This is a genomic window from Streptomyces sp. PsTaAH-124, assembly GCF_000373685.1.
Classification (GTDB): domain Bacteria; phylum Actinomycetota; class Actinomycetes; order Streptomycetales; family Streptomycetaceae; genus Streptomyces; species Streptomyces andamanensis.
The window spans coordinates 1-113,278 of the sequence record NZ_KB892164.1; the positions used below are offsets into that span (position 1 = coordinate 1).

Annotated in this window: 103 protein-coding genes, 1 tRNA gene and 1 pseudogene (1 of these 105 cut by a window edge); 47 read left to right on the plus strand and 58 right to left on the minus strand. The window is 73.6% G+C overall.

Annotation, left to right across the window (positions count from 1 at the left end; all coding sequences use genetic code 11):
* The 3 genes from treS to B086_RS0110855 all read right to left on the minus strand — a co-directional run.
* Nucleotides 1-1,490 (minus strand): maltose alpha-D-glucosyltransferase (gene treS, locus B086_RS0110845; protein WP_018566426.1); only part of this gene is annotated, 1,490 nt, incomplete at its 3' end.
* Complete coding sequence (locus tag B086_RS0110850; protein WP_026252299.1) at nucleotides 1,487-3,493, minus strand: alpha-1,4-glucan--maltose-1-phosphate maltosyltransferase; 2,007 nt, start codon at nucleotides 3,491-3,493, stop codon at nucleotides 1,487-1,489. The genes treS and B086_RS0110850, both read right to left, overlap by 4 nt.
* A 126-nt stretch (nucleotides 3,494-3,619) precedes the next feature.
* Nucleotides 3,620-3,997 (minus strand): DUF5133 domain-containing protein, encoded by a 378-nt coding sequence (locus B086_RS0110855; RefSeq protein ID WP_018566428.1) that lies wholly within the window; start codon nucleotides 3,995-3,997, stop codon nucleotides 3,620-3,622.
* Between the two features lie 341 nt (nucleotides 3,998-4,338).
* Between B086_RS0110855 and B086_RS0110860 the strand changes: the two genes are divergently transcribed.
* On the plus strand, nucleotides 4,339-4,851 hold the full coding sequence (locus B086_RS0110860; RefSeq protein ID WP_018566429.1) for a hypothetical protein: 513 nt from the start codon (nucleotides 4,339-4,341) through the stop codon (nucleotides 4,849-4,851).
* A complete protein-coding gene (glgX, locus tag B086_RS0110865) occupies nucleotides 4,848-7,001 on the plus strand; it encodes a glycogen debranching protein GlgX (RefSeq protein WP_018566430.1) in 2,154 nt (717 codons plus the stop codon). The genes B086_RS0110860 and glgX overlap by 4 nt, the downstream gene beginning before the upstream one ends.
* A gap of 63 nt (nucleotides 7,002-7,064) precedes the next feature.
* Here the strand turns inward: glgX and B086_RS0110870 are convergent, their stop codons facing one another.
* Together B086_RS0110870 and B086_RS0110875 are read right to left on the minus strand one after the other, a co-directional pair.
* Complete coding sequence (locus B086_RS0110870) at nucleotides 7,065-7,868, minus strand: VOC family protein (RefSeq protein WP_018566431.1); 804 nt, start codon at nucleotides 7,866-7,868, stop codon at nucleotides 7,065-7,067.
* Between the two features lie 129 nt (nucleotides 7,869-7,997).
* On the minus strand, nucleotides 7,998-8,789 hold the full coding sequence (locus tag B086_RS0110875) for an RNA polymerase sigma factor SigF (RefSeq protein ID WP_018566432.1): 792 nt from the start codon (nucleotides 8,787-8,789) through the stop codon (nucleotides 7,998-8,000).
* Between the two features lie 413 nt (nucleotides 8,790-9,202).
* Here B086_RS0110875 and B086_RS0110880 point away from each other — a divergent pair, with 413 nt between their 5' ends.
* The 4 genes from B086_RS0110880 to B086_RS0110895 all read left to right on the plus strand — a co-directional run bounded on the left by B086_RS0110880 (nucleotide 9,203) and on the right by B086_RS0110895 (nucleotide 12,121).
* Entirely contained in the window at nucleotides 9,203-9,664 is a 462-nt protein-coding gene (locus B086_RS0110880; RefSeq protein WP_018566433.1) for a MarR family winged helix-turn-helix transcriptional regulator, read from the plus strand.
* Nucleotides 9,661-10,515: an ATP-binding cassette domain-containing protein gene (locus tag B086_RS0110885; RefSeq protein WP_018566434.1), complete on the plus strand. Its 855-nt coding sequence runs from the start codon at nucleotides 9,661-9,663 to the stop codon at nucleotides 10,513-10,515. The genes B086_RS0110880 and B086_RS0110885 overlap by 4 nt, the downstream gene beginning before the upstream one ends.
* Complete coding sequence (locus B086_RS0110890; RefSeq protein ID WP_018566435.1) at nucleotides 10,475-11,335, plus strand: ABC transporter permease; 861 nt, start codon at nucleotides 10,475-10,477, stop codon at nucleotides 11,333-11,335. The genes B086_RS0110885 and B086_RS0110890 overlap by 41 nt, the downstream gene beginning before the upstream one ends.
* Before the next feature lie 255 nt (nucleotides 11,336-11,590).
* Nucleotides 11,591-12,121 carry a hypothetical protein gene (locus B086_RS0110895; protein ID WP_018566436.1) on the plus strand — a complete coding sequence of 177 codons (531 nt, stop codon included), beginning with the start codon at nucleotides 11,591-11,593 and terminating at the stop codon, nucleotides 12,119-12,121.
* A gap of 34 nt (nucleotides 12,122-12,155) precedes the next feature.
* Here the strand turns inward: B086_RS0110895 and hemC are convergent, their stop codons facing one another.
* Together hemC and B086_RS0110905 are read right to left on the minus strand one after the other, a co-directional pair.
* The gene (gene hemC, locus B086_RS0110900) at nucleotides 12,156-13,091 is read right to left on the minus strand and encodes a hydroxymethylbilane synthase (RefSeq protein WP_018566437.1); all 936 of its coding nucleotides are present in this window, start codon (nucleotides 13,089-13,091) and stop codon (nucleotides 12,156-12,158) included.
* A 55-nt stretch (nucleotides 13,092-13,146) separates the two neighbouring features.
* Nucleotides 13,147-14,130 carry a hypothetical protein gene (locus B086_RS0110905; protein WP_026252300.1) on the minus strand — a complete coding sequence of 328 codons (984 nt, stop codon included), beginning with the start codon at nucleotides 14,128-14,130 and terminating at the stop codon, nucleotides 13,147-13,149.
* A 150-nt stretch (nucleotides 14,131-14,280) separates the two neighbouring features.
* Here B086_RS0110905 and B086_RS0110910 point away from each other — a divergent pair, with 150 nt between their 5' ends.
* Together B086_RS0110910 and B086_RS0110915 are read left to right on the plus strand one after the other, a co-directional pair.
* The gene (locus B086_RS0110910) at nucleotides 14,281-14,661 is read left to right on the plus strand and encodes a DoxX family protein (protein ID WP_018566439.1); all 381 of its coding nucleotides are present in this window, start codon (nucleotides 14,281-14,283) and stop codon (nucleotides 14,659-14,661) included.
* A complete protein-coding gene (locus B086_RS0110915; RefSeq protein ID WP_018566440.1) occupies nucleotides 14,658-15,131 on the plus strand; it encodes a peroxiredoxin in 474 nt (157 codons plus the stop codon). The genes B086_RS0110910 and B086_RS0110915 overlap by 4 nt, the downstream gene beginning before the upstream one ends.
* Nucleotides 15,132-15,176: 45 nt before the next feature.
* On the opposite strand, the gene B086_RS0110920 is transcribed toward B086_RS0110915, so the two are convergent.
* Together B086_RS0110920 and B086_RS0110925 are read right to left on the minus strand one after the other, a co-directional pair.
* Nucleotides 15,177-15,791 carry a DNA polymerase ligase N-terminal domain-containing protein gene (locus tag B086_RS0110920; protein ID WP_018566441.1) on the minus strand — a complete coding sequence of 205 codons (615 nt, stop codon included), beginning with the start codon at nucleotides 15,789-15,791 and terminating at the stop codon, nucleotides 15,177-15,179.
* 122 nt (nucleotides 15,792-15,913) lie between these two features.
* Nucleotides 15,914-16,744: an aldo/keto reductase gene (locus tag B086_RS0110925; RefSeq protein WP_018566442.1), complete on the minus strand. Its 831-nt coding sequence runs from the start codon at nucleotides 16,742-16,744 to the stop codon at nucleotides 15,914-15,916.
* A 156-nt stretch (nucleotides 16,745-16,900) separates the two neighbouring features.
* Here B086_RS0110925 and B086_RS0110930 point away from each other — a divergent pair, with 156 nt between their 5' ends.
* Nucleotides 16,901-17,872: a TauD/TfdA dioxygenase family protein gene (locus B086_RS0110930; protein ID WP_018566443.1), complete on the plus strand. Its 972-nt coding sequence runs from the start codon at nucleotides 16,901-16,903 to the stop codon at nucleotides 17,870-17,872.
* 12 nt (nucleotides 17,873-17,884) lie between these two features.
* Here B086_RS0110930 and B086_RS0110935 read toward each other — a convergent pair whose 3' ends face one another.
* The 3 genes from B086_RS0110935 to B086_RS0110945 all read right to left on the minus strand — a co-directional run bounded on the left by B086_RS0110935 (nucleotide 17,885) and on the right by B086_RS0110945 (nucleotide 21,000).
* Nucleotides 17,885-19,396: a metallophosphoesterase family protein gene (locus B086_RS0110935; protein ID WP_018566444.1), complete on the minus strand. Its 1,512-nt coding sequence runs from the start codon at nucleotides 19,394-19,396 to the stop codon at nucleotides 17,885-17,887.
* A 104-nt stretch (nucleotides 19,397-19,500) separates the two neighbouring features.
* A complete protein-coding gene (locus tag B086_RS0110940) occupies nucleotides 19,501-20,256 on the minus strand; it encodes a dienelactone hydrolase family protein (RefSeq protein WP_026252301.1) in 756 nt (251 codons plus the stop codon).
* A gap of 123 nt (nucleotides 20,257-20,379) precedes the next feature.
* A complete protein-coding gene (locus B086_RS0110945; RefSeq protein ID WP_018566446.1) occupies nucleotides 20,380-21,000 on the minus strand; it encodes an L-threonylcarbamoyladenylate synthase in 621 nt (206 codons plus the stop codon).
* Nucleotides 21,001-21,394: 394 nt separating this feature from the next.
* Here B086_RS0110945 and B086_RS39730 point away from each other — a divergent pair, with 394 nt between their 5' ends.
* A complete protein-coding gene (locus B086_RS39730; protein WP_018566447.1) occupies nucleotides 21,395-22,945 on the plus strand; it encodes a helix-turn-helix domain-containing protein in 1,551 nt (516 codons plus the stop codon).
* A gap of 623 nt (nucleotides 22,946-23,568) precedes the next feature.
* Here B086_RS39730 and B086_RS0110955 read toward each other — a convergent pair.
* The 4 genes from B086_RS0110955 to B086_RS44550 all read right to left on the minus strand — a co-directional run bounded on the left by B086_RS0110955 (nucleotide 23,569) and on the right by B086_RS44550 (nucleotide 27,599).
* Nucleotides 23,569-24,693 (minus strand): PP2C family protein-serine/threonine phosphatase, encoded by a 1,125-nt coding sequence (locus B086_RS0110955; RefSeq protein WP_018566448.1) that lies wholly within the window; start codon nucleotides 24,691-24,693, stop codon nucleotides 23,569-23,571.
* Nucleotides 24,694-24,818: 125 nt separating this feature from the next.
* Nucleotides 24,819-26,009 carry a beta-1,3-glucanase family protein gene (locus B086_RS0110960; RefSeq protein WP_018566449.1) on the minus strand — a complete coding sequence of 397 codons (1,191 nt, stop codon included), beginning with the start codon at nucleotides 26,007-26,009 and terminating at the stop codon, nucleotides 24,819-24,821.
* Nucleotides 26,010-26,274: 265 nt separating this feature from the next.
* A complete protein-coding gene (locus B086_RS0110965) occupies nucleotides 26,275-27,168 on the minus strand; it encodes a Gfo/Idh/MocA family protein (RefSeq protein WP_018566450.1) in 894 nt (297 codons plus the stop codon).
* A gap of 155 nt (nucleotides 27,169-27,323) precedes the next feature.
* The gene (locus B086_RS44550) at nucleotides 27,324-27,599 is read right to left on the minus strand and encodes a hypothetical protein (protein ID WP_018566451.1); all 276 of its coding nucleotides are present in this window, start codon (nucleotides 27,597-27,599) and stop codon (nucleotides 27,324-27,326) included.
* 227 nt (nucleotides 27,600-27,826) lie between these two features.
* On the opposite strand from B086_RS44550, the gene B086_RS0110975 reads away from it, so the two are divergent.
* Entirely contained in the window at nucleotides 27,827-28,645 is an 819-nt protein-coding gene (locus tag B086_RS0110975; protein WP_026252302.1) for an SAM-dependent methyltransferase, read from the plus strand.
* Between the two features lie 98 nt (nucleotides 28,646-28,743).
* Here B086_RS0110975 and B086_RS0110980 read toward each other — a convergent pair whose 3' ends face one another.
* On the minus strand, nucleotides 28,744-29,664 hold the full coding sequence (locus B086_RS0110980) for a helix-turn-helix domain-containing protein (protein WP_018566453.1): 921 nt from the start codon (nucleotides 29,662-29,664) through the stop codon (nucleotides 28,744-28,746).
* A gap of 129 nt (nucleotides 29,665-29,793) precedes the next feature.
* Entirely contained in the window at nucleotides 29,794-30,027 is a 234-nt protein-coding gene (locus B086_RS0110985; protein ID WP_037873275.1) for a DUF397 domain-containing protein, read from the minus strand.
* A 426-nt stretch (nucleotides 30,028-30,453) separates the two neighbouring features.
* On the opposite strand from B086_RS0110985, the gene B086_RS0110990 reads away from it, so the two are divergent.
* The gene (locus B086_RS0110990; protein WP_018566455.1) at nucleotides 30,454-30,987 is read left to right on the plus strand and encodes a hypothetical protein; all 534 of its coding nucleotides are present in this window, start codon (nucleotides 30,454-30,456) and stop codon (nucleotides 30,985-30,987) included.
* 680 nt (nucleotides 30,988-31,667) lie between these two features.
* A complete protein-coding gene (locus B086_RS0110995) occupies nucleotides 31,668-31,925 on the plus strand; it encodes a DUF5133 domain-containing protein (protein WP_018566457.1) in 258 nt (85 codons plus the stop codon).
* Between the two features lie 80 nt (nucleotides 31,926-32,005).
* On the opposite strand, the gene tgmB is transcribed toward B086_RS0110995, so the two are convergent.
* The 3 genes from tgmB to B086_RS0111010 all read right to left on the minus strand — a co-directional run bounded on the left by tgmB (nucleotide 32,006) and on the right by B086_RS0111010 (nucleotide 33,608).
* Nucleotides 32,006-32,962 (minus strand): ATP-grasp ribosomal peptide maturase, encoded by a 957-nt coding sequence (gene tgmB / locus B086_RS0111000; RefSeq protein WP_018566458.1) that lies wholly within the window; start codon nucleotides 32,960-32,962, stop codon nucleotides 32,006-32,008.
* A gap of 15 nt (nucleotides 32,963-32,977) precedes the next feature.
* Entirely contained in the window at nucleotides 32,978-33,169 is a 192-nt protein-coding gene (gene tgmA / locus B086_RS0111005) for a putative ATP-grasp-modified RiPP (RefSeq protein ID WP_018566459.1), read from the minus strand.
* Between the two features lie 121 nt (nucleotides 33,170-33,290).
* Nucleotides 33,291-33,608 (minus strand): DUF1232 domain-containing protein, encoded by a 318-nt coding sequence (locus B086_RS0111010; RefSeq protein ID WP_086024203.1) that lies wholly within the window; start codon nucleotides 33,606-33,608, stop codon nucleotides 33,291-33,293.
* 195 nt (nucleotides 33,609-33,803) lie between these two features.
* On the opposite strand from B086_RS0111010, the gene B086_RS39740 reads away from it, so the two are divergent.
* The gene (locus tag B086_RS39740; RefSeq protein WP_018566461.1) at nucleotides 33,804-34,916 is read left to right on the plus strand and encodes a hypothetical protein; all 1,113 of its coding nucleotides are present in this window, start codon (nucleotides 33,804-33,806) and stop codon (nucleotides 34,914-34,916) included.
* Between the two features lie 95 nt (nucleotides 34,917-35,011).
* Here B086_RS39740 and B086_RS0111020 read toward each other — a convergent pair whose 3' ends face one another.
* From B086_RS0111020 to B086_RS0111035, 4 genes are all read right to left on the minus strand, one after another.
* Complete coding sequence (locus B086_RS0111020; RefSeq protein ID WP_018566462.1) at nucleotides 35,012-37,111, minus strand: xanthine dehydrogenase family protein molybdopterin-binding subunit; 2,100 nt, start codon at nucleotides 37,109-37,111, stop codon at nucleotides 35,012-35,014.
* Nucleotides 37,112-37,171: 60 nt separating this feature from the next.
* Nucleotides 37,172-38,164, minus strand: coding sequence for an FAD binding domain-containing protein (locus tag B086_RS0111025; protein WP_018566463.1), 993 nt, complete (start codon nucleotides 38,162-38,164; stop codon nucleotides 37,172-37,174).
* Nucleotides 38,161-38,703 (minus strand): (2Fe-2S)-binding protein, encoded by a 543-nt coding sequence (locus tag B086_RS0111030; protein ID WP_018566464.1) that lies wholly within the window; start codon nucleotides 38,701-38,703, stop codon nucleotides 38,161-38,163. Before B086_RS0111030 ends, B086_RS0111025 begins: the two co-directional genes overlap by 4 nt.
* A 186-nt stretch (nucleotides 38,704-38,889) precedes the next feature.
* Nucleotides 38,890-40,131, minus strand: coding sequence for a hypothetical protein (locus B086_RS0111035; protein ID WP_106436062.1), 1,242 nt, complete (start codon nucleotides 40,129-40,131; stop codon nucleotides 38,890-38,892).
* A gap of 437 nt (nucleotides 40,132-40,568) precedes the next feature.
* Here B086_RS0111035 and B086_RS0111040 point away from each other — a divergent pair, with 437 nt between their 5' ends.
* On the plus strand, nucleotides 40,569-40,802 hold the full coding sequence (locus tag B086_RS0111040; RefSeq protein WP_026252304.1) for a chaplin: 234 nt from the start codon (nucleotides 40,569-40,571) through the stop codon (nucleotides 40,800-40,802).
* A gap of 122 nt (nucleotides 40,803-40,924) precedes the next feature.
* On the opposite strand, the gene B086_RS0111045 is transcribed toward B086_RS0111040, so the two are convergent.
* Entirely contained in the window at nucleotides 40,925-42,289 is a 1,365-nt protein-coding gene (locus tag B086_RS0111045; RefSeq protein ID WP_018566467.1) for an FAD-dependent oxidoreductase, read from the minus strand.
* A 252-nt stretch (nucleotides 42,290-42,541) separates the two neighbouring features.
* Here B086_RS0111045 and B086_RS0111050 point away from each other — a divergent pair, with 252 nt between their 5' ends.
* Together B086_RS0111050 and B086_RS0111055 are read left to right on the plus strand one after the other, a co-directional pair.
* On the plus strand, nucleotides 42,542-43,465 hold the full coding sequence (locus tag B086_RS0111050) for a DMT family transporter (RefSeq protein ID WP_018566468.1): 924 nt from the start codon (nucleotides 42,542-42,544) through the stop codon (nucleotides 43,463-43,465).
* Nucleotides 43,466-43,681: 216 nt separating this feature from the next.
* On the plus strand, nucleotides 43,682-45,334 hold the full coding sequence (locus tag B086_RS0111055) for a catalase (protein WP_018566469.1): 1,653 nt from the start codon (nucleotides 43,682-43,684) through the stop codon (nucleotides 45,332-45,334).
* Between the two features lie 111 nt (nucleotides 45,335-45,445).
* Here B086_RS0111055 and B086_RS0111060 read toward each other — a convergent pair whose 3' ends face one another.
* The gene (locus tag B086_RS0111060) at nucleotides 45,446-46,291 is read right to left on the minus strand and encodes a SigB/SigF/SigG family RNA polymerase sigma factor (protein WP_018566470.1); all 846 of its coding nucleotides are present in this window, start codon (nucleotides 46,289-46,291) and stop codon (nucleotides 45,446-45,448) included.
* A gap of 329 nt (nucleotides 46,292-46,620) precedes the next feature.
* Here B086_RS0111060 and B086_RS39745 point away from each other — a divergent pair, with 329 nt between their 5' ends.
* Together B086_RS39745 and B086_RS42745 are read left to right on the plus strand one after the other, a co-directional pair.
* Entirely contained in the window at nucleotides 46,621-48,267 is a 1,647-nt protein-coding gene (locus B086_RS39745; protein ID WP_234029295.1) for an MFS transporter, read from the plus strand.
* Between the two features lie 6 nt (nucleotides 48,268-48,273).
* A complete protein-coding gene (locus B086_RS42745; protein ID WP_078531054.1) occupies nucleotides 48,274-48,447 on the plus strand; it encodes a CsbD family protein in 174 nt (57 codons plus the stop codon).
* Between the two features lie 90 nt (nucleotides 48,448-48,537).
* Here B086_RS42745 and B086_RS0111075 read toward each other — a convergent pair whose 3' ends face one another.
* Nucleotides 48,538-49,071, minus strand: a complete 534-nt coding sequence (locus B086_RS0111075) for a DoxX family membrane protein (protein ID WP_018566473.1) — start codon at nucleotides 49,069-49,071, stop codon at nucleotides 48,538-48,540.
* A 238-nt stretch (nucleotides 49,072-49,309) separates the two neighbouring features.
* Between B086_RS0111075 and B086_RS0111080 the strand changes: the two genes are divergently transcribed.
* The 3 genes from B086_RS0111080 to B086_RS0111090 all read left to right on the plus strand — a co-directional run bounded on the left by B086_RS0111080 (nucleotide 49,310) and on the right by B086_RS0111090 (nucleotide 52,324).
* The gene (locus B086_RS0111080; RefSeq protein WP_018566474.1) at nucleotides 49,310-49,867 is read left to right on the plus strand and encodes a hypothetical protein; all 558 of its coding nucleotides are present in this window, start codon (nucleotides 49,310-49,312) and stop codon (nucleotides 49,865-49,867) included.
* 482 nt (nucleotides 49,868-50,349) lie between these two features.
* Nucleotides 50,350-50,913, plus strand: a complete 564-nt coding sequence (locus tag B086_RS0111085; protein WP_018566475.1) for a hemerythrin domain-containing protein — start codon at nucleotides 50,350-50,352, stop codon at nucleotides 50,911-50,913.
* Between the two features lie 163 nt (nucleotides 50,914-51,076).
* Nucleotides 51,077-52,324, plus strand: coding sequence for a PP2C family protein-serine/threonine phosphatase (locus B086_RS0111090; RefSeq protein WP_037873293.1), 1,248 nt, complete (start codon nucleotides 51,077-51,079; stop codon nucleotides 52,322-52,324).
* Between the two features lie 109 nt (nucleotides 52,325-52,433).
* Here B086_RS0111090 and B086_RS0111095 read toward each other — a convergent pair whose 3' ends face one another.
* Nucleotides 52,434-53,363, minus strand: coding sequence for an SCO6745 family protein (locus B086_RS0111095; protein ID WP_018566477.1), 930 nt, complete (start codon nucleotides 53,361-53,363; stop codon nucleotides 52,434-52,436).
* 119 nt (nucleotides 53,364-53,482) lie between these two features.
* Complete coding sequence (locus B086_RS0111100) at nucleotides 53,483-55,042, minus strand: PP2C family protein-serine/threonine phosphatase (RefSeq protein ID WP_018566478.1); 1,560 nt, start codon at nucleotides 55,040-55,042, stop codon at nucleotides 53,483-53,485.
* A 46-nt stretch (nucleotides 55,043-55,088) separates the two neighbouring features.
* Here B086_RS0111100 and B086_RS0111105 point away from each other — a divergent pair, with 46 nt between their 5' ends.
* Complete coding sequence (locus B086_RS0111105) at nucleotides 55,089-55,916, plus strand: SAM-dependent methyltransferase (protein ID WP_018566479.1); 828 nt, start codon at nucleotides 55,089-55,091, stop codon at nucleotides 55,914-55,916.
* A gap of 219 nt (nucleotides 55,917-56,135) precedes the next feature.
* Here the strand turns inward: B086_RS0111105 and B086_RS0111110 are convergent, their stop codons facing one another.
* Nucleotides 56,136-56,555 (minus strand): MarR family winged helix-turn-helix transcriptional regulator, encoded by a 420-nt coding sequence (locus B086_RS0111110; RefSeq protein ID WP_018566480.1) that lies wholly within the window; start codon nucleotides 56,553-56,555, stop codon nucleotides 56,136-56,138.
* A gap of 62 nt (nucleotides 56,556-56,617) precedes the next feature.
* Between B086_RS0111110 and B086_RS0111115 the strand changes: the two genes are divergently transcribed.
* From B086_RS0111115 to B086_RS0111135, 5 genes are all read left to right on the plus strand, one after another.
* Nucleotides 56,618-57,412, plus strand: coding sequence for an alpha/beta fold hydrolase (locus tag B086_RS0111115; protein ID WP_018566481.1), 795 nt, complete (start codon nucleotides 56,618-56,620; stop codon nucleotides 57,410-57,412).
* Nucleotides 57,413-57,502: 90 nt separating this feature from the next.
* Nucleotides 57,503-58,684 (plus strand): AI-2E family transporter, encoded by a 1,182-nt coding sequence (locus B086_RS0111120; protein ID WP_018566482.1) that lies wholly within the window; start codon nucleotides 57,503-57,505, stop codon nucleotides 58,682-58,684.
* Between the two features lie 48 nt (nucleotides 58,685-58,732).
* Nucleotides 58,733-58,879 (plus strand): hypothetical protein, encoded by a 147-nt coding sequence (locus tag B086_RS44555; protein WP_018566483.1) that lies wholly within the window; start codon nucleotides 58,733-58,735, stop codon nucleotides 58,877-58,879.
* A gap of 280 nt (nucleotides 58,880-59,159) precedes the next feature.
* The gene (locus B086_RS0111130; RefSeq protein WP_018566484.1) at nucleotides 59,160-60,296 is read left to right on the plus strand and encodes a hypothetical protein; all 1,137 of its coding nucleotides are present in this window, start codon (nucleotides 59,160-59,162) and stop codon (nucleotides 60,294-60,296) included.
* Nucleotides 60,297-60,395: 99 nt separating this feature from the next.
* Nucleotides 60,396-60,851 carry a hypothetical protein gene (locus B086_RS0111135; protein ID WP_018566485.1) on the plus strand — a complete coding sequence of 152 codons (456 nt, stop codon included), beginning with the start codon at nucleotides 60,396-60,398 and terminating at the stop codon, nucleotides 60,849-60,851.
* Between the two features lie 84 nt (nucleotides 60,852-60,935).
* On the opposite strand, the gene B086_RS44955 is transcribed toward B086_RS0111135, so the two are convergent.
* Nucleotides 60,936-61,349, minus strand: coding sequence for a hypothetical protein (locus B086_RS44955; RefSeq protein WP_018566486.1), 414 nt, complete (start codon nucleotides 61,347-61,349; stop codon nucleotides 60,936-60,938).
* Nucleotides 61,350-61,793: 444 nt separating this feature from the next.
* On the opposite strand from B086_RS44955, the gene B086_RS0111145 reads away from it, so the two are divergent.
* From B086_RS0111145 to B086_RS39750, 4 genes and pseudogenes are all read left to right on the plus strand, one after another.
* A complete protein-coding gene (locus B086_RS0111145; RefSeq protein WP_018566487.1) occupies nucleotides 61,794-62,351 on the plus strand; it encodes a hypothetical protein in 558 nt (185 codons plus the stop codon).
* Nucleotides 62,352-62,411: 60 nt separating this feature from the next.
* Complete coding sequence (locus B086_RS0111150) at nucleotides 62,412-63,035, plus strand: hypothetical protein (RefSeq protein WP_018566488.1); 624 nt, start codon at nucleotides 62,412-62,414, stop codon at nucleotides 63,033-63,035.
* A 351-nt stretch (nucleotides 63,036-63,386) separates the two neighbouring features.
* Complete coding sequence (gene selA, locus B086_RS0111155; RefSeq protein WP_051115815.1) at nucleotides 63,387-64,679, plus strand: L-seryl-tRNA(Sec) selenium transferase; 1,293 nt, start codon at nucleotides 63,387-63,389, stop codon at nucleotides 64,677-64,679.
* 10 nt (nucleotides 64,680-64,689) lie between these two features.
* Nucleotides 64,690-66,465, plus strand: a pseudogene (locus B086_RS39750) (SelB C-terminal domain-containing protein); the annotation flags it as partial.
* Nucleotides 66,466-66,542: 77 nt separating this feature from the next.
* On the opposite strand, the gene B086_RS44560 reads toward B086_RS39750, so the two are convergent.
* A tRNA-Sec gene (locus B086_RS44560) sits at nucleotides 66,543-66,635 on the minus strand.
* Nucleotides 66,636-66,667: 32 nt separating this feature from the next.
* On the opposite strand from B086_RS44560, the gene selD reads away from it, so the two are divergent.
* Nucleotides 66,668-67,699: a selenide, water dikinase SelD gene (gene selD, locus B086_RS0111165; protein ID WP_018566491.1), complete on the plus strand. Its 1,032-nt coding sequence runs from the start codon at nucleotides 66,668-66,670 to the stop codon at nucleotides 67,697-67,699.
* 67 nt (nucleotides 67,700-67,766) lie between these two features.
* Here the strand turns inward: selD and fdh are convergent, their stop codons facing one another.
* From fdh to B086_RS0111245, 15 genes are all read right to left on the minus strand, one after another.
* The gene (gene fdh / locus B086_RS0111170; RefSeq protein WP_199790739.1) at nucleotides 67,767-71,027 is read right to left on the minus strand and encodes a formate dehydrogenase; all 3,261 of its coding nucleotides are present in this window, start codon (nucleotides 71,025-71,027) and stop codon (nucleotides 67,767-67,769) included.
* Between the two features lie 112 nt (nucleotides 71,028-71,139).
* Nucleotides 71,140-72,090: an NrfD/PsrC family molybdoenzyme membrane anchor subunit gene (nrfD, locus tag B086_RS0111180; RefSeq protein WP_018566494.1), complete on the minus strand. Its 951-nt coding sequence runs from the start codon at nucleotides 72,088-72,090 to the stop codon at nucleotides 71,140-71,142.
* Nucleotides 72,091-72,245: 155 nt separating this feature from the next.
* A complete protein-coding gene (locus tag B086_RS0111185; protein WP_018566495.1) occupies nucleotides 72,246-73,241 on the minus strand; it encodes a 4Fe-4S dicluster domain-containing protein in 996 nt (331 codons plus the stop codon).
* Between the two features lie 108 nt (nucleotides 73,242-73,349).
* On the minus strand, nucleotides 73,350-73,790 hold the full coding sequence (locus tag B086_RS0111190) for a hypothetical protein (protein ID WP_018566496.1): 441 nt from the start codon (nucleotides 73,788-73,790) through the stop codon (nucleotides 73,350-73,352).
* A gap of 23 nt (nucleotides 73,791-73,813) precedes the next feature.
* Nucleotides 73,814-75,016 carry a carboxylate-amine ligase gene (locus B086_RS0111195; protein ID WP_018566497.1) on the minus strand — a complete coding sequence of 401 codons (1,203 nt, stop codon included), beginning with the start codon at nucleotides 75,014-75,016 and terminating at the stop codon, nucleotides 73,814-73,816.
* A 37-nt stretch (nucleotides 75,017-75,053) separates the two neighbouring features.
* Nucleotides 75,054-75,506 carry a hypothetical protein gene (locus B086_RS0111200; protein WP_018566498.1) on the minus strand — a complete coding sequence of 151 codons (453 nt, stop codon included), beginning with the start codon at nucleotides 75,504-75,506 and terminating at the stop codon, nucleotides 75,054-75,056.
* Between the two features lie 209 nt (nucleotides 75,507-75,715).
* Nucleotides 75,716-76,039: a hypothetical protein gene (locus tag B086_RS0111205; protein WP_018566499.1), complete on the minus strand. Its 324-nt coding sequence runs from the start codon at nucleotides 76,037-76,039 to the stop codon at nucleotides 75,716-75,718.
* 279 nt (nucleotides 76,040-76,318) lie between these two features.
* Nucleotides 76,319-76,516 (minus strand): hypothetical protein, encoded by a 198-nt coding sequence (locus tag B086_RS0111210; protein ID WP_018566500.1) that lies wholly within the window; start codon nucleotides 76,514-76,516, stop codon nucleotides 76,319-76,321.
* Between the two features lie 166 nt (nucleotides 76,517-76,682).
* Nucleotides 76,683-77,921 (minus strand): cytochrome P450, encoded by a 1,239-nt coding sequence (locus B086_RS0111215; protein WP_018566501.1) that lies wholly within the window; start codon nucleotides 77,919-77,921, stop codon nucleotides 76,683-76,685.
* A 50-nt stretch (nucleotides 77,922-77,971) separates the two neighbouring features.
* Nucleotides 77,972-79,366, minus strand: coding sequence for an NAD(P)/FAD-dependent oxidoreductase (locus B086_RS0111220; protein ID WP_018566502.1), 1,395 nt, complete (start codon nucleotides 79,364-79,366; stop codon nucleotides 77,972-77,974).
* A complete protein-coding gene (locus tag B086_RS0111225; protein ID WP_026252309.1) occupies nucleotides 79,356-79,601 on the minus strand; it encodes a ferredoxin in 246 nt (81 codons plus the stop codon). Before B086_RS0111225 ends, B086_RS0111220 begins: the two co-directional genes overlap by 11 nt.
* Before the next feature lie 151 nt (nucleotides 79,602-79,752).
* Entirely contained in the window at nucleotides 79,753-80,439 is a 687-nt protein-coding gene (locus B086_RS0111230; RefSeq protein ID WP_018566504.1) for a hypothetical protein, read from the minus strand.
* Nucleotides 80,436-82,100, minus strand: a complete 1,665-nt coding sequence (locus tag B086_RS0111235; RefSeq protein WP_026252310.1) for a multicopper oxidase family protein — start codon at nucleotides 82,098-82,100, stop codon at nucleotides 80,436-80,438. Before B086_RS0111235 ends, B086_RS0111230 begins: the two co-directional genes overlap by 4 nt.
* 673 nt (nucleotides 82,101-82,773) lie before the next feature.
* A complete protein-coding gene (locus B086_RS0111240) occupies nucleotides 82,774-83,607 on the minus strand; it encodes an ABC transporter ATP-binding protein (RefSeq protein WP_018566506.1) in 834 nt (277 codons plus the stop codon).
* Between the two features lie 104 nt (nucleotides 83,608-83,711).
* A complete protein-coding gene (locus B086_RS0111245; RefSeq protein ID WP_199790741.1) occupies nucleotides 83,712-84,452 on the minus strand; it encodes a L,D-transpeptidase family protein in 741 nt (246 codons plus the stop codon).
* Nucleotides 84,453-84,607: 155 nt separating this feature from the next.
* Here B086_RS0111245 and B086_RS39755 point away from each other — a divergent pair, with 155 nt between their 5' ends.
* The 3 genes from B086_RS39755 to B086_RS0111260 all read left to right on the plus strand — a co-directional run bounded on the left by B086_RS39755 (nucleotide 84,608) and on the right by B086_RS0111260 (nucleotide 88,347).
* On the plus strand, nucleotides 84,608-84,820 hold the full coding sequence (locus B086_RS39755) for a hypothetical protein (protein WP_234029296.1): 213 nt from the start codon (nucleotides 84,608-84,610) through the stop codon (nucleotides 84,818-84,820).
* Nucleotides 84,821-85,001: 181 nt separating this feature from the next.
* Nucleotides 85,002-85,571, plus strand: coding sequence for a TetR/AcrR family transcriptional regulator (locus B086_RS0111255; RefSeq protein WP_018566509.1), 570 nt, complete (start codon nucleotides 85,002-85,004; stop codon nucleotides 85,569-85,571).
* A gap of 85 nt (nucleotides 85,572-85,656) precedes the next feature.
* Nucleotides 85,657-88,347, plus strand: coding sequence for a SpoIIE family protein phosphatase (locus tag B086_RS0111260; RefSeq protein WP_078510069.1), 2,691 nt, complete (start codon nucleotides 85,657-85,659; stop codon nucleotides 88,345-88,347).
* Here B086_RS0111260 and B086_RS0111265 read toward each other — a convergent pair.
* The 5 genes from B086_RS0111265 to mdlC form a co-directional block, all read right to left on the minus strand.
* A complete protein-coding gene (locus B086_RS0111265) occupies nucleotides 88,335-89,729 on the minus strand; it encodes a condensation domain-containing protein (RefSeq protein WP_026252313.1) in 1,395 nt (464 codons plus the stop codon). The genes B086_RS0111260 and B086_RS0111265 overlap by 13 nt on opposite strands.
* Nucleotides 89,730-89,841: 112 nt before the next feature.
* On the minus strand, nucleotides 89,842-90,705 hold the full coding sequence (locus B086_RS0111270; protein ID WP_234029297.1) for a hypothetical protein: 864 nt from the start codon (nucleotides 90,703-90,705) through the stop codon (nucleotides 89,842-89,844).
* 104 nt (nucleotides 90,706-90,809) lie between these two features.
* On the minus strand, nucleotides 90,810-92,048 hold the full coding sequence (locus tag B086_RS0111275; RefSeq protein ID WP_018566513.1) for an MFS transporter: 1,239 nt from the start codon (nucleotides 92,046-92,048) through the stop codon (nucleotides 90,810-90,812).
* Between the two features lie 165 nt (nucleotides 92,049-92,213).
* Nucleotides 92,214-93,668, minus strand: a complete 1,455-nt coding sequence (locus B086_RS0111280) for an aldehyde dehydrogenase family protein (protein ID WP_018566514.1) — start codon at nucleotides 93,666-93,668, stop codon at nucleotides 92,214-92,216.
* Nucleotides 93,669-93,757: 89 nt separating this feature from the next.
* Nucleotides 93,758-95,338 carry a benzoylformate decarboxylase gene (mdlC, locus tag B086_RS0111285; RefSeq protein WP_018566515.1) on the minus strand — a complete coding sequence of 527 codons (1,581 nt, stop codon included), beginning with the start codon at nucleotides 95,336-95,338 and terminating at the stop codon, nucleotides 93,758-93,760.
* 96 nt (nucleotides 95,339-95,434) lie between these two features.
* Between mdlC and B086_RS39760 the strand changes: the two genes are divergently transcribed.
* The 11 genes from B086_RS39760 to katG all read left to right on the plus strand — a co-directional run bounded on the left by B086_RS39760 (nucleotide 95,435) and on the right by katG (nucleotide 109,211).
* On the plus strand, nucleotides 95,435-96,418 hold the full coding sequence (locus B086_RS39760) for a LysR family transcriptional regulator (RefSeq protein ID WP_018566516.1): 984 nt from the start codon (nucleotides 95,435-95,437) through the stop codon (nucleotides 96,416-96,418).
* A 146-nt stretch (nucleotides 96,419-96,564) separates the two neighbouring features.
* Nucleotides 96,565-98,244, plus strand: coding sequence for a cytochrome c oxidase subunit I (ctaD, locus tag B086_RS39765; RefSeq protein ID WP_051115812.1), 1,680 nt, complete (start codon nucleotides 96,565-96,567; stop codon nucleotides 98,242-98,244).
* Entirely contained in the window at nucleotides 98,241-98,609 is a 369-nt protein-coding gene (locus B086_RS0111300) for a hypothetical protein (RefSeq protein WP_018566518.1), read from the plus strand. The genes ctaD and B086_RS0111300 overlap by 4 nt, the downstream gene beginning before the upstream one ends.
* 296 nt (nucleotides 98,610-98,905) lie before the next feature.
* Nucleotides 98,906-98,995 (plus strand): K(+)-transporting ATPase subunit F, encoded by a 90-nt coding sequence (kdpF, locus tag B086_RS42240; protein ID WP_018566520.1) that lies wholly within the window; start codon nucleotides 98,906-98,908, stop codon nucleotides 98,993-98,995.
* Between the two features lie 8 nt (nucleotides 98,996-99,003).
* A complete protein-coding gene (gene kdpA, locus B086_RS0111315; protein ID WP_018566521.1) occupies nucleotides 99,004-100,680 on the plus strand; it encodes a potassium-transporting ATPase subunit KdpA in 1,677 nt (558 codons plus the stop codon).
* 86 nt (nucleotides 100,681-100,766) lie between these two features.
* A complete protein-coding gene (kdpB, locus tag B086_RS0111320; RefSeq protein WP_026252315.1) occupies nucleotides 100,767-102,869 on the plus strand; it encodes a potassium-transporting ATPase subunit KdpB in 2,103 nt (700 codons plus the stop codon).
* A gap of 5 nt (nucleotides 102,870-102,874) precedes the next feature.
* Complete coding sequence (locus tag B086_RS0111325) at nucleotides 102,875-103,543, plus strand: potassium-transporting ATPase subunit C (RefSeq protein ID WP_018566523.1); 669 nt, start codon at nucleotides 102,875-102,877, stop codon at nucleotides 103,541-103,543.
* A gap of 203 nt (nucleotides 103,544-103,746) precedes the next feature.
* Nucleotides 103,747-105,396, plus strand: coding sequence for a phosphoglucomutase (alpha-D-glucose-1,6-bisphosphate-dependent) (gene pgm, locus B086_RS0111330; protein WP_018566524.1), 1,650 nt, complete (start codon nucleotides 103,747-103,749; stop codon nucleotides 105,394-105,396).
* 144 nt (nucleotides 105,397-105,540) lie between these two features.
* Nucleotides 105,541-106,473, plus strand: coding sequence for an ion transporter (locus B086_RS0111335; RefSeq protein ID WP_018566525.1), 933 nt, complete (start codon nucleotides 105,541-105,543; stop codon nucleotides 106,471-106,473).
* A 33-nt stretch (nucleotides 106,474-106,506) separates the two neighbouring features.
* Nucleotides 106,507-106,944, plus strand: a complete 438-nt coding sequence (locus B086_RS0111340; RefSeq protein ID WP_018566526.1) for a Fur family transcriptional regulator — start codon at nucleotides 106,507-106,509, stop codon at nucleotides 106,942-106,944.
* A gap of 32 nt (nucleotides 106,945-106,976) precedes the next feature.
* Complete coding sequence (gene katG / locus B086_RS0111345; RefSeq protein ID WP_018566527.1) at nucleotides 106,977-109,211, plus strand: catalase/peroxidase HPI; 2,235 nt, start codon at nucleotides 106,977-106,979, stop codon at nucleotides 109,209-109,211.
* 48 nt (nucleotides 109,212-109,259) lie between these two features.
* Here the strand turns inward: katG and B086_RS0111350 are convergent, their stop codons facing one another.
* The 5 genes from B086_RS0111350 to B086_RS0111370 form a co-directional block, all read right to left on the minus strand.
* Nucleotides 109,260-109,484 (minus strand): DUF7489 domain-containing protein, encoded by a 225-nt coding sequence (locus tag B086_RS0111350; RefSeq protein WP_018566528.1) that lies wholly within the window; start codon nucleotides 109,482-109,484, stop codon nucleotides 109,260-109,262.
* A 47-nt stretch (nucleotides 109,485-109,531) separates the two neighbouring features.
* Entirely contained in the window at nucleotides 109,532-109,759 is a 228-nt protein-coding gene (locus B086_RS0111355) for a hypothetical protein (protein ID WP_018566529.1), read from the minus strand.
* Nucleotides 109,760-109,789: 30 nt separating this feature from the next.
* Nucleotides 109,790-110,146 carry a PRC-barrel domain-containing protein gene (locus B086_RS0111360; protein WP_018566530.1) on the minus strand — a complete coding sequence of 119 codons (357 nt, stop codon included), beginning with the start codon at nucleotides 110,144-110,146 and terminating at the stop codon, nucleotides 109,790-109,792.
* 160 nt (nucleotides 110,147-110,306) lie between these two features.
* Nucleotides 110,307-112,547 (minus strand): RICIN domain-containing protein, encoded by a 2,241-nt coding sequence (locus B086_RS0111365; RefSeq protein ID WP_018566531.1) that lies wholly within the window; start codon nucleotides 112,545-112,547, stop codon nucleotides 110,307-110,309.
* A 123-nt stretch (nucleotides 112,548-112,670) separates the two neighbouring features.
* On the minus strand, nucleotides 112,671-113,278 hold the end of the coding sequence (locus B086_RS0111370) for a beta-galactosidase (RefSeq protein WP_018566532.1). It continues 1,234 nt past the right edge of the window; 608 of the gene's 1,842 nt are visible here — the last part of the coding sequence; its start codon lies off the right edge, out of view; it ends in the stop codon at nucleotides 112,671-112,673.

Here is a 113,278-nt window from a genome sequence, read left to right on the forward strand (position 1 = left end):
AGGAAGGCGAGGACGGCGGGGTTGGAGGAGGTGAGTTCGGTGTAGGTGCCGAGTCCGAAGGCGGGGTTCTGCTTGCGGATCTCGATCATGCGGCGGGTCCAGTGCAGCAGCGAGGAGGGGGAGGACATGGATGCCTCGACGTTGGTGACCTGGTAGCCGTAGACGGGGTCCATGATCGTGGGGAGGTAGAGGCGGCCGGGGTCGCTGGAGGAGAAGCCGGCGTTGCGGTCGGGGGTCCATTGCATGGGGGTGCGTACGGCGTCGCGGTCGCCGAGCCAGATGTTGTCGCCCATGCCGATCTCGTCGCCGTAGTAGAGGATCGGGCTGCCGGGCAGGGACAGGAGCAGGGCGGTGAAGAGTTCGATCTGGTTGCGGTCGTTGTCCAGGAGGGGGGCGAGGCGGCGGCGGATGCCGATGTTGGCGCGCATGCGGGGGTCCTTGGCGTACTCGGCCCACATGTAGTCGCGTTCCTCGTCGGTGACCATCTCCAGGGTCAGTTCGTCGTGGTTGCGCAGGAAGATGCCCCACTGGCAGTGCGCGGGGATCGCCGGGGTCTTCGCCAGGATCTCCGAGACCGGGTAGCGGCTCTCGCGCCGCACCGCCATGAAGATCCTCGGCATCACGGGGAAGTGGAACGCCATGTGGCACTCGTCGCCGCCCGCGCTGTAGTCACCGAAGTAGTCGACGACGTCCTCCGGCCACTGGTTCGCCTCGGCCAGCAGCACCGTGTCCGGGTACTGGCTGTCGATCTCCTTGCGCACCCGCTTGAGGAAGGCGTGCGTGGCCGGGAGGTTCTCGCAGTTGGTGCCCTCCCGCTGGTACAGGTACGGCACCGCGTCGAGGCGGAACCCGTCGATGCCGAGATCCAGCCAGAACTTCAGCGCCGAGATCATCTCCTCCTGCACGGCCGGGTTCTCGTAGTTCAGATCCGGCTGATGCGAGAAGAAGCGGTGCCAGTAGTACTGCTTGCGTACCGGGTCGTACGTCCAGTTGGACGCCTCGGTGTCCACGAAGATGATGCGGGCGCCCTGGTACTGCTTGTCGTCGTCGGCCCAGACGTAGTAGTCGCCGTACGGTCCGTCGGGATCCCTTCTGGACTCCTGGAACCAGGGGTGCTGGTCGCTGGTGTGGTTCATGACGAAGTCGATGATGACGCGCATGCCGCGCTGGTGGGCGGCGTCGACGAACTCGACGAAGTCGGCGAGGTCGCCGAAGTCGGGGAGGACGGCGGTGTAGTCGGAGACGTCGTAACCGCCGTCTCTGAGCGGTGACTTGAAGAACGGCGGGAGCCAGAGGCAGTCCACGCCGAGCCACTGGAGATAGTCCAGTTTGGCGGTCAGGCCCTTCAGGTCGCCGATGCCGTCACCGTTGCTGTCCTGGAAGGAGCGGACCAGGACCTCGTAGAAGACGGCACGCTTGAACCACTCCGGGTCGCGGTCCTGGGCAGGAGTGTCCTCGAAGGTGTCCGGAACGGGCTCGTTGACGATCATGTTGTGGGTGACCCTCCGATCTGCGGGGTGGACGGTCGCAGGACGGTGAGGACGTGCGCGGGCCGATGCCCCGGCTCCAGTCGCACATAGTTGGCCCTGCCCCAGTGATAGGTCTCGCCGGTCAGCTCGTCGCGCACCGGCACCGACTCGTGCCATTCCAGGCCGAGTTGCGGCATGTCCAACGAGACCGTGGCCTCCTGGGTGTGGTGCGGATCGAGGTTGGCGACGACCAGAACCGTGTTCGATCCGCTCCGCTTGGAGTAGGCGATCACCTCGTCCTTGTCCGCGTGGTGGAAGTGCAGGTCGCGCAGCTGGTGCAGGGCCGGACTGCGGCGCCGGATGTCGTTGAGGCGGGTGATGAGGGGGGTGATGGTGCGGCCCTCGCGTTCGGCGGTGGCCCAGTCGCGTGGTCTGAGCTGGTATTTCTCGGAGTGGAGGTATTCCTCGCCGCCCTCTGTGAGGGGGGTGTTCTCGCAGAGTTCGTAGCCGCTGTAGATGCCCCAGGAGGGGGAGAGGGTGGCGGCGAGGACGGCGCGGACCTCGAAGGCGGGGCGGCCGCCGTGCTGGAGGTAGGCGTGGAGGATGTCGGGGGTGTTGGGGAAGAGGTTGGGCCGCATGTAGGCGGCCGCCTCGCCCGACAGTTCCGTCATGTAGTCGGTGAGTTCCTGTTTCGTGGTGCGCCAGGTGAAGTAGGTGTAGGACTGCTGGAAGCCGGTCTGGGCGAGGGTGTGCATCATCGCGGGGCGGGTGAAGGCCTCGGCGAGGAAGATGACGTCGGGGTCGGTGGTGTTGATGCCGGTGATGACGCGTTCCCAGAAGACGACGGGTTTGGTGTGGGGGTTGTCGACGCGGAAGATGCGGACGCCGTGGTGCATCCAGTGGCGGATGATGCGGAGGGTCTCGGTGACGAGGCCGTCCATGTCGGTGTCGAAGGCCAGGGGGTGGATGTCCTGGTATTTCTTGGGGGGGTTCTCGGCGTGGGCGATGGTGCCGTCGGGGCGGTGGTGGAACCACTGGGGGTGTTTGTGGATCCAGGGGTGGTCGGGGGAGCACTGGAGGGCGAGGTCGAGGGCGATTTCGAGGCCGAGTTCGTGGGCTCGGGCGGTGAAGTGGTCGAAGTCGTCGAGGGTGCCCAGGCGGGGGTGGACGGTGTCGTGGCCGCCTTCGGGTGAGCCGATGGCCCAGGGGACGCCGACGTCGTCGGGTGCGGCGGTGAGGGTGTTGTCGGGGCCTTTGCGGTGGGTGGTGCCGATGGGGTGGATGGGGGGGAGGTAGACGACGTCGAAGCCCATGGCGGCGATGGCGGGCAGGCGGCGTTCGGCGGTGCGCAGGGTGCCGTGGGGCTGGTCGGGGGTGCCTTCGGAGCGGGGGAAGAACTCGTACCAGGCGCTGTAGAGGGCGCGTTCGCGTTCGACCTGGAGCGGGAGGGGTGCGGAGGCGGTGACCAGGTCGCGCAGGGGATGGCGGGCCAGGACCGCGTCCACCTCCGGCGTCAACGCCGCCGACAGCCGGGTCATCACGGGCAGGGAGTCGTCGTCCATCACCCGTACGGCGGCAAGCAGCGTGTCCCGTTCCGGCCCCTCGGGCACCCCTTCGGCCGCCCTGGTGTGCAGTTCCGCGCCCTCCTCCAGCACCAGCCCCGCGTCGATCCCGGCCGGGATCTTGATNCGGGCGTGCCGCCGCCAGGTGGTGACGGGGTCGGCCCATGCCTCGACGTGGTAGGTCCAGCGGCCGGTCGNGGTCGGGGTGACCTCGGCGCCCCAGCGGTCGGTGCCCGGGGCCAGCTCGCGCATCGGCGTCCACGGCCCCGGCCGGCCCGCCGGATCGCACAGCACCACGTTCGCCGCGACCGCGTCGTGCCCCTCGCCGAACACGGTGGCGGTGACCTGGAACGTCTCGCCCACCACCGCCTTGGCCGGGCGCCTGCCGCTCTCCACGGCCGGGCGCACATCCCGTACGGGGATGCGGCCGACGGCCGGTGCATGACTCGGAGTCGTCCTCATGGGTGTCACCTCCACCGTGCTTGAGGCCGGGCTCACGCCCGGCCGGGAACCAGGTACTGCTCGGTACGTCGTGCGGCGGTGCCGCCGTCCGGGACCGCTGCCCGCGGCGGCGGACGGCCGCGTTCCCTACGCCCCTGCCCGGGAGCGCCGGTCCGCCGCGGGCCGGGGCTCCTGAGGCGCCCTGCGCTCCGCCGCCGACCACCGCTCCTCCGCAGGGCCGCGGTCCGGCGCCGCGCCGCGGCCCCGGCGCGCCAGGGCACCCACGTGCGGCCGGACGGCGCCCTGTTCCCGCAGATAGGTGCCCAGGTTGGTGCGCAGGTACCGCTCCGCGGCGTCCGCCGCCTCCCGCGCGCAGCGCTTGCCCATCAGCACGCACAGCGTGTAGCCCGAATCCTCGAAGGTGGCCCGGACCCTGCGGTCGTCGGGCGACGCGAGCATCGCGCGTTCCCACACCCGGTGGCGCCGCAGATGCCGGGCGACTTCGGCTTTGGCGGGTAGCAGCATGGCGCTGATCACCTTTCGGGAGCGCTCGATGGGCACGTTTCCCCGACGGTCGGGGCGGCGACCGCGCACGCGAAGGCACGCGGTCCCGTTCACGGCGCTCGAGACTTTCACTCATGGTGCACGTTCAACGACACAGCGTCCTGTTGGATCTTCAACCAGGTCACCCGCCCGGTCCCACGGTCCCGGCGGCCCGCGCCGTCCGCTCGTGTTGCACGAATGGCGTAGCGCCCGCACTGTGGTTCTGACTCAGAGGCAACAAACGCTCACGCTTCGTGCTCGGGGGTCCGGCCCGCAAGGGCGGGACAGGGAGCGCGGGCCCCGCCGGTGAGGAGCCAAGGACGATGAAGACCGCAGTGCCCTGCTACTACCACCTCGACGTGGAAGTCAGCCCGGAACGGGTCGGACAGGTCAGGCGCATCCTGGCCGCCCACCTCCGGCTCTGGGATCTGGAGGACCTCGTCGAACCCGTGTGCGGCGGCGCCGAGATGCTGCTGAACGCCATCGACGAGCACGCCCGGGACAAGCACACCTCCATCGAGATGTGGTGGACCGGCCAGCACCTCATCACCGCGGTCGGGGAGAACAACCACGACCTGCGCCCCGACCAGGACCTGCGCACCTGTCTGGCGCGTATCGCGGCGACCAGCGACGGCTGGGGCTGCTGCGCCGCCGAGACCGGGAGCAAGGTCATCTGGTTCTCGCAGCGGGCCCGCGCCGGGGTGCGGGTCCCGCTGGTCGCCAAGGCACCGGCCCCGACCCTGCGCGAGGGCCTGAAGCCGCCCCGCGAGCCGGTCGTCGCCGCGCTCGCCTCCGCGCCGGCCGGCCCCGAGGCCGTCCTGGAGGGGGCCCGGTGACCCGGCGCACCGGCCGCGCAAAGGGGGTGCCCGTGCCCGTGTGGAGCGGGTACCCCTACCCGCTGGGTGCCGCGTACGACGGCGAGGGCACCAACTTCGCCCTGTTCAGCGAGGTCGCCGACCAGGTCGACCTGGTCCTCGTGGACGACGCGGGCACCCACCGGCCGGTGCCGCTGACCGAGGCCGACGGCTTCGTCTGGCACGGCTATCTGCCGGGCGTCGGCCCCGGCCAGCGCTACGGCTACCGGGTGCACGGCCCCTGGCACCCGGCGGCCGGCCACCGCTGCAACCCGAAAAAGCTGCTGCTGGACCCGTACGCCAGGGCGGTGGACGGGCGGATGGACGACCACCCCTCGCTCTACGAGCGGGCCCCGCACGGACCCGACCCGGCCGACAGCGCCGGGCACACCCTGCTCGGTGTGGTCACCGACCCGGCCTTCGACTGGGGCGGCGACCGGCCGCCCCGGCGGGCCTACGCCGACACGGTGATCTACGAGGCCCATGTGCGCGGCCTGACCCGCACCCACCCCGACGTCCCGCCCGAGCTGCGCGGCACCTACGCCGGTCTCGCGCACCCCGCCGTCGTCGAGCACCTGACCTCGCTGGGCGTGACGGCCGTGGAGCTGATGCCGGTGCACCAGTTCGTGCACGACGGGGTGCTCCAGGGCCGGGGCCTGTCCAACTACTGGGGCTACAACACGATCGGCTTCTTCGCCCCGCACCACGACTACGCCGCCCACGGCACCCGCGGCGGGCAGGTCGCCGAGTTCAAGTCGATGGTCAAGGCGCTGCACGAGGCCGGCCTCGAAGTGATCCTCGACGTGGTCTACAACCACACCGCCGAGGGCAACGAGAACGGCCCGACACTGTCCTTCCGCGGCATCGACAACGCCTCGTACTACCGCCTGGTCGACGGCGACTTCGCGCACTACTACGACACCACGGGCACCGGCAACAGCCTGCTGATGCGCCACCCCTACGTGCTCCAGCTGATCATGGACTCGCTGCGCTACTGGGTCACCGAGATGCATGTGGACGGCTTCCGCTTCGACCTGGCGGCCACCCTGGCGCGGCAGTTCCACGAGGTGGACCGGCTCTCCGCGTTCTTCGACCTGATCCAGCAGGACCCGGTGATCAGCCGGGTGAAGCTGATCGCCGAACCGTGGGACGTGGGCGAGGGCGGCTACCAGGTGGGCAACTTCCCGCCGCTGTGGTCGGAGTGGAACGGCCTGTACCGGGACGCCGTACGGGACTTCTGGCGCGGCGAGGAACACACGCTGGGCGACTTCGCCTCCCGGCTGACCGGCTCCTCCGACCTGTACGCCCACAACCGGCGCCGCCCCCGCGCCAGCGTCAACTTCGTGACCGCGCACGACGGTTTCACCCTGCGCGACCTGGTGTCGTACAACGACAAGCACAACGACGCCAACGGCGAGGACAACCGCGACGGCGAGAACTCCAACCGGTCCTGGAACTGCGGGGCCGAGGGCGACAGCCGCGACCCGGCGGTGCGCGAGCTGCGCGCCCGCCAGCAGCGCAACTTCATCGCCACCCTGCTGCTCTCCCAGGGCATCCCCATGCTGTGCCACGGCGACGAACTGGGCCGCACCCAGGGCGGCAACAACAACGCCTACTGCCAGGACAACGAGGTCTCCTGGATCGACTGGCGGCTCACCCGCGAGCAGCGGGACCTCGCGGACTTCACCCGGCACGTCATCGGCCTGCGCACCGCCCACCCGGTGCTGCGCCGCCGCCGCTTCTTCCAGGGCGAGACGGCCACCCGCGACGACCAGCCGCTGCCCGATCTGGTGTGGATGCTGCCGGACGGCCGCGAGATGGCCGAGGAGGACTGGCAGCGCTCGGACGCGCACTCCGTCATGGTCTTCCTCAACGGCGACGCCATCGCCGAGCCCGACCCGCAGGGCCGGCCCGTGGTCGACGACTCGTTCCTGCTGCTGCTCAACGGCTACTGGCAACCGGTCGACTTCCGGCTGCCCGGCCCCGCCCACGGCGAGCGCTGGACCACGGTCGTCGACACCGCCGAGCCGCAGGGCCCCCCGGACGAGGCCGAGCACAAGCCCGGCGGCGACCTGCGCGTCGAGTCCCGCAGCCTGGTCCTGCTCACCCGGCCCCCGCGCACGGCCCGCTGACGCCGCACGCCCGCCGCCCCGCCCCGGACGCACGAAGGGGGCGGGGCGGCGGGCCGTGCCCGCTCAGGCCTCCCTGCGGGAGGTCACCGTGAACTGCGCCCCGTCCGGATCGCGCAGCACGGCCTCCTGGGCGCCCTCGCGCAGCACACTGCCGCCGTGGCTCTCCGCCGTCCTGGCGCAGGCGGCCACGTCCGCCACCCGGAAGTGGATCTGCCAGTGCGGCCGGATGGTGGGATCGGGGGCCGCCTCCAGCGCGCCCGACTCGATCCGCGCCACCACCTCGCCGTGGCTGCGCAGGACCACCTCGTCGCCCTCGTAGCGGACCTCGCAGCAGCCGGGCCGCTCCGTCGCCCAGTCCAGGACCTCGCCGTAGAAGATGGCCGCGTCGAACGCGTCACGGGTGTGCAGCCGGATGTAGGCCGGAGCGGCCTTGCGCCAGGTCTCCCAGTCGGTGAACAGCTCGCCCTCCCAGATCCCGAAGGTCGCGCCGTCCCGGTCCGCCAGCAGCGCCGCCCGGCCGGGCGGCAGCGAGATCGGGCCGACCGCCGAGGTGCCGCCGCGCTCCTGCACCCGCGAGACCGCCCGGTCGGCGCTCGGCACCGCGAAGTACGGGGTCCAGGCCACGGCCATCTGCCACATGGACGCCACCGCCGCGATCCCGGCGACCGGGGCGCCGTCGGCGAGCGCGATGCGGAAGCGGTCGCCGAGCCTGGCCGAACGCCACTCCCAGCCCAGCAGGGCCGAGTAGAACTCCTCCGTGGCCTCCAGGTCCCGGCTGGTCAGGCTGACCCAGCAGGGCGCGCCGCACACCGTGTGGGTGGAGACGACGCCGGTCGTGGGTCCGGCGGGTGTCGTGTCGTGGTTCATGGCACGTCCTGGTCTCGTCGGCCGGTGGCCACCGGTCTCACACCAGTGTCCGACCGGAACCCCCGAGGGCGCCTGCCGAGTACCCCCCGCATGCCGCCGAAACGGCACCCGGACGGGCGTCGGCGGGTGTCAGCCGGCCTCGGCGAGCAGTTCCTCGCGCAACTGGGCGAAGCACCCGCTGAGCAGCCGCGAGACATGCATCTGCGAGATGCCGAGCTGCTGGGCGATCCGGCTCTGCGTCATGCCCCGGAAGAACCGCAGATAGAGGATCATGCGCTCACGCTCGGGCAGCGCCTGTAGACAGGGCCGTACGGCCACCCGGTCCACCACCAGGTCGTAGCGCGCGTCGGCCTCGCCCAGGCCGTCACCGAGCGCGTACCCGTCGGTGCCGGGCACCTCCGCCTCCAGCGACAGCGCGGCGAAGCAGTCCAGGGCCTCCATGCCGGTGCGTACGTCCTCGACGCTCAGGTCGGTGTACTCGGCGATCTCCGCGACGGTGGGGGAGCGGCCCGGCGTCGTCTGGGCCAGTTCCTTGGCCGCGCGCCGCACCCGGTTGCGCAGGTCCTGGACCCGGCGCGGCACGTGCAGCGTCCACATGTGGTCGCGGAAGTGCCGCTTGATCTCACCGGTGACGGTCGGCACGGCATACGCCTCGAACGCGTAGCCGCGCGCCGGATCGTAGTGGTCGACGGCCTTGACCAGGCCGAGCGCCGCCACCTGGTACAGATCCTCCAGTGCCTCGCCGCGGCCCCGGAAGCGGACCGCGATCCGCTCGGCCATCGGCAGCCACACCTGGACCAGCTCGTCGCGCAGCGCCTTGCGCTCCGCTCCCGCGGGCAGTCCCGCGAGCCGCTCGAAGGCCGCCGCCGTGTCGGGAGCGTCGTCGTGCGGGTGGGACGTCGTTCTGCCGGTGGTACGCATACGCTGCGCCTCCCTCAGCAGGTGCTGGATGGACGGACACCACGGGAGGCGCGGGGCAGATCCTGCCCGGATCGCATCGGGGCCCGGCGCGCCGGCTCCCACGGGCGTGCCTCCGGTCCGAAGCACTGAATTGCGGATTCCCGAAGCCGGAGATCCCGAAACAATTCAGCGAATGCGGTGACGGTATGCGTCCGGCCGGTCGCGAAATGATTTCATTCGGGGTCCGGCGGATTGTCCCGCCGATTGTACGGGCCTTCCCCGGAATTGCATTCCCGGGAAAAGGGCGTCCATTTCGATGTGCGCCTTTCCTGCGTCGCCGGAGCGCCGGTCCGCAGGGGCCGCGCCGGGTCCTTGGTCGAGTCTTGGTCCGCCCTTGGCGGTACTTACCTCTGCTACAGAGGTAACGTCGAAGCATGGAAGCGGAACCGGAGATCCAGGCCGAGGAGCTGGCCGACGCCCTGGTCGGGGTGCAGCGGCTCGTCCGGCGCCGGCTGCGCGCCGGACTGACCGTGACCCGGCTGCGCGGCGCCGAGGTCGAACTGCTGCGCCTGGTCGAGACCCGCCCCGGCATCGGCGTCTCGGAGGCGGCCAAGGAACTGCATCTGGCGGGCAACTCCGTCTCCACCCTGGTCAACCAGCTCGTCCGGGACGGCCAGCTGGTCCGGGAGACGGACCCCGCCGACCGCCGGGCCGCCCGGCTGCTGCTGACCGAGGCCGCCGGGGCGCGGCTGCGGGACTGGCGCGCCCGCCGCGCCGCCCTGGTCCGCGACCAGCTCGACCGGCTGCCCGAGGCCGACCGGCAGGCGCTCGGCGCCGCGCTCCCCGCCCTGCGCCGGCTGGCCGAGAACCTGCGCGAGGAGGGCGATCGCCCATGACCAGCGACGCCGCCGCACCCGACGCCGTCACCTGCACCCGGCTCACCTACTCCTTCGGCGGCACCACCGCCGTCGACGGCCTGGACCTGGCCGTGCGGACGGGCGAGGTGTTCGGCCTGCTCGGACCCAACGGCGCCGGCAAGACCACCGCCATCCGCTGCGTGACCACCCTGCTGCCGGTCCCCGCCGGGATGGTCCGCGTCTTCGGCCACGACCCGGCCGGCGACCGGATGGCCGTGCGCCGGCTGCTGGGCTACGTCCCCCAGCAGCTGTCCGCCGACGCTGCCCTCACCGGCCGGGAGAACGTCACCCTGTTCGCCCGCGTCTTCGACGTGCCGCGCCGCGAACGCTCCGCCCGCGTCGCCCAGGCACTGACCGCCGTCGACCTCACGGACGCCGCCGACCGGCTGGCCAAGACCTACTCCGGCGGCATGATCCGCCGTCTCGAACTGGCCCAGGCCCTGGTCAGCGCCCCCCGCCTGCTGATCCTCGACGAGCCGACGATCGGTCTCGACCCGATCGCCCGCACCGGGGTGTGGGAGCACATCAACGCCGTACGCGCCGCCACCGGCATGACCGTCCTGGTGACCACGCACTACATGGACGAGGCCGACCAGTACTGCGACCGGGTCGCCCTGATGCACCGCGGCCGGATCCGCGCCCTGGGCACCCCCGGCGAGCTGCGCCGGGGCCTGGGCGAACGGCGCCGCGCCGAGGGCGGACCCGCCGCGGACGCGCCGCCCACGCTGGAGGACGTCTTCCGCGAGGTGGCCGGCAGCGGCCTCGACGACAGTTCAGGAGATTTCCGCGATGTCCGAAGCACCCGTCGCACCGCCCACCGGGTCGGCTGACCCCGCCTTCGCGGACGGCATCGGCCTGCTGGTGCGGCCCCCCGAGCCCCGCGCGGGCTGGCGGCTGCTGCCCGCCCGGGTCGCCGCCATGTGCGCGGTCGAACTCCAGAAGCTGCGCCACGACCGCACCGAGCTGTACACCCGCGCCGTCCAGCCCGCCCTGTGGCTGCTGATCTTCGGCCAGACCTTCACCCGGATCCGCGCGATCCCCACCGGCGGCCTGCCCTACCTGGACTTCATGGCACCGGGCATCATCGCCCAGTCCGCGATGTTCATCGCCATCTTCTACGGCATCCAGATCATCTGGGAGCGCGACGCGGGCGTCCTCAACAAGCTGCTGGTCACCCCCACCCCGCGCTCGGCGCTGGTCACCGGAAAGGCGTTCGCGGCCGGGGTGAAGTCGCTGATCCAGGCCGTCGTGGTCATCGTGCTGGCCGCACTGCTCGGCGTGGCGCTGACCTGGAACCCGCTCCGGCTGCTCGGGGTCGCCACGGCCGTGGTCCTCGGCTCGGCGTTCTTCTCCTGCCTGTCCATGACCATCGCCGGGATCGTGCTCAGCCGCGACCGGCTGATGGGCATCGGACAGGCCATCACCATGCCGCTCTTCTTCGCCTCCAACGCCCTGTACCCGGTGGCCGTGATGCCCGGGTGGCTCCAGGTGGTCAGCCGGGTCAACCCGCTCAGCTACCAGGTCGACGCCCTGCGCGGACTGCTGCTGGGCACCCCCGCGCACCTGGGCCTCGACTTCGCCGTGCTCGTCCTGGCCGCCGCCGCGGGCATCACCGCGGCCTCCGCGCTGCTCGGCCGGCTGGCCCGGTGACCGCGGCGGGGTGACGGCCCGTCGTCGGCGGCGCGGGGGAAACCGTCACCGGCGCGCCGCGCGCCGCCCCCGCCGGACGTGATGTGCGGCACGCCCGCGGCCGGGAAAATGATCACCCGCCGGGGGATTCCGCCAGCGCACGGCTTGATCACGGGCCAATGCCGCGGAATTACCCGGCCGCCGCGCATTCCGCGCATTTGACAGTGCGCTCGGCCCACAGATAGGAAACAGCTCTTGGAAGTCGAGAGGTGCGCTGTGTACGAGCCGAACGTGGTCGGGGACTGGCAGGAGTACGACGAGTACGCCGGCCTGCGCGTCCGCGTCCACCGACTGGAACGGGCCGAGCCGCCCCGCGGCCGGGACGACGCCGCCGAGGGACTGGCGTACTTCCGCGTGCGGGCCACCGTCGAGAACCGCGGCACCCGGCACTTCGGCGTCCACCTGGAGGACGGCCAGATCGACGTGCGGATCGGCCCCGACGGCGAGAGCGCGTTCGTGGACTGGCGCAACTCCCAGTTCATCGAGGGCTACGACGTCCACCCGCTGCGCCGGGCCACCGCCGTGCTGTACGCGGCGGGCCCGGAGGACGCCCTGCACCAGGTCGACGTCCAGGTGCAGCTGCGCGTGGACGAGGAGTGGACCGACCGCCGCCTGTGGAGCGGCGGCGTCGGCGTGCACGAGGCGCCCGTCGGCACCGGCGCGCCCTGCCCCGGCGGCCCCGGCGGCCTCGCCCACCAGATCAGCGTCTTCCTGCGCGACCAGGCGGAGCCCGGCGCCACCGGCTGACCCGTCCCGCGACGGCGCGGGCCGGGCTCGTACGTCAGTGCGGGATGCCGTCGATGATCTCGCGGGCGCCCTGCCGCAGCAGCGCCACCGCGACCGATGTGCCCAGGGTGGCCGCGTCCAGCCGGCCCGCCCACTCGTGAGCGTTCAGTCGGGTCTTGCCGTCCGGGGTGAACACACAGGCCCGCAGGGAGAGTTCGCCGCCGCCGTCGACGTGCGCGTACCCGGCGATCGGGCTGTTGCAGTGCCCCTGGAGCACATGCAGGAGCATGCGTTCCGCGCTCGCCGCCCGATGGGTGTCGCCGTCGCCGAGCCCGCTGACGGCCTCGATCAGCTCGTCGTCGCCCTCGCGGCACTGGAGGGCGAGGACGCCCGCGCCGACCGGCGGCATCATCGCGTCCACGGACAGCACCTCGCTGATCACGTCCTGCCGCCCGATGCGCTCCAGACCGGACGCGGCCAGCAGCAGCGCGTCCGCCTCGCCGGCGGCCAGCTTCTCCAGCCGCCGGTTGGCGTTGCCGCGGAACGGCACGCAGACCAGCCGCGGATGGGACGCGGCCAGCTGGGCGATCCGGCGCACCGCCGAGGTGCCGACCCGGGTGCCGGGCGGCAGCTCGTCCAGGGTGAGCCCGCCGGGGTGGACCAGGGCGTCGCGGACGTCGTCCCGCTTCAGGAACGCGGCGAACGTGGTGCCCGCGGGCAGCGGCCGGTCCGCGGGCACGTCCTTCAGGCAGTGCACCGCGAGATCCGCCTCGCCGGCCAGCAGCGCCGCGTCCACCTCCTTGGTGAACGCTCCCTTGCCCTCGACCTTCGACAGCTCCCCGAGCCACTTGTCGCCGGTGGTCTTCACCGGCACCACCTCGGTGCGCACACCGGGGTGCAGGGCGGCCAACTCGGCGCGGACACGCTCCACCTGAGCGAGCGCCATGGGCGAGTCGCGGGAGACGATACGGATCAGTTCGGGCGCGGACATGCGGGACACGATAGACCTTCGGCCGGGCCCGCACGGCGCGGGCCCGGCCCGGCACTCACGGCCGCGTGTCGTCCGGCAGGTCGGCCGCCGCGTCCTCGGGAGCCAGGTCGGGGCGCAGTCGCAGCCAGGACGGCTGGCGCAGCATGCCCGCCCGGGTGCGGACGCTGTAGCGGACCTCGCCGACCAGCCGGGGCAGTACCCAGTGCGCCCCGCGGACCGCGGGCACGGGATCGAAGGGGCACACATCGGTGGCCAGGCCCGCGAGCAGCCCGGCCAGCTCCGCCCGCCCGGCCTCGCTCCAGCCGGTGCCCACCCGGCCGACCCAGCGCAGCCGCCCCCCGCCGCGCTGCCCCACCAGCACCGCGCCCGGCAGCCCCGTCAGCCGCCCCTTGCCGGGCAGCCAGCCGCCCACCAGCACGTCCTCGCCGCGCATGTTGCGGATCTTGATCCAGGCCCGGGAGCGCACCCCGGGCTCGTACACCGAGTCCAGCCGCTTGCAGACCAGCCCCTCCAGACCGTGCTCCCGGGTGGCGGCCAGGGCACGGGCCCCGTGGCCGGCCACGGCGGCGGGCGTGGACCAGTACGGGCCGTGCAGCCCGAGCGCCTCCAGCCGCTCCCGGCGCCGTGTGTAGGGCAGCGCGAGCAGCGGCCGCCCGTCCAGGTGCAGGACGTCGAAGAGCACCAGGTGGACGGGGACGCGTGCGGCACGGCGCGCGGCCAGCGCGGGCGCGTGGGCCAGCCCCATCCGCCCCTGGAGCAGCTGGAAGCTGGCCCGGCCCCGCTCGTCCAGGGCCAGCACCTCGCCGTCCAGCACCGCCGGGACGGAGCCCAGCGCGCGGCCCAGCGGTGCCAGCTCGGGGTAGGCGGCCGTGATGTCCTCGCCCGAGCGGGCCCGCAGCAGCAGACTGCCGTCGCCCGGCAGATAGGCCACCGTGCGCTGCCCGTCCTGCTTGGTCTCGTACGCCCAGCGCGCGTCCTGGGCGGCGGACGGCAGGGTGCCGGGGGTGGCGAGCATGGGCGCGATCAGCGGCAGGGTCACGGCTGAGATGTCGACGGACGGGCCGTGCGCCACGCCGGACGCCCGGCGCTTTCCCCTGATCGGGCGCCTCTCCCCAGTCGTACTTACTCTCCAGTAGGATCGCGCCGCGGATCCGCCTCGGGTCCGCCGCCGGTCGTCGGAGGAGGAACCGTGCCCCGGTCCGAACGCTCACCCCTGCTGCTCGCCGCTCTGCTGGCCACCGCGGGGACCGCCCACTTCGCCTCGCCCCGTCAGTTCGACGCCATCGTCCCGCGCGCCCTGCCCGGCGCCCCGCGCACCTGGACCTACGCCAGCGGAGCCGCCGAGTTCGCGCTGGCCGCCGGCCTGGCCGTGCCCCGCACCCGCAAGGCCGCCGCGCTGGCCGCCGCCGCGTTCTTCGTCGGGGTCTTCCCGGCCAATGTGCGGATGGCGGCGGACTGGCGCGACCGGCCTGCCCGGCAGAAGGCGGCGGCCTACGGGCGGCTGCCCCTCCAGGTCCCGCTGGTGCTGTGGGCGCGCAGCGTCGCCAAGGGCGCGGGGCGCGCCGCGTGAGCGGGCAGGGCACGCCGCGCCCCGGCGACACCGTCGAGGACTTCGCGCTGCCGGACGAGAGCGGGACCACGCGGACCCTGTCCGGACTGCTCGCCGAGGGCCCGGTGGTGCTGTTCTTCTACCCGGCCGCCCTCACTCCCGGCTGCACGGCGGAGGCCTGCCACTTCCGGGACCTGGCGGCCGAGTTCGCCGCCGTCGGGGCGCGCCCCGTCGGCATCAGCGGTGATCCGGTGGAGCGCCAGCGGGAGTTCACCGGGCGGCACGCCCTCGGCATGCCCCTGCTGTCCGACGCGGACGGCACGGTGCGCGAACGGTTCGGGGTGCGGCGCGCTCTGGCCCTGGCACCGACCAGACGGGCCACCTTCGTCATCGACCGGGACCGCTCCGTCCTGGAGGTGGTCCGCAGCGAACTGCGCATGCGCACCCACGCCGACCGGGCCCTGGCCGCCCTGCGCGCCCGCCGCGCCTGACGCCCGCACCGGGGGCGGCACCGGGCGCGGGGCCGCGGGCCGTCCTCACTCCGCGCCGCCGTCCGCGGCGACCTGGGCCAGGGTGCGGCCGGTGCGCACCGAGCGGGCCCGGCGCGGGTCGGGGGTGCCGTGCGCCGCCGCCCGGCCCTCGTCCTTCTTCACCAGCAGCCAGGCGTCCTCGTCGTCGCCCCGGGCGGCGCCCCGGAACCGGGTCAGGGCGTACGCGCCGTGCAGCTTCGCGCCGTACAGCCGGAACGTGGCGTGCCCGTGCTCCAGCGACTCGGCGAAGCCGACCGGACGCCCCCGGCGGTCGTGGCTCAGCGGCTCGTAGGTGCCCCGGTCCCAGACGATCACCGTGCCGCCGCCGTACTGGCCCCGGGGGATGACGCCCTCGAAGTCCTCGTACTCCAGCGGATGGTCCTCCGTGGGCACCGCGAGCCGCTTGTCGTGCGGGTCGTCCGAGGGGCCCTTCGGCACCGACCAGGACCTGAGCACGTCGCCCACCTGGAGCCGGAAGTCGAAGTGCATCCGGCGGGCGTCGTGGATCTGCACCACGAAGCGGGGAGCGGGCCCGGCGCCCGCCCGGCCACCCGAGGGCTCCCGGGTCCGCTCGAAGTCACGCCTGCCGCGGTACTCCCCGAGCCGTCCGTCCCTGCTCACGGGGCCTCCTCGCACCGGTCCGCCGGGTCCGCGCACCCGTCCGCCGGATCCGCCAGGCCCGGGTACCCCCGGCGCGTCGGCCGACCCGCGCGCCGGGGGCTCCTCGCACGCCGCGGAACTCCTCAGAACTCCTCGTGCGTCTCCGGGGCCCCGCCCAGGCGCCGCGGCCTGTCGTGGGTGAGCGCGTCCAGCTGGTCCTGGTCCAGGGCGAACCCGAAGACGTCCAGGTTCTCCCGCTGCCGCCCCGGGTCCGACGACTTCGGCAGGGGCACCGCGCCGAGCTGGATGTGCCAGCGCAGCACGGCCTGGGCGGGCGTCACCCCGAGCTCCCGCGCCACCACGACCACCGCCGGGTCCTCCAGCACCGCGGGACCGCGGCCCAGCGGGCTCCAGCTCTCGGTGCGGATGCCCTTGGCGGCGTGGAACTCCCGCAGCTCCGGCTGCGGGAAGAGCGGATGCAGCTCGATCTGGTTGACGGACGGCAGCACGCCCGTCTCCCGCTCCAGCCGCTCGATGTGCTCCCGGGTGAAGTTGGAGACGCCCACCGAGCCCACCAGGCCCTCGTCACGGAGCTTGAGCATGGCCCTCCACGACTCCACGTACCGGTCGACGCGGGGGAGCGGCCAGTGGATCAGATACAGGTCGACGCGGTCCACGCCGAGGCGCCGCCGGGACTCCTCGAAGGAGGCGAGCGTCTCCTCGTAGCCGTGGTGGCGGCCGGGGAGCTTGGTCGTCAGCACGACCTCCTCGCGCGGCACATCGCTGCGCGCGAGCGCCCGGCCCACGCCGGTCTCGTTCTCGTAGTTGACCGCCGTGTCGACGAGCCGGTAGCCGAGGCGCAGGCCCTCGGCCACCGCCCGCTCCGCCTCGGCGTCGTCCATCGGCCAGGTGCCGAGGCCGACGGCGGGCAGCCGGGTGCCGTCGTCGAGCGGACAGGTGGGGATGCCGGTCATGTGGGGGAACCTTCCCGTCGACGGTCGGAGGGCGGCCGGGGCCGCGGGGCCGGTGCCGACACCCGCCGGACGTGCGTGGCACCCGGCACTGTCGCCACCGTCCGCAAAGCCTGCCACGATCTCCCTGGTACGTGACGGACGACCAGCGGAGCGCGCATGACGACGCACACGGACACGGCGGACGGCACCGCGGCGGGCGGCCTGGAGGTGAGGCCCGTCGCCGGACACATCGGGGCGGAGATCACCGGGGTGGACCTGGCCGCCGGCCTCGACGAGACGGCGGTCGCGGCGATCCGCGCGGCGGTCCTGCGCTGGAAGGTGGTGTTCTTCCGCGGGCAGCGCCTCGACCACGCCGGGCACGTCGCCTTCGCGCGCCGCTTCGGCGAGCCGGTGGTGCTGCGGCGGCGCGGCGGCGCCTCGCCGCCGGACGTCCCGGAGGTGGAGACCACCGCCGACCGGCTGGAGCTGGGCGGCCGGTTCGGCATGGACCACGACGAGTGGCTGCGGCGGCGCCGGCACTCGCTGCTGCGCGGCTGGCACTGCGACCACGGCGCCCGGATCGACCCTCCGGCCGCGACGATCCTGCGCGCCGAGAGCGTCCCCCCGTACGGCGGCGACACCACCTGGTCCAATCTGGCCGCCGCCTACGCCGGACTCTCGGCGCCGGTCCGGGCCTTCGCCGACACGCTGCGCGCCGAGCACCGGCTCGGCGTCGGCTACCAGCCGCGCCCCGGCGACGACGCGTACGTCCGCCATCTGCTGGAGCGCCAGATCGCCACGGTGCACCCGCTGGTGCGCGTCCACCCGGAGACGGGCGAGCGGGTGCTCTTCGTCAACGGCTACTACGTCGAGCAGATCGAGGACGTCTCCCGCGCGGAGAGCCAGGCCCTCCTGGAGATGCTGCTGGAGCAGGCCGTACGCCCCGAGTACACGGTCCGCTTCCGCTGGGAGCCGGGCAGCGTGGCCTTCTGGGACAACCGGGCCACCGTCCACCTGGCGCCCGCCGACAACGCGCACCTCGGCGTCCCGCGGATCATGCACCGGGTGATGCTGCACGGCGAGGTGCCGGTCGGCGTGGACGGGCGGCCCTCCGAGCCGGTCACCGGCAGCGAGCCGGGCCGCTGGTGAGCGCGGGCCCGCTCACGCGGGCGGGCGCAGCGGGATCGTCACCTCGTCCTCGACCGGCGGGTCCGTCTCCTGGGCGAGGTTCCCGGTCGCCGCGAAACAGCGCAGCCGCACCGCCTCGGGCGTGACGTCCAGCCGCAGGAACGACTTGAAGAACGGCGGGCTGTAGGTGACCGAGCCCGGCGAGAACACCTGCGTGTACAGGGTGCGCACCGGCAGCCGGAAGCGGCCCCGGCGGCCGGGGCGGCGGCCCGCGCCCAGCAGGCTCGCCACCAGCCGCACGCGCCGGGTGACCCGGACCGGGCCGCCCGGCGCGCGCACCGGCGGCGTGCCCAGCCGCTCGGCGACCACCGCCATGGCCTCCGCCTCGGTCAGCGTGAAGAAACGGCGCAGCCGCGTCCGGCGGGCGTAGACACCGCTGTAGAACGCCAGCGAGTCGCCGCGCAGCGGATAGCAGCGGAAGTCGGACTCGGTGACGTTCGCGACCGAGACCCGGCCGATGGTGTGCGTGGCGTGCATGAACGCCCCACCGCCACCGGAGACCACGTACTGCACCGTGCGGCCGTCCACGTCCACCGGGTAGCGCTGGTAGTTGTGGATGTCGCCGCCGATCGCCGCCACATAGTGGTGGGCGGGGTCGCGGACGATGTCGTCGACGGTGCCGCCGCCCTCGATCGGGCAGGGGTGGTGCTCACCGTCCACGTACAGCGGCGAGCCGGTCAGGAGGATCTTCGGGCGGGGGCCGCGCGACACCTCGCGCAGCCAGGCGCCCTGTTCCGCGTCGATGGTGCCGAGCAGGCCCGTGTCGATGCCGACGATCCGCACCGGCCCGGCGTCGATCGCCCAGTACGGGCCCGGCTGGACGGCCTGCTGGCCCGGGGCGGAACGCAACGTCCGTGCCTCGGCGAGGCGTTGCTCGTCGGCCGGGCGCGGGCGGTGCCACAGCAGCTCCCGCCACCAGGCGCGGCTCAGCGCGCGCGGCCGGGGCTTGGGCGGCAGCGGCGGTGCGTCGTCGCAGAAGACGCGCATGAAACCGCCGAGGTCCTCGTACCAGTCGTGGTTGCCGGGTATCGCGTAGACCGGCGCCGGATAGTCGCGGTACGGACGGAAGAACTTCGTGCCGTAGTCGTCCGTGCTGCCCACGGGGTAGATCACATCGCTGGTGATCACGGCGAACGACGTGTCCCGCGACACCTTCAGGAAGCCCGGGACGACGGCGTACTGGGAGTCGCCGCCCTCGCCGGGGTCCCCGAGGACCATGAAGGAGAAGCGGTCCGCCTCGGTGCGCCGGATCACCTTGTCGGCGGGTGCCCCGGCCGCCGCCCGCTGCGCCACCCACCGGGACCGGGTCCGCCCGGTGGGGTCCCCGAACCAGCCCGCGGCCACGCCGTTGCGCGCGGACCACAGCGTACGGGGGCTGAGCCAGGACAGTTTCTCGACCCGGTCCGGCATCAGCCGGGCGTAGGTGCCGCGTTCGGCGTCGTTCCAGCCGGCGCCTTCGACGGTATCGCGTGAGGAGTCAGACACGCGGTGCACCGTAACAACGCGCGGACGGCGCACGGCAGGCGGGTCGGGGGTGCGGTCGCCGCCAACTCACCTCCCGTGCGCGGGAGCTGAGGCGTCGTCCGCACTCAGAAGGTGCGCTCCAGCAGACCGAGCAGCGCCGCCCAGTGCCGTTCGTCCGCTGTCGCGTCGTAGGCGTCGGTGTCGGCCTGGGTGTAGCCGTGCCCGGCGCCCGGATAGACCTCGCAGCGGTGCCGGACGCCCGCCGCGGTCAGCGCCTCCTCCAGCCGCTCGATCTGCTCGGGCGGCAGCGAGGGGTCCTCGTCAGCGTGGCCGAAGTACAGCTCCGCCGTGACGTCGGGGGCGGCCAGGTGCGGGCTGTCCGGGGCGTCGGTGGCCAGTCCGCCGCCGTGGAAACCGGCCGCCGCCGCGACCCGGTCCGGGTACGCGCCCGCGGTCAGCAGGGCCAGCCGGGCGCCCATGCAGTAGCCGGTCACCGCCACCGGGCCGTCCGCGACCAGCGGGTCCTCGGCCATCCGGCGCAGATAGGCGCCCGCGTCGCGGCGCGACATCCCGGGCGTCAGGGACCGCATGACCGGAACGATCCGGGCGAAGATCTCCGGCCGCTCGGCCAGATCGATGAAGTCGGGCAACTCCACCACCGGAGCGGGCCCGTGCCGGTAGAACACATGGGGCACCAGCACCGTATAGCCGGACCCGGCGATCCGGTCGGCCATGGCCCGCACCTGCGAGCGCAGACCGAACGCGTCCGTGTAGAACAGGACGCCCGGCCGGGGCCGCCCGTCCCCGGGATGGGCGAGATACGCGTCCGCGGTGCCGTCCTCGGTGGGGATGTCGACGGCCTGTCCCTGTACGGCGCTCATGGGGCGCTGCCTTCCTGCGCGGTCGTCGCCGGAGAGGTCCCCGCCGACGGTGGTGGGGCGCCCCGGGCCGCAGCCGGCGGACGGGGACGGGTGGATCACGGTCATCGTGCCACGCGCCGCACCTCACTCGAAGCGCGACGTGTCGCCCGCCCCCCGGCGCACGATCTCGGCCTCCCCGCCGGAGAAGTCGACCACGGTGGTCGGCTCGGTGCCGCAGTCGCCCGAGTCGAGGACCGCGTCCAGCACATGGTCGAGCCGGTCCTTGATCTCCCAGCCCTGCGTCATCGGCTCCTCCTCGTCCGGCAGCAGCAGGGTGCTCGACAGCAGCGGCTCACCCAGTTCCGTCAGCAGGGCCTGGGCGACCACATGGTCCGGGATGCGCACCCCGACGGTCTTCTTCTTCGGATGCTGGAGCATCCGCGGCACCTCCCGCGTCGCCGGGAGGATGAAGGTGTAACGGCCGGGCGTGGCCGCCTTGATCGCGCGGAACACGTCGTTGTCGATCCGCACGAACTGCCCCAGCTGCGCGAAGTCCTGGCACACCAGAGTGAAGTGGTGCCGGTCGTCCAGGCGGCGGATCGTCCGGATCCGGTCGACGCCGTCGCGGCTGCCCAGCCGGCAGCCCAGGGCGTAGCAGGAGTCGGTCGGATACGCGATCAACGCGCCTTCGCGCAGGCCGTCGGCGACCTGCCGGATGGCGCGCGGCTGGGGGTTGTCCGGGTGCACGTCGAAGTACTTCGCCATCCGCCGAGCTTATGCCGTGCGCGGGGCCCGTGCCCCGCGGGCACCCGCCGCGCCCGGTCCGCCGCGCCGGATCCGCCGGGCACGCGGCGCCGGGCCCGGATCCGCCACGCCGCGGACCCGCCGAACCCGCCGCACATGGAGGGGCGTACCCCGCCGAATCCGGGGAAGCAGAGGCGTACGGCGCCCGGGAGCCCTCCCCCCGGCCTCGGGCCCGCGGCTCCGCCGACCGCTCACCACCCCCCCTGTGAGCCGTCGGCGGAGCCGCCCCTCCCACCGCACCCGTCCGTGTGGCCCGCGGGCCGTCACCAGGACGGCAGAGGCCGCCGCTGGTAACGTCCCGGACCGAGAACGCCGAGGTCAGTGCGGTGTACCGGAGCGGGAGGAGAGGGCCGACATGGCCGGCCGACAGGACGGAGACGCACCGGGTCACGGTGCGGACGACGGGCACGCGGCCTGGGCCGAGGAACTCCTCGACCAACTGCGCCCCGCGGGACGCGACCCGCGCCGGGTGGTGGCCTGGCTGGCCGGCGCCGCCCATGGGACGGCCTGCCTCCTGGACGGCACGGGCACCCTCCTCGCCGGAGCGGCGCTGCCCCTGGCCGACGACGTGACAGCGGACCTCCTCGCCGGCCGGTTCGCCTCGGCGGCGCTCCAGGACGAGACCCGGCACGTCCGCGCGGTGCGCGTGGGGCATCCGCAGGCGCCCGCCGCCGGGGTGCTCGCCGTCTCCCGCGCCACCCCCTTCGACCGGCGCACCGCCGACATGCTCACCCGCGCCGCCGCCGTGGTCGAACTGCTGCTGCGGGCCGAGGACACCACCGAGACCGGCCGCCGCCTCGAACAGGCGGCGTCCGCGCTGCGACTGGCAGTCCTGCAACTGCTGATGGTCGAGGACATCGTCTCCGCCCGCCGGGTCGCCGCGGGCCTGTGGCCCGGCCTGCTCGACACCGACACCGCGCACGTCTACGTCCTGGAGGCGCACCCCGACGAAAGGGAGCGGCTGACCGCCGAATGCCTGGACGCCGCCGACGGCCAGGCCCTGGTCGTGCGCTGCCCGGCCGTGGACGGCCACGTCATCGTCATCGCCCCCGCCGAGACCACCGGGCGGGCGCTGCGCTCCCTGGTCGGCGCCCGCCCGCGGACCTTCCTCGGCGGCAGCATCCGGCACAGCCTCGCCCGGACCGCCACGGCCTACGGGCAGGCCGTCAGCGCCCTCGCGCTGGCCCGGTTCCGCCCGGACGGCACGGCCGTGTACGCCGAGCGCACCCACCCCGAGCGCCTGATGGACGCCGAGGCGCTGCGGGCCTGGGCGGGACGGCTGCTGCGCCCGCTGGACACGCTGCCCCACCACACCCGCGCCGAACTCGTCGCCACCACCCGGCTCGGCCTGGAGTTCACCGCGGTCAGCGCCGCCCGCATCCTCGGGGTGAGCCGCAACACCGTCCGGGCCCGCGTGGAACGCGTCGAGGCACTGCTCGGCGCGGACTTCTCGCTGCTGACCGTCCGCGCCGCCACGCACCTCGCGCTGAACACTCAGGCGGGCGTCGCGCCCGAACCGGCCCGCGCCCCCGCGGCGCGCTCCCGGCAGGTCGGCCTGGACGAACTGCTGGCCGGCCCGGCGCTGCGCACCTGGGCGCACGAACTCCTCGGGCGGCTGGCCGCCGACACCCGGGACCTGCGCGGCACCCTGCGCGCCTGGACCGCGGCGGGCGGCAACGCCGAGCGCGCCGCCCAACTGCTCGGCGTGCACGCGCAGACCGTGCGCGAACACGTACGCGGTGTCGAACCGGTCCTCGAACGCCAGCTCCTCGCCGTCGGCAGCGATCTCTACGAGGTCGTCCTGGCCCAGCTGGCGGCGGGCGACCTGGAACCGCCCGTACTGGAACCCCTCGTACCGGAAACCACCCGTCCGGCGGGGCCGAGGGAGCCTGACCGCGCACCGTGACGGGCCCCAACAGGGGCATTACGGACTCACCTGTGCACGGGTGAGTCCTCCGGCTGCCCGAAAGGGCACCGACGCGGTTTTGACGCGAGTAAGCGAGACGTAAGTTCGAGACGCCGCGGGGATTTCCGCGGGGCCGCGTGCGCAGGCGGGACCGGAACGGGGGACCGGTCCGGCCGCCACGCGGCGCGGGCCCCGCACACCGCGGCCCCACCCTGAACCACCCCGCGCGGACGCCGGGTCGACGCACACCACGGGCCCGGGAACCGCCGCGCACACCGACGCTCTCCCGCCCCCGCTCTCCCGCCCCCGCTCTCCCGCAAAGCGTCCCACCGCGGCCTCATTCCCTCGGCCCGCTCCACCGCGTCCGCGCCCCCGCCCGGCCCGTCGTCCCGCCCGCGCGCCGCGCCACCCCGTCATGCGCTGGTGGTCGGCAGCCGGCCTGGTGTCCGACGCGTACACCCGGATCCCGCTGACCGCGCACCCCCTCGTCCCGCACCTCACCGACACCTCCGCCACGCCCGCCCACCCACGCCCGCCCGCCGCCCTGTCACGGGCCACGGGGCGCTGTGCGTGGCCGGATGCGCTCAGGGGGCCCGAGTGGTTCGGGTCCGGTCCGGATCGGCTCAGCGGTCCGGGTCCGGCGGGCCCGGTGTCAGGACGAGCATCGTCACGTCGTCGCGGATCGTCCCGCAGTGCGCGAGGACGTCGGCCAGCACGCGGTCGGCCAGGGCCGCCGGATCGTGGTCGGCCAGCAGCGGCAGCCGGTCCAGCAGCGGGTAGAACGTGCCGTCGGTGTTCCTCGCCTCGGTGACCCCGTCCGAGGCGAGGAACAGCACATCACCGGGGAGCAGCCGCTCGATGTGCCCGTCGTGCGGCGGGAGCGCGTCGGACAGGCCGAGACCGAGCGGGGTCCAGGGGATGACGGCGATCTCCGTCGCGGCACCCTCGCGCAGCAGGATCGGCGGCGGATGGCCGCACGTCACGATCCGCACCGAGCGCGCGTCCCCGGAGAACTCCAGCAGCACCGCCGTGGCGAACAGCTCCGCGTGCCGTACCTCGGCCGAGTCCACCACGAGGCGGCGGTCCAGCGCGGCCACCATCTCCGGCAGGCCCGGCCGGTCGAGCACCGCCTCCCGGAAACTGCCCAGCAGCGCGGCGACCGTGGAGACCGCCGCGAGCCCGTGCCCCTGCACATCGCCGATGACCGCCCGTACGCCCCCGGGCCCGCGCCGCACGTCGAAGAAGTCCCCGCCGACCAGTGTGCCGCGCTGCGCGGCCCGGTACAGACCGGCGCAGCGCACCGGCCCCACCCGCTCGGGCAGCGGCGGCACGACGGCCCGCTGCGCGGCCTCGGCGACCGTACGCGCCAGGTCCAGCTGGGCGTCGCGGCGGCTGCGCACGTACGACAGCAGGACACTGAGTGCGGCCACGAAGGTGACCGTCTCCAGGTCGGTGTTGCCGGGATGGTCCAGCTGGAAGGCCGGCACGCTCAGCAGGACCACCACCACGCCGCCGAGCAGCGCGGTGGTCAGCGGCCCGTACGACAGCACGGCCAGCGGCGGGATGGCGCCCAGCAGGAACCCTATGTCGAGCGGGCTCGGGCTCAGCAGCGTCACCACGCACACCATGGCGGCCAGCGCCACCGGCAGCACCCGCACCCAGCGCGGCGGCGGGGCACCCCGCAGCCAGCCCCGCCGGTACGGGTCCCGGCGCGGCGACCGCGACAGCAGGGCAGGAGGCTTCACCACACCACCACGCTGCTACGCCGTCCCCGACCCCGCACCCCGGAACCGCCCCGCGGGTGCCGGGAGCGGCCCGCGGCGACCGGGCGGGGCCGCGGCGCGGCGCCACGTCCCGGACGCGACGACAGGCCCTAGAACGGCGTGAGGGTCACCCGGAGCCCGGTGGGCGCCGTGTCCTGGACGTAGGAGGCGAAGCCCGCCACGTCGTCGAAGGCGAAGCCGTACGCCTTGCCGTCCACGGTCGCCGCGTGCACCGCGCGGGAGTAGTGGTTGGTGATCCCGGCCGCGTAGAAGGAGCCCGCGTCGGTCACCGGCTGCGGGGCGCCGCTCAGCAGCACCGACCGGTTGAACCCGGCGCCGAGCACGGCCGCGACCGGCCCGGTCGTCCCGTCGTTGGGCGCGGCGAGCGCGCCGTCGCAGAACAGGACGTCCCGGGTCGACGGCTTGGCGAAGGAGACGGAGGCCGGCCCGGTGAAGACGAGCCCGCCGTCACGCACCCGGCCGGTGAAGGTGCCCGCGTCGGTGGCGACCGTGAGGTCCTTGCCGCCGTAGACGTCCCACACCTCGTCGATGGAGGGGGCGAAGTAGTCCGCGGGGAACAGCCCGGCGTCCAGGCCGTGCCCCGGGGCGATCACCCGGGTGTCGTCCACGACGAGCCGCGCGAAGTCACCGGCCTGCCGCACGGCGTCGAACACGGCGGCCCGGCCGCCGTCGCGCACGGTGCCCGTGGTCTGGTCCTGCGCGCCGGTCAGCCGCAGGCTCATCGGCACGCTGAACATGTCGACCATGGTCGTGTTGCAGAACATGCCGGAGGCGTTGTAGGTGAACTCGGCGCAGTCGTGCAGCACCGGATGGTTGGGGTCGGAGGACACCCAGCCCGCCGGGTACTGGAGTGCCGGTCGCCCGTCGCCGTCGGTGACCGCGCGCAGCTTGAGCTTCTGCCCGAGGGAGACGTAGATCCGGCCGGACATGTACGGCAGCGACAGCCGGGTCTCGCCGCCGCCCGCGAGCGGGATCGCGTAGTCGGTGAAGCCGTCCGCGCCGTTGTCCGCGACCGAGACGGGCGCGAGGGTGCCGTCGGGGGTGACCCGGACCTGGGCGCCGTCCTGGTTGCCGACGATGTACACGTGGACGGAGGCGTTGTCGAAGGAACCGCTGTCGTTGGCGATCGTCAGCGGGAGCGCGCCCGCCGCCGCGGAGCGGGCCGGGCCCGCCAGGGCGCGTGGGGCGAGGGCGGCGAGGGCGGGCGCCGCGAGGGCTGTGCCGCCGAGAGCGGTGAGGAACGTCCTGCGGCCGAGCGGACGCTGGTGACGAGGAGCCATGTGGGGGAGCCTCCTTGAAGCCGGACAGGGGTGTGGGGGAGGGGCGGCGATGCGTCTGAGAGCGCTCTCACCGCCGCCGGAGGGCCCGATGCTACGCAGCACCGCCCACCGCGCCAACCCCTTGTGCCCCACGCGTCAACCCCTTGTGTCCCACCCCGACTCCCGCTTCCTCCACGGCGGTTGACCACAGGGCGGGCGATTCGGAACCACTTGGTCCGGGGGTACGCGCCTTCGAGGAAGCCCTGTGGGCGGCCGGTCTCTCGGCTCAGCCGCTCTCGCGCTCCAGCAGGTCACCGGCCTCCGCGAGGATCTCCGTGACCCGCAGCCCGAACGCGGCGTCGCACGGGTGCGGGTGACCGGTGCGGGCGGCTTCCGTGAGGGCGTCGGCCGCCCGCGCGAAGGCGACGACGGCCTCCTCGGTGCCCTCCGGCAGGACGGCCGCCCCTGCCGTACCCCGCACCTCCACCGCCGTCCCGGCCGCGGCGGGCGGGGCGGAGAGGCTCAGCGTGAGGGTGCTGGAGGCGCCACCGGCGTGGTCGAGGACCACATGCACGGTGTCCCCCGGGCCGGGTGCGGCGGCCGTCACCCGCCGTACGTCGCCCAGGACCGGCAGCAGCACCGACAGCGCGTGCGGGCCCACGTCCCACAGCGCGCCCTTCTCCCGCCGCCACGGCGAGGCCGCGAACGGACTGTCCTCGGCACCCCCGAACAGGGCGCCGAGCCACTGCGCCCGGCCCGTGAACCAGCCGCCGTGCTCCGCCTGTTCGGCGATCCACGCCTGCGGCGCGCTCTGGAAGCGGGTGGTGAAGAAGACCACCGAGGCCACCTGCGCCCGCTCGGCGGCCCCGACCACCGCGCGGGCCTGCTCCACCGTCGGCGCCAGCGGCTTGTCCAGCAGCAGATGGCACCCGGCGCGGGCCGCGCGCACCGCCAACTCCGCCTGCACGTCCGGCGGCAGCGCGACGGCGACCGCGTCCACGTCCGCGAGCAGCGCGTCGGCGTCGGCGTAGGCGCGGGTGCCGTGCCGCTCGGCCAGCTCCTCCGCGGCGGCCGCACGGCGGCCCCACACCCCGGCGAACTCCAGCCCGTCGTGCCCGCCGAGGGCCGGGGCGTGGACCATCTGGGCCCAGGGGCCGGTGCCGAGCAGTCCGATGCGCATGCGGTTGCCTCTCCACGGTGCCGAACGAGGTGACGGCCCGCGTCCGTGCGGGCCGGTCCCGCCCGAGGGTGCCACAGCGGCCCGCGGCCACGGCGAGCGGGCGTGGGCCCGGAGCGCCGGAGCGTCACCGCGCCGGGCCGCTCACCGGACCCCGGTCAGGCGGCGTGCCGCCGTCCTGGGTCCCGTCCCGGTGCATGCGCCGCCGCGTCCTGCTCCTCCCGCTCCTCCCGCTCCTCCTGCTCCTCCCGCTCGTCCCGCGCGGCCACCGCCCCGGCGGTGCGGCGGCCGCCGGGGACCAGTCGCAGATGCCCGCGGTGCCGGGCGGGCCGGCCGCGGGCCGGGGCCGGTGCGGACACCCGGTCCTCGATCCGGTCCATGATCAGCAGCAGTCCACCCACGAACGGCAGCAACAGCACAGCGACGACCACCACGACGCCTCCTCCTCCGACCGACAGGCGAGTGCTCCGAACCGTGCCTTCGATGGGTCCGGCGGTGTGAAGAATCCGTGACGATCGGGTGGATCGGGACGATCGGCGGCCGTGTCCGGGCAGCCCGCCCGTCCCGTGGCTGGTGACGGCGAACGGGGTCTCCGTAGGATGTAACCTCTGTTCGGACCGGGCCCGTTGACGCGGTGGACCCGGTGAACCTGGGGGAATGGATGCCTGCGGAGAACCAGTTGTCCACGAACATCGACGAGCGTGTGCCGACCGCCGCGCGCATGTACGACCACTACCTCGGCGGCAAGGACAACTACGCGGCGGACCGCGCGGCGTGCGAGGAACTCGACAAGGTCGTCCCGAGCACGCGCCGGCTCGCCCTGAACAACCGCCGCTTCCTCCAGCGGGCCGTCCGCACCCTCGCCCAGGACTACGGGATACGCCAGTTCCTGGACCACGGCTCCGGTCTGCCCACCCAGGACAATGTCCACCAGGTCGCCCAGCGCATCGACCCGGACACCCACGTGGTCTACGTGGACAACGACCCCATGGTGCTGGTGCACGGCCGCGCCCTCCTCCAGCAGGACGAGCGCACCGCGGTCATACACGCCGACATGCGGCAGACCGACGAGATCTTCGGGCACGAGGACACCCGGCGGCTGATCGATCTCTCCCAGCCGGTGGCCGTGCTGTTCAACTCCGTCTTCCACTGCATCCCGGACAGCGACACCGACGGCCCGCTCGCCGTGGTCCGGCGGGTCCGGGAGCGGCTGGTGCCCGGCAGCATCCTGCTGATGTGCCAACTGGTCAGCGAGGAAGCCGAGGTGCGGGAGTTCGTCACCGATTTCATGGACAAGGCCACCCAGGGGCACTGGGGGAGGGTGCGCGAGGAGAAGGACGTCGCCGAGTGGTTCGAGGGACTCGAGGTCTTGGAGCCGGGTCTGGTCGAGGTCTCCACCTGGCGCCCCGACACCGAGGTGGCGCCCCGTCAGCTCACCCACGAATGGGTGGAGTTCGGCGGCATAGGCGTGGTCCGCTGAGCAGCGGAAGAACGGGGAGCCGGGAAGCGAAGGAAGCCGAGGAAGCGGCGGGAGCGGGGCGCGGGCGTTCTGCCGCGTCTCCCGGACGCGGCGCGCGCTCAGGGCGCCGAATAGCGCTGCCGGGCCGTGGTGCGCAGCAGTTCCAGTGACTTCGCCGGCGTCAGGGCCTCGTCGGCCAGCCGGTCCAGGGCGATCCGGTACTCCTCGGTCTCGTCCCGGTCCTCGAGGAAGTTGGCGCTCCTGATGTGTTCCAGGTAGACGACGTCCGGCAGATCGAGCCCGCCGAAGCGCAGATAGGTGATGGGTATCGCGGGTGCGGATGCGTTGGTCACGTCCAGCGGCACCACCTGCACCGTGACATGCGGGAGCTGTGCCGTCTCGATCAGATGGTCCAGTTGCTCGCGCATGATCTCGCGGCTGCCGAGGACGCGCAGCAGCACCGACTCGTCGAGCACCGCCCACAACTGCGGCGGATCCTCGCGGCGCAGCAGATCGGTGCGCCGGGTGCGCAGCTCCACCCGCCGCTGCACCTCGTTCGACGGCGCGGTCGGCAGTCCGCGCTCCACCACCGCCCGGGTGTACGCCGGGATCTGGAGCAGACCGGGCACGTACTGGAGCTCGAAGGTACGGATCGCGGCCGCGGCCTCCTGGAGACCGACGAGGCGGTCGAACCACTCGGGCATCAGCCGCTTGTCGTACCGCTGCCACCAGCCGGGCTCACTGGCCCGCCGCAGCAGCTTCAGCAGGACCGAGGACTCGTACTCGTCGGTTCCGTAGAGCTGAAGGAGGGCGCGCACGTCGCCCTCCGCCGGGGGCCGACGGCCCTTGCCCGACTCGATGCGCGAGAGTTTCGCGGCACTGAAGCCGAGACCCCGGGCCGCCTGCTCCTGGGACAGTCCGGCGTCCTCGCGGAAGCCGGTGAGCTGTACACCGACCAGCAACTTCAGCAAAGTGGGCGCCGGTTCGGAACCGTCCAGATAGGGTTCGAGGCGGGAGCGGCCTTGCGACTCGGCGGACATCCTGACTCCCCAGTGGACCGGCGGACTTGAGATGGACACTATCGCACCGGTCCCGCACGGAGGGCATCCGTCCGAACACCTATCGGTAACTCGGCAACCGCCCTCCGCTTGCCCGCGGAGGGCCGTCGATCACCACAGCAGGTGGTCGAACTCGCCCTCCTTGGCGCCCGCCAGGAACGCCGCCACCTCGGCCGGGGTGTAGACGAGGGCCGGCCCGTCGGGGTCCCGGGAGTTGCGCACCGCTATCCCGCCGCCGTTCAGGGCGGCGACCTCCACACAGTTGCCCTCGGCGTTGCTGTGCCTGCTCTTGATCCAGCGGGCGTCCAAAGAGCTGGCCCGCACTCCGTTCGGCGTCGATGGCACCGCAGTCTCCTCGCTGTTCACGTTCCGTCGTGAGGTGCGCCGGGCCGCTGTCGGGCTCCGGCGGGTTCCTTCCGGATCCTTCCCCGTCCCGCGCACTTTCACGAGAAATTTCGCGTGCAATTGCACGCGGGCGCTGACAGCGTGGATAATAGCGGCGGCGTCAACCCCCTTGTGGGCGCCGACAGATGACGTCTCATCAGGGAGATGCCGTGCTCTCGTCCGCGAGTCTCCCGCCCGGAACACCGGGCGCAGCGGACCCGGTCCTGCCCGGATCGCCACACCTCGTCCGCGCCACCGGTGCGGGACGCGCCCGGATCCGCACCTCCCCGTCCCGGTCCGTCCGGACGGCCGGGGCGACGCGGCCCGCGCGCCCGCCCCGCTGAAGGACCCACCCCCCATACGACCGCCGCGGAAAGGCCCGACGCCATGCGCACCGCACCGACGGAGCAGCCGAGCACCCAGCGCACCGACCGCGCCCCCCATGCCGCCGCCGCGCCCCTCTCGGCCCTGGGGCAGGTGCCCTGGGGCGACATCAGGGACGCCACCGGCTCCGCGGCCGGCATCCCCCCGCTGCTGCGCAGCATGGCCCGGGGCGACGCCGAGACCGCGCGGGCGGCCCTCAAGGAGCTGCGCGGGCGCATCTGCCAGTACGGCTTCGTGGTGGAGCAGGCGACCGCCCCCACCGTGCCCTTCCTCTGGGAGCTGGCCCGGACGCCCCAGGTGACCTGCCGGCCGCAGATCATCCAACTGCTCAGGAACATCGCCGACGCCCGCCAGTGGGAGAGCGTCGCCGCCGTCTACCCCAAGCTCCTCAACCACCGGGAGAACCCGGTGGTGTGGGAGCGGCGGGCCCGGCAGGCGGTCCGCGCCCGCTCCGGCGCCCTGCGGGAGCTGCTCGCCGAGCAGGACGGTGAGATCAACCGGGTCACCGCGGAACTGGCCGACGCCCTCGCCGAGTGACCCGGCCCTCCGGACTTTCCGCCGGTATGCCCGCTTTTCCCGTGCGATCCGGGCGGCCCTGACCCCGGGGGCGGGAGATCACTGGCCCGTTCTCGTCCGTCGGGATCCCGCCAGGCGCCCGAAGATTCCGCCGCCCCCGCCCCTCGTCGGCCGCAATCCCTGTGCTGTGCCGGGCTTCTGACGCGCTGTTCTCCTGCCCGCCCGGTGCGTGGCGCCGACCCAATCTTGGTCGAAGGGCCGAAAAGCACCTATATTGCGGATACCTTCTGCCGGGTCGTACGGCGCCGTGCCGCCGTGACCGGGGGCTGCCCGCGCAGGTGGGCCGAGTGCGCAGCGGAGGCCCCGGTGACCGTCACCCAGCGGATCGAGCGTGGTGCGCGGCCCTGTCGCGCGCGGCGCGTCCGCGGCGCCGCGCCCCGCCCCGACCAGGGCCCGGCGGCGCATCGCGGCGGCGCGTGCGGCGCCCGCCGCTCCGAGGCCCCCGGCCCCTTCCTCCCCTCCGCCGAGGACGCGCCGTCCCCGGGCCGGATATCCGAGAGCCGCGCGGTGTGCCGGTCGTTCCACGGATGATCCACCGGGAATCGACTGAATCTGGTCAATCATGTGTCGCGAGGCGGTCGGCATGCATGGCACGGCGTGCCTGGGGCATACGCAGCAAAAAATCGAGAGAGGGGCGCTCCGTGCTGGTTCCGGACCCGAAGATCGTCAGGACGTTGCTGACTCGGTACGCATCACTGAAGATCGCGCAGGCTGAGAGGGAGCGGGCCGATGCGGCTCGGGAGCTGGAGGACGTGAGTTACACCCTGTGCGTCATGATGGGCACGACGAGCATCCACGACGCCATCGTCCGTGCGGACGCGCTGCTGCTGGCCACCGGCCGGACGGCGGAGGCGGCACAGGGCACCGACGGCGACAGCGGTCTTTCGCTGGCCGTCTGAACGGCCCGCGTGGCGTACGGGCGGGGGCGCCCGCGGCACTTCGTGGCACTGCGTGCCGTCGGGTGCCAGGGGCAAGCAGGTCACGATCCGGCCACGGGCGCCCCCGGCCGGGCCAGCCACGCGGCGATGGTGCGGGCGATCGGCTGGCCCGTCTCCACCTCGATGAACCCGAACTGCCCCGACTGGTTGCACTCCAGGAACCACCAGGTCCCCTCGGAGTCCTCCGCGAAGTCGAAGGCACCGTACGCCAGTTCGGCCGCCCGGAGATAGGCGCGTACCGCGGCCTCCACGCCGGGCGGCACCTCGGCCGCCCGCCACGGGGTCCGCGAGGAGGCGAAGCGGACGTCCACCTCGTCCGGGTCCGCGTCCGCCGGGATCTCCTTGCGGGCCGCCAGCAGGGTGCCGCCCACGGCGGTCAGCCGGATGTCGGCCCGCTTGTCGACCCGCCGTTGCAGCAGCGTGGGACCGTAGGCGACCGCGTCGAAGTCGGCGTCCGGCGCGACCCGGGTGGTGGGCACCGCCCGCGGCGGCTCCTGCGGATGGGCGCCGGAGACCGGCTTGACCACCAGGTCCGGGAAGCGCGCGGCGAACTCCCGGGCGGCCTGCGGGACGGTGGTGATCAGCGTCGCGGGCACCGGCAGCCCGGAGCGCTGGGCGAGCCGCAGCTGCCACGGCTTCACCCGGGCACGGCGGGCCGCGTCGGGATGGTTCATCCAGCGCGCGCCGGAGCCGCCCAGCATGCCGTACAGCGCCTGTGCCGCCTCCTCCGTGAGCCAGGACGAGGGCTGGGCGGCCCGGGACGCCGGAACGCCGGGCCGGCGCACCCAGACGGCGCGCAGCCCGCTCAGGCTCACCAGCCGCCCCCCGCAGGACAGCTGGGCGTCGAACGAGCCGTGCGCGTACTCGCCCGACAGCGTGGCGCCCGCGGTCAGGTCGGCCGGATCGAGCCTGACCACCGGGACCGAGGAGGCGTTCAGGTGGACCACCACCATGTCCGCCGTCACGTCCTCCTCGCCGGTGAGGATCAGTACGGTCATCGTCGCCGACCGTGTTCAGTCGTCGAAGTGCGTCTTGGAGCCCGCGGTCGAGGTGGTGGTGCCCAGTTCCCTCAGCAGTGCCTGGTCGCACGCGGCGATCCTGCCGTCCGGGAGCACGTTCAGCTGGAGCCCCGCGTCATAGACGTAGGGCGTACCGGCGTCCCACTCCACGGCCGGACGTGCGTAGTTGAGCGCGAACGGTTGCATCGTCTCTCCCCTGTCGGTGCAGCCGCGATCAAGCGGTGGTCATCCGTGCGTTCTCGCTTGGCCCGCTGACTTTGTTTCGGGTTCCGGAGACTTATACGAATCGAACGAGTGAATGGTTTCCTCACGGAGCGTAATCATGGGCGTCCGGCAGCCCCCGGCGGCCGGAAAGCACCGGCCAGGGGCCCGCCGCACCCGCGGCGCCGTGCAGCGTGCGCAGGGCGAGGAGCAGGACACCGATGTCATCCAGATACACCGGATCGGGCAGCAGATCGACCGGCAGGACGAAATAGAGGACGGCGCCCCAGAAGACCCAGCGCGGTCCGGTCGGCAGCCCGGCGCGGCGCAGCGCCCGCCGGGCCCGCACCAGCCGGACGAACACCGTGATCGCCCCGCCCAGCACCAGGGCCGCGAGGACCGCGGTGACCAGGATCACCTTCATGGAGAAGTCCACGTCCTGCTCCCCTTCCTCCTCCGCGCGTCCCCGGTGTCCCTCACATCGGCTCCGCGCCACGGTCACCCGCGCGGACCTCCCGGGTGGCGCACCGGCAGAGCACGCTCTTGTAATGGCCAGGGTAAGTCGCGTGCCGCGATTCGGGGGCGCAGGAGCGGCCCGCACCCCTGCCCTGGAGCCCAGATGACCACCCGCTCTTCACCATCCCAGCCGAACCCGTCCCTCCAGTCCGTGATCGCCTTCACCGAGGAGATCCACCGGACCGGACCGCCCGGCACCCCGGCCGACGGCGGTGAGGGCGGGGCCGCGGACGGCGAACCGGCCCATCGACCGGTGCGCTGCGCCGTGGGCGACCGGCCCCTGGAGGAGGTCGTCCGGCTCGTCACCCTCCTGGAGGGTTCCCCGCGGTACGCCGACACCACCGGCCGGGTCCTGCGCGCCGCCGCCCTGGACCGCCCCGTGGAGGAGGTCGTCCGCCTCGTCGCCGAGCTGACCCGGCCGCCGCGCCCGGCCGAGAGCGCCGACGCCGCCATCCGGGCCGCCGTCGAGCACCGCGACCTCGACGAGGTCACCCGCCTGCTGGCGCTGCTGCACCGCGCGCCGCAGCGGCCGCACTGCGCCCGGGTGGCCGTAAGCGCGGCGGTCGGCGCCCGGACCGCCGAGGAACTGGCGGACCTCCTCGGCGGCCTCGCCCGCCACGACGGGAGCGGCAGCCCGCCGCCGTACACCGCCGCCGAGGACCCGTCCGCCGTCCCGGAGGAACCCACCGCCGCCGGGGCGGGCACGGAGCGGTGCGCCGGTCCCGGCGGCACGCCCTGCGACCCGGAAGGGCCCATGGCCGCGGCGGCGGACGACGAGTGGGCCGGGCAGGACGGCGGAGCGCGCGGACCGGGACGGCTCGTCTTCTGGCCCGGCTGGGTCGCGGCGGCGGCCCTCGTGGTGTGCGGCGCCGCCCACTTCCCGCTGCGCCCCGACGGCGCGTCCGGCCTCGTCTACGGCGCCGCCCTCGCGGCGTCGGCGCTGTGCGGCGCGCTGGCGCTCGCACTGGTCCTGCGGGCCGGAGTGACGGTCCTGGTCGCCGGATCGGTGCTGCCCGCCGCGCTGGCCGCGCTCGGCTACGCCGAGGGCCGGTTCGCACCGGCCGGGCTCTCCCGGGCCCTCGCCGTCACCGTGGCGCCGCCGTCGAGCGCCGGGCTCACCGCCGTGTGCGCCGCGCTCGCCTCGCTGGCCGCCCTCTCCCTGCTGCTGATGGTGCAGATGGCCGAACGGCACCCGGCGCCCCGGCCCGAGGGCTGACCACCGGACCGCGCGCCGCACCGCCCGGCGACGGGGGAGGGGGACCGCCGTCGGGCGGTGCGGCACGCGGCCGGGGGCCGGGGCCGGAGGGCCGGTCACCCGGCCAGTCCGCCCAGCACCTTGTCCGGTGTCAGCGGCAGCTCGCGGAAGCGGACCCCGGTGGCGTGGTGGACGGCGTTGCCGACGGCCGCCGCGCTGCCCACGATGCCGATCTCACCGATCCCCTTGCTCCCCATCGGGTTGAGCCGGGTGTCGGTCTCCTCCACCCAGTACGCCTCCACGTCCGGCACGTCCGCGTGCACCGGCACGTGGTACGACGCCAGGTCGCACTCCACGAAGTCCCCGAAGACCGGATCCATGGTGCTGCCCTCGGTCAGCGCCATGCCGAGCCCCATGGTCATGCCGCCGACGAACTGCGAGCGCGCGGTACGGGCGTTCAGGATCCGTCCGGCGGCGAACACACCGAGCATCCGGCGCACCCGCACCTCGCCGGTCACCGTGTCGACGGCGACCTCGGCGAAGTGCGCCCCGAAGGCGTGCCGGGAAAACGCGCTCCCCGCGTCGGCCTGGCCTGCGGTGTCCGCCCGCGCGCTGAGCCCCGCCCCCGGCGGTGGCCCGGCGTGGTCGGCGAGCCGCTCCGCGAGCCGTCGGCACGCCTCGTGCACGGCCCAGCCCCAGGATGCGGTCCCGGAGGAGCCGCCGGCCAGCGAGGCGGGCGGCAGATCGCTGTCACCGACCTCCGTGCGCACCAGCTCCAGCGGCACGCCCAGCGCGTCCGCCGCCACCTGGGCCAGCACCGTCCGGGCCCCGGTCCCGATGTCGGTGGCGTTGATCGCGACCACGAAGGTGCCGTCGGGCAGCGCCCGCGCTCGGGCGGCGGACGGCTGCACGTACACCGGGTACGTGGCCGAGGCCACGCCCGTGCCGATCAGCAGGGGCCCCTCCGCCCTAGACCGGGGCCGCGGGTCGCGGTGGGCCCAGCCGAAGCGGCGGGCGCCCTCGCGCAGGCACTCCACGAGATGCCTGCTGCTGAACGGCCTGCCGCTGTCCGGCTCCCGGTCGGGTTCGTTGCGCACCCGCAGCTCCACCGGGTCCATGCCCAGCGCACCGGCCAGTTCGTCCAGGGCGGACTCCAGTGCGTACATGCCGGGCGCCTCGCCCGGCGCGCGCATCCAGGAGGGCGAGGGCACGTCGAGGGGCACCACCCGGTGCGTGGTGAGGCTCTGCGGCACGGCGTACATGACCCGGCCGGGCACCGCCGCCTGCTCCACGAACTCCTTGATCCGCGAGGTCCAGGTGGTGGCCACATGGGTCAGGGAGGTCAGCCGGCCGTCGACGTCGGCGCCCAGGCGGATCCGGTGCAGGGTGGGCGCCCGGTGGCCGACCGCCGCGGGCAGGAAGCGGCGCGGCAGCGCCACCGTCACCGGCCGTCCGGTCGCCTTGGCGGCCAGCACGGCGAGCACGGTGTCGGGGCGGGCGGTGCCCTTGGAACCGAAGCCGCCCCCGACGTGCTCGGAGACGACGGTGATCCGCTCCTCGGGCAGCTCGAACATCTGGGCGAGCGTGTCGCGCATCGCCGTGCCGCCCTGGCTGGAGGCGTACACGGTCAGCCGGCCGTGGCCCCAGTGGGCCGTGCTGGAGTGCGGTTCCATCGGGTGGTTGTGCAGCGGCGGCACGCTGTAGCCGACGTCGACCCGGACGGCGGAGGCGGCGAACGCGCTCTCCGGGTGGCCGTGTTCGCGGCGGCCGGGGAAGCCGCCGTTGGCGGTCTCCGGCTCGTAGGCGCCCGGATGGTCCACGCGCAGGGTGACGTCGTGCTCCTCCTGCGCGTACGTGACCTCGACCGCCTCGGCGGCGGCCCGCGCCGCCTCCGGGGACTCGGCCACGGCCAGGGCGACGAACCAGCCGCGGTGCGGCACCCGCGGGTCCTGGAGCACGGCGAGCGCCGCGTCCTCCGGTTCGGCCATCCGCGGGGCGTTCTCGCAGGTGAGGACCGTCAGGACGCCGGGCAGCGCCAGAGCGGCGGCGGTGTCGACCGCCGTCACCCGGCCCCGGGCCACCGCCGCGGGCACCGGCCAGGCGTGGACCCGGCCCGGCAGCCGGTACTCGGCGGCGTAGCGGGCGCCGCCGGTGACCTTCAGGCGTCCTTCGCGGCGCTCGACGGGAGCGCCCAGCACGGTCGCGGCGACGGACATGGGGTCCTCCTGTGGCAGGGGCGGGCGGTGGAGCGGGGCGCGGCGCCGTGCGGCCCGGGTTCAGACCGCGGCGGGCGCGGCGAGCCGGGTCAGCACGTCCACGGCGAGATTGCGGGCCAGCGGCACCTTGTAGGCGTTGTCCCGCAGCGGCCGGGCCGCGGCGAGTTCCCGGTCGACGGCGGCCGCGAACGCCTCCGCGGTGACCGGCCCGCCGAGCAGCGCCTCCTCGGCGCGCCGCGCCCGCCAGGGCCGGTGGGCCAGCGCTCCGAAGGCGATCCCCGCGTGCGCCACGACGCCGTCCGCGACCCGCAGCACCACCGCGACCGAGGCCAGCGCGAAGGCGTAGGAGGCCCGGTCGCGGGCCTTGCGGTACGCCGAGGGCAGATGGGCGGCCGCCGCCGGGAGCACCACGGAGGTGATCAGCTCACCGGGGCGCAGTTCGGTGTCCCGCTCCGGATGCTCGCCGGGCAGCCGGTGGAACTCGGCCGCCGGGACGCTGCGGGCGCCCTCCTGCCCGTACAGCTCCACGCGCGCGTCCAGGGCGGACAGCGCCACCGCCATGTCCGACGGGTTGGTGGCGATGCACCGGTCGGAGTACCCGAGCACGGCGTGGTCGCGGTGCACGCTCTCCAGGGCGCCGCAGCCGCTGCCGGGCTCCCGCTTGGCGCACGGCTTGGACCGGTCCTGGAAATACGGGCAGCGGGTGCGCTGCATCAGGTTGCCGCCGGTGGTGGCCGCGTTGCGCAGCTGCCCGGAGGCACCCGCGAGCAGCGCCTGCGACAGCACCGGCCAGCGGTCGCGGACCAGGGGATGCGCCGCGAGGTCGCTGTTGCGCACGGTGGCGCCCACCCGCAGCGAGCCGTCGGGCAGTTCCCGCACCGTGTCCAGCGGCAGCCGGGTCACGTCGACGAGGAAGTCCGGGCGCTCCACGTCCAGCTTCATCAGGTCGACCAGATTGGTGCCGCCGCCGAGATAGCGGGCCCCGGGGTGCGCGGCGAAGGCGTCCGCCGCCTCGTCCACACTGCCCGCCCGTAGGTAGCCGAAGGGTTTCACGGGACGACGTCCTCCACGGCCTCGACGATGCGCGGATAGGCCCCGCAGCGGCACAGGTTGCCGCTCATCCGCTCCCGGATCTCGCGCGGATCCAGCGGGACGGGACGGCCGGGGGCGGCGGCGGGGCCGGTGACCAGCGAGGGATGGCCGGCCGCGGCCTCGGCCAGCACGCCCACGGCGGAGCAGAGCTGGCCCGGGGTGCAGTAGCCGCACTGGAAGGCGTCCCGGTCCAGGAACGCCTGCTGGAGCGGGTGCAGTTCCTCGTCGTCGTCGTCCGCCAGACCCTCGACGGTCGTCACCTCGCACCCCTCCAGGGTGACGGCGAGCAGCAGGCAGCCGTTCGTCCGGCGCCCGTCGACGAGGACCGTGCAGGCTCCGCACTGGCCGTGGTCGCAGCCCTTCTTCGCCCCGGTGAGACCGAGATCCTCCCGCAGCACGTCCAGCAGGACGCGGCGGTGATCCAGGAGGAGGGTGTGGGGCTCGCCGTTGACCCGGAACGTCGTTCCGGAACGGTGCCCGGTGTGCTGGTCGCTGCCCATGGCGTGGATGACCTTCCGGACGCGTGATGCGGTGCAGACCGCGGTGCAGACCGCGTATCCACACTGAGGCGCCTGACACGTCACCGCGGGGCCTGACACGTCCGGGCACGCCAGGAACCCAGGGCGCCGCCCGCGCGGGCGGCGCCCGGCCGGCCCTGCCGACAGGGATCCCGGCCGGGCAGTGTGTCAGTCCCCGGCCGGGCCCTTCGCGGCGCCGCCGTCCCGGGGCGCGGGCGGCGGTGCCGGTGGGGGCGGCGGCGGGGGGCCCGGCGGTGCCTGCGACGGCTCGGCCTCCGGCTCCGGCGGCGCAGCCGCGCGCCGGGTGCGGGCACCGCCCTTGAGCCGTTCCAGACCGCGGGCCAGATGCTGGAAGGGCGAAAGCCCGGCCGGACCGGCGCCCGGCCTGCGGACCGGCGGGGCACCCTCCGCGCCCGCGGCCTCGCGGTACACGGCGAGCGCCTCGTTGGCCCGCTCGGCCGCGTCGCGGTACAGGTCCCGGGACTTCGTCATCGCATCCAGGGCCTCGGCGTACATGGCCACCAGCTCGCGCGCCCGGACCAGCTCCTCCTCCATCGTCATCAGGTGCCACTGCTCGCGCAGCACCGTCAGCGCCTGGTCGCCGCCCTCGGGCAGCGGCCTCGGCAGCGCGTCGAACCGCCGTACCGCGTCCAGGACCTCGGTCGGCTCGTTGCCGTCCAGGAAGACGCTGCGCACGGAGAACCGCTCCGCCTCGTAGCCGGGGGCCGCGGGGCTCCCGGGCAGGACGACGGCGCCGCCCCGGGGCACCCGGGCCCCGTAGTCGTCCAGCACCCAGTTCACGGCGCGCAGGCGCTGCGGGGCGGCGCGGTGCTCCACGACCCGGTGCCGCAGGCCCTCGGGCAGCAGCCGCACCAGCGCCGGGCGGCCGCGCTCGTCGGGGGTCATGGCCTCGTGCACGACGACATGGACGCACCAGGTGTCGCGCACCGCGTGCCGCAGCACCCGCCGCAGCTCCTTGTCGTCCTCGGGCAGCTGGTTGACGTCGCCGAGCCGCAGCCCGGTGACGGCCTCGTGGTCCCAGCCGGTGCCGGGCTCCTCCGCCCCGGCCGGCCAGAACATGGCGGCGGGAGAGGGCCAGCGCGGGTCCCAGGGCTGCTCCGCCTCGGCGATCAGCGTCCACTGCTGTTCGTCGGCGGCGCCGCGCGGCGGCGCGAGCGAGAGCCGGGCGCGCACGGTCACCTCGCCCGGGGCCAGCCAGCGCGCCTCGAAGACATGCTCACGGGAGAGGTCGACGTCGTCCGGCTCGGTGTGGCTGTGCAGGACGGAGTCGGCCTCCAGTTTCTCCAGGTGACGCCGTACGGCGTCCGCCGGGGCGGGGCCACAGTGGCGGCCTCGGGCGCACCACACGGTGGGCGGGGCCGCTGGACGGGGATCGGGAGAGTTCGACATGGGCCAATCTGCGGGCGGGGACGGCGGTCGTCTCCCAGTATCACCGCAGCGGATCATGATCGGTTCGGCGGGGCCGGTGGCCGGGCCCGCGCGGAGGGTGCCCGCGGGCGCCCGCGGCCCGCCGCGACGGACTCCGGCGGAGGTCAGCGCGGTGGTGCGCCGTCGCACTCCGGCCGGGCCCGGATGCGTCGGCGGCGCTCCCGGGACCCGCGGTGCGCGGTGGTACGGCGTTGACGCGGGCCCGGCCCCGCCGCTGCCGCGCAGCTGTCCCGCCCGCCGCCGCGCGCCCGTCCCGTCGGCTGCCGCGCCCCGTTCGGCCCAGCCCGGCCCCCGGGGAGGCTGACGTGGCTACTCCGTTCGGCCGCCGCCTCCCACCCCGGAGCGGCGGACGCCCTCAGTGTGGAGGCACGTACCCCTTCCAACGACAGGAGTTCTCCATGAGGATCCGAATGACGGCCGCCGCGGTCCTGGCGGGTGCGGCCCTGATGACGTGCGCGGGAACCGCCGCCGCCGATGCCGGTGCGGAGGGCGTCGCGGTGGGCAGCCCCGGAGTGCTCTCCGGCAATGTCATCCAGGTCCCCATCGACCTCGGCCTGAACCTGTGCGGCAACTCGATCGACGTGATCGGGCTGCTCAACCCCGCCACCGGGAACGCGTGCGCGAACAAGTAACGGCGCCTTCGGGCGGCGTGGTGCGCCCCGGCGCACCGGCGCACCACCGACGGACGAGCCGTGCCGCCTTCGAGGGGGCACGGCTCGTCCGTGTATGTGGTGGGGGCGCGGCGGTGCCGGTGCTACGCGCCGCTCGCCTTGAGCATGTCCTCGCGCTCGACGATCTTCACGCGCTCGCGGCCCTGCGGCTCGCCGAGCGCCTTCTCCGCGGCGTCGAGGCGGTACCAGCCGTCCCAGGTCGTGAACCGGACGCCGTGCTCGGCCAGGAAGGCGTCGACGGCCTCCGGGTCCGGGGCGGCCGGAGTGTGCAGCCGGCCGGAGGCGAAGTCGTCCAGCAGGCTGGCGACCGTCTCGTTGGCGTCGCCCTTGGTGTGGCCGATCAGGCCCACCGGCCCGCGCCGGATCCAGCCCGTCACGTACGCCGACTGCACATGCTCGCCGGTCTCGCCGATGATCCGCCCGGCCTCGTCCGGGACGGTGCCCGAGTCCTCGTCCCAGGGCAGCTTCGGCAGCCGGTCGGAGAGGTAGCCCACGGCGCGGTAGACGGCCGTGACGTCCCAGTCCTTGAAGGCGCCGGTGCCCTTGACGTTGCCGGTGCCGTCCAGCTCGGTGCGCTCGGTGCGCAGACCGGTGACCCGGCCGTCCGCGCCGAGGATCTCCGCCGGGGACTCGAAGAAGTGCAGGAACAGCTTGTGCGGGCGGTCGCCGACGTCGCGGATCGCCCAGTTCTCCAGCGTCTTGGCGACCATGTCGGCCTGCTTGTTGCCGCGCCGGGTGGCGATGGAGCCCTCGTCGTAGTCGATGTCCTCGGGGTCCACGATGACCTCGATGTTGGGGGAGTGGTCCAGCTCCCGCAGCTCCATCGGGCTGAACTTCGCCTGCGCGGGACCGCGGCGGCCGAACACGTGGATCTCCAGCGCCTTGTTGGCCTTCAGGCCCTCGTGGACGTTCGGCGGGATCTCGGTGGGCAGCAGCTCGTCGGCGGTCTTGGCGAGGATGCGGGCCACGTCCAGGGCGACGTTGCCGACGCCGAGGACGGCGACCTTCTCGGCATCGAGCGGCCAGGTGCGCGGCACGTCCGGGTGCCCGTCGTACCAGGAGACGAAGTCGGCGGCGCCGTAGGAGCCGTCCAGGTCGGCGCCGGGCACGGACAGCGCCCGGTCGGCGGTGGCGCCGGTGGAGAAGATCACGGCGTCGTAGAAGGCGCGCAGGTCGTCCAGGCTGATGTCGCCCGGGTAGTCGACGTTGCCGAACAGGCGGATCTGGGGCTTGTCCAGTACCTGGTGCAGGGCCGTGACGATGCCCTTGATCCGGGGGTGGTCGGGGGCGACGCCGTAGCGGATCAGGCCGAACGGCGCCGGCATCCGCTCGAAGAGGTCGATGGACACACCCGGGTCGGTGGCCACGCCGGACTTGAGAAGAGCGTCGGCGGCGTAGATGCCGGCGGGGCCGGCTCCGACGATGGCTACCCGCAGGGGGCGCGGCATGATCAGGTTCCCTTCGAGCGGTGAAACGACGACTCGACGGCAACCCTAAACTAAGGCAAGCCTAAGTGGGTACGCGGGTCCGATCTATGAGGTCATAAGTCGAACTTATGACAAGCCAAAGACCTCATGATGATCGCGGACCGGCCTCCCGAACGTACCCTGCCGCCTCGTCCGGCGTCGCGCCGCCCGGCCCCTTCGCCGCGGCAGGACGCGCGGCAGGACGGAACGCCGCGCGTCGGGCATGGTGGACCTGTGATCGGGCTGGCCGTGTTCTTCGCCGTCATGGGCGCCGCGAGCAACGCCGTGGGGACCGCCTTCCAGCGGAAGGCCGCCTCCGCCGTGCCCACCGGCGGCGGACTGCGGCTGCTGCTCGCCCTGGCCCGGCACCCCGTGTGGCTCGCGGGCATCTGCGGGGTCGTCGCCTCCGCCGCGTTCCAGGCGCTCGCGCTGGTCAACGGACCGCTGGCGCTGGTGCAGCCGCTGTTCATCATGGAACTGCCGTTCGCCCTGCTCATCGCGGGCTCCCTCATGCACCGGGGCCTGCCCGCCCGGGGCTGGGCCGCCGTCGCCGGAGTCGTCGCGGGGCTCGCCCTGGTCCTGGTCGCCGCCTCGCCCTCCGGATCCCACGACCAGGCGCCCATGGTCCGCTGGGTGCCCGCGCTGATCGGCTGCCTGGGGGCGATGGCCGGGGCGTTCGCCCTGGCCCGCCCCGGCCGCTCGCCCCTGCTGCGCGCCGCCGCCCTGGCGGCCGCCGCCGCCATCGGCAACGCGCTGACCGCCGCCCTGCTGAAGTCCGCCAGCGGCATCCTGGCCGCCGACGGCTTCACCGCCTTCCTCACCACCTGGCAGACCTACGGGTTCGCCGTCGTCGGGGTCTGCTCGCTGCTGCTCCTGGAGAACGCCCTCCAGGCCGGTTCCCTGGCCGCCTCCCAGCCCGCCCTGACCATCGGGGACGCCACCGTGAGCCTGCTGCTGGGCGTCACCCTCTTCGGCGAGCACATCCGCACGGGCGTCTGGCTGCTGCCGGAACTGGTGGGCGCCGGCCTCATCGTCTGGGGCGTCCTGAGGCTGATCCGCGTCGTCCCGCACGCCCAGCAGACCCTCGCCGGAGACACCGTCCCGGCCTCGCCCGGCGGCCGGGTCCCGGACCCCGCGGACGGCCGGGTGGACGGCTGAGCCGGACCGGTCCGGGACCCGGCCCTGCCGGACGGCCTAACCCCGGCCGTGGGGCGCGGGCAACGGTGCGAAGGTGAACATATCCGCGTGGATACGGGTGAAAAGGTCACCCGGTGGTGCGCGTGCGTACCGCCGCGTCGTGCCGGACGGCGATCCGCCGGCGGCCCGCGGCCGCCACGCGGGACCGAGCCGACGACGTCGAAGGAGTCCACGGGCATGACGGACGTATCCAGCAAGAGTCCGGGCGACGACCCGAAGGTCCTCACCAACCGGCAGGGCCATCCCGTCTACGACAACCAGAACCAGCGGACCGTCGGCGCCCGCGGCCCGGCGACGCTGGAGAACTACCAGTTCCTGGAGAAGATCAGCCACTTCGACCGGGAGCGCATCCCGGAGCGGGTGGTGCACGCCCGGGGCGTGACGGCGTACGGCTACTTCGAGGCGTACGGCGCCTGGGGCGACGAGCCGATCGGCCGCCACACCCGGGCCGCGCTGTTCCAGGAGCGCGGCAGGCGCACCGAACTCGCCGTCCGCTTCTCCACGGTGATCGGCGGCCGCGACTCCGCCGAGACCGCCCGCGACCCGCGCGGCTTCGCGGTGAAGTTCTACACCGAGGACGGCAACTGGGACCTCGTCGGCAACAACCTCGGCGTCTTCTTCATCCGGGACGCCATCAAGTTCCCCGACGTCATCCACGCCCTCAAGCCCGACCCGGTGACGTTCGAGCAGCAGCCCCGGCGGATCTTCGACTTCATGTCGCAGACGCCCGAGTCGATGCACATGCTGGTCAACCTGTTCAGCCCGCGCGGCATCCCCGCCGACTACCGGCACATGCAGGGCTTCGGCGTCAACACCTACAAGTGGGTCAACGACGAGGGCCGCACCGTGCTCGTGAAGTACCACTGGATGCCCAAGCAGGGCGTGCGCAGCATGACGGAGGAGGACGCGGCCAACGTCCAGGCGCAGTCCCTGGGCCACGCGACCAAGGACCTCTACGAGGCGGTCGCGCGCGGCGAGTACCCCGAGTGGGAACTGCTCGTGCAGATGATGGACGACAACGACCACCCGGAGCTGGACTTCGACCCGCTGGACGACACCAAGACCTGGCCCGAGCAGGACTTCCCGCCCCGGCCGGTGGGCCGGATGGTCCTCGACCGGATGCCGGAGAACTACTTCGCGGACAACGAGCAGATCTCCTTCGGCACCGGCGTCCTCGTCGACGGCCTGGACTTCTCCGACGACAAGATGCTGGTCGGCCGCACCTTCTCCTACAGCGACACCCAGCGCTACCGGGTCGGCCCCAACTACCTCCAGCTCCCGGTCAACCAGCCCAAGCACGCGCCGGTCCACACCAACCAGCGCGACGGCCAGATGACGTACCACATCGACGGCGGCGGAGCGAACCCCCTCGTCAACTACGAGCCGTCCATCACGGGCGGCCTCCAGGAGGCGGTGTATCCCGCGCACGAGGAGCAGGGGCCCGAGATCCGCGGCCGGCTGACCCGCGCCCGCATCCCGCGCGCCAACGACTACCAGCAGGCAGGCCAGCGCTATCTGCTGATGGAGCAGTGGGAGCGCGACGACCTCGTGAAGAACCTGGTGGGCCAGCTCTCCCGGTGCGACCGGCCGGTGCAGGAGCGCATGGTGTGGCACTTCCTGCTGGTCGAGAACGAGCTGGGCCTGAGGGTCGGCGAGGGCATCGGCGTCTCGCCCCAGGACGTGGCGGGTCTTGAACCGCTGGCCGGACAGGACCTCACCGACGAGGACCGCAAGCGGCTGTCCCGGCTGGGCGAGAACCCGCCGCGCGACGTGGAGGGCCTGACCATGACCCACTGCGTCCCCGACGAACGGCACACCGTGACCCGCTGATCACCCCGCACGCACGGGAACGGGCGCCGGCCCCGGGATCAGATCCCGGGACCGGCGCCCGTCCTTCGCGTCACGCTGTCACGACCGGCGCGCGCCGACCGCGCCGACTGCTCAGTGCACGCTCAGCAGACCCTGCCGCAGCCGCCCCAGCAGCCGGTTGAGCAGCCGCGAGACATGCATCTGCGAGATCCCCAGCCGCTCGCCGATCTGCGCCTGCGTCATCTCCTCGACGAACCGCATGTGGATGATCTGCCGGTCCCGTTCGTCCAGCTCCTCCAGCAGCGGCGCGAGGCTGTGCAGGTCCTCCACCAGCTCCATGCTCATGTCCTCGGCGCCGATGAAGTCGGCCAGGACGCTCTCGCCGTCCTCACTGCTGCTGACGGCGGCGTCCAGGGACGCGGACGTGTAGCCGTTGGACGCCACCCGGGCGTCGATGACCTCCTGTTCGGGGAGGTTCATCAGCTCCGCCAGCTCCTTGGTGGTGGGCTTGCGCCCGAGCCGGCTGCTCAGCTCCTCGGTGGCCTTGGCCAGCTCCACCCGGGCCTCCTGGAGCCGCCGCGGCACATGCACGGCCCAGGTGGTGTCCCGGAAGAAACGCTTGATCTCACCGACGATGTACGGCACGGCGAAGGAGGTGAACTCTACCTCGCGGGAGATCTCGAACCGGTCGATCGCCTTGATCAGGCCGATCATGCCGACCTGGACGATGTCCTCCATCTCCTGGGGACCCCGGCTGCGGAAGCGGCCCGCCGCGTATCGCACCAGCGACATGTTCATCTCGATCAGCGTGTTGCGGGCGTACTGGTACTCGTGCGTGCCCTCTTCCAGGTGCGCGAGCCGGTCGAAGAACACCCGGGACAGAGCGCGTGCGTCGGTCGGCGCGACCTGTGAGGGGTCGGGCACCTCCGGCAGCTCCGTCCGAGCTCGGATCGCCTTCGCCTCCGCGGTCACCGCCATCGCGCGGCCCTCCCTCTCAGCTACTGTTCCTGCCCGTCGTGACCGCCCCGTCACCGAGTGCGGCCTGGGCAGCGTGTACCCGCCTTCGAACCTCTCACACCATTATTTCTCCACCGGAGCGATTTCACCCCCCGGGGGGCGGCGCGCGCGGCCCGGCCGGGCCCGCCGGACGCGACGCGCTGAAGTGGCCCCGGACGCGCCGAGCGGCGATCGTGTCCGTGAGGGTGTTCCGCTCCGGGCCCCGGAACGCGCCTTCGGAGCGCGGGACCCGGAGCGCGGGACGCCGACGGCCGGTGCGCGCCCGCGAGCCGCGACCGGGAGGAGCGTGGGTGAACAGGCAAGTGCGGTCCGGCGGTCGCCGCGGCGACCCGGCGGGCGCGCCCGACCCCAGGCGCTGGAAGGCCCTGTGGGTCACGCTGGCGACCGGCTTCATGAGCCTGCTCGATGTCACCATCGTGGCCGTGGCGCTGCCGTCCATGCAGCGCGACCTGGGCACCTCGGCGTCCTCCGTGCAGTGGGTGGTGTCCGGCTACGCCCTGGCGTTCGCCCTGGTCCTGGTGCCCGCCGGGCGCCTCGGCGACGCGATGGGCCGCCGCCGCATCTTCCTGTGCGCCCTGGCCGCCTTCGTGCTGTGCAGCGCCGGTGCCGGTGCCGCCCCCAGCATCACCTGGCTCGTCGTGGCCCGCCTCGCCCAGGGCGCCTGCGCCGGCTGCCTGGCCCCGCAGAACTCCGCGCTGATCCAGCAGATGTTCCGCGGGGCCGAACGCGGACGCGCCTTCGGTCTCTTCGGCGCCGTCGTGGGCGTCTCCAGCGCGGTCGGGCCGATCACCGGCGGCCTGATCCTCGCGCTGGCCCACGGCACCCAGGGCTGGCGCTGGATCTTCTACGTCAACGTCCCCGTCGGCGCCGTCGCCCTGCTGCTCGGCCTGCGGCTGCTGCCCAGGGTGGCGCCCGGCCGCCGGGAACGGCTCGACCTGCCCGGCGTGACCCTGCTCGGCACCGGCGTCCTGGCCCTGATGCTGCCCCTGGTCTTCGCCGAGAGCGGCGGCCTGCACCGGCTGTGGTGGCTCTTCCCGCTCGGCGCGCTGCTGCTGGTCTGCTTCGCCCGGTGGGAGGGGCGGGTGGCGGCCCGCGACGGGCAGCCCCTGCTGGACCCGCGGCTGCTCACCGGCACCCGCGGCTACGGCCTGGGCACCGCGCTCGGCGCGCTGTACTTCGTGGGCTTCAGCGGCGTATGGCTGGTGTTCGCGCTCTTCTTCCAGAACGGCCTGGGCTACGAGCCGCTGCGCTCCGGGCTCGCGGTGACGCCGTTCGCCATCGGCTCGGCCGCCGCCGCGGTCGTCTCCGGGCGCCTGGTGGAGCGGCTGGGACGGCTGCTCACGGTCTGCGGGCTGGTCGCGGTGGTGCTCGGCCTCGGCGCCACCGCGCTGATCCTGCACTCCGCACCGCCCGCCATGCTCACCTGGCTCGCGGCGCCCGCCCTGCTCGTCGGCGGCCTCGGCAGCGGCTGCGTCATCTCCCCGAACGTGACGATGACACTCCGCGACGTACCCGTGCGGATGGCCGGGGCGGCGGGCGGCGCCCTCCAGACCGGCCAGCGCCTGGGCGGCGCCGTGGGCACGGCCGCGCTGCCGGGCCTCTTCTACGCCGTGCTCGCCGCGACCGGGCAGGACTACCGCGCCGCCGTGGCGCTCGCGGTCGGCTCCGCGCTCGTGGCGATGCTGGCGTCCCTGGCGGTGGCCGTCCTCGACTGGCGCCGCGACCACCGGCGGCCCCCGGCCCCGGCGTCCGGCGGGCCCGCGCGCACCCCCTCGCCGGGTCCGGACGGGCCAGTTCACTCCGACGGCCGTACGGACAGGTGCGGAACGCGCGGCGGGGGTTCCCCCGGTCGCGCGCCCGGCCCGGGGCCAGGTTTGCCGCGCACCGCACAGGACACCCGGTGCGGTGACACCGACCTCGATCATGGCTGGGAGTGAGCGACCGTGGCTGGAGACCAGAAGGCCAAAGCCAAGAAGGAACAGATGAAGGGCAAGGCCAAGGAGACGGTCGGGCGCACCGTGGGCAACGAGCGGATGACCGTCGAGGGCCGCGCCGAGAAGACCAAGGGCGACGCACGCCAGGCCAAGGAGAAGGGCAAGGACGCCCTCAAGCCCTGACGCGCCCTGACGCCGTCGGCACACAGACTCCGCGGGCCCCCGGCCGTACACCGGCTGGGGGCCCGCGGAGTCTTCCGTCCGCCGCCGGGCTCAGCCCGGCAGCTTGGCCCGCAGGCCGCCGACCGCGGCGGCCGGTCGCGCCGTCGCCCGGACCGAGCGCCGCACCAGGGCGGCATCGCGCCGCAGCTCATGGGCCGTGTGCCGGCCGCGCCACAGCCACGACGGCGCGGCACCGGTGTCGTCGGCGGCGATGAGCAGGCCGCCGAGCATGGAGAGGTTCTTCAGGAAGTGGATGCGCTGCTGGGCCCGCTCGCCGGGGTCCTTCGCCTCCCAGAAGCGGTGCCCGGCCAGCGTGGTCGGCACCAGCGTGGCCGCCAGCGCCAGGGCGGAGAGCCGGGGGAGCCGCCCGAGACCGAGCAGCACACCGGCGGCGACCTGCACGCCCCCGCTGAGCCGTACGACCTGTTCGGTCCGGTCGGGCAGGAGGGCCACGCGTTCGGTGATCGGACGGACGACCGGTTCGGCCAGTGGGGTGACGGCCTCGGGGTTGCGGACGGAGTTCAGGCCGCCGACGACGAACATGGAGGCGAGCAGGGGACGACCGGCCACGCGCAGCAGACTCATGGTCCTCTCCAGACGTGAGGGGTGTACGGCCTCCGCCGGGTTCCCGGACCCGCCGGATGCATTCGAGCCGGAGGGACCGGACCGGATCTGGCCGGAACACCGGGCAACCTTCTTCGTCTTTCGGAACTGTGACAGTTTTCCGGGACATTACGGAACCGGAGAGCGGTCCGCGCGGGTCTTGTCCGACGACCGACGAGCCGGGAACCGACCCGGCCCCATGCATTGGGGGAACACTCACATGCCCATGCGTGTCCGCACCCGACGAATCCTGATCGCCGCCGCCGCGCTCGCCGCGGCCGGCTCCCTGACCGCGATGACCCCGGCGGCCGCGGGCCCCGGGACCTCCCCGGCCCGTACGGCGCGCACGGTGGCCGCGCCCGCGACCGCCGCCCGAACCGTCTCCGCCTCCGTCGCGCCCGCCGCTGCCGCCCAGGGCGACCCGCGCAGCGTCACCCAGCGGGTCGCCGACTTCTACGGCGCCTACATCGACACGGCCTGGGACGGCTCCGATCCCGCCGCGGGCGCCGACGCCAAGGCGCTGAAGGCGTTCTACCTGACCGCGGGCGCCCGCAGGGCCGTCGCCGCGTACGAGGCCAGGGAGCACGCCGACGGCATCCTCTTCGCACAGAACGTGCCGGTGAAGTGGAAGGTCGCCTACGCCGGATCGGGTGGCGGACACGCCACCAGCAGGGTCTACCTCACCTGGAGCGACGGCAGGAACGCCCAGGTGACGAAGATCGACGTACGGTCCGACCTCAGGACCCGCAAGATCACGGACCTCAGGCCGGTCCGCTGACGGCGGCGGGCGGCCGGTCCCTCCCGGGGCACGCCGCCCGCCCCGCCACCGCTCACGGTGCTGTTCGCCGTCCAGGGCCCGGACCGCGCCGTGGCCGGACAGGGTGGCCTCGACCGGTCCGGGGGGTGCTCCGTCGCGGCGGACGTGCCGCTCGTCGTGGAAGAGTCGTAGCCGCCATCAGGAGGAACGGCTGGCCCTCCTGGTGGCGAACGTGCGCGCGGGCCGCGTACCGGCCCGGTCGGCTCCGTGCCGGAACGATTCGCCCGGCATCGTCCACGGCCAGAACCACGACCGGGCCCTGTGGGGCGATCCGTACACCGTCCGCCCGCACCGTTTCCTCGCGCATCCGCTCGCGCAGCGGCTTGGTCATCAGCGGCGTACGCCCGCCGGGGCGGCGCACGACGGTGTCACCGGGACCCGTCCGGGAACCCGCCGGGCGGTCCAGCGGTACGCATCACCTTCGAGCGGCGAGGAGCCCGGCCATGGGACACGGTGGAGACGTCATCCGGGAACTGACCACCGACCACCGCGAGGTGGAGGAGATCTTCGCGCAGATCGAGGCCCTCCCCACCGGGGACCGGCGGCGCAAGAACCTGGCGGACCAGGCCACCATGGAACTGGTCCGGCACTCCGTGGCCGAGGAGATGTACCTCTACCCGGCCGTACGGCGGCTGCTGCCGGACGGCGACGCGATCGCCGACCGGGAGACCGACGACCACGCGCGGGCGGAGCGCACCATGAAGGACCTGGAGGACTGCCCGGCCGACGAGATCCGCTTCGGCCGGCTCATGGGACGCCTGATGCGCGAGACCCGCGAACACGTCACGGACGAGGAGCAGAACCTCTTCCCCCGGCTGCGCGCGGCGGCCGACGCCGGGGAACTGGAGGAACTCGGCGACAAGGTGCGCACGGCGAAACGGACCGCGCCGACCCGGCCGCACCCCTCCGCCCCGGACACGCCGCCCGGCAACAAGCTCCTGGCGCCCGGCGCGGGCATGATCGACCGGCTCAGGGACGCCCTGTCCGGGCGCGGCGGGACCGGCTGAGACGGGCCCCCACCCGCGCGGAGCCACGGCGCGTTCCGCGCGCCGTACCGCGGGTCGCTGCCCGCCCGCGGCCCCGGTCGGTGCTGGGATGGAACCGGTGGAAGGATCCGGCGGTCCGCGGCGCGGCCGTCCGGATCCCCGGACCGTGGGAAAGGGGCGGCCGGTGCAGGGCGAGCAGGGACCCGGGCCCGGTGCGGCGGACGCGGGCCGCGCCGCGCGGGCGGACAGCTTCGCGCGGGCCGAACGCGCCGTCGGCGCGATCGGCACCACCCTGGACGTCCGCAGGACCGCCGCCGAACTGGCCGGGTTCCTCGCCGAGGAGTTCTGTGAGGCCGCCGCCGTGGACCTCTTCGACCACCCGCGGGACACCGGCCGCGGGGCGGCCGGGCGGCCCGGCGCCCTGCACCACGCGGCCGTGGCCGGCCGCCGCGCCCTCCTCGCCGGCCTCGAACGGGTCCCGCGCCTCGACGTCGTCGTCCAGGCGCTGGACGCGGGCCATCCGATCACCGCGTCCTTCACCGCGGCCGGCGGGGTGAGCCTGGCCGCCCTGTCGGTGCCGCTGCTCGCCTGGGGCCGGGTCTACGGGGTCGTCCTCGCCCTGCGCACCGGGCGGCTCTTCGACGACGACGAGACGGCGGCGGTGCACTACACGGCACGCGTGGCGGCGGCCCATCTGCGGCACGCGGAGGAGCACGAGGAGATGGGCGAGCAGGTCCGCCGGCTCCAGCAGGTGCTGGTGGCCGACCCGGGCCGCCCGCACCCCAACATCGAACTGGCCACCCGCTATCTGCCCGCCGGCCGGGGCGCGCTGGTGGGCGGCGACTGGTGCGAGACGGTACGCCTGCACTTCGGCCGGACGCTGCTGGTCATCGGCGACGTCATGGGCCATGGGCTGGACGCGGCGGTCGACATGAACGCCTACCGCTCGATGCTGCGCTACGTCGCCGCCGCCGACCTGCCGCCCCACCGCATCCTGCGCCAGGTGGACGCCACGATGGCCGAGGAGCGGGGCCGCCGCCCGGCGACCTGTCTGCTGGCGCTGCTCGACCCGGCCCGGGGCACCGCCACCTACGCGGGAGCGGGCCATCCGCCACCGGTCGTCTTCCACGGCGACGGCACCGCCGGGCCCGTCCCGGTGCCGGTCGGCCCTCCGCTCGGCACCGGACTGGGCGCGTACGAGCCGGTCGGGCGGCCGCTGCTGCCCGACGACACGCTGGTCCTGTTCACCGACGGCCTCGTCGAGCGGCGCGGCGAGGACATCGACGTCTCGCTCGCCCGGCTCGCGGCCCTGCGCGTCCGGCCGGGGCAGGACGTGTCCCGGCTGCTGGACGAGATCCTCGCCGGGCTGGCGGCGGACCGGGCCGACGACGACGTCGCCGTCCTCGCGGCCCGCCCGCGCCACCGCGCCTGACGGTCTCCCGCGTCCGCCCGCGCACCGCGCCCGACCGGCTCTCGCGTCCGCCCGGGTCCCGTGCCCGACCGGCTCGGACCGCCCGGCCGTCTCCGGTGCCTTGGATGTCTCAGCGGCTGGTGCCGCCGGTGGCGCCGGTGCCAGCAGCGGCCGCGGTGGTGGCCCGCGCCGACTCCCAGAGCGTGCCGGTGAGACCCGCGGGATTGCCGGCCGGGATCAGACCGGCGCGCAGCACCGTCTCGGCCAGGGGTTCGAGGAGCGCGGCCAGCCGCGCCCCGGCGTCCGCTCCCACGGCGGCCCACGGCTGCGCCGCCGCCGCGTCCGTCCGCGCCTCGATGTCGGCGCGCCCGGCGACCCCGGCCGCGGTCAGGGCGCCGTCCCCGTCGAGCCAGCCGCGCGCCCGCAGGGCGGCCTCGGCCGCCTGCCACGCCTGCGGCTCCCACGGGCGGATCTCCCGCAGCAGCCCCGCGTCGGACTCGCCCGCCGCCGTCTTCAGCACCATCGCGGCGACCGGGCCGAGACCGAGGGACACCAGGACGGCGACATGCCCGTCCCCGCGGTGCTCGCGCAGCGTCGTCAGGGCCTGCCAGAGCCGCAGGTGCGGTTGCGCGGGCCGGTCCAGGGCCTGGTTGGCAGCGGAGAGGACCCGCCCGGCGGTGTCCGCCGCCTCGGCCGCCGCCCACGCCAGGTCGGCCGCCTCGGTCAGGGCGGCACCGGTGACCGCGTCCCGCCCGAACAGGCGGGTCAGAGCCTCGTCCATGGCGTGCTGCCGGGCCGCGAGCGCGTCCGCCGGGGCGGTCAGCTCCCACGCGTCCGGCAGGGCCCGGCGCACGTGGTGCGGCGGGAAGACGTAGAACGAGCTGGTGACGACCGGGGCGCCGACCGGGCCCAGCGGGGCGGCGCGCAGCGCGAAGTAGCCCATCCAGAAGCCGCGCAGACCGGCCTCGGCGGCGGCCTGCCGCGCCTCGGGCGCGAAGTAGACCAGACTGTGGACGGGCTCGTACCGCTCCCACAGCGTCCGTGCCAGTACCGCGCTCATGTGGCTCCTCCCCGAGACCCGCCCCGCCCGCACGCACGCCGTCGTACGGCCGCCATGGGCAGCAGCATGGACCATGACAGCCGTCATAACAACCCCGTGACCGGAGCGCCCGGCCCGGCTCAGCGCCCGCCCGGCGTCAGCTCGGCCAGCAGCAGCGTCCGGTCGTCGGAGACGTCGTCGGCGCCGGAACCGGCGAGCAGCTGGCGGCACAGCGACGGCAGGGCGTCCGGGCCGTCGGGCTCCGGCGCCTCCTCGGTACCGGCGTCGAGGTCCCGGGCGAGCCGGGTGATGCCCTGGTCGATGTCCTGGGTGCGGGACTCGACCAGACCGTCGCTGTAGAGCAGCACGAGGGAGGGCTCCGACAGCGGCAGCACGGTCGGCTCGTAGCGGCCCGTGCCCAGCCCCAGCGGCAACCCCGGGGTGACGAGGGAGACGCGCCGGGCCGGACCGCCCGGCCCGCGGATCAGGGGCGGCGGATGACCGGCCCCGACGAAGGTGCACAGGTTCAGATCCGCGTCCCACTCCGCGTACATGCAGGTGGCGAAGGGCGCGCCGGGCGTGTCACCGGCGACGGCGTCCAGCCGGTGCAGCAGTTCGCTGGGACCGATGTCGAGCGCCGCCAGGGTCCGCACCGCGGTCCGCAGCTGGATCATGGCGACGGCGGACTCCGGGCCGTGCCCCATCGCGTCGCCCACGATCATCCCGAGGCGGCGCCCGGCCCGGGGCAGCACGTCGTACCAGTCGCCGCCGATGACGGTGTCCTGCCCGGCGGGCCGGTAGCCGTGGGCGACCCGGCAGCCCTCGAAGCTCTGCCCGGTGTCCGGGAGCAGGCTGCGCCGGATCGCCAGCGCGGTGCGGCGCTCCCGCTCGTAGCGCCGGGCGTTGTCCAGCGCGACACCGGCCCGGGAGCCCAGCGACTCCACGGCCACGGCCTCCACCCGGGCGAACGGCTCGCGGTCCGGGCCGCGGGTGCAGGCGATGAAGCCGACCGCCGTGCCGCGCAGGCGCAGCGGGACGATGAGGAACGACGCGCTGCGCACCAGGGCGTCCACTCCCATGTGGTCCGGGCCGGTCTTGAGCAGCCGTTCGGCGGTGTGGTCGTCGACGCCGTCCAGCAGCTGCGTCTGCCCGCTGGCGACGGCTCGCGCGTACGGCGTCTCGCGCGGGAAGACCAGTACCTCGCCGACCGGCAGCAGATGCTCCCAGTCCTCGGCCGCGTCCGCTCCTATCCGCAGGGCGAGGCGGCGCGCCTCGATCTGCGGCGGATCGGCGGCCATGCGCGCCTCCTCCTCCACCAGCCAGCGCTGGAGCAGGTAGACCGAGGCCGCGTCGCAGAAACCGGGCGCCAGCGCGTGCACGACATGGCGGCCGGTCAGCTCCAGGTCGAGTTGCGACCCGATGGCGTCGGCCGCCGGGGAGAAGTACCGGCGGCGGACGGCAGGCGCGGGGTGGGCGCCTTCCGGCTCACGGCGGACGCGGGGTTCGGTGCGTTCTGTGTTCCGCAGGGTCGTTGCCTTCCGGGTGGGGCCGGTGTCGGCGTGGGGCGGGTGGTCCGGTAGGGCGGGTGGTGCGGTGCGCGGCGGTGTGTCCGGAGCGCGGGAAGCCGTCCGGCTGTGGGGTGGGTCCGGGGCTTCCAGGTGGTCGGGTGTGCGGGGAGCGGTGGCGTGTGCCGTGCGCAACTATATGATGCCGGGTCAAGGTCACCGATCAGTAGGGGAGTTGGTCATGCTCCAGGGGGACGGTCTGCCGCAGGGCGTGGATCCGGGCAAGGCCAGTGTGGCCAGGATGTACGACGCCATGCTGGGCGGTGAGCACAACTTCGCCATAGACCGGGAGGCGGTGGCCGCCTTCACGGCGATCGATCCCCAGGTCCGCACCCTGGCCCGCGCCAACCGGGCCTTCCTCGGCCGGGCGGTGCGCTTCCTGGCGGAGGCGGGCGTACGCCAGTTCATCGACCTCGGTTCCGGCATCCCCACCCAGGGCAACGTCCACGAGGTCGCCCAGGCCGCCGCACCCGGCGCCCGGGTGGTGTACGTGGACAACGACCCGGTGGCGGTCGCGCACAGCGAGGCGCTGCTCGCCGACAACCCGGGCGCGGCCATCGTCGCCGGTGACATCCGGCGCCCGGAGGAGATACTCGCCGCGCCCCGGGTGCGCGAACTCATCGACTTCGGGCAGCCGGTCGCCGTCCTGATGATCACGATCCTGCACTTCGTCACCCCGCAGGAGGACCCGGCCGCCATCGTCGCCGCGTTCCGGGACGCGCTGCCCGAGGGCGGCTGGCTCGCTCTGACCCATGCCACCGACGAGGACCGCCCGGACACCGCGGCGGCCGTCGGGCAGTTGTACCGCGACCGGGCGACGTCACCGGTCACGGCCCGCTCGCACGACGCGATCCTGTCGCTGTTCGACGGGTTCGACCTGGTGGACCCCGGCCTGGTGCATGTGCCGCTGTGGCGGCCCGGCGACGCGGACGAGATCCCGGAGAACCCCTCCCGGTACTGGGTGTACGCGGGCGTGGGGCGCAAGGCGGCGGCGACGCCCGCCCGTTGAGGCGTAACGTCACCTCTCGCCGCGGACACGGCCGCGCGGGGCGGCCGGCACGGTGTGGCCTCGCCCGGACGGCAGCCGATGCGCCGGTGACGGCCGATCCCGCCACGGGGCCGCAGACCGGTACGCGGTCCGCCGCCGGGTACGGGCGCGGGGACCTGCGCTCCCGGCGCGCCGGACGGATCGGAGGGGTGAAACCGCGGGCGGCCCGCCCGCCCTCCGTCAGGCGCCGTCCTCCGACGTCAGGCGCCGCAGCAGCACGAGCAACCGCTCCCGGTCGTCGTCGGACAGCGGGGCGAAGCACGAGGCCAGCACCTCGTCGGCGACCTGGTGGCCGGAGGTCAGGACGCGTTCGCCCGCCGGGGTGAGGCGGTGCTCGATCCGCCTGCCCCGGCCCGGTGTGCGCTCGACCAGCCCCTGCGAGGCGAGCCGGCCCACGAGCGTGCCGAAGGCCTGCTCGCTCTGGAAGGTGGCGGCGGCCAGTTCACGCGCCGAGGCGCCCGGCGTACGGCCGACCGCCCGCAGCGCGTCCCATTGGGCGAGCGTCGTCCCCACCGCGGACAGGGCGCTGTCGAGCGCCCGGTGCTGGCGGTACTGGGCGAGCTTGACAGCCCGGCCGAGTGTTTGCAGGTCGGCGTCCATGGGGAGAGTCTAGAGCATGACTAAGCTAGCTTATATAAAGATGCTTAGTTACAGTGTCGGGCATGTTCACGGACCACACGGCGCACGTCTACGCCGACCTGCCCCTCACCCTCTCCGCGTCCGGCACCGGCCGACCGGTGCTGATCCTGCACGGCGGCGGAGGCCGCGCCACCGTCGCCGGGATCGCCGCGCACCTCTCCCGCACCGCCCACACCCTCACGCCGGTCCACCCCGGCTGGGAGGGCACCCACCGGCCCGCGTGGCTGACCGGGGTCGACGACCTCGCCCTCGCCTACCTCCACCTCCTGCACGACCGCGGCCTGGACGACGTCCTGGTCGTCGGCTCCTCGCTGGGCGGCTGGACGGCCGCCGAGATGGCGGTGCGGGACACGGCCGGGGTGATCAGCGGCCTGGTCCTCCTCGACGCCGTCGGCGTCCGGGTGCCGGACGAACCCATCACCGACGTCCTCGCCCTCGACCCCCGCGGCCTGGCCGAGCACTCCTGGCACGACCCGGCGCCCTTCCTCGCCGCCCTGGCCGACGCACCGCCCGGAGAGGCGGCCCGGCGGCAGGCCGACCTGGCCACGATGCGCGTCCTGGCCGGCGACCCCTACATGCACGACCCCAAGCTGCTGCGCAGGCTCGGACGCGTCCGTACGCCCGCCCTGCTGGTGTGGGGGGAGAGCGACCGCGTGGTGACTCCCGCCTACGGCGCGGCGTACGCCGGTGCCTTCGCCGACGGCCGGATCGAGGTCGTACCCCGGGCCGGGCACCTTCCGCAGCTCGAACAGCCCGATGCCACCCTCGCCCTGATCGAGGACCATCTGCGCCGGACGGGGAGCCCCGCGCGCCGATGACCCGCGCCCCGGCGCGTGGCGCCCACGGCCGGGCCGGAGCGCCCCGTACGGTGACCGGGACCTGACCGTACGTCGGCAGCGGGAGGCGTGGTGGCGGATGCGGGCGGTGCGGCGGCCGGGCGGGGCCGCGGGCGCCGGCCGGGCGACATGGTCCTGGGCAGCAGACCGGCGCACTCCACGAGGCTCCCGCCGCGACCACGCCCCGAGCGGACCGCCCCGCCCGCCGAGCACCCGCGCGCCGAGCGCACCGTCCCCTGGCTGCGCGTCGCCGCCGCCTACGCCTGGCGCCTCATCCTGGTCGGCGCCGCCGTCTACGGCGTCTTCACCGTGCTGGGCCGCTTCCAGCTCATCGCGGTGGCCGTGTTCGTCGCGCTGGTCGTCACGTCGGTCCTGCGTCCGGCCGCCGACCAGCTGAACCGGGTGCTGCCCCGTCCGCTGTGCGTCGCCGTCGTACTGGTGCTCTCCCTGCTGGTGCTCTGCGCGCTGCTCGCCTTCGTGGCCGGGGCGGTGGCGGGGGAGTGGGGCCGGCTGACGAACGAGCTGACCGGCGGCATCCACCGGATCGAACAGTGGCTCCAGCGCTCGCCGTTCCGGATCGGTCCGGGCCGGCTCTCCGCGCTCCAGAACCAGTTCCTGTCCTATCTCTCCGCCCACCGCGCGAGCCTCTTCGACAGCGCGGTGAGCGGTCTGGGGCGGCTCGTCGAACTGGTCACGGCGGGCGTGCTCGCCCTGTTCACCTCGGTCTTCTTCATCCACTCCGGGGAACACCTGTGGCGCTGGGCGCGCGATCAGTTGCCCGTCGGCGCCCGGCCGGTCTGGGAACGGGCCGGGCAGGCGGCCTGGCGGGCCTTCGCCGGGTACACCCGCGGCATCATCATCGTGGCCGCCACCAACGCCGTCCTCGTGGGTGTCGCCCTGTTCGTGCTGCGGGTGCCCCTCGCGCTGCCGCTGGCCCTGCTGGAGTTCTTCGCGGCCTTCATCCCGCTGGTCGGCTCACCGATCGCGCTCGCGGTGGCCACCGTGGTCGCCCTCGCCGGACGCGGCCCGCTCACCGCGCTGGCCGTGATCGTGCTCATCGTCGTCATCGGCCAACTGGAGGGCCATGTCCTGCATCCGCTGGTGATGAGCTGGGCGGTCCGGCTGCACCCGCTGGTCGTCGCGGTCTCCGTGATCGCGGGCAGCATCGTCGCCGGGGTGATCGGCGCGATCGTCGCGGTCCCCTTCGTCTCGGTGGTCTGGGCGGTCCTCCAGGCGCTGCGGCGCCGGGCCTAGTACCCGGCCGGACTGCTGACCGCCGACGTCCCCCCGCACCCGCGCGGCTTGGCCGTCCTGACCAGCGGCGAGTTCTCCGGCAACCAGAAATGGGACCTCATGGTGCGCTGGTCCGACGGGGAGACCACCATGTACACCGACACCGGCGCCACACGACTGGGAACCGAGCGCATGCTCGTCGCTCCGACCTCCTGATCCGCCGGCATCGTACGGGCGCCCACGTTGGACGACATGTCGTACAACCCTGGGCAGCAAGCCGTACGGGGGGACTGAACCAGCCGGAAGTACCTTTCGTCGGGATCCGCCGGTCTGGTTCGCCGGAGCTGCTTCCAGGCGATCGCTGTAATTGAATCGCACGCGTGTGCGGACTTTGGCTACGATCTCGACCGACCGATACGCGCACCGAACTGGGGGATCCATGCGCATCTCTGCGCCTTCATGCCGAAACCACCTGCCCATACGTCGACTGGCGGCCGTGTCGATCGTGCCGCTCGTGGTGCTCGGCCCGACAGTCACCACTGCCTCCGCGGTTCCCGCCGCGCACCCCGCGGTCCCGAAGGCTGCTTTCGGTCTGGACGCGGCCACCTACCGTGACGTGACCGGCACGGCCTCTCTCGTCGCGAACCGGCAGGACTTCAGCGTACGGACCGCACCGTCCGGACAGACCGCTGTGGTGGACAGCTCCATGACATCCGAGGGGGCCATCAGCGCCGCGAACCCCCGTTTCGTGGACCTCGCCTGGAAGGCGTATGCGCGCGAGGCCCGCTACACGGTGCTCCGCGGTGACATCGTCCTCGCGGAGCTCCCGGCGGGATCGACCAGCTTCCGTGACACCACGGTGCGGCCGGGCGCGGTGTATCAGTACCGGATCGTTCCGCAGCTGATCGGTGACGCCGCGCAGGCCCGCACCTTCGGACTGAGCGTGAGCGTCCCCGCATCCGAAAAGGGGCAGTCGGACCTCGCGGCGATGCGCACGTCCGCCACGGCCCGCGCCAGCGCCGCCGCAGCGGCGAGCACCACGACCTTGACGTGGACGACGTTCATCGCGCAGAAGCGCCTGGACGCCCCGCTGGCCGCCGGAAAGGCGGTCTGCACCTACGGCAAGGGCTATACCTTCGGCGGCGACAACCACGGCTTCGACTGGCGCAGTTCCAGCTATCGCACCACCGCCAACGCCGTGATCACCTGGAAGAGCAGGAAGGTCGACGGATACACGAGCATCGGCGCCACGCACGTGTACAACAAGAAGACCGGCAAGCTCGTGGCCAAGCGGACCGCGTCCGGCAGCAAGATGCAGGTCCGCAAGCTCGGCAGCGGATCGGGCTATGTGGACATCCGCATGGTGACGCACGCCACCAACCCGTTCTGTAGCAAGAAGCTGCCCAACGCGATCGACGGAGCCCTACAGTTCAAGATCCGCTCGAACGGCAACTGGGAGATCCGTTCCGGTAACCACCGGCGGATGCCCAGCCACTACATCTACATCTACAACGGCGGCCGGGTGACCGACGTGTACAAGGCCAAGGCCGCCAGCCCCTGGTGCCTGTCCGGGTCAGGGCCGGCCGGATGCGAGCTGGCGAATCTGACCGGCTACTACGGCCACTACAAGTAGGGACCGGATTCGGCCTGCCCCGGGGAAAGGAGGACACTGACCCTGGAAGCGGATCACCGCGCAGGGTGCTCCCTGGGCCTACGAACGGAAGAGCGTGGCATGACCGTCACCTGGCGCAGCGCCCTCACCTATGCGCTGACCGTTGTCATCGGCTCCTGGACGATCGGAGCCGTGGTCGATCTCGCCTGGTCAGCGGCGGCAGGCAGTCTCGGGTCCTGGGTATCGCAGTGGCCGGCGAACTCCCTGTCCTATGTATTCCTGGCCGCCGCCACGCTCACCCTGACCCTGACGCGCCGTTTCACTTCCGCCGTACCGCAGTGGCGCACGCCGCTGGTCGACGGATGTGCCTACCTGCTGATCCTTCTGCTCTGGGCAGGTCTCTCCGCCTGGCGGGACGAAGCCGCCGCGCCGGCCGACGACGCCTTTGCCACAGCAGGTCTCGCTCTGCTCACCCTCCAGTTGCCGTCCGCCTGGCTGCTGAGCACCTGGCGAGCCCGGCACCTCGAGGTCGCGGTGCGCCGAGAGCACGGCAACAGCGCCATGGCACCCAGCTAGCAGGACCTCGTCCTGGACGACACCGCACGGCGTGCGGTCCGGATGACCGGGCCGCACGCCGTGATCGGTTGTGATGTGCCGGGGTCAGCGTCCGTGACCGCCGCCACCGCCGTGACCGCCGCCACCGCCGTGGCCGCCGCCACCATGACCGCCACCACCGCGGCCGCCGCCGTGGTCACCGCCGTGGTCGCCGCCACGTCCGCCGTGGTCGCCACCGTGGTCACCGCGTCCGTGGTCGCCGCCACGTCCGTGGTCACCGTAGTCGCCGCGGTGGTCGCCGTGGTCACCACGGTCGCCGCGGTGGTCGCCGTAGCCGTTGCAGTCGTTCCACCAGCCACCCCGGTCGGAGCAGTCCCTGCTGTAACCGGAGTTGTGGTGGGAGTCGTAGCCGGAGTCATGGGCCGAAGCGGTCCCGGCCGCGCCGATCGCGGCGCCGCCGGCCATCACGATGCCGGCCGCGGACACGGCGAAGAGGCGCTTGACGCGCTGTGCTCGCATGAGTAATACCTTTCCTTCCATCGTCCCGTGCAATGGATCGACCGCACAGGATTGATGGCCGCGCCCTGTACAGAGAATGTGCGGCGCGGTCGTAGGCGTCGCCGCTGGAGTGAGAAGCACGTCCCGGTCTCCGGCACCGCCGTGCCGTCCGCGTGAACTCTCACGGGCCGGTACCGCGGCGACGGGCCCCTCTGCGGAGACCTGGCCGGACGGGGCGTGCCCCCGGTTGCGGCTCTCACTGGTAGACGCTAGTCGCCCGTTCGCGGGTCGGCATCTTGAGCGCGGAACCCGTGCGCAACCCGCGTGCCGCCCGTGCGGGATCCCGCCGCCGAGCGCGAGCGGGAAGGCCGCCGAGCGCGAGCGGGAACGCGAGCCGGAAGGGGGATCCGCGCATGACATACCCGAGGACGGGCACGCGGAACAGTGCCCAAGGGGGTGCATCACATGTCCACGGGAACACTTCTCGCCATCATCATCCCGGTCGTCGTCGTACTGGCACTCGTCGCCGTGGCGGCCTCCCTGCTGACCAGGCGTCGCCGTCTGCGCCAGCGCTTCGGGCCCGAGTACGAACGGACCGTCGGCGGCGCCGAGAGCCGCAGAGCCGGTGAGCGCGAACTCAAGGAACGCGAACGGCGGCACGACTCGCTGGACATCAAGCCGCTGCCCGCCGTCTCGCGGGAGCGCTACACGCGTGAGTGGAGCGGCGTCCAGGAGGAGTTCGTCGACCGGCCCGCGGAGGCGGTGCACGACGCGGACCGGCTCGTCACCTCGCTGATGCACGAGCGGGGCTATCCGACCGAGGGGTTCGAACAGCAGGCGGCCGACCTCTCCGTGGAGCACGGCAGCACGCTGGAGCACTACCGGGCCGCCCACGAGGTCGAGACGCTCAGCACCAGGAGCAAGGCCACCACCGAGCAGCTGCGGGGGGCCATGGTGCACTACCGCGCCCTCTTCGACGAACTGCTCTCCGACGGGGGCCGGGCGCAGCCCGCCCGGTCCTGACACCCGGCCTGCCACACCGGCCGGCGCCCCCGCGGCACCGGCCGGGCAGGGAGGAACACCATGCACGCAGACAAGGACCAACCGCGCCGCTTCAGCGGCGGCCTGTCCACCGAGGACCTGGCACAGCCCTCCGGTGCCCCCGCGCCGGAGACGGAGGAGCAGCGGACCGGTGCCCGCAGGGCCCCCGTCTACCCCGGTGAGAGCACCGGCGCAGTGCGCAGGGAGCAGACACCGGACCGCGACCGGATGTCCGGTGGTGCCCGGGACACCGCCGGTACGGCACCCGGCACGGAGGGCGCGGCCGACCCGTCCGCCGCCCGGGAACGGCCGGAATCGCGGCCCGCCGCGCCGGACACCGGCCGCACCGACGCGGCCGCCGGGAGCACCGGCACGGCCGCCGACGAGGGCGAAGCGGCCCCCAGGCTGCTCACCCCGGAGGACGAGCAGGGCTTCCGTGAGCGCTGGCACGAGATCCAGAGCCAGTTCGTGGACGACCCGAGGGAGGCCGTGCACACCGCCGACGCCCTGGTGGCCGACGTCATGCAGACCCTGGCCGCGACCTTCTCCCGGCACAAGCAGGAGCTGGAGAGCCAGTGGAGCCAGGGCGAACGGGTCGACACGGAGGACCTGCGCAAGGCGCTGCGCCACTACCGGTCGTTCTTCAACCGCCTGCTCAGCACCTGACGCTCCCGCCACCGCGTCCGCGCGTGTCCTCCGCCGCCGCCGGGTTCCGGCGTGTCGTGCGGAGGACCGCGGCCGTTGAGGGACGATGGGCCGCTCGGACGGCCGGAGAACGGGCGCGGCCCGGAACGGAGGGACGGCGTGGACCAGCGGGTCGCGGGACGGCGCAACCGGCGCGGCCAAGAAGGACCCGGCCGACCCGAACGGCCCAGCTCCTCCGAACGACCCGAACGGCCCAGCCCCTCCGAACAGCCCGAACGGCTCGGCACCTCGGACCGGTCCGGCCCGGGGGAGGCAGCGGCCACGGGCCCCGGCTCCGGCTTCGGCCCCGGTGACGGCGACGTACGGCGGCACGTGCCCCGCACCGACGCCGTACTGCGCGATCCCCGCCTGGTCCGGGCCGCACAGCGGCTCGGACCGGACCCCGTGAAGGCCGCCGTCCGGCAGGCCCAGGACCGGGTACGGCACGGCACCCTGGCTCCCGAGGACGTAACGGACGCGGCGGTCGCGCTGCTGCCGCCCACCGCCGGGGGACTGCGCCCGGTGATCAACGCCACCGGCGTCCTGCTGCACACCAACCTCGGCCGGGCGCCCCTGTCCGAGGCGGCCCGGCGGGCGGTGCGGGACGCCGCCGGACCCACCGACGTCGAACTCGACCTGGCCACCGGCACCCGGGCCCGCCGCGGCCGCTCCGCGCTGGCCGCGCTGCGCGCCCGGGTGCCGGACGCCGCCGCGGCGCACGTCGTCAACAACGGCGCCGCCGCCCTCGTCCTCGCCGCCACCGCGCTCGCCGCGGGCCGGGAGATCGTCATCAGCCGCGGCGAGATGGTGGAGATCGGCGACGGCTTCCGCCTGCCCGACCTGCTGGTCTCCACCGGCGCCCGGCTGCGCGAGGTCGGCACCACCAACCGCACGGACGTGGCCGACTACGCCGCCGCCGTCGGCCCCGGCACGGGCTGCGTCCTGAAGGTCCACCCGTCCAACTTCCGCGTCACCGGCTTCACCCGCGCCGCGCGGACCCGGGAGCTGGCGGCGCTGGGCGTCCCCGTCGTCGTGGACATCGGCTCCGGACTGCTCGCCCCGCACCCGCTGCTGCCCGGGGAACCCGATGCCGCGACCGAGCTGCAGGCCGGAGCGGCGCTGGTCACCGCGAGCGGCGACAAACTCCTCGGCGGACCGCAGTGCGGCCTCCTCCTCGGCGACGTCGGCCTCGTCGGCACCCTCGCCCGCCATCCCCTGGCCCGCGCCCTGCGGGTCGACAAACTGACCCTGGCCGCGCTGGAGGCGACCCTGACGGGCCCCGCCACCCCGACCGAGACGGCCCTCACCGCCGACGCGGGCGAACTGACGCGCCGCGCCGAACAGCTCGCCGACGCGCTGCGCGGCACCGGCGTCGACGTACGGGCCGTCGCCTGCGCGGCCGCGGTCGGTGGCGGCGGCGCTCCCGGAGTGGAGCTGCCCAGTGCGGCCCTGTCCCTGCCGGAGCCGTACGGCGCCGCGCTGCGCGCCGGTCCGCGGCCCGTCGTGGGACGCGTCGAGGCCGGGCGCTGCCTGCTGGACCTGCGGGCGGTGCCGCCCGAGGACGACGAACCGCTGGCCGAGGCCGTACGCCGGGCCCGGACCGCATGCCGGGCCGCGGAAGGGTAGGCGGGGCGTCATGCGGGTCCTGGCCACCGCCGGGCACGTCGACCACGGCAAGTCCGCCCTGGTGCGGGCCCTGACCGGGATGGAACCCGACCGCCACGAGGAGGAGCGCCGCCGCGGGCTCACCCTCGACCTCGGCTTCGTGTGGACGCCCGCCGGGCCGGACGGCGAGCACCTGGCCTTCGTCGACGTGCCCGGACACGAGAAGTTCGTCGCCACCATGCTCGCCGGGGTCGGCCCGGTGCCCGCCGTGCTCTTCGTGGTCGCCGCCGACCAGGGCTGGCAGGCCCAGTCCGCCGAACACCTGGCGATCCTCGACGCGCTCGGCGTGCGGCACGCCGTGCTCGCCGTGACCCGCGGCGACCTCGCCGATCCCGCTCCGGTGCGCGCCGACGCCCTGCGGCGGCTGGCCGCCACCTCGCTGGGCACCGTGCCGTCCGTCGCGGTGAGCGCGGTCACCGGCGCCGGTCTGGACACGCTGCGCACCGAACTGAACCGCCTCGCCCGCACCCTGCCGGTGCCGCCGCCCGACGCCGACGTACGGCTGTGGCTGGACCGCGCCTTCACGATGCGCGGCCACGGCACCGTCGTGACCGGCACGCTCGGCGCGGGCACCCTGCGCGTCGGGGACCGCCTGGTCGCCTCGGACGGCACGACCGCGCTGCGGGTGCGCGGGCTGCAATGCCTCCAGGAACAGCGCACGGACGTCAGCGGCGTCGCCAGGGTGGCGGTCAACGTGCACGGCGCCCCGGACGGCGCGCTCCGCCGCGGCGAGGTGCTGCTGACCCCGGACCGCTGGCTGCTCACCGAGGTCGCCGACGTCCGGATCGGCGGCGTCCCGGCCGGTGAACTGCCCCGGGAGGTCCAGCTGCACCTCGGCACGGCGGCCGTCCCGGTGACCGTGCGCCCGCTGGGCGAGGACACCGCGCGGCTGACGCTGGGCCGGCGACTGCCGCTGCGCGTCGGGGACCGCGCGGTGCTGCGCGAGCCGGGCGGCACCCGCCCGCCCTGCGCCGTGACCGTCCTCGACGTCCGCCCGCCGCGCCTGGAGCGGCGCGGCGCGGGCCGGGCCCGCGCGGCGGACCTCGCCCGCACGACCGGCGAGCCGGACGGCGCGGCGGAACTGCGCCGCCGCGGGCTCGTGCGCCGCGCCGAGCTGCTGGCGATGGGCGTACCCGCACCGGCCGCGCCGGTCACCGGCGACTGGCTGGCCGATCCGGAGCACTGGACCGGCCTGCGCGCACGGCTGACCGCCGAGGTCGAACGGCACGCGCGACAGCACCCCGTGCAACCGGGCCTGCCCGCCGAGGCGGCCCGCCACCTCCTCGGCCTGCCCGACCGGACCCTGGTCGACGCCCTCGTCCGCACCCCGGGCGACCGCGGACTCGTCTCCGAACAAGGCCGGTTGTACGTCCGGGGCAGCCTCCGCCCGGCGCTGCCCCCGCCGCTGGCAGCCGCCGTCGACGCCCTGCGCGGGCAACTGGAGAAGGCGTCCTTCCGCGCACCCGAGGCCGACCGCCTCACCGAACTCGGCCTCCACCGCAAGGAGCTGGCGGCGGTCGTCCGCTCCGGTGCCCTGCTGCGGCTCGCCGAGGGCGTGGTCCTGCTGCCGGGCGCCGACACCGAAGCCGCCGCCGTGCTGCGTCGGCTGCCGCAGCCCTTCACCCTCAGCCAGGCCCGCCGGGCCCTGGACACCACGCGCCGGGTCGCCGTCCCCCTCCTGGAACTCCTCGACGCCCGCGGCCACACCGAACGCCTGGACGACCGGTACCGCCGCTGCCGCCCGCAGGGACAAGAGGGGCGGGAGGGACAAGAGAGACGGGAGGGGCGAGAGGGGCGGGAGGGACGACAAGAGGAAGCCGGGGACGGAGGCGCACGGGAATCGAACCCGCCTGCCCGAGATCCTCGGGCACCTCGGTTTTGAAGACCGGGAGGGCCACCAGGCACCCACACGCCTCCACCGCCCGCTCAGGCTACCGGAAGGGACCCGCATGACGACGACCGGCGAAACGCCCGTACGGCTCACGCAGTTCGCCCACGGAGGCGGCTGCGCCTGCAAGATCCCGCCGGGCGAACTGGAGGAGGTGCTCGGGTCGCTGACGGCGGCGCCGCCGGTGCCCAGTAGGGCTCCGCTGCTGGTGGGGGCGGCCACCGGGGACGACGCGGCGGTCGTACGGCTGCCCGCGGCGGCGGACGGCGGCACACAGGGCATGGCCATGGTGTGCACGGCCGACTTCTTCACACCGGTCGTCGACGACCCCTACGACTGGGGGCGCATCGCCGCGGCGAACGCCCTCTCGGACGTCTACGCGATGGGCGGGCGCCCGGTCCTCGCCGTGAACCTCCTCGCCTGGCCGCGCGAGGTGCTGCCCTTCGCGCTGGCCCGCGAGGTGCTGCGCGGCGGCCTGGACATCGCCGCCGAGGCGGGCTGCCACGTCGGCGGCGGACACAGCGTGGACGACCCGGAGCCGAAGTACGGCATGGCCGTCACCGGACTCGCCGATCCGGCCCGGCTGCTGCGCAACGACACCGGCCGCCCCGGAGTGCCGCTGTCCCTGACCAAACCCCTCGGCCTCGGGGTGCTGAACAACCGGCACAAGGCCACCGGAGAGCGGTTCGAGCAGGCGGTGGCCACCATGGTGGCGCTCAACCGGGCGGCGTCCGAGGCGGCGCTGGCCGCGGGCGCCACCTGCGCGACCGACGTGACGGGCTTCGGACTCCTCGGCCATCTGTACGAACTGGCCCGCGCCTCCGATGTGACCGCCGTCCTCGACACCGCCGCCGTGCCGTATCTGGACGGGGCCCGGCAGGCGGTGCGGGACGGCTACGTCAGCGGCGGCACCCGGCGCAACCTGGAGTGGGTGACCCCGGTCACCGACTTCGGCACCGCCGACGAGGACACCCGGCTGCTCCTGGCCGACGCCCAGACCTCCGGCGGCCTGCTGGTGGCCGGAGAGATCCCCGGCGCCCCGGTGATCGGTGAACTGCGACCGCGCGGCACGCACGCGCTCGTCCTCAGGTAGCTCCCGGAAGGCAGCCCCCGGACCGGCACGGAGCCGTGACCGGCACCCAGCCCGGACCGGGCGCGGCTCACAGCTCCGTGCCCGTCCGGTCGTCGATGCCCGCCCGCGCCCGGTAGGCGCGCACCAGCGCCGGGGCCGCCGGGCCCCGCGGGCGGCGGCCGGGCCGGATGTCCACGGCGAACGCCTTCGTCTCCTGGATGTGGGTGTTCGGGTCCAGGGACAGGTGCACCAGCTCGTTGGCGGCGTCACCGGTGCTGTAGCCGTTGGGACCCCAGTGGTAGGGCAGGCCCACCTGGTGCAGGGTCCGGCCGTGCACCCGCAGCGGCGCCATCCGGTCGGTGACCAGCACCCGTGCCTCGATCACGCCCCGGGCGCTGACGATCGTCGCCCAGCCGGTGTGTCCGAGCCCGCGTTCGGCGGCCAGCTCCGGGGACACCTCGCAGAAGAACTCCGGTTGCAGTTCCGCCAGATACGGCTGCCAGCGGGACATGCCGCCCGCCGTGTGATGCTCGGTGAGCCGGTAGGTGGTGGCCACGTAGGGGAAGACCTCCGTGCCCGGCTCGCCGCCGCTGGGCTGGTAGCGGTTGTCCGGCACCGACGGCATCACCTGCCGCACCGGATTGCGCTGCTGCCCGTACAGCAGGTTCTCGAAGGGCGAGTCCTGCGGTTCGTAGTGCGTGGGCAGCGGGCCGTCGGTGAGCCCCGAGGGCACGTACAGCCACGCCTTGCCGTCGGCCTGCATGATGAACGGGTCGGTGCCCGACAGCGCGTCGGGGCCGGTCGCGTCCGGTGGCGGCCGGTGACCGGGGGACTTGTCCTTCTTGAAGTCGGCGACGTCGTGGCCGGTCCACTCCCGCCGGTCCGCGTCCCACCACACCAGTGCTTTGCGCGCGCTCCACGGCTTGCCGTCGGGGTCCGCCGAGGCCCGGTTGTAGAGGATGCGGCGGTTGGCGGGCCACGCCCAGCCCCACTCGGCGGCCACCCAGTCCTGCTCCCGGCCCGGCCTGCGGCGGGCCGCCTGGTTGACGCCGTCGGCCTGGACCCCGCAGTAGATCCAGCAGCCGCAGGCGGTCGAACCGTCGTCGCGCAACTGCTCGTACGAGGACAGCGGCCGGCCCTCGGCGTCCCGGCCGTTGATCTCGGCGAGCACCGCCTCCGCGTCCGGCTCGCCCCACTCGCCCCGCGCGGCGTAGTCCCAGGCCAGATCGAGCAGCGGCCGGTCCATGGGCTCCGGGGAACCGGCCAGCTTCTCCCGGACGAGCCGCCCGAGGTGGTAGGTGAACCACAGGTCGCTGCGCGCCTCGCCGGGCGGGTCGACGGCCTTGTGGTGCCACTGGAGCAGCCGCTGCGTGTTGGTGAAACTGCCGTCCTTCTCGGTGTGCGCGGCGGCCGGCAGGAAGAACACCTCGGTGCCGATGTCCTCGGTGCGCAGCTCACCCGACTCGATCTCCGGGCCGTCCCGCCACCAGGTGGCCGACTCGATCAGCGAGAAGTCGCGCACGACCAGCCAGTCCAGGTTCGCCATGCCCAGACGCTGGAGCTTGGCGTTGGCGGAGCCGACCGCCGGATTCTCACCCATCAGGAAGTAGCCCTTGCAGGCGCCCTCCAGCTGCGCCATCACCGTCTCGTACGTGGAGTGCGAGCCGGTCAGCCGCGGCAGGTAGTCGAAGCAGTAGTCGTTGGAGGCGGTGGCGGCCTCGCCCCAGTACGCCTTGAGCAGGCTGACCAGGTACGCGCGCATGTTGCCCCAGTAGCCCTTGCGGGCCGCCTCGCCGCGCACGAAGGCGTCCAGGTCCTCCTGCCGGTGGGCGTGCGGCATCGGGATGTAGCCGGGCAGCAGGTTGAACAGGGTGGGGATGTCCGTGGAGCCCTGGATGGAGGCGTGCCCGCGCAGCGCCAGGATGCCGCCGCCCGGCCGCCCGATGTTGCCGAGCAGGCTTTGCAGCACCGACGCGGCCCGGATGTACTGGACGCCCACGGTGTGCTGGGTCCAGCCGACCGCGTAGGCGAACGCGGTGGTCCGCTCGCGCCCGGAGTTCTCCGTGACCAGCGCGCACACCTGGCGGAACAGCTCCTGCGGCACCCCGCAGACCTGTTCGACCAGCTCCGGTGTGTAGCGGGCGTAGTGCCGCCTGAGCAGTTGGAGCACGCACCGCGGATGCGTCATGCTCTCGTCGCGCTCGGGCTCGCCCTCACCGATCCCGGCGCCGCCCGATCCGTGGGACTCGCCGCGCGCCGCCTCGCTCACCGAGGCCCCGCCGCCGGTGCGCTCCTCGTACTCCAGGTCGCGTTCCCCCGAGGCCGCCTGTGTCTCGGTGCCCGCGTACTGCCAGGTGCTGTTGTCGTAGCTGCGGGTGTCCGGGTCCAGCCCGGAGAACACGCCGTCCAGGTCCTCGGTGTCCCGGAAGTCCTCGCGCAGCACCACCGGGCCGTTGGTGTAGGCCGCCACGTAGTCGCGGAAGTACGCCCCGGTGCTCAGGACGTGGTTGATGATCCCGCCGAGGAAGGCGATGTCCGAGCCCGCGCGCAGCGGCACGTGCACATCGGCCAGCGCGCTGGTGCGGGTGAAGCGCGGATCGACGTGGATCACCTTCGCGCCCCGGGCCTTGGCCTCCATCACCCACTGGAACCCGACCGGATGGCACTCGGCCATGTTCGAGCCCTGGATGACGATGCAGTCCGCGTTCTGGAGGTCCTGCTGGAAGGTGGTCGCGCCGCCGCGGCCGAACGAGGTTCCCAGACCGGGAACGGTGGAGGAGTGTCAAACACGCGCCTGGTTCTCGATCTGGATCGCGCCCAGCGCGGTGAAGAGCTTCTTGATCAGGTAGTTCTCCTCGTTGTCCAGCGTGGCGCCGCCCAGGCTCGCGATACCCATCGTGCGCCGGGTGCGCGCGCCGTCGGCCTCCCACTGCCAGCCCGCCCGCCGGGCCGCGAGCACCCGGTCGGCGATCATGTCCATCGCCGTGTCCAGGTCGAGCCGCTCCCAGCCGGTGCCGTGCGGCCGCCGGTACAGGACGTGGTGCTCGCGGGCGTCCCCGGTGGTCAGCTGGAGGCTGGCCGAGCCCTTGGGGCACAGCCGCCCGCGCGAGATCGGGGAGTCGGGGTCGCCCTCGATCTGCGTGACCCGCCCGTCCTCCACGTACACGTTCTGGCCGCAGCCCACGGCGCAGTAGGGGCAGATCGACTTGACCACCCCGTCCGCGGTGGACACCCGGGGCGTGAGCCGCTCGCTCGGCCCGCTCCTGGCGGCGGCCCCGCGACCCAGCGGGTCGGTGCCCGTCAGCTGGCGGTAGACCGGCCAGGAGTCGATCCAGGTGCGTACACCCATGACAGACGCCTCCTCTCCGGTACGGCGCTCGGCCCCGGTACGGCGCGCGGTGGCGCGGTGGGTGCGGAGTACCCCCGGCGCCCCCGGGGAAAACGGCCGTGCCGCCGGTGGGTCAGCCCGCGCGGGCCCGCAGCCGCTCGCGCTGCGGTACGACGGTGTACCGGGGATCCCCGGCCGACGCCACGCCCGCGTGGAACACCCCGAAGCGCAGCGCGGCCGATCCGGTCAGCAGAGCCGCCCCCGCGACCACCGCCGCACCGCGACCACGACCGCACCCCGGCCACCGGCCGCGCCCCCGCCGCCCGCGCGCACCCGCACCGGTGCCCGCGTACGCCGCCAGCACGGCGCCGCCCGCGGTCAGCAGCTCGGCGGCCCGCAGCAGCCGGTGCGCCCGGCCCCGCTCGAAGACCTCCGCCACCAGCCCCATCCGGCGTGTCATCAGCCGGAAGGCACCCAGCTCCAGCGCGGCGCCCAGCACGGCCGCCCGGCGCGCCGGTCCGGTCTCCCCGAGGGGCGCGCAGACCAGGGCGAGACCGGCCGCCGCACTCGCCCCGGAACCCGCGAAGACGAACGGCAGCGTGCGGTACCCCTCGTGCCAGGCCGGCACCGCCGTGTCCGACAGCAGGACCGCGGTGTACGTGACGACGGCCGGGCCCAGCACGGCCGCCCCGGCGGTGGCGCCCGCGCCGAGGAGCCGCAGGCGGCCGGTGACGTCGGCGGCGACGGCGGCCAGGGCCAGCGGCGCGTACCCGGCCAGCAGCCAGGAACCGGTGTTCATCGGCGAGGTCGGCTTGACCACGCGCAGCATGTTGAGGAACCGGGCGGGCCGGCCGAGGTCGTGCACCAGCGCGCCCAGGGAGAGCGTGATGGCACCCGCCGCGCCCGCCTTCGCCACCCGCGCCAGTGCGGGCCGCCCGGTGGCGTGCCCGCCCGCCGCCAGCAGGGACGATCCGCCGGCCAGCCCGCCGAGGCAGAGGTATCCGGCGATGTCGACCGGCTTCCACGTGGGGGCCTTCAGGACCGGCTCGCCGTAGTACGAGGTGAACGCGGCCTCGGGGACCATCGACCGCTCCCCGCGCCCACGCCGCCGCCCGCCGCCGCGGCGTCCGCCCGCCGCTCTCCCGGAAGGGGCGGGCCCGAGCGCGTCGCGTCCGGGGCGCGCGCCCTCCACGCCCTCCCCGGTGACGTCCGACCGCCGCTCGGGCCGGTCTCGCCCGTTCACCGCGGCCTCCGGGCGAAGGCGGCGGCGCCCAGCAGGGCGAGCGAGGCGGCGGCCGTCGCCGCGTGCCTCCACATCGCGGTCAGGTCCCGGGTGGTGACCACCGGGTCGGGCGGCAGACCGTAGACCTCGGGCTCGTCGAGCAGCAGGAAGAACGCCCCGTCGCCGCCGACCCCGTCCTCGGGGTCCTCGCCGTAGAGCCGGGCCTCGGTGACACCGGCCGTGTGCAGCCGCGCCACCCGGGCGGCGGCCCGCTCGCGCAGCTCCTCCAGCGGGCCGAACTGGATGGAGTCGGTGGGGCACGCCTTGGCGCACGCCGGTTCCATCCCGGCGCCGAGCCGGTCGTAGCACAGGGTGCACTTCCAGACCCGGCCGTCCTCCTCGCGCTGGTCGATCACCCCGTACGGGCAGGCGGGAACGCAGTAGCCGCAGCCGTTGCACACGTCCTGCTGGACCACGACCGTGCCGAACTCGGTGCGGAACAGCGCCCCGGTGGGGCACACGTCGAGACAGGCCGCGTGGGTGCAGTGCTTGCACACGTCGGAGGACATGAGCCAGCGCAGTTCGGTGCGCCCCTCGGGGGCGGGCGGCGCGGCGGGGGAGCGCGCGGGGTCGTCGAGCGCGCGGGCGGCCTCGAAGGCGTCGAAACCGCCGTGGCCGCCGCCCTGCCCGGCGGCACCGTGACCGGCGGGGCGCTGCTGCTCGACGAAGGCCACGTGCCGCCAGGTGTCCGCGCCCAGGCCCCGCGTGTTGTCGTAGGACATGCCGGTCAGTTCCAGGCCGTCCTCGGGGACCGAGTTCCACTCCTTGCACGCCACCTCGCACGCCTTGCAGCCGATGCAGACGGAGGTGTCGGTGAAGAAGCCCACGCGCGGCGGGGCGTCCGGATAGCCCGCCGCCCGCGCCACGTCCGGCTGCGGGCCGTAGAGCTGGTTGGCGTGGTGCGCGGACAGCTGGTCCGCGTGGTGCGCGGTCGTCTGTGGCCTCTGCGGCATCTGTGGCCTCCTCGCTCGGCACACACCCGGTGCTCGCGGACGGGCGCGCGACGGGTGCCCGGGGACCGTACGGCCGAAACCGCTGCCCCTCCGCGGACGGCCGGACGGTCAGGCTCCGGGTGGCGGATCCGGCGGCAGGTGCGCGTTGTGCCAGGCGATGGCGCGCCGGATCTCCGGTGCGTGCAGGCCGGTGCGGCAGCCGAGCCGTTCCATGGTGAGCACCGGAGTGCCGCCGCTCAGCGCACGCTCGATCTTCGCGGCCCACAGCTCCTCCTGCACGAAGGGCCGGTGCCGGTAGCGTTCACGGACGACGGCCAGGTGCGCCTCGCTGCACGCGGTGACGAGGCGCAGCCCGTCGAACCAGTCGTCGGTGGGATGGACGGCCGAGGAGTCGGGCACCCGTTCCCGCACCGCCTCGCACGCGGGGAAGGTGAGCCCGCACAGATCGCACAGCTCCGGTGCGACGGGCCCGGCGTGCCGCGCCCGCCACCTGCCCCTGCCGCCCCTCGTGCCCCTCGCGTCCCCCGTGCACTTCCTGCGCTTCCACATGGCGGCTCCCGCACACGGCTCGGTCAGGACAAGGGGTTGCCCGCCCGGCCGGTGCCGAAACCGCCGGCCGCCTCGACCGGTGCGGAACGCGCCGCACCGGATCCGGCCGCCGCGTCCGCCGGCCGCGCGGCGGCCGTGGGCGCGCCCGCCGCCGTCTCGGCGGCCAGGGCGGCGACGGCCGCGGCCGGACCCCGGCGTTCGTACACGCCCCGCAGCCGCCGCGCCGCGCTGCCGTCGGCCAGGGCGAGCTCCAGCAGCTCCCGTACGGCGTCCCAGTCGCCGTAGACCTCCAGCACCGGCCGGAGCCGGGCCAGCAGGGTGTGCAGGACGGTGCGGGCGGGGGCGGGGCGCAGGGTGACGGGATCGGTGAGCGGCCCTTCGAGACCCGAGCGCGCCGCCTGCCAGGCGGCGGCCCGCAGCCACTCGTGCCGGCCGTCGCAGCCGGGGTGCTCGCGCCGGGCGAGCCGGGCGCAGGCGTCGTGGACGAGGGCCCGGAACAGACCGGCCACCAGCACCACCGTCGTCACGCGCGGGCAGGCGTCGCAGATCCTCAGCTCCAGCGTGCGCTGGTGCGCGGAGGGACGGACGTCGTAGTAGACCATCCCGGGGTCACTGATGACGCCCGAGCGGATGAGGTCCGCCAGCAGGGCGTCGTAGGAGGCGGCGCCGGAGTGGCAGCCCGCCGGGCCCGCGGTCGGCCAGCGCTGCCACAGCATCGTCCGCCAACTCGCGTACCCGGTGTCCGCGCCCAGCCAGTACGGGGAACTGGCGGAGAGCGCCAGCAGCGGGGCGAGCCACGGCCCGACCAGGCACATGGCACGTACGGCGGTGTCCCGGTCGGGCACGTCGACATGCACCTGCGCACTACAGATCAACTGCTCGTCGGCGAGCCGCCGGTACTGGTCGGCCATGCGCAGATAGCGCGGGTCGGCGGTGACGTCGCCCCGGGCCGGGGCGGCCAGCGGGACGGTGCCGGCGGCCACCGCGGTCAGCCCGAGGGCGGATGCCGCGGCGGCCAGCCGCCGCCGGGACGCGGTGAGGTCGGCCAACAGCCCTTCGAGGGTGGCGTGCACCCCGCTGTTGCTCTCCACGACGGACCGCTGGAGCTCCGGCGCGTACCCGGGCCCGCCCAGCCGTTCGAGCACGGCGCCCGCCCGGGGCACCAGGCGGCCCGTCTCCGCGTCGACGAGGTGGAACTCCTCCTCGGCACCGATGCGCAGCGTCACTGTGCCTCCGCTTTCTCCGCCTTGCTCGCCCCGCCGGTCAGCGCATGGCGTGGTGGGCCGCCGCGGTCGTCAGGCCGTACACCAGGTGCGGGACGATGTCGGACACCCAGGACGCCAGGTCCCAGGAGCCCGGATCGGTCAGCCGGAGCGCGGTCGCGGGCGCGTTGGCGCCCGCCATGACGGCGGCGCCCAGCAGCGGCCCCGCCACCAGCACCGGCAGTGGCCGCCGCCGGGGCCGCAGCAGGCCGTAGACCACGCCCGCGCCGATCCCGGTCGCGTACCCCATGAGCGCCCCCGCGGCCTGGCTGCGGTTCTCGCGCTCCTCTCCCTGCCCCAGCGGCACCCCGGCGCGGCCGGCCAGCCGCCCCGCGACCTGCGCCGGGACGGTGCTGGCCGCGCGTCCGCGCAGCAGCATGTCGCCGTAGGAGACCAGATCGAGGGCGAGCGTGCCCGCGGTACCCGCCAGCAGGCCCTTGGTGATCGAGTGCATCCCGGCTGCTCCCTTGCTCGGCAGACACCCCGGGTTCCCCCGTGGGCGCGGCGAAACAGTGTCGGACCTGCGAGAAAAGCCCTGGGCGCGACGCGACCGGCGGCCGGAGGAGCGCCCGCTTGATGCGCGCGCCCGCCACCGGACCGCCGGTCGGGGACGACCGGGTCCCGGAACCCCGCTCACTCCGGAGGGGACCCCGGGCCCTCCGCTCAGTTCCAGAGGGGATAGGTCACCGTGCGCTCGTACCCGGCCGGCCGCGCGCCGGGGAAGACGAGGGTGAGCTGCGTGAAGTGCTGGACCCGTGGGTGCTTCTTCCAGGGCTCCGCGCGGTCGAACCGTACGACCACGGGGTACGAGTGGAAGGTGCCCGCCGCGCAGTACGGCTTGCAGTCGTTGACGACGTTGACTCCCCGGGCGACCGCGGAACGGCCGTTCCACCGCGTCCAGTGCAGCGAGGACAGGCGGCTGTTGCCGTCACCGCAGGCCAGGATGAACGCCGCGGGCCGCGTCCGCGGCTTCCACAGGCAGTCCACGAAGACGGGCTGCCGGTGCCATGTGTGTCCGGCCGCTGTCGGTGTTGCCGGTGCCGCGGAGGCCGCGGAGACCGTTCCCAGAGCCGCGCTGAGCACTACGGCTGCACCGAGTGTGACTGCTGTCCGCACTGTGTGTCCGCCCATGTTCCGCTCCCGGCGACGACGTCAGAACCTTCCAATGACGCTACGACGGGGTGGGGGGACGCACCACTCGGACGGAGCAGCACCACCACTCTCACGGGGGACGGACATCACCCGGACGGAGGAGGCGGCGGCCGCTCAGTCCGGTGCGTGCCGGGGCCCGGTCGCGCCGCAGGGCGGGCCGCCGTCCGGGACGGACTGACAGGTGCCGCACAGTTCGTGCCGGCCGTCATGGGTGACGACGGTCCCCCAGCCCAGGCAGTGCTCGCAGTCGCGAGCGGGGCCCAGGTCGGGACGGGGCGGCGGGGTGGGGCTGTGGTGGGCTCCGTACGCCATGCGGGGGCGGCTCCTCGGGATCGCGGTGAGTCGCGGTGCGTTGCGATGACAACGTTGACTATTTTGTCTGATTTTTTCGAGTTGTCCAGAAGTTTCCTCCGACACCGGTCGACACGGGTTGATTCCGGTCGCCGTCGGGAGTCCGTCGTCCATCGCCCGGCACCGATCAGGGCAGTACGCCGTCGATCGCGATGTTCAGATGCCGCGGGCCGCGCAGCACCGCGTTCTGCCGGTACGGCGGCGGGTCCTCGACGAGCCGGGGGTTGTCCAGGCGCCGGGCCAGCGCGGTGAGCGCGATCTGTGTCTCCAGCCGGGCCAGCGGGGCGCCGAAGCAGACATGGATGCCGCTGCCGAACCCGAGGTGCTGGATGTCGCCGCGGTCCGGGTCGAACCGGTCGGGATCGGTGAAGCGCTCCGGGTCCCGGTTGCCCGCGCCCAGGACCAGCCAGATCCGCGAACCCTTGGGGATGGTCACCCCGCGCAGCTCGATGTCGGCGATACAGGTGCGCGAGGGCACCAGCTGGACCGGCGGCTCGTAGCGCAGCAGTTCCTCGACGATGCCGGCCGACAGCCCGGGGTCCTCGCGCAGCCGCCGCAGATGCTCCGGGTACCGCAGCAGCGTCAGCATGCCGTTGGTGATCAGGTTGACCGTCGTCTCGTGGCCCGCGATCAGCAGCAGCACGGCCGTGCTGAGCACCTCCATCGTGGACATGGCGCCGTCCGGGCCATGACCGGACATCAGGTCGGACAGCATGTCGTCGCGGGGCTCCTTGGCGCGCTGCTCCGCCAGACCGGCCAGGTACATGCCGAGCTGGACACGCGCCTCCTGCGCGGCGCGCTGGACCGGGGCCCCGGGGTCGTTGCGCGAGTCCGGGTCCAGACCGGCGACGATCGGGTCGACCCAGGCGCGGAAGCGCGGTTCGTCCTCGCGCGGCACCCCGAGGAGGCGGCAGACGACGGTCACCGGGAAGGGGTAGGCGAACTGGTCGACGAGGTCGATCTCCCGCTCGTCGCCCAGCTCGTCGAGGAGTTCGGCGACGATCCGGCCGAGCTCCCCGCGCATGTCGTCGATCCGGTGCGGCCGGTGCGGCGGCCCGAACGAGCTGTTGGCGATCCGGCGCAGCCGGTCGTGCTCGGGCGGGTCGAGCCGGATGAAGCTCGGCGGCAGCCCCGTGGCCTCCGGCTCCGACAGCTCGTCGGCGCCCGGGGCGGTGAGGTTGCCGGCGTCCGAGCTGATCCGGGGGTCGTGCAGCAGTCCCAGGATGTCGTAGTAGGAGCTGACGACGTACGGACCGCCCTCCTCCTCGTGCAGCACCGGTGTCCTGCGCAGTTCCGCATAGAGGGGGTAGGGGTCGGCACGGCTGGAGTAGTCGGTGATCCGGCGCAGCAGCGACGGTTGCGTCATGGGGGGTCCTCGGGTGGGGAGGGAGGGGCGGGGCTCGGGCCGTGCGGTGGTCAGTGGCGGGCCGGGGTGAACACCAGGCGCCGGTCGGTGGGGGAGTAGCCGCTGAGTGTCACCGTCGGGCCGTGCGTCGGCAGGGACGGGTCGGGGAAGTCGGCCGGCATCGCCTTGCGGCCCTCGGGGCGGCGGTCCATCGTCGGGTACTCCACCGGGAACGGGGCGCCCGTCTCGATCTGCCGCTCGTAGAACTCCAGCCAGCGCGTGTTGTCGAAGCTCACGGCGGCGATGACGCGGCCCTGGTAGCCGTAGACGCCGACGAAGCGCCGCTCGGTGAGCGAGCCCTGCGTGATCATGATCTGCTCGCCCATGGACGGCACGCCCACGGACTTGATGTTCACGCCGAACTGCGACGACCAGAAGGCGGGCACCCACATGTGCGGGATCCGGTCCGAACTGGCGCTGATCATGTTGTGCGCGGCCACCTCCGCCTGGGCGACGGCGTTGCCCCAGTGCTCCAGCGACAGGAACTGGTAGCTGAACAGCGGATGCGGGGAGCGGGCCACGTCCCCGGCCACGTACACGTCGTCGGTGACGATGCCCCGGAAGTCGAAGGCCCGGCAGCCCGCGTCGCAGGCGATGCCGCGCGGCCCGGCGCCGAGCCCGGAGCCGGTCAGCCACTCGGTGTTGCGGGTCGCGCCCAGGCAGACCACCACGAGGTCCGTCTCGACGACGCTGCCGTCGGACAGGTGCGCGGCCCGCACCCGGCCGACCGGGCTGCCCTCCAGACCGGTGACCATGACGCCGGTGCGCAGATCCACCCCGTGGTCGTGGTGGAGTTCCGCGGCGACCGCGCCGACCACCCCGCCCAGGGCGCCCACCAGCGGCGCGTCCGCCCGCTCGGCCACGGTGACGGGAATGTCCTGGTCCCGGCAGGCGGAGGCGATCTCCGAACCGGTGAACCCGGCGCCGATCACGAACACCCGGCGCGGACCGGCCTTCAGCCGCCGGTGCAGCCGGACGGCGTCGTCCCGGGTGCGGAGCACGAAGACCCCGTCGAGCTGGGCCTCCTCCTCCTTGGGCCAGGGCCGGGCGCGCACCCCGGTCGCGATCAGCAGCCGGTCGTAGGGCACCTCGTCGCCGTCGGCGAGCCGCACCCGCTGGGCGGCCAGGTCGAGCCCGGTCGCGGCCGTGCCCAGCCGCCAGACGGCGTCGACGTCGCGGCGCCCGGGGAGGTCGGTGCGGTCCGGCGCCGCCCTGCCCAGCAGGACCGCCTTGGACAGCGGCGGCCGGTCGTACGGCTGGTACGGTTCGTCGCCGATCATGGTCAGCGAGCCGCGGAAGCCCTCGGCGCGCAGGGTCTCGGCGGCCCGCAGACCGGCCAGCGAGGCACCCACGACGACGATGCGGCCCTCGCGGCGCAGCCACTCGTGGAACTGCTCAGCGGGCATCGGGCGCCCCCTGTCCCGCCGCGGCCGCCGGCTCGGCCGGACCGTCGAGACCGTCGGCGGTGATCGCCTGCACCGGGCAGGCGGCGACCGCGCGGGCCACCTTCTCCCGCTGTTCGTCGTCGGCCCAGGGGCTGTAGACGAGCGACTCCTCGCCGTGCATCGTGAACACGTCCGGTGCGAGGAATGCGCACTGAGCGTAGCCCTGGCATCTGTTGAGATCGACGACAAGCCTCATCGGTGACCCGCCCTTCCGGCGGCCAGGTCCTCGGGGACCACCCGTTCGGCGGGCGCCCTCGGACGGCGGTCATCTCCCCTCGGACAGCATCGCGGGCCCGGCGGCCGGTCCGCGCGCCGGAACCGTCCGTCGGAGTGACGGGCCGCCGCGCTCAGTCCGCCGTCGCGGCGGCCGGCCCGGCGCGCCCGGCCACCGCGAGGATGTACGCGCTCAGCACCAGCGCCCAGGCCGGGAAGACCAGCTCGGCCCAGGGCACGGTCGAGGAGGCGAACAGCAGGGTCAGCGCGGCGAGCAGCCCGAGCACGGTCAGCCAGCGGGGCAGGATCCGCAGCCGGTGTCCCATCACGGACAGCGAGCAGGTGAAGACCGCCGCCATCCGCATCGCGTACCCGGTCATCAGCTCGTGGGCCAGCCGGCGGCCGAACTCCCAGGTGGCGGGGGAGGCCACCGCGCCGGAGGACGGGTGCGCGGCCGCCACGACGGCGCTCGCGGCCGCCGCAGCCCCGAACATGGTGGCCACGAAGACCAGCCCGCTGCCCAGGAAGACGGTCGCCAGGAACTTGTCCTCGGCCGCCCCCACATGGGTGCGCACGACACCGGTGAACCACAGGAAGAGGATCCCGGCCAGCGGCACCAGGGCGAGGGCCGCCCGGACCGCGTCCCGCCGCGCGGGATCGGTGCGGACCGGCGCCGTCGCCGCGTCCGCGCCCTCCGGGATCCCCAGCCGGATCAGCACGATCGCCGCCGCGAGCAGCAGCGCGAACAGCACCCCGGCCAGCCCGGCCGCGCGCGGGGTGCGCAGCGCCCGCCGGGCCGGTGTGCCCGCACCGGTCGTCACCTGCGGTAGCCGAGGATCGTCATCATGCCGGACTCGGAGTGGTACTGGTTGTGGCAGTGCAGCATCCACAGGCCCGGGTTGTCGGCGTAGAAGTCGGCGACCAGCTTGCGGTGCGGCAGCACGATCGCCGTGTCCTTGCGGGTGCCGATGTCGTTGAGGCCGGTCAGCGCGAAGGTGTGGCCGTGCAGATGGAGCGGGTGCCACATGTCGGTGGCGTTGATCAGGGTGAGCCGGACCCGTTCGTCCTGGCGGACGGCGTGGCGGTGCTCGGTGGAGTAGGGCTGGTGGTCGAAGGCCCAGTTGTAGTCCTTCATGTTGCCGGTCAGCCGGATGCGGATCTCCCGGTCCGGCTTCTCGTCGCTCAGGGCCACCGACTCGTGCGGCTTGAGACTGTGGGCCGGGAGCAGGCGGCCGTCCAGCTCGTCCGGGTGGACGGTGGGCGCGGGCAGGCCCTTGCCCTGGTCGGTGCGGAGCACGGCCAGCGCCTTCGCCCGGTCGCCCTTGCCCTCGGCCAGCGCGACCAGCGGGAAGGTGCCGTCCTTGACGGTGACGAGCACGTCGTAGCGCTCGGCCATGCCGATGAGCAGCGCGTCGGTGTCGCGGTGCTCGACCGGGTAGCCGTCGGTGTGCGTGACCGTCATCCGGTGGCCGCCGAGTGCCACCCGGAAGGCGGTGTCGGCGCCCGCGTTGATGAGCCGCAGCCGCACCCGGTCCCCGGGCTTGGCCCGGAACACCTGCGCGGACTGCGGCAGCCGCCCGTTGATCAGGTAGTACGGGAAGTCCACATTGCCGCCCATGCCGTCCAGGAGACGGCTGTGGGACTGCCGCAGGATGCGGGACGGGCCGCCCGCCGCCCTGCGCAGCGGCGCGCTCCGGCCGCCGGACGGACGCGGACTGCCGGAACCTTCCTGCTGATGGTCGCCGCCCATCTCCATGCTCATCGCCGGATGCTTGCCGCCGTGCAGCTGCGCCAGCACGCCGTCCGGGGTGGAGCCCTCCACCCCGTCCACCCAGTCGTCCAGGACGACGACCCACTCCTTGTCGTAGGACAGCGGTTCCTTGGGGTCGTCCACGATCAGCGGCGCGTACAGCCCCCGGTCGGGCTGCATGCCCTCGTGGGAGTGGAGCAGGTACGTGCCCGGGTAGGACACCGCGAAGCGGTAGCGGAACTCCTCGCCGGGCTTGATCCCGGGCTGTGTGAGGCCGGGCACACCGTCCATGTCGCAGCGCAGCCGGACCCCGTGCGAGTGCAGCGTCGTCGCGACGGGCAGCCGGTTGGCGAGCGTGAGGTCCAGGATGTCGCCCTGTGTCACCCGGATCTCCCGGCCGGGCAGCCCGTCGCTGTACGCCCACGTCCGGAACGAGCGTCCGCCCACGTCGCACGTGGCCTCGGCGGCGGTGAGGCGGAAGGTGCGCACCGGTCCCGTGCCGCGCTTGCGCTCGGCGGCCAGCACCTCGGGGTCGGACGGGTTCACGTACCCCTTGGGGCCTTTGGGGACGAAGGGGCGGTGGCCGCCGTCCGCGGTGCCGGAGCCCTGGGCGGTTCCCGGGTGCGGACCCGTCTCCGAGGAGGAGCCGGACCCCGAGCAGGCTCCCAGGAGACCCGAGCCGGCAGCCATGATCGAGGCACTGAGCAAGGTGCGCCGCGTAGGTGTGTGCATGAATGAATAACACACGTTTTATGGCGATATGTGGGAGAACTGGGGCGGCGCGTCCGCTGATCTCGACGGTCATTTTCCGTGCCGCGGCCTCCGCCTCGGGGGGTGGTCACCCGGTCGGCCGAAAGGGGCGCGCGGCAGTGCGCGCAGCAGCCGGTCCCGCACCCGGCGGCACGGAGAGCGCCGGTCCGGCGACCGTCCGGCACCGGCCGGACCGCGTACGTCAACCTGCCGTCCCCCTGGGCAAGTTGGCCGGAACCGGCCCCTCGCCGGTCCCATGCGGCGCCGCCCGGTACGACGGAGCGGCGGCGGGAACCGGGTCCGAGGTCCTGCCGCCGCCGCTGTCACGTCAGTTGACGCGTGCCGCCGCCCTGCGCGTGTTGTTGTACAGGCGCAGCAGATGCTTCGCCACGGGGCAGGGCGCGGCGTCGGCGCGGCACTGGCGGCACGTCTCCAGATGGTTGCGGTAGTCAGAATGCGCTTGCGGCAGAGCATCGCCCTGGGGCGGCATGAGGATCCTCGCACGGGGGGTTCGGACGGCGAACGGCGCTCAACTCGGCTGTACGGAGCGCCTGGAGCCAAAGTTGATCACGTTACTGCCGGTAGGGGAAAGCGGCATCAGGCCACGCTGCGCCACGCCGAACCCCATGATCGGCCGGACCCGGACGGGAGGTCCCTAGCCGCTCTGCCGCCCGGAGTACGCCCACCAGCGGCCCTCGTGCCGGTTCACCGCGATCGGCCGGCCGAAGCAGGACGTCAGCCGGTCGCCGGTGAGCACTTCCGCCACCGGCCCGCTGGTCAGGATGCGGCCCTCGCGCAGCAGCAGCGCGTGGCTGACGGCGGGGGACAGCTCCTCCAGATGATGGGTGACCGTCACGGTCGCGAGCCGCGGACGCCCCTCGGCCAGCCGGTGCATGGCCTCCACCAGGTCCTCCCGGGAGGGCAGGTCGAGGGCGTTGAACGGCTCGTCCAGGAGCAGCAGCGCGGGCTCCGCCATCAGCGCCCTGGCGATCAGGATCCGGGCCCGCTGCCCGCCCGAGCAGACACCGTACGGCCGGTCGGCCAGCTCCTTGATCTCCAGCTCGGCCAGGAGCGCGCGGGCGCGCTCGCGCACCTCGTCGTCGTAGGACCGCCACAGCGGCTGCACCGTGCCGGTGTGGCCGGTGAGCACCACCGTGTGGGCGTCGAGGTCCTGCGGTACGCGCTGCGCGGAGGTGACGTGTCCGATCCGGGCCCGCAGCTCCCGCACGTCGACCCGGCCGAGCCGGGCGCCGAGCACCTCGACGCTGCCGGAGGTGGGGTGCATGAGCGCGCCGAGCAGCCGCAGCAGCGTGGTCTTGCCCGCGCCGTTGGCGCCCAGCAGCGCCCAGTGCTCGCCGGGCCGGACCGTCCAGTCGACGCCGTCGAGGATCACCTGGTCGGTGGTGAAGCGGCGTACGCCCACCTCGCGGAGCGCCACGACGGCCTCCGGTCCGTGCGGCGCTGTGCGTTCGGTTGTCTCCTCGGTCATCCCAGGGCTCCCCTTCGGTGCGTGCGGTCCCCGTCCGTCGGCACGACAGACAGTAGATGCATCCGGCACCTTGTCGCCGGTCCGTCCGGTGCGTGGACGCCGTCTCAGGCGGCGAGATCCCGGGCGTCGCCCATGACCACGACCGGGTGCAGGCGCGGATCGAGGGTGCGCAGCAGGTAGCGCATGGCGTCCTCGGACTGGCTCACGCAGGCGGAGGTGCCGCTGCCGTGGTCCATGTGCAGCCAGATGCTGCCGCCCTTGTGCTGTCCCTCGGGCCGGGTGGGGTCCTCCGGCGAGGTGCCCCGCACCCGGTTGTAGTCGATGGCGATGACGTAGTCGAAGTCGTGCCAGGAGTTCTTGTTCCAGGAGTGCGGCGCCTGGAAGGAGGCGGACCGCGTGTACGGCAGCCGGGCCCCCGGATCGGCCAGCACCCCGCCCGCGTCGCTCAGTGTGAAGACGCCCACGGGGGTGCGCTGGTCGCCCTCGTGGTGGTCGGCCGTCCAGCCGTTGCGGCCGTTGTGCGCGGGCCAGGAGCGCTCCTGCCGCCAGCCGGAGCCCTGCCGGGTGAAGAGCCGCACCGTCGCGTCGGGGGAGTTCGGCCCGGCGCCGTAGACGGCGACGACCTGGCGGGTGGCGGCCGGGACCTGCCGCCAGAGCCGCTCGCCGATGCCGGGCACCCGGGCGGGTGCCGTGCCGTGCGGAGCGGCGGCCGTCCCGCCCGCGCCGCTGTTCCCGACGCCCTTCGCTCTCGGGTGGCCCGAGCCGCCGCAGCCGGTCAGGGACATCGCCAGGGCTCCGCAGACCACCGTCGCGGCAGCCGTCCGTATCGCACCGCTCTTCCGCATGGCGCCCATGATGGCACCGCGCCCGCCCGCACCGGCCCGCGGGCCCCCCACCCGGCGTGTCACCCGAATGGCCCTCCGTGACTGCGTGCCTACGGCTGATCGGGTGTCTCCTGGAGTCAGAGAGGCGTCCATCAAGGGAGCCGATCATGTATGAGATGTGTGCAGGAGCCGAGGAACCGGGCGGCGCGCCGGTGTGGCATGTCATGGCCAAGAACACGGTGACCACGCTCTGCGGGCGGCGGCTCGGCCGGCGCGTCGACGGGGCGAACGCGCAGCGGGCCGGTCACTGTTCCTCGTGCATGGCCCTGTTCGGGAAGCTGATGACCGCTCCGCCGGCCGTCGGTTCTCCCGCCGGCACGGACCACTAGCGGTCCGGGTCCGCGGCAGGAGGGCCCCGTCCGCCCGGGACACCACTCGGGCGGACGGGGCCCTTCCGGCGGCCGTGGAGCAGCACCTCGGGCACCGGGACGCCGTGACGTCCCATGACGGCCATTTGCCTAACATCTTTAGGCACGGGCACAATCCCTTCAGGGAACGGAAGGGAACGCTGTGCCACGCGCGGGACTCACCACCGACCGCCTGGTCCGGGCCGGGGCGGAACTGGCCGACGAGGTCGGCTTCGAGCAGGTGACCGTCTCGGCGGTCGCCAGACGCTTCGACGTCAAGGTCGCGAGCCTGTACTCGCACCTGAAGAGCTCCCAGGATCTCAAGACCCGCATCGCCCTGCTCGCCCTGGAGGAACTGGCCGACCGGGCCGCCGAGGCGCTGGCCGGGCGGGCGGGCAAGGAGGCGCTGGCCGCCTACGCCGACGTCCTGCGCCGGTACGCCCGGGAGCACCCCGGCCGCTACACGGCAGCCCGGCTCCCGCTCGACGCGGAGACGGCCGCCGCGAGCGCGGGCGTGCGGCACGCCCAGATGACGCGGGCCATCCTGCGCGGCTACGACCTGGCGGAACCGCAGGAGACCCACGCGGTCCGGCTGCTCGGCAGCGTGTTCCACGGCTATGTGAGCCTGGAACTGGCCGGCGGTTTCAGCCACAGTGCGCCCGACTCCGGCCAGACCTGGTCCTGGATCCTGGACCGGCTGGACGCGCTGCTGCGCGACCCCGCCACCCACTGAAACCACCGTCTCAAGGAGCGGTACCGGCCGACGAACATCCGCCCAACCCGTGACGACTCGGGCGTGTCGGTGCTACAAAGGCCGCATGGCAGACCGTTTTGCCCGTCTTCGACGGATACCGGGGCGGTCGCTGGCGGGAAAGAGTCCGCGAAGCGTTGCCGGACAGGTGTTCGTTCTCCAGGTGGCCCTCGTGGTACTGCTGGTGATCGGCGCCGTCCTCGCTCTCCTCCTCCAGTCGCAGCGGGACACCAGCGCCGAGGCCAGACGCCGCTCCGTCGCCGTCGCCCAGACCTTCGCCCACGCCCCCGGTGTCGTCGCCGCGCTGCGCGGGCCCACCCCCTCGGCCGTGCTCCAGCCGCTGGCGGAGGCGGGCCGCCGGACCGCGGGCGTCGACTTCATCGTCGTCATGGACACCCACGGCATCCGCTACACCCACCCCCTGCCCGACCGCATCGGCCGGCGCTTCGTCGGCACCATCGGCCCGTCACTGGCCGGTCAGGTCCGCACGGAGAGCGTGCACGGGCCGCTCGGGCAGGAGGTCCAGGCCATCGTCCCCGTCGAGGACACCGGCGGCCATGTGGTCGGCCTGGTCTCCGCCGGGCTGAAGGTCAAGAACGTCACCGGGCAGGTCTACCACCAGATCCCGATCATCCTCACCGCCGGAGCCGTCGCCCTGGGCCTGGCCACCGCCGTGACCGCCCTGGTCGGCAGGCGGCTGCGCCGCCAGACCCACAGCCTCGGCCCGGACGAGATGACCCGCATGTACGACCACCACGACGCGGTCCTGCACTCCGTGCGCGAAGGCGTGCTCATCGTCGGCGGCGACGGCCGGCTGCTGCTGGCCAACGACGAGGCCCGGCGGCTCCTGGACCTCCCGCCGGACGCCGAGGGCCGGCCGGTGGCCAAGCTCCCGAAACTGGAGCCCGAGACCGCGGCGCTGCTCGCGTCCGGCCGGGAGGCCACCGACGAGGTCCATCTCGCCGGCGGGCTGCTGCTCGCCGTCAACCAGCGCCCCACCGACCGCGCCGGAGGTCCCGCAGGCACCGTCGTCACCCTGCGTGACTCCACCGAACTCCAGGCGCTGTCCGGCCGCGCCGAGGTCGCCCGGGAACGGCTCAACCTCCTCTACGACGCCGGGCTCGGCATCGGCACCACCCTCGACATCGCCCGCACCGCCGACGAACTCGCCCAGGTCACCGTGGACCGCTTCGCCGACTTCGTCACCGTCGACCTCGACGACGCCGTCCTGTGCGGCGAGGAGCCGGAGCCCGCCTCCGCCGGGATGCGCCGCGTCGCCGTGCGCGGCGTACGGGACGACCACCCTCTCTACGAGAGGGGCCGGCTGATCGACTTCGTGCCCTCCACCCCGCAGGCCCGCGGCTACGGCACCGGAGTGTCCGAACGGCTGCCCGACCTGGCATCGGCGGCCGGCTGGCAGGCACAGGACCCCGAGCGCGCCGGGCGGATCGTCGACTACGGCATCAACTCGCTGATCACCGCACCGATCCGGGCCCGCGGCGCGGTGCTGGGCGTGGCCAACTTCTGGCGCTCCAAGGAGCACGGCCCCTTCGAGGAGGAGGAACTGTCGCTGGCCGAGGAACTGGTGGCCCGCGCCGCCGTCAGCATCGACAACGCCCGCCGCTTCACCCGCGAGCACGCCCTCGCCGTCACCCTCCAGCGCAGCCTGCTGCCGCGGGCCCTGCCCGAGCACGGCGCCGTCGAGGCCGGCTACCGCTACCTGCCCGCCCAGTCCGGCGTCAGCGGCGACTGGTTCGACGTGATCCCGCTGCCCGGCGGCCGGGTGGCCCTCGTCGTCGGGGACGTGGTCGGCCACGGCCTGCACGCAGCCGCCACCATGGGCCGGCTGCGCACCGCGGTGCACAACTTCTCCACCCTCGACCTGCCCCCCGACGAACTGCTGAGCCACCTGGACGACCTGGTCGGCCGCATCGACCAGGACGAGGACTGCCCCGAGACCGCGGCCAACGTCGTCGGCGCCACCTGCCTGTACGCGATCTACGACCCCGTCTCCCGCCGCTGCGCCATGGCCCGCGCCGGACACCTCGCCCCCGCGCTGGTGCGCCCGGACGGCACCGTCACCTTCCCCGACCTGCCCTCCGGACCGCCGCTCGGCCTCGGCGGCATGCCCTTCCGCACCGCCGAACTGGAACTGGAGGAGGGCACCCAGCTCGTCCTGTACACCGACGGCCTCATCGAGGACCGCCGCCGCGACCTGGACGAGGGGATGGAACTGCTGCGCCGGGCGCTGGCCGGACACCCCGAGCGGGACCCGGAGGAACACTGCCGGGCCGTGCTCGGCGCCCTGCTGCCCGCCCGGCCGCGCGACGACGTCGCCCTGCTCGTGGCCCGCACCCGCGCACTGCCGCCGGAGCGGATCGCCGACTGGGACGTGCCGCCCGACCCGGCCGCCGTCGCCGGTATCCGGGTCGCCGCCGGCGCGCAGCTCGACGCATGGGGCCTGGCCGAACTGGGCTTCGTCCTGGAACTGGTCCTCAGCGAACTGGTCACCAACGCCATCCGCTACGGATCGGCACCGATCCACGTCCGGCTGATCCACGACCGCACCCTGATCTGCGAGGTCTCCGACGGCACCAGCGCGTCCCCGCATCTGCGCTACGCGGCGACCACCGAGGAGGGCGGCCGGGGCCTGTTCCTGGTGGCGCGCACGACCGAGCGCTGGGGCACCCGGTACACCCCCGAGGGCAAGGTGATCTGGGCGGAGCTGGCGCTGCCCGAGCCCCCTCAGGAGACCTGAGGACGGCCCACCGAGACGATCACCTCCCGCAGTTGCTCCACGTACAGCCGCATGTTCTTGTACGCGATGTCGGTGTCCGGATAGCGGCTCGCGAACTGGAGCCCCTCGTGCAGCCGGTTGATCCACGCGCACACCTGGTCGCCGTAGGAGACCCTGATCAGGCCGTACGCCTTCAGCCCCGCCCAGTCACCGGAGCCGGGGATGTCCCGGGCGTCGACGAACGAGACGATCGAGTACAGGTCCGGGGAGGTCGGCCGGAAGTCGGTCCCCAGCAGCCGCAGCACCCGCGCCAGCGGCATCCTGGACAGGGGCCTGGCGGCGCGCAGCCGGTCGCTCACCATCCGCAGCAGAGCCGGGAAGTCGGCCGCCCGCGCGGTCTCGACCTCGATCGGCGCGCCGCCCACGTACCAGCCCACCGAGTCCCGCCACTGCGACTTGTGCCGGGTGTGGAAGGGGACCACCGTGCGGTAGACCGGCTCCCCGCCGATCTCATGGACGATCAGGGCGGTGGCCGCCAGGATGCCGACCAGACTGCCGCCGTAGGGCCGGCAGTACGCCTCGAAGGCGGCCGCGTCACCGGCGTCCACGAGCATCTCGTTCATCAGCTTCTGGCGGGGCAGCGCACCGCCCGGCTCCAGACCGAGGTCCAGGGGGAAGTTCGGCAGCCGGCCGCCGCAGCGGCCGATGAAGTCCCGCCAGCGCCCGACGACGGCGTCGGTGCGGTCGATCCCGTCCGCGTCGGCCCGCTCGGTGCGGCAGAAGTCGACATAGCTGCTGACCGGCCGGGGCTGCGGCCGGCTCCCCCCGGCACCGGCACGGTACAGCTCATGGATCTCCGCCGGGAGCCGCTGCACCGAGTAGGAGTCCACGTTGCTGTGGTCGAACGCCATGTACACACTGGCGCCGTCCTCCCGGACGACCGCAGTGAACAGGAAGTTCGGCCAGCGCAGCGCGTCCGCGGTGTGGTCGAAACGGTCCTGCAGATGCTGGACCAGCACGCCCGGGTCGTCGAAGTCACCGATCGTCTCGCGGCGCAGTGCCACGTCGGCGGCGTCGAGCGTGAAGCGGCGCATGTCGTCGCCGGTCCAGCGGAAGCCGCTGCGCAGCGTCTCGTGCCGGAGCATCCAGCCGCGCAGGGCCTCCCCGAGCGCGTCGAGATCGACTCGGCCGGGGACGTCGAACGCGGTGCCCAGCCAGGTCGGCACGAACAGCCCGCTCTCGCGGACGGTCCTGGCTGTCCTGATGTGCGACTCCTGGATGTACGCCGGCGGTCGGGCATCGTCCGGGAGATCCGAGGCGGTCCGGACGGCCGCCGGGTCGAGTGTCCACTCGACCAGCCGTCCGGGCCGGACCTCGCAGCGCTGGATGTCGGTCATACGCAAGAGAAGCCTCCGTCGCAGAGGGGGTACCAGGGAAGCAACTGCGTACGGGCACGGGGGGTTGCGGGTCGCCGGGCGGCGTTCGAACGGCGGGGTCACCCGTTCCGGGGGCGCGTCAGCGGGCGGGCAGGGTGTCGTAGGTCCGGAACGTGTAGATCGCGTCGTAGCTCATCAGGTTGCCGGTCGGTGCCGGGAGGCCGAGCCGGCGGCCGAGTATGCGGGTCAGGGGACCGCAGTGCCCGGGGGCCGGGGCGGCGAACGTGTCGTCGTACGCGGAGAACCGGATCACGGGCGGGTTGGTGGACAGCCACTCCGAGGGGCTCGGCCGCTTCAGGGCGAAGTCGACCGGCGCGTCGGCCCCGATCACGCAACTGCGGGGCAGCAACGGGCTCACCAGCCGGAAGCGGAGGCTGAACCGGCCCGTGTAGAAGTCGGACCGGCCGCCGTACTCGGGCTGGAGCGACAGGCCCGTCAGCGGTGCCGGCCCGGCTTGCGCGGTGCCGGTCAGTCCGCCCGGGACGGGGGTGGCCGCGCTGTGCATCGCCCCCCACACCTGGCCCGGTGTCCCGTCGGGCAGCGGTCCCTCGGCATGGGTCATGGTGATCGGCGCGAGCGTCACCGCGAGGCCGCCCATCGACAACCGCGGTGCGGCGGCGTGCACTTCGCAGCGCCAGGCGGCCGGGTCGACACCGGCCGGGAGGGCGGGGCAGTCGCGGAAGTCCGTCGGCACGGCCACGGAGACGGTGACGGAGCCGGGGCGGCCGGAACTTGAGGGAGCGGTAACGGACGGACCGGAGCCGGAGGAGGGAGCGGAGACGGACGAGAAGGACGGAGCGCCCGGCTGTGCGGCACTCGCGGGCAGCGCGCCCGCGAGGCCCACCAGGGCGACCGCACCGGCCAGGGCCCCGGCGGCGAGAGCACGGGGACGGAAACGGGAGCGGGGACGGGAGTGAGGGCTGCGCGCAGTGGTCTTCGGCATGCCGCCAGCCTGCCGAACCGCACCGGGCGGTCACTATCCGTGACAACCCCGGCGCCACCCTGACCGGACCCTGACGCCGTGTCAGGGTCCGGCCCCGAGATCCCTCACCCGGCCTTCGCCGCGGCGCGCGGCAGGGTCAGCACCGCGGCGCAGCCGAGGACGGCGACCATCGCGAAGAAGTAGAAGCCCCACGGGTGGCCTATCCCGGCGGTGACCAGGGCGCCGGTGACCGACGGACCCACGATCGAACCGATCCGGCCGATCCCGGACGCCGAACCGAGGGCGGTGCCGCGCACGGCCGCCGGGTAGAAGTCGGTCACGTAGGCGTAGACCAGCACCTGGGCCGAGAAGACGAACACACCGGTGAGGAGGACGACCAGGTCGAGCAGCAGATCGTTGTGCATCCTGACGCTCAGACAGGCCAGCATCAGCACCGAGACCGCGAACCAGACGACCGTGGTGCCCTTGATGCCCCGGCGGTCGGCGACCCACCCGCCCACGAGCAGACCGACGACACCGCCGACATTGAGCACCAGGAGCTGGGTGACGGCCGTGGGCACCGGGTAGCCGGCGTCGTTCATCAGCTTGGGCAGCCAGGTGTTGAGGCCGTAGACCAGCAGCAGCCCCATGAACGAGGCCACCCAGACCCCGATGCCCGCGCGCAGGTACGCCGGCTTGAGCAGTTCGGTGAACGGCACCCGCGCGACGCCGTCGCCGGCCGTCTCCCGGGTGCGGACGAACGCCTCCGACTCCGGCAGCCGGAACCACTGGACGGCCGCGATGACGAGACCGGCGGCGCCGAGCACATAGAAGAGGATCTTCCAGTCGTCGGTCACCTGGAGGGCCAGCAGCGAGGTGATCACCGCACCGGTGTGGTAGCCGGTCATGGTCAGGGTGCTGGCCCGTGCCCGCCGGTGCGCGGGCATGTGCTCGGCCATCATCGTCAGCGACACCGGCATGCAGGCGCCCAGTCCCAGCCCGGCCACCAGCCGCAGCAGGGCGAACATCGTCACCGAGCCGGCCAGCGGCACCAGCAGCGTGAAGACGGAGAACAGCAGCACCGAGGCGATGAGCAGCAGCCGCCGCCCCAGCCGGTCGGCCAGCGGTCCCACGCACACCGCGCCGATGGCCACACCGACGAGCGAGAGGGTCGCGATCGTGGTCGCGTCCCCGGCGGTCATGCCGAGATGGTGGGTCTTGAGCAGGGTCGGGATGATGGCACCGAGGACGACGAGGTCGTAGCCCTCCAGCATGACGGTGATCCAGCACAGGACCACGGTCCAGACGTTGCGTCCGGAGGCGGTGGTCCGGGCCGGGGCGTGGGACGGGACGGTGGATGTCATCGGACATACCCCCTGGGGAGCGGGTGCGGGCGGAGCGGGGACGGAGCGGAGGATCGCGCAAGGGAACGGGCTGCCGGTGGTCGGGGACGGAGCGGCGGGCGGCCGTCCGCGGACGGACGGCGGGCCGCTCAGAACGGGTGGTCGGCTCGGAACAGGTGGTCGGGGTCAGAACGGGTAGTCGGCGATGTCCGGGCGGATCGTGACCCACTGGGTCTCGGTGAACGCCTCGGCGTTGGCCCTCGCGCCGCCGAAGCGGGAGCCGGTGCCGGACGCCTTGACCCCGCCGAAGGGCGCGTTCGGCTCGTCGCCGACCGTCTGCTCGTTGATGTGGACCTTGCCCGACTCGATCCGGTCGGCGAGCTTCATCGCCGTACCGACGTCGCCGAGGATGCCGACCGACAGGCCGTACTCGCAGTCGTCGACGATCCGCGCGGCCTCCTCCAGCGTGGCGAAGCCGACGACCGGCGCGACCGGGCCGAAGATCTCCTCCCGCCAGGCCGGCATGTCCGTGGTGACGCCGGACAGCACGGTCGCGCGGTAGCAGGCGCCGTCGGTCTCGCCGCCCGCCGCGAGCGTGGCGCCCGCCGCGACCGACTCGGTGACGATGCGGTGCACCCGCTCCAGCTGGCCGCGGTCGATGAGCGGACCGAGCGCCACGTCCGCGCGGGCCGGGTCGCCCACCGGCAGCGCGGCGGCCTTCGCGGCGAGCGCGGCCGTGTACTCCTCCAGCAGCGACTCGTGGACGAGGTGCCGGCCGGTCGTCATGCAGATCTGCCCCTGGTGCAGATAGGAGCCGAAGGCACCCGCCGAAGCCGCCTTGCCCACGTCCGCGCCGGGCAGCACCACCAGGGCGTTGTTCCCGCCCAGTTCCAGATGGGCCCGCTTGAGCAGACGGCCCGCCTGCTCGCCGATGGCCCGGCCGACCGGAGTGGACCCGGTGAACGAGATCACCCGCACCTGCGGGGCCTCGACGACGGCCCGGCCGACCTCGCCGTCCCCCGGCAGCAGGTGCAGCACGCCCGGGGGAAGCCCCGCCTCCTCGAAGAGCCGTGCGAGGACGACCCCGCCGCTGACCGCGGTCCGCGGATCCGGCTTGAGCAGCACCGCGTTGCCCAGGGCGAGCGCGGGCGCCACCGAGCGCAGCGCGAGCAGCAGCGGGAAGTTGAAGGGCGCGATGACGCTCACGACCCCGGCCGGGCGGCGCCGGGCCAGGGACCAGCGGGCCTCCTCGGAGGTGAGCACCTCGCCCTGCGGATGCGTGGGCAGGCCCGCGCACTCGAAGAACTCGCCGACCGCGAGCCCCACCTCGAAGGCCGCCTTGGCGCGCACCGACCCGGCCTCGCGCACCAGCCACTCCTCGGCCTCGGCGGCGTGTGCGGTGAGCAGCTCGCCCGCCCGGCGCAGGACGGCCGCCCGGCGGGCCGGCGGCAGGTCCGCCCACCCGCGCTGCGCCTCGGCCGCCCGTGCGGCGGCGCGCGCCGCGTCCTCGGCCGTGGCGAGGCCCACGGTGCCCAGCCGGTCGCCGGTGGCCGGTTCGGTGACCGGCCGCTTCGCGCCGGCGTCCGTCCAGCCGTCGCCGAAGAGCTTTCCGGCCCAGACGTCGCTGTCCAGGAGTGTCATCGAAGGTTCCCTCTCGTTTCCGTGGGTGGCCGCGCAGGAGGCGGGCGTGAGGTGCCGCGTCCGTGCGGCGCTGTGGGCGTTGTTCCCCGTCAGGAGGGCGTCGTGAGCACCGTGTCCACCTGGATCAGCCGCGGTCCGTCCGGGCGCTCGGCGAGCAGGGCCCGCAGCTCGTCGGCGTCCGCGGCCTGCCGGGCGGCGACGCCGTAGCCCTCGGCGATCCTGGTGAAGTCCAGGCCGGGGATGTCCAGGCCCGGCGCGTCGGGCACCCCGAGCAGGTCACCGAACCAGCGCAGCGCGCCGTACGTCCCGTTGCGCAGCAGGACGACGGTCAGCGGGACCCGGTGCTGGGCGGCCGTCCACAGGGCGGTGATGCCGTAGTTCGCCGAGCCGTCCCCGATCACGCCGACGACCGGCCGGTCCGGCTGCGCCAGGGCGACCCCGACGGCGCCGGGCAGCCCGAAACCGAGCCCCCCGGCCGCGGGGAAGTAGTAGGAGCCGGGGCGGCGCAGGTCCATCTGGCGCCACCACGCGGCGCTCGTGGAGGTCGACTCGACGACGTACGCGGTGTCCTCGGGCTGCTCGTCGCGGAGCGCGGCGAAGACCTGCTCGGGGTGCAGGCGTCCGCCCTCACCGGCGGCCGGGTCGGGCACGGGCCGGTACGGGTCGCGGGGCGCGGCGGGCGCGCCGAGCTGTTCGGTCAGCAGGTCGATGACCGCGCCCGGGTCGGCGACCAGCGCCTCGCCCATCGGGGCCCGCGCCGCCGCTGCCGCGTCCTCGGTCACCTGGATCAGCCGGGTGCCCTCGGGCAGATACCGGCCGGGCAGGTACTCGTGGTAGCGGAACACCGGAGCGCCCAGCACCAGCACCAGGTCATGGCCCTCCAGCGCCGCGCACACGGGGGCGATCCCGGCGGGCAGCACACCGCGGAACAGCGGGTGCCGGTTGGGGAAGGGCAGCCGGAACTGCGAGGGCGCCGCCCACACCGGACCGCCCAGCCGCTCGGCCAGCCGCACCGCGCCGTCGAAGAGCCCGGCCGCGTCGATGTCGCCGCCCAGCACCAGCGCGGGCCGCCGCGCCGAGGCGACCAGCTCCGCCAGCCGGCGGCCCTGTCCGGCGGTCGGCACGGCACCGCGCTCGACCCGCCGGTCCAGCACCGCCAGGGTGTTGTCGCCTGCCTCGGCCGCCCAGTCGTCGTACGGCACCGACAGGTACGTCGGCCGCCGCTGGAGCCGCGCCTCGAAGACGGCCTGGGCGAGGGCGCGCGGCACATCCTCGGCGCACGCCGGCTCCGCCGCCCAGCCGACCAGCGGCTTCATCAGGGCCGGGGCGTCGACGTTGGCGAGGTTCGCCTCCGGGCCGACGGCCGGGCGCACCTGCTGGCCGGCGACGATCACCAGCGGGGTGCGGGCGGAGACGGCGTTGGTGAGCGCGCCCATGGCGTTCCCGGAGCCGGAGGCGGCGTGCAGGTTGACCAGCACGGGCCGGCCGGTGGCCTGCGCGTAGCCGTCCGCCATGCCGACGACGGCACCCTCGTGCAGACCGAGGACGTAACGGAAACCGGCGGGCAGGCCGGCGAGGAACGGCAGCTCGTTGGAGCCGGGGTTGCCGAACACGGTGGTGAGGCCCTGACGCTTCAGGAACTCGTGGGAGACACGACGTACGGAGGACACCGGAAGTTCCTTTCGGAGTGACGCACCGCACGCTAGGCAACGCTCCGACATGAACACCAATAGATGTTGTGGGGTCGCGTTATAGAGTTGGTCGATATGAAGACCTTCGATCTCAACCTCGCGCGGGTCTTCGTCCTGCTGTACGAGACCGGCAGCGTCACGGCCACCGCCGAGACCCTCCACGTCACCCAGCCGACCGTCAGCTACAGCCTGGGCAAGCTGCGCCGGCACTTCGACGACGAGCTGTTCCGGCGCACCGGACGCGGGCTGAGCCCCACCGCGGGCGCCCGGCGGCTGTACGAGCCGCTGCGCCGCGCCCTCGCCGAGATCGACGGCACCGTCCGCCAGGCCGACACCTTCGAGCCGAAGGTCATGGCGGGCTGCTTCACCGTGGCCCTGTCCGACCTCGGCGAGGCCACCCTGCTGCCCCGGCTGCTGGCCGCGGCCCGCGAGCGCGCGCCCGGGGTCTCCTTCACCGTACGGGCGCTGGACGTGGACGACGCCGAGCAGCAGCTGCGCCGCGGCGACCTCGACGCGTTCGTGGCCACCCCGGTGCTGACCTCCCACCGGACCGTGCGGATCCCGCTCTTCCACGAGCGCTACGTCGGCATGGTCGCCGCCGACCACCCGCGCATCCGCGGCGACGCGGTCACGCTCGCGGACCTGGCCACCGAGCACCACGCCACGGTCTTCGGCCCCAGCGGACACGTCGTGCCGCGGGCCGTGCTCGCCGCGCACGACCTCCTGGACCGGGTCGCGGTGGACGCCACCCGCTTCTCGATGCTGCCCTATCTGCTGGAGCAGACCGACCTCATCGCGATCGTCCCCGAGTACGTCGGCGAGGTCTTCACCGCCTCCCACCGGGTGCGCCTGGTCCGCCTGCCGTTCGAGACCGAGCCGACCGAGGTGGCGCTCTACGCCCGGCACGAGTCCTCGCGCACCCCCGCGCAGCGCTGGCTGGTGCGGTTCATGGCCGAGGTGCTGGGCGAGCGGGTGAGCCCCGCCCAACTCCCGCCCTACGCCGTGGCCACCGACCGGTCGCAGCCCCCCGCGCCGTCGGCCGGGGAACCGGGGGAGTAGGCCGACCGGGTGCATTCCGCCGGGTGTTGGGCCATCCCGGCGACGACGGACGGCGCTTCGCGCGGGCAAGACGCGAGGATGAGGACGAGCCCTGCGGGGCGGAACCCACGCATCCATGTCTTGAGAGAAAGCGTGTCACGGGCCGCATGACAGACGTTCAGCAGATCACACCGGAAACCACCGGTCCCCGTCGTCGCCTGCGACCCGGAGCCGTCGTGGTCAAGTGGGTCACGACGACCGATCACAAGACGATCGGATCGCTGTACCTGGTCACCTCGTTCGTGTTCTTCCTGTTCGGCGGCGTCCTGGCGCTGGTGATGCGCGCGGAGCTGGCCCGGCCGGGGCTCCAGATCGTGTCCACCGAGCAGTTCAACCAGGCGTTCACCATGCATGGCACGGTCATGCTGCTGATGTTCGCGACGCCGCTGTTCGCCGGATTCACGAACTGGATCATGCCGCTCCAGATCGGCGCGCCGGACGTGGCCTTCCCCCGGCTGAACATGCTGGCCTACTGGCTCTACCTGCTCGGCTCGCTGATCGCGGTGAGCAGCTTCCTCACCCCGAACGGCGCCGCCGACTTCGGCTGGTTCGCCTACTCCCCGCTGACCGACGCGGTGCACTCACCGGGCATCGGCGGCGACCTGTGGATCATGGGTCTCGCGCTGTCCGGCTTCGGCACCATCATGGGCTCGGTCAACTTCGTCACCACGATCGTCTGCATGCGCGCCCCGGGCCTGACCATGTTCCGCATGCCGATCTTCGTATGGAACGTGCTGCTCACCAGTGTCCTGGTGCTGCTCGCCTTCCCCGTCCTCGCGGGCGCGCTGCTCGCCCTGGAGGCGGACCGCAAGTTCGGTGCCCATGTCTTCGACGCGGCCAACGGCGGAGCGCTGCTGTGGCAGCACCTCTTCTGGTTCTTCGGGCATCCCGAGGTGTACATCATCGCGCTGCCGTTCTTCGGCATCGTCACCGAGATCATCCCGGTCTTCTCCCGCAAACCGATCTTCGGATACATGGGCCTGGTCGGCGCCACCATCTCCATCGCCGGGCTCTCCGTGACGGTGTGGGCGCACCATATGTTCGTCACCGGCGGGGTGCTGCTGCCGTTCTTCTCCTTCATGAGCTTCCTCATCGCCGTCCCGACCGGAGTGAAGTTCTTCAACTGGATCGGCACCATGTGGAAGGGGTCGATCTCCTTCGAGACCCCCATGCTGTGGTCGGCCGGCTTCCTGGTGACCTTCCTCTTCGGCGGTCTCACCGGTGTCCTCCTCGCCTCCCCGCCGCTGGACTTCCACGTCTCCGACAGCTACTTCGTGGTGGCCCACTTCCACTACGTCGTCTTCGGCACGGTCGTCTTCGCGATGTTCGCCGGATTCCACTTCTGGTGGCCGAAGTGGACCGGCAAGATGCTCGACGAGCGGCTGGGCAAGATGACCTTCTGGATGCTGTTCGTCGGCTTCCACACCACCTTCCTGGTGCAGCACTGGCTGGGCGCGGAGGGCATGCCCCGCCGCTACGCCGACTATCTGGCGGCCGACGGCTTCACCGGCCTGAACATGGTCTCCACCATCGGCTCCTTCCTGCTGGGCCTGTCGATGCTGCCGTTCCTCTACAACATCTGGAAGACGGCGAAGTACGGCCGCAAGGTCGAGGTCGACGACCCGTGGGGCTACGGCCGGTCGCTGGAGTGGGCGACGTCCTGCCCGCCGCCGCGGCACAACTTCGTCACCCTGCCCGTGATCCGCAGCGAGTCCCCGGCGTTCGACCTGAACCACCCGGAGGTGTCGCTGGCGGACCGGCAGGAGAATCTGGGCCTGCCGGCATGACCGACGCGGCGGGACGCACGGGCGAGGAGCCGCTCGCCCCCGCCCACCTGGCCGACCAGGTGGAGGGCTATCTGCTGTGGCAGGCCCGGGTCGCCGAGGCCGAGGAGCGGGCCCGCGCCTTCACCGAGCCGCTGCCGTGGCTGACCACCGCCCAGCGCGAGGAGATCGAGGAGCACTACGTCCGCGACAGCCTCACCCGGGCGCGGGCCGATCTGCACCGCGTCGCCGACCGCTGCCGGGCCCTGCGCGGCGAGTACGAGGAGCGCTACCAGCGGCTCCGCGCCCGCTGCCTGGCCTTCTCGATCGCCGGACTCACCGTGGTCGCCGCGGCCGTCCTGCTGGCCGCGGCCGTCACCCAGACGTGACCCCGCCCGCCTCGTCGCGGACCCGGCCGGTGGTCCGGGGAAACGCCGAGGTGACGGCCGGTGTCAGGGGTGCGTCAGGGCCACGTCAGGGCGGCGTCAAGGCCGGGGCGGGCGCCGTATGAGAGGCGTCAACGGGCGGTCGGATCCGGCCGGAGAGGGGATTTCCTCTAGGGGTCCGAAGCATCCGCACCATCCGAACCATTCCAGGAGCTCACGATGGCCGATCTGGCCTTCGTCGTCACCACACTCGCGGTCTTCGCGCTGGTGGCCCTCGTCGCCAAGGGGGTGACGAAGCTGTGACCGCCGAGAACGTCGTCGGCCTGATCGTGGCCGTCGCCCTGCTGGGCTATCTCGTCCTCGCCCTGATCTTCCCGGAGAGGTTCTGAGCCCCGCCATGAGTCCCGTACTCGCCGGTGTGCTCCAGCTGCTCGCCCTGATGGGCGCACTGGCACTGGCCTACATACCCCTCGGCTCCTACATGGCCCGGGTCTACACCACCGAGCGGCACTGGCGTGTCGAGCGGTGGATCTACCGGGGCATCGGTGCCGACCCCGGCGCGCGGATGCGCTGGCCCGCCTATCTGCGCGCGGTCCTCGCCTTCTCCGCGGCCGGTGTGCTGTTCCTGTACCTGCTCCAGCGGATCCAGGGGGTGCTGCCGCTCTCCCTCGGCTTCCGCTCCGTCGAGCCCGCGCAGGCGTTCGACACCGCGGCGTCCTTCGTCACCAACACCAACTGGCAGTCGTACGCCGGTGAGCAGACGATGGGGCACGTGGTGCAGACCGCGGGCCTGGCCGTGCAGAACTTCGTGTCGGCCGCGGTCGGCATCGCCGTGGCCATCGCCCTGGTCCGCGGCTTCTCCCGGTCCCGCACCGGTGAGCTGGGCAACTTCTGGGTGGACCTGGTGCGCGGCACCGTGCGCATCCTCGTGCCGATCGCCGCGCTCGCCGCGGTCGTGCTGGTGGCGTGCGGCGCGATCCAGAACTTCTCCGGGATCCACGAGGTCGGTCAGTTTTTCAATGGACACAGCATGGGCGGCTCGCAGCAGTGGAACGGCGGCGCGGTCGCCTCGCAGGAGGCCATCAAGGAGCTGGGCACCAACGGCGGCGGCTACTTCAACGCCAACAGCGCCCACCCCTTCGAGAACCCCACGCCGTTCACCAACCTGTTCGAGATCTTCCTGATCCTGGTCATCCCGTTCTCGCTGACCCGCACCTTCGGCCTGATGGTCGGCTCGGTGCGCCAGGGCTACGCGATCCTGGCGGCCATGGCCACCATCTGGATCGGCTTCACGGCCCTGATGATGTGGACCGAGTTCGCCCACCACGAGGGCGCCCTGCAACTCGCGGGCGGCGCCATGGAGGGCAAGGAGACCCGCTTCGGTGTGGGCGCCTCCTCGATCTTCGCGGTGGCCACCACCCTCACCTCGACCGGCGCGGTGGACTCCTTCCACTCCTCCTTCACCGGACTGGGCGGCGGCATCACCCTGCTCGGGATGATGCTCGGCGAGATCGCGCCCGGCGGCACCGGATCCGGCCTCTACGGCATGCTGATCATGGCTGTGATCGCGGTGTTCATCGCGGGCCTCATGGTCGGCCGCACCCCCGAGTACCTGGGCCGGAAGATCGGCGCCCGCGAGATCAAGCTCGCCGCCTGCTACATCCTGGTCACCCCGACGCTCGTCCTGGTGTTCACCGCGCTGTCCATGGCGCTGCCGACCCCGCCGCACTCGATGCTCAACCCGGGCGCGCACGGCTTCTCCGAGGTCCTGTACGCCTTCACCTCGGCGGCCAACAACAACGGCTCGGCCTTCGCCGGTCTGAACGCGAACACGGACTGGTTCAACGTCACCACCGGACTGGCCATGCTGCTCGGCCGCTTCCTGCCGATGGTGTTCGTCCTGGCGCTGGCCGGGTCGCTGGCCGAGCAGCGGCCGGTGCCGGTCACCGCGGGCACCCTGCGCACCGAGAAGCCGCTGTTCGCCGGGCTGCTCGTGGGCGCGATCCTCATCATCACCGGGCTGACCTACTTTCCGGCCCTGGCGCTGGGCCCGCTCGCCGAAGGGCTGGCGTGATGACCCCCCGTATCGAGAGCCGCACCGACAGCCGTACCGGTACGGACAGCCGTACCGACAGCCGTTCCGAGAGCCAAGAGGACGCCATGTCCAGCGTCACCCCCGCCCGTGCGCCGCACCCCGATCTGCCCACCGGGCACTCCCCGGACCGGGGCCGGGTCGGCGCGGGCCTGTTCGACCCGGCGCAGCTGCTCAGGTCGCTGCCGGACGCCTTCCGCAAGCTCGACCCGCGGGTGCAGGTCAAGTCGCCCGTGATGTTCGTGGTCTGGGTCGGCTCGGTGCTGACCACCGCCTTCTCCTGCGTCCACCCGGGCGACTGGTTCGGCTGGACCATCAGCGTCTGGCTGTGGCTGACCGTGGTCTTCGCCAATCTCGCCGAGGCCGTCGCCGAGGGCCGCGGCAAGGCCCAGGCCGACACGTTGCGCCGGGCCAAGTCCGACACCGTGGCCCGGCGGCTGGCCGCCGACGGCACCGAGGAGCAGGTCGCCGGGACCGCCCTCGCCATCGGCGACCGGGTGGTCTGCGAGGCCGGTGACATCATCCCCGGGGACGGCGACGTCGTCGAGGGCGTGGCGAGCGTCGACGAGTCCGCGATCACCGGCGAGTCCGCGCCGGTCATCCGGGAGTCCGGCGGCGACCGGTCCGCGGTGACCGGCGGGACCAAGGTGCTCTCCGACCGGATCGTCGTACGGATCACCACCCGGCCGGGGGAGACCTTCATCGACCGGATGATCGGCCTGGTCGAGGGCGCCGCACGGCAGCGGACGCCCAACGAGATCGCGCTGAACATCCTGCTGGCCTCGCTCACCATCGTGTTCCTGCTGGCCTGCGCCACCCTGCCGCCCTTCGCTCACTACGCGGGCACCCAGCTGACGCTCGTGGTGCTGGTCGCGCTCCTGGTCTGCCTGATCCCGACCACGATCGGCGCGCTGCTGTCGGCCATCGGTATCGCGGGCATGGACCGGCTGGTGCAGCGCAATGTGCTGGCCATGTCCGGCCGGGCGGTCGAGGCCGCGGGCGACGTCTCCACGCTGCTGCTGGACAAGACCGGCACCATCACCCTGGGCAACCGGCAGGCGGCCGCCTTCGTGCCGGTGCGCGGCACCACCGAGGCCGAACTCGCCGACGCCGCCCAGCTCTCCTCGCTGGCCGACGAGACGCCCGAGGGCCGCTCCGTCGTCGTCCTGGCCAAGGAGCGGTACGGGCTCAGGGAGCGCCACCAGGGCGAACTGGCCGGCGCCGAGTGGGTCGCGTTCACCGCGCAGACCCGGATGTCCGGGGTGGACGTCGACGGCCGCAGCGTCCGCAAGGGCGCGGCCGGCTCGGTCGCCGCCTGGGTCACCGGGCGCGGCGGCACCGTGGCCGAGGACGCCGACACGATCGTCGCGGGCATCTCCGAGGCGGGCGGCACCCCGCTGCTGGTCGCCGTCGAGGACGGGCGCGGGGCCCGGGTGCTGGGCGTCGTCCACCTCAAGGACGTCGTCAAGGACGGCATGCGGGAACGATTCTCCGAGCTGCGCCGCATGGGCATCAGGACCGTCATGATCACCGGCGACAACCCGCTGACCGCCAAGGCGATCGCCGAGGAGGCGGGCGTCGACGACTTCCTCGCCGAGGCCACCCCCGAGGACAAGATGGCCCTCATCAAGCGGGAGCAGGCGGGCGGCAAGCTGGTCGCGATGACCGGCGACGGCACCAACGACGCACCGGCCCTCGCCCAGGCGGACGTCGGTGTGGCGATGAACACCGGCACGTCGGCCGCCAAGGAGGCCGGCAACATGGTCGACCTCGACTCCAACCCGACCAAGCTCATCGAGATCGTGGAGATCGGCAAGCAGCTCCTGATCACCCGGGGCGCGCTCACCACCTTCTCCATCGCCAACGACGTGGCGAAGTACTTCGCGATCATCCCGGCGCTGTTCGCCGCGGTCTACCCGGGCCTGGACAAGCTCAACGTCATGCAGCTGTCCTCGCCCAGCTCGGCGATCCTGTCCGCCGTCGTCTTCAACGCGCTGATCATCGTCGCGCTGGTGCCGCTCGCCCTCAAGGGCGTGCGCTACCGGCCGATGAGCGCCGACCGGATGCTCCGCCGCAACCTCGGCCTCTACGGCATCGGCGGGCTGATCGCCCCCTTCATCGGCATCAAGCTGATCGACCTGGTCCTGTCCCTCATTCCCGGAATCGGCTGACGGCCATGAACAACACCCTCCCGAACACCGCCCGGCTGCTGGGCGCGGGCCTGCGCGCGCTGCTCGTGCTGACGCTGGTCACCGGCGTCCTCTATCCGCTCCTGGTCACCGGCATCGCCCAGGGCCTGTTCCCGGGCAAGGCCAACGGCTCCGAGGTCAGCTCGGACGGCAGGGTCGTCGGCTCCGCCCTCATCGGCCAGTCCTACGACCTCCCGCTCAAGAAGGGGCAGCGGACACCGGCCCCCGACCTGAAGTGGTTCCAGGGCCGGCCCGCCAACGGGCTGGCCACCAACACCCTGAACACCCGCTACAAGCTGCTGGTGTCCGGCGCCACCAACCTCGCCGCCGACAACAAGACCCTCGTCGACCAGGTACGGGAGGCCCAGGCGGCCGTCGTCAAGGACAACTCGGTGCCCGGCCACCCCCTCTCGCCCGCCGAGGTCCCGGCCGACGCGGTCACCTCCTCCGGCTCCGGTCTCGACCCCGACATCTCCCCGCAGTACGCCCGGATCCAGGTGTACCGGGTCGCCGAGCGCAACGGACTGCCGCCCGCCCGGGTGCAGCGGCTGGTCGCGGACCACACCGAGGGCCGCACCCTGGGCTTCATGGGCGAACCCCGGGTGAACGTCCTCGAACTCAACATCGCCCTCTCCCAGCTGGTGGCGCGGCACTGAACGACCGGCGGGGGCCGGGTGCGCCGCCCCCGCCCGTCCCGCACCCGGGTTCCGCTCCTCGGACTCGGGTGCGTCGGCCGGTCGCGAGCGGGGGAAGATGGAGATCGCGAGTGGACACAGGGCCGTCGGACACCGGAACGCCTGGACCCCAGGTCACCGGACAGCGAGTGCAGCGAGTACACCGAATTCGAGGAGTGGCAGTCATGCAGCAGGAACGAGCGGGCGCACCGGGCGGGCCGGCCTCACCGGACGACCTGATCGACGTGGCCCGCCTGGTGACCGCGTACTACGCGCTGCACCCGGACCCGGCCGAGCCGGGCCAGCGGGTGGCGTTCGGCACCTCGGGACACCGCGGCTCCTCCCTCGCGGCGGCCTTCAACGAGGACCACATCGCCGCGACCAGCCAGGCGATCTGCGAGTACCGCGCGGCCCAGGGCACGGACGGCCCGCTCTTCCTGGGCGCCGACACCCACGCCCTGTCCGAGCCCGCCCGGGTCACCGCCCTGGAGGTGTTCGCGGCAGGCGGCGTCACCGTGCTCATCGACGCGGCCGACGGCTACACCCCCACCCCGGCCGTCTCGCACGCCATCCTCACCCACAACCGCGGCCGCTCCTCGGGCCTCGCGGACGGCGTCGTCGTCACCCCCTCGCACAACCCGCCCGCCGACGGCGGCTTCAAGTACAACCCGCCCAGCGGCGGCCCGGCCGGCTCCGAGGCCACCTCCTGGATCCAGGACCGCGCCAACGAGATCATCGCGGGCGGCCTGAAGGACGTACGGCGCATCCCGTACACCCGGGCGCTCGCCGCGGAGACCACCGGCCGCCACGACTTCCTCGGCGCCTATGTCTCGGACCTGCCGAGCGTGCTGGACCTGGACGCGATCCGCGGCGCGGGGGTGCGCATCGGCGCCGACCCGCTGGGCGGCGCCTCGGTGGCGTACTGGGGGCGGATCGCCGAGCAGCACCGGCTCGACCTGACCGTGGTCAATCCGCTCACCGACCCCACCTGGCGCTTCATGACGCTGGACTGGGACGGCAGGATCCGCATGGACTGCTCCTCGCCGTACGCCATGGCCTCGCTCATCGGGCAGCGCGACCGGTTCCAGATCGCCACCGGCAACGACGCCGACGCCGACCGGCACGGCATCGTCACCCCGGACGCCGGTCTGATGAACCCCAACCACTACCTGGCCACGGCCATCTCCTACCTCTACGCCCACCGCACCGAGTGGCCGTCGGCGGCGGGGGTGGGCAAGACGCTGGTCTCCTCCGGCATGATCGACCGGGTCGCCGCCGATCTGGGCCGGCCCCTGGTGGAGGTGCCCGTCGGCTTCAAGTGGTTCGTGGACGGACTGGCCGACGGCTCGCTCGGCTTCGGCGGCGAGGAGTCGGCCGGGGCGTCCTTCCTGCGCCGCGACGGCTCGGTGTGGACCACCGACAAGGACGGCATCATCCTGGCCCTGCTCGCCTCCGAGATCACCGCCGTCACCGGCAGGACGCCCTCCCAGCACTACACCGCCCTCACCGAGCGCTTCGGCGAGCCCGCCTACGCCCGGATCGACGCACCGGCGAGCCGCGAGGAGAAGGCACGCCTGGCCAAGCTGTCCCCGGCCCAGGTCAGCGCCGACACCCTCGCGGGCGAGCCGGTCACCGCCGTGCTCACCGAGGCGCCCGGCAACGGCGCCGCCATCGGCGGCATCAAGGTGGCCACCGAGAACGCCTGGTTCGCGGCCCGCCCGTCCGGCACCGAGGACGTCTACAAGATCTACGCGGAGTCCTTCCGGGGCGCCGAGCACCTCGGCCGGGTCCAGGACGAGGCCAAGCAGGTGGTCCTGGCGGCGCTCGGCGGCTGAACCGCGCCGCGTCCCCGGCCGGTGCCCCGCGGGTGCGGGCGCCGGCCGGGAGCGGACCCGGCCCGCCCGTGATCATCTACAGTGCTGTAGAAGATCATCACGGGTCCCGCAGGCGACCCCTGCGCGAAGGAGCGACGGCGTCAGATGCCGCAGCAGCACCCCCGGGAGACCGTCACCGCACCGGACACCGCCCGCACCCGGCTGGCACACCGCTGCCGCGACCTCACCGAGGCCCGGTGGTTCGCCCTCGCGGTCTTCGCCGTCATCCTCCTCAACGCCGCCCTGCTGGGCGTCGAGACCTACCCCGGACTCGCCGCCCGCCGGCACCACGGGTTACGCCTGGCCGAACACGCCTGCCTGGCCGTGTTCACCGCCGAGATCCTGCTGCGCCTGGCCGCCCACGCCGACCGGCCGCGGCACTTCCTCAAGGACCCGTGGAACCTCTTCGACCTCGCCGTGGTGCTCTGTGCCTTCCTGCCCCTGGTCCGCGAGAACGCCACCGTGCTGCGGCTGCTGCGCCTGGCCCGCGTGCTGCGCACCGCCCGCTTCCTGCCCCAACTGCGCGTCGTGCTCGTCGCGGTGGCCCGCAGCCTGCCCGGCACCCTCAGCTTCCTGCTCGTCGGCACCCTCTTGCTGTACGTCTACGCCATGGTCGGCTGGGTCTTCTTCGGCCATGCCGACCCGCAGCACTACGGCTCCATCGGCCGCGCCGTCCTCACCCTCTTCCTGCTGATGACCCTGGACGGCATCGGCGACGCGGTGCACGCCGGTCTTGAGGTGTCGCGCTGGAGCCTGCTCTACTACGCCTCCTATGTGCTGCTGGCCTCCTTCGTCCTGGTCAACGTCCTCATCGGCGTGGTCCTGACCTCCCTGGACGAGGCCCGGGAGATGGAACGGGACGACCCGCCCGCGCCCCCGCCCACACCCCCGCGCGTTCCCGCGCCCGCCGAGGACCACCGCGACCTGCTGGAACGGATCGGCGCGGCCCGGCGCGCCCTGGACGACCTGGAGCGCGGACTCACCGCGGCCCCGCCCGGTCCCGCCGCCCGACCGGATCTTGACCGTACGTTTTCTTGAACGGTTCGTCTTTGCGGCGGTAGGTTCTGCGCCATGACGGCAGCCCGGCCTCCGACCACCGCCGAGGAGCTGCGCGGTGCCGGCCTGCGTGTGACGGCCGCCCGCGTCGCCCTCCTGGAGACCGTGCGCGCCGGTGACCACCTCGCGGCGGAGGCCGCCGCCGCCGGGGTGCGCGCCCGCGTCGGCCACATCTCCCTCCAGGCCGTGTACGAGGCGCTGCACGCCCTCACCGCGGCCGGACTGATACGCCGTATCGCCCCCGCCGGAGGCCCGGCCCGCTACGAGGGCCGCGTCGGGGACAACCACCACCACGCCGTGTGCCGCTCGTGCGGTGCCGTCGCCGACGTGGACTGCGCGACGGGACGCGCGCCCTGTCTCACCGCGTCCGCGGGCCACGGCTTCACCGTCGACGAGGCCGAGGTCGTCTACTGGGGCCGCTGCCCGGCCTGTTCCGGCGTGCCCCGCACCTGAGCACCGTGATCCGCCAGCCCGGAAGGATTTCCATGTCCGAGAACCACGAGGCCATCGTCACCGATCCGAAGACTCAGGACACCGGTGACGGCTGCCCGGTCGCGCACGGGCGCGCCCCGCACCCCACGCAGGGCGGCGGAAACCGCCAGTGGTGGCCGGAGCGGCTCAACCTGAGGATCCTCGCCAAGAACCCCGACGTGGCCAACCCGCTCGGCGCGGACTTCGACTACGCCGAGGCGTTCGCCGGCCTCGACCTGGCGGCCGTCAAACGCGACCTCGCCGAGGTGCTCACCACCTCCCAGGACTGGTGGCCCGCCGACTTCGGGCACTACGGCCCGCTGATCATCCGGATGGCCTGGCACAGCGCGGGCACCTACCGCATCAGCGACGGCCGCGGCGGCGCGGGCGCCGGGCAGCAGCGCTTCGCCCCGCTCAACAGCTGGCCGGACAACGCCAACCTCGACAAGGCCCGCCGCCTGCTGTGGCCGGTCAAGAAGAAGTACGGCCGCAACCTCTCCTGGGCCGACCTGCTGATCCTTGCCGGGAACGTCGCCCTGGAGACCATGGGCTTCGAGACGTTCGGCTACGCGGGCGGCCGCGCGGACGTCTGGGAGGCCGAGGAGGACGTCTACTGGGGCCCCGAGACCACCTGGCTCGGCGACCGGCGCTACACCGGCGACCGTGAGCTGGAGAACCCGCTCGGCGCCGTGCAGATGGGACTCATCTACGTCAACCCCGAGGGCCCGAACGGCAATCCGGACCCGATCGCCGCGGCCCGCGACATCCGCGAGACCTTCCGCCGGATGGCGATGAACGACGAGGAGACCGTCGCGCTCATCGCGGGCGGCCACACCTTCGGCAAGACGCACGGCGCGGGACCGGCCCACCACGTCGGACCCGACCCGGAGGCCGCCGGCCTGGAGGACCAGGGCCTCGGCTGGAAGAACGCCTTCGGCACCGGCAAGGGCGGCGACGCCATCACCAGCGGTCTGGAGGTGACCTGGACGGCCACCCCGACGACCTGGGACAACACCTTCTTCGAGACCCTGTTCGGCTACGAGTGGGAGCTGTTCGAGTCCCCGGCGGGCGCCCAGCAGTGGCGGCCGAAGGACGGCGCGGGCGCCGGTACGGTCCCCGACGCGCACGACCCGTCCAGGCGGCACGCCCCCACCATGCTGACCACCGACCTCTCGCTCCGCTTCGACCCGGTCTACGAGCCGATCTCGCGGCGCTTCCTGGAGCATCCCGACGAGTTCGCCGACGCCTTCGCGCGGGCCTGGTTCAAGCTGACCCACCGCGACATGGGCCCGGTCTCCCGCTACCTCGGTCCCGAGGTGCCCACCGAGGTTCTGCTCTGGCAGGACCCGCTGCCCGAGCGGACGTACGCGCTCCTGGACGCCGAGGACGTCGCCGCCCTCAAGGCGCAGATCACCGGGACCGGCCTGCCGGTGTCCGAACTGGTCTTCACCGCCTGGGCGTCGGCCTCGTCCTTCCGCGGCAGCGACAAGCGCGGCGGCGCCGACGGCGCCCGTATCCGGCTGGAGCCGCAGCGCGGCTGGGAGGCCAACGACCCCGACCGCCTGGCGGCCGTGCTGCGCGCCCTGGAGGGCGTCCAGGAGTCCTTCAACGCCGGGCGGAGCGACGGCAAGGGCGTCTCGCTGGCCGACCTGATCGTCCTGGCCGGCGGCGTGGGCGTCGAACGGGCCGCCGCGCAGGCCGGGTTCGAGATCGAGGTCCCCTTCACCCCCGGCCGGGTGGACGCCGCGCAGGAGCAGACGGACGTCGAGTCGTTCGCCGCTCTGGAACCGGCCGCCGACGGCTTCCGCAACCACCTCGGCAAGGGAAACCGGCTGCCCGCCGAGTACCTGCTGATCGACCGGGCCAACCTGCTGACGCTCAGCGCGCCCGAGATGACCGTCCTGGTCGGCGGGCTGCGGGTGCTGGGCGCCAACCACCAGCGGTCGCCGCTCGGCGTCCTCACCGCCACGCCCGGCGTCCTCACCAACGACTTCTTCGTCAACCTGCTCGACCTCGGCACGCAGTGGCGGGCGGTCTCCGCCGACGCGGGCACCTTCGAGGGCTACGACCCGGCCACCGGCGAGATCAGGTGGACCGGCAGCCGCGCCGACCTGGTCTTCGGCTCCCACTCCGAGCTGCGCGCAGTGGCCGAGGTGTACGCGAGCGACGACGCGAAGGAGAAGTTCGTGACCGACTTCGTCGCGGCCTGGACCAAGGTCATGAACCTGGACCGGTTCGACCTGTCCTGACCGCCCGCACCTCCGGGCCGGCCCGCCGCGGCCGGCCCGGACGCACGCTCACGCCCTGGCAGGGGCGGCGGCGCCCGCCTCCTTCACCAGGCGGTCACCGACGGACAGGGTCTCCCACAGCGCCTTGTCGACACGGAATCTTCCGGTCCCGCCGCCGGACAGGCGCACCTCCACGTAGTGGTAGAGACCGGAACCGTCGGTCGACCGCCGGGTCTTGTCCGCCACGACGCCGTCCCAGGCGTCCTCTTCCTGTACCTTGCGCGACTTGACCATGGGCGCACTGTAGGCGCGGCGGGCGCCGGGCGCGAGGTGCGCGGCCCTCAGTCCCGAGGCCCGTCGAGGACCTTCCGGGCGACCCGCGCCGCCGCCTCGCTCTCGGCCGCCGCGGGCGACAGCTCGCTCAGGGTGTCGAGGTCGGTGTCCTCGCGCAGCTCGTCCTCCCAGGTGGCGGCGAGCCGGTCCCGCTCCTCCCGGGGCAGCCCCCGCACCTGCTCCCGGTGGCGCGGATCGAGGGCGATCAGGAACCGTTCGACGGTGTCGATGGCCATCTGCTCCTCCTCGGGGCACGGCCCCACCGGTCAGCGGCGGGCGAGCCGCCGCTCTCCGCCGGCGCCGGGGCGGTAGGGCAGGTCGTAGTGCTGGAAGATCGCGGCCTCCTGCTCGGCGGGCAGGACGTCGTCGGTGCCGATGGAGGGGGCCTTCTTGACCAGCCCCTTGGGCTGGGCCACCTTCAGGTAGTCGGGCCCCACGACCGCGTCGTCGACCGGGACGAAGAACAGGCGCTGCCGGGTGGGCAGCCCCGCGCGGACGGTCACCATGGCCGGTTCGTCGGTGCTGGTGTCCACATAGACCGCTTCCAGCGCGCCGATCTTGTGACCCTCCTGGTCGACCACGTCGTGGTTGCGCCATTCGCGGAGGTCCGCTGAACGAATCATGTCTGCTCCCTGCCGTCGTACCGATGAGTGACCCGGCGCTCCGGGCCATAAACGCTCCGGGCCATAAACACGACTGGCGCGAACACGGCACCCGTAAACACGGCGGCGCCCGCCCGGCCCCCGGGAAGACCGGGGACCGGACGGGCGCGGGGCGGCGCGCTCAGCCGATCAGCCACCGCTGGAGCGGTGAGTCCGCCGCGGGACGCTGTGTCACCGCGGCGCCGTCGGCCGTCGAACCGGCGGTCAGCAGCAGCCCGCTGCGCACCGAGGCCACGGTGGAGGTGCCGTCCGCCGCGGCACCGACCGTCCAGCGCTGGTTGGTGCCGCCGGTGCAGGTCCACTGGATCACCCGGGCGCCCGACGCGGTGGAACCGCTCTCCACGTCGGCGCAGAGCCCCGAGGTGAGGTTGACCAGCTCGTAGGAGCCGTCGTCCTGCCGGGTGAACCGCCACTTCTGGTGGTCGCCGCCGTTCGGCGTCCAGATGCCGAGCGCGGTGCCCGCGCTGGTGCTGCGGCCGGGGCTCTCCAGCACCTTCCCGCCCGTGGTGGTGAGGGTGTGGACGCCCTCCAGCGGCGCCGGGGCCGCCCCGGTCGGCGTGAGCGTCAGCGTCTGCTCGGCCCCGGTGCGCGTGCCGCCGACCCCGCCGCCGGCGGTCCAGAAGCGGGCCGGGGTGGTCTCGGCGGGCCGCGCCGACTCGCCCGACAGACCGACCACCAGACCGCTGTAGCGGTTGACCAGCCGGTACGTGCCGTTCGCCCGGCCGTCCGCCGAGGTGCCGGGCACGACCCACCACTGCTGCCCCACGGTGGCGCCGCCCGGTCCCGCCGGAGTGACGGTGGGCCGGGTGCCCCAGGCGCGCTGGGCGGTGGCGGAGGAGTCCACGCCCAGCAGGCCGCCGGTGGAGGCGTTGGCGACGCGGTACGAGCCGTCGCCGTTGCCGGTGAAGATCCACGACTGGAGGGCGGAGCCGTTCGCGCTCGCCTCGGAGGTGGCCGCCGAGCCCCCGGCCACCTGGGCGAGGACCCGGCCGCCACCGCTGGAGACGCGGTAGGCGCGGCTCGTGTCCAGGGGAGCGGCCGGTGCCGAGGAGCCGATGGTGACGTTCACGTACTCGCCGGACGAGCCGCCCGAGCAGCCGAAGGAGCAGTAGGAGCGGAACGACTTGCCGACCACCGCCGAGCTGGTCCGGTTCGCCGGGTCCAGGAACCAGCGGTACCAGGAGGCGGTGGTGTGCCCGCCGGTGTCACCGATCAGCCGCCACTTCTGCGAGGCCAGGTCGTCGGTGGCGTAGAACTGCTGCGGCGCGCTGCCGCTCTGGTCGACCGCCTGGGGCTCTCCGATGTACAGCCCCAGATAGGCGTTGTAGGTGATGTCCATGACGAACAGGGGCGAGGTCGGGGGCGTGGTGCCCGCCGCCACCTGCTGGGCGACCGTGCCGGTGCGCGTCGGGTCGTACTCCTTGTCCGCCGGGGTGTAGCCCGCGGGGTGTGCGGAGTCGACCGGCACCATGTTGCTCTCCCGGCCGCCCGTGCCGGGCTGGGACCAGGCGCCGTCGTACCACTTCTGCCACGAGCCCGGCGCCATCTTGGAGGCGATCGGCGCGCGGGCGACATGCGCGTGGAACGCCTTCCAGCTGCCGCCCTTGTCCACGATCCGCGAGCCGTAGAAGACGTAGAAGTAGCCGGAGGCGGTGTCCGCGAACAGGCGCGGGTCGCCGTCGCCGTAGTCGAAGGTCTGCTGTGGGAAGGCCGCCGTGTCACCGCGCTTCGTGCTGTACGGCGAGGTGATCACATGGTCCTTGACGGTCCAGGTCCGGCCCTGGTCCTTGGAGACGGCGTAGTCGATCGCGTCGTAGTGCAGGCCGTCGCCGAAGGGCTGCGGGGTGAACTCGTTGTGGACCAGCCCGTACCAGTCGCCGGTGTCCGGGTCGACCCACACACCCGCCAGGTCGCAGTAGTTCTTCTGCGCGTAGCTCGAACCGGAGGGCGCGTAGCTCGACTCCCGGCCGGTGGGGCTGTTGTTGCAGCGCCAGGTGGTGTCGTTGTTGCGGTCGCGGGACTCGGCCGGGTCCACCGCGTCGCTCAGGGCGCCGTCGCGGGTGGCGCTGTCCAGGTCCTTGCCGGTGAAGAAGGTCCACGCGCGGCTGTCGTTCGCGCCGTACAGGGAGTGGGCCTGCTGGAAGTGGAACGTGCCGTCCTTGTCGAGGTACGGGGCGGCCGGGGTGTCGTCCGGGTGGGTCCAGGAGCCTTTCGCGCCGACGGTGACGGTGTAGGAGGGGGCGGCGGCACCGGCCGCCGGTGCCTTCGGTGCGGCGAGGGCGCTGCCGCCGGTGACGGCCGTCGCCGCGGCGAGGACCGCGGCGAGCAGTGCTCCGGCCAGTCTCTTGCGGTGAGTGGACACAGGTTCTCCTTCTCGGGAGGGGGCCGGCGCGCGGTGCGCCGGCCCCTGGGTGTGGTTCCTGTGCGGTGCGGCGGACCGGTGTCGATGCCGGTCCGGTCGGTGGCCCCCCTGTGCGGTACGCGGTCAGTCGAAGGTCTCGACGTACTCCTCGGCCGGTCCGAGCACGGGACCGTCCAGCAGGGCGAGACGGTCGCCGAAGCGCTCCAGCTCCAGCACGGTGAGGGTGTTCTCCCCGGCCCTCAGCAGCGGAGCGGGCAGATAGAGCGTGGTCTGCGGGCCGGTCTCCCAGTAGCGGCCCAGCAGGGTGTCGCCGACCCAGACGAAGCCCTTGCCGAAGCCCGGCAGGGCCAGGAAGGTGTCGGCCGGCTCGGTCACGGTGAGCCGGGCGGTGGCGAATCCGGCCCGGTCCTCGCCGGACGCCGCCGCGAGCGCCCGGCCGGTCTCCGGCCGCCCCCACTCGTCCAGCGGCAGCCGGCGCATGGTCCAGCCGTGGACCAGCCGCCGCTCCACCCGGACCCCGCCCAGGATGCCCTTGCCCTGGCCGAGCAGCGGCCCGTAGTTGATCCGGCCCTGGTTCTCCACCAGCAGTTCGAGACGCACCCGGGCCCCGGCGCCGGGCACCGTGAAGGAGGCCGTCTCGCGGTCCAGCACGGCCACGGGGGCGCCGTCCACGAACACCTGGGCGCGGTCGTGCAGCCCGGTGACGGTCAGCTCCTGGGGACCCGGCGGCA

Bases quoted from the DNA above. Each gene is read 5' to 3' on its own strand.
- B086_RS0110855 (WP_018566428.1), bottom strand. From the start codon at position 3,997: ATGCTGCTACCCGCCAAAGCCGAAGTCGCCCGGCATCTGCGGCGCCAC.
- B086_RS0110860 (WP_018566429.1), top strand. From the start codon at position 4,339: ATGAAGACCGCAGTGCCCTGCTACTACCACCTCGACGTGGAAGTCAGC.
- B086_RS0110870 (WP_018566431.1), bottom strand. From the start codon at position 7,868: ATGAACCACGACACGACACCCGCCGGACCCACGACCGGCGTCGTCTCC.
- B086_RS0110875 (WP_018566432.1), bottom strand. From the start codon at position 8,789: ATGCGTACCACCGGCAGAACGACGTCCCACCCGCACGACGACGCTCCC.
- B086_RS0110880 (WP_018566433.1), top strand. From the start codon at position 9,203: ATGGAAGCGGAACCGGAGATCCAGGCCGAGGAGCTGGCCGACGCCCTG.
- B086_RS0110885 (WP_018566434.1), top strand. From the start codon at position 9,661: ATGACCAGCGACGCCGCCGCACCCGACGCCGTCACCTGCACCCGGCTC.
- B086_RS0110890 (WP_018566435.1), top strand. From the start codon at position 10,475: ATGTCCGAAGCACCCGTCGCACCGCCCACCGGGTCGGCTGACCCCGCC.
- hemC (WP_018566437.1), bottom strand. From the start codon at position 13,091: ATGTCCGCGCCCGAACTGATCCGTATCGTCTCCCGCGACTCGCCCATG.
- B086_RS0110925 (WP_018566442.1), bottom strand. From the start codon at position 16,744: ATGACCGGCATCCCCACCTGTCCGCTCGACGACGGCACCCGGCTGCCC.
- B086_RS0110930 (WP_018566443.1), top strand. From the start codon at position 16,901: ATGACGACGCACACGGACACGGCGGACGGCACCGCGGCGGGCGGCCTG.
- B086_RS0110940 (WP_026252301.1), bottom strand. From the start codon at position 20,256: ATGAGCGCCGTACAGGGACAGGCCGTCGACATCCCCACCGAGGACGGC.
- B086_RS0110945 (WP_018566446.1), bottom strand. From the start codon at position 21,000: ATGGCGAAGTACTTCGACGTGCACCCGGACAACCCCCAGCCGCGCGCC.
- B086_RS39730 (WP_018566447.1), top strand. From the start codon at position 21,395: ATGGCCGGCCGACAGGACGGAGACGCACCGGGTCACGGTGCGGACGAC.
- B086_RS0110960 (WP_018566449.1), bottom strand. From the start codon at position 26,009: ATGGCTCCTCGTCACCAGCGTCCGCTCGGCCGCAGGACGTTCCTCACC.
- B086_RS0110965 (WP_018566450.1), bottom strand. From the start codon at position 27,168: ATGCGCATCGGACTGCTCGGCACCGGCCCCTGGGCCCAGATGGTCCAC.
- B086_RS0110975 (WP_026252302.1), top strand. From the start codon at position 27,827: ATGCCTGCGGAGAACCAGTTGTCCACGAACATCGACGAGCGTGTGCCG.
- B086_RS0110980 (WP_018566453.1), bottom strand. From the start codon at position 29,664: ATGTCCGCCGAGTCGCAAGGCCGCTCCCGCCTCGAACCCTATCTGGAC.
- B086_RS0110990 (WP_018566455.1), top strand. From the start codon at position 30,454: ATGCGCACCGCACCGACGGAGCAGCCGAGCACCCAGCGCACCGACCGC.
- tgmB (WP_018566458.1), bottom strand. From the start codon at position 32,962: ATGACCGTACTGATCCTCACCGGCGAGGAGGACGTGACGGCGGACATG.
- tgmA (WP_018566459.1), bottom strand. From the start codon at position 33,169: ATGCAACCGTTCGCGCTCAACTACGCACGTCCGGCCGTGGAGTGGGAC.
- B086_RS0111010 (WP_086024203.1), bottom strand. From the start codon at position 33,608: ATGAAGGTGATCCTGGTCACCGCGGTCCTCGCGGCCCTGGTGCTGGGC.
- B086_RS39740 (WP_018566461.1), top strand. From the start codon at position 33,804: ATGACCACCCGCTCTTCACCATCCCAGCCGAACCCGTCCCTCCAGTCC.
- B086_RS0111020 (WP_018566462.1), bottom strand. From the start codon at position 37,111: ATGTCCGTCGCCGCGACCGTGCTGGGCGCTCCCGTCGAGCGCCGCGAA.
- B086_RS0111030 (WP_018566464.1), bottom strand. From the start codon at position 38,703: ATGGGCAGCGACCAGCACACCGGGCACCGTTCCGGAACGACGTTCCGG.
- B086_RS0111035 (WP_106436062.1), bottom strand. From the start codon at position 40,131: ATGTCGAACTCTCCCGATCCCCGTCCAGCGGCCCCGCCCACCGTGTGG.
- B086_RS0111040 (WP_026252304.1), top strand. From the start codon at position 40,569: ATGAGGATCCGAATGACGGCCGCCGCGGTCCTGGCGGGTGCGGCCCTG.
- B086_RS0111045 (WP_018566467.1), bottom strand. From the start codon at position 42,289: ATGCCGCGCCCCCTGCGGGTAGCCATCGTCGGAGCCGGCCCCGCCGGC.
- B086_RS0111055 (WP_018566469.1), top strand. From the start codon at position 43,682: ATGACGGACGTATCCAGCAAGAGTCCGGGCGACGACCCGAAGGTCCTC.
- B086_RS0111060 (WP_018566470.1), bottom strand. From the start codon at position 46,291: ATGGCGGTGACCGCGGAGGCGAAGGCGATCCGAGCTCGGACGGAGCTG.
- B086_RS0111075 (WP_018566473.1), bottom strand. From the start codon at position 49,071: ATGAGTCTGCTGCGCGTGGCCGGTCGTCCCCTGCTCGCCTCCATGTTC.
- B086_RS0111080 (WP_018566474.1), top strand. From the start codon at position 49,310: ATGCCCATGCGTGTCCGCACCCGACGAATCCTGATCGCCGCCGCCGCG.
- B086_RS0111085 (WP_018566475.1), top strand. From the start codon at position 50,350: ATGGGACACGGTGGAGACGTCATCCGGGAACTGACCACCGACCACCGC.
- B086_RS0111095 (WP_018566477.1), bottom strand. From the start codon at position 53,363: ATGAGCGCGGTACTGGCACGGACGCTGTGGGAGCGGTACGAGCCCGTC.
- B086_RS0111105 (WP_018566479.1), top strand. From the start codon at position 55,089: ATGCTCCAGGGGGACGGTCTGCCGCAGGGCGTGGATCCGGGCAAGGCC.
- B086_RS0111110 (WP_018566480.1), bottom strand. From the start codon at position 56,555: ATGGACGCCGACCTGCAAACACTCGGCCGGGCTGTCAAGCTCGCCCAG.
- B086_RS0111115 (WP_018566481.1), top strand. From the start codon at position 56,618: ATGTTCACGGACCACACGGCGCACGTCTACGCCGACCTGCCCCTCACC.
- B086_RS0111135 (WP_018566485.1), top strand. From the start codon at position 60,396: ATGACCGTCACCTGGCGCAGCGCCCTCACCTATGCGCTGACCGTTGTC.
- B086_RS44955 (WP_018566486.1), bottom strand. From the start codon at position 61,349: ATGCGAGCACAGCGCGTCAAGCGCCTCTTCGCCGTGTCCGCGGCCGGC.
- B086_RS0111145 (WP_018566487.1), top strand. From the start codon at position 61,794: ATGTCCACGGGAACACTTCTCGCCATCATCATCCCGGTCGTCGTCGTA.
- B086_RS0111150 (WP_018566488.1), top strand. From the start codon at position 62,412: ATGCACGCAGACAAGGACCAACCGCGCCGCTTCAGCGGCGGCCTGTCC.
- selD (WP_018566491.1), top strand. From the start codon at position 66,668: ATGACGACGACCGGCGAAACGCCCGTACGGCTCACGCAGTTCGCCCAC.
- nrfD (WP_018566494.1), bottom strand. From the start codon at position 72,090: ATGGTCCCCGAGGCCGCGTTCACCTCGTACTACGGCGAGCCGGTCCTG.
- B086_RS0111185 (WP_018566495.1), bottom strand. From the start codon at position 73,241: ATGCCGCAGAGGCCACAGACGACCGCGCACCACGCGGACCAGCTGTCC.
- B086_RS0111190 (WP_018566496.1), bottom strand. From the start codon at position 73,790: ATGTGGAAGCGCAGGAAGTGCACGGGGGACGCGAGGGGCACGAGGGGC.
- B086_RS0111200 (WP_018566498.1), bottom strand. From the start codon at position 75,506: ATGCACTCGATCACCAAGGGCCTGCTGGCGGGTACCGCGGGCACGCTC.
- B086_RS0111210 (WP_018566500.1), bottom strand. From the start codon at position 76,516: ATGGCGTACGGAGCCCACCACAGCCCCACCCCGCCGCCCCGTCCCGAC.
- B086_RS0111215 (WP_018566501.1), bottom strand. From the start codon at position 77,921: ATGACGCAACCGTCGCTGCTGCGCCGGATCACCGACTACTCCAGCCGT.
- B086_RS0111220 (WP_018566502.1), bottom strand. From the start codon at position 79,366: ATGCCCGCTGAGCAGTTCCACGAGTGGCTGCGCCGCGAGGGCCGCATC.
- B086_RS0111225 (WP_026252309.1), bottom strand. From the start codon at position 79,601: ATGAGGCTTGTCGTCGATCTCAACAGATGCCAGGGCTACGCTCAGTGC.
- B086_RS0111235 (WP_026252310.1), bottom strand. From the start codon at position 82,100: ATGCACACACCTACGCGGCGCACCTTGCTCAGTGCCTCGATCATGGCT.
- B086_RS0111240 (WP_018566506.1), bottom strand. From the start codon at position 83,607: ATGACCGAGGAGACAACCGAACGCACAGCGCCGCACGGACCGGAGGCC.
- B086_RS0111245 (WP_199790741.1), bottom strand. From the start codon at position 84,452: ATGCGGAAGAGCGGTGCGATACGGACGGCTGCCGCGACGGTGGTCTGC.
- B086_RS39755 (WP_234029296.1), top strand. From the start codon at position 84,608: ATGTGTGCAGGAGCCGAGGAACCGGGCGGCGCGCCGGTGTGGCATGTC.
- B086_RS0111260 (WP_078510069.1), top strand. From the start codon at position 85,657: ATGGCAGACCGTTTTGCCCGTCTTCGACGGATACCGGGGCGGTCGCTG.
- B086_RS0111270 (WP_234029297.1), bottom strand. From the start codon at position 90,705: ATGCCGAAGACCACTGCGCGCAGCCCTCACTCCCGTCCCCGCTCCCGT.
- B086_RS0111275 (WP_018566513.1), bottom strand. From the start codon at position 92,048: ATGACATCCACCGTCCCGTCCCACGCCCCGGCCCGGACCACCGCCTCC.
- B086_RS0111280 (WP_018566514.1), bottom strand. From the start codon at position 93,668: ATGACACTCCTGGACAGCGACGTCTGGGCCGGAAAGCTCTTCGGCGAC.
- B086_RS39760 (WP_018566516.1), top strand. From the start codon at position 95,435: ATGAAGACCTTCGATCTCAACCTCGCGCGGGTCTTCGTCCTGCTGTAC.
- ctaD (WP_051115812.1), top strand. From the start codon at position 96,565: ATGACAGACGTTCAGCAGATCACACCGGAAACCACCGGTCCCCGTCGT.
- B086_RS0111300 (WP_018566518.1), top strand. From the start codon at position 98,241: ATGACCGACGCGGCGGGACGCACGGGCGAGGAGCCGCTCGCCCCCGCC.
- kdpA (WP_018566521.1), top strand. From the start codon at position 99,004: ATGAGTCCCGTACTCGCCGGTGTGCTCCAGCTGCTCGCCCTGATGGGC.
- kdpB (WP_026252315.1), top strand. From the start codon at position 100,767: ATGTCCAGCGTCACCCCCGCCCGTGCGCCGCACCCCGATCTGCCCACC.
- B086_RS0111325 (WP_018566523.1), top strand. From the start codon at position 102,875: ATGAACAACACCCTCCCGAACACCGCCCGGCTGCTGGGCGCGGGCCTG.
- pgm (WP_018566524.1), top strand. From the start codon at position 103,747: ATGCAGCAGGAACGAGCGGGCGCACCGGGCGGGCCGGCCTCACCGGAC.
- B086_RS0111335 (WP_018566525.1), top strand. From the start codon at position 105,541: ATGCCGCAGCAGCACCCCCGGGAGACCGTCACCGCACCGGACACCGCC.
- B086_RS0111340 (WP_018566526.1), top strand. From the start codon at position 106,507: ATGACGGCAGCCCGGCCTCCGACCACCGCCGAGGAGCTGCGCGGTGCC.
- katG (WP_018566527.1), top strand. From the start codon at position 106,977: ATGTCCGAGAACCACGAGGCCATCGTCACCGATCCGAAGACTCAGGAC.
- B086_RS0111350 (WP_018566528.1), bottom strand. From the start codon at position 109,484: ATGGTCAAGTCGCGCAAGGTACAGGAAGAGGACGCCTGGGACGGCGTC.
- B086_RS0111355 (WP_018566529.1), bottom strand. From the start codon at position 109,759: ATGGCCATCGACACCGTCGAACGGTTCCTGATCGCCCTCGATCCGCGC.
- B086_RS0111360 (WP_018566530.1), bottom strand. From the start codon at position 110,146: ATGATTCGTTCAGCGGACCTCCGCGAATGGCGCAACCACGACGTGGTC.